The sequence below is a fragment of the Bradyrhizobium sp. HKCCYLRH3061 genome, assembly GCF_051168015.1.
GTDB lineage: Bacteria > Pseudomonadota > Alphaproteobacteria > Rhizobiales > Xanthobacteraceae > Bradyrhizobium.
Genome location: NZ_JBNPUE010000004.1, coordinates 115,343 through 227,681, shown reverse-complemented (window position 1 = coordinate 227,681; position 112,339 = coordinate 115,343). Strand labels below are relative to the sequence as shown.

Genomic DNA, 112,339 nt, shown 5'->3' with positions numbered 1-112,339 from the left:
GCCGCTGTTTCCGCATCCCGACGGGCGCCCGACCGATCCGGCCAAGTCGGTCGCGCGGCTGTGCCGCTGGAGCTTCGACCTCGCAGGGAACACCGACCGTTTCACGCAGAGCTATCTCGACGACCTCACCGGTGAATTCCCCCGCATCGACGACCGCCGCGCCGGGCTCACGAGCCGTCACGGCTGGTATGCCTGCGCCAATCCGGACGGGCCGCTGTTCGGCGCACTGTCCGGGCTCGCCCATGTCGACGGCGCCGGCACGCGCCAGGCGACCCATCTGCTGCCCGCCGGCGACACCCTGTCCGAGCCGGTATTCGTGCCGCGCAGCCGCGATGCCGCCGAGGGCGACGGCTGGCTGCTGACCGTGGTCTGGCGAGCCGGCTCCAACACCAGCGACCTCGCCGTGTTCAACGCCACCGACATCGGCGGCGGTCCGGTGGCCCTGGTGCATCTCGGCCATCGCGTGCCCGATGGATTCCACGGCAATTGGGTCGAGGCTGACGATCCAAGACATTGAAAAACATGAACTAAACTTACGTCCTCACAATATTTTGACACTGTCAAGATTAACTTGACCCGGCTCCGCCGGGATCGTATTGATCTTGGCATTGTAAAGATTGACCGGGCGGCTCCATGACGATCTTCCTCATCCTAGCGCCCTACGGCGTCTACGCGGCGCTGATGATGGTGGTCTCGGCCACGCTCAGCCTGGCCGTGGCCACCGCGATGTGCCTGGCCGTTGTCGCGCTTGACGTCGTCAAGGGCCGTTCGATCAAGATCCTCGGCCTGGGTTCGGCGATCGTGTTCGCAGGCGTAGCCGCCTACCTCAGCTTGATCGACCCGACGCTGAGCGCATCGGCGGTGCGTCTTGCGGTCGACTGCGGCATTTTCGCGCTGTCGCTGGGCTCGATGCTGCTGCGCATGCCGTTCACGCTGCAATATGCGCTCGAGGCCGTGCCTCCGGAAACCGCGGCGATTCCGGGCTTCCTGCGCGCCAATTACGTCATCACCGGCGCCTGGACTGTTTCCGCGCTGCTGATGATCGTCGGCAATCTGATGACGCTCTACGTGCCCGGCCTGCCCTATTGGACCGGCCTCGCCATCGCCTTTGCCGCCCGCAACAGTGCACTTTATTTCACGCGCTGGTATCCTGACTACCGCCGAACAAAGGACGTGGCAGCGCAGACTGCCGCCGCAATGTCCGGCCAAGATTCGTGACCGGGGTCTGCTGCAGGAGACGTGCGTGAAAGTCGTGTTTGCCAAGCTGATTGCCGACTTCCTGTCGGCCGCAGTGTTCTTCCTCCTTTACATCGCGACCGACGACGTGGTGCTGGCGACCGCCGTCGCGGTGGCCGTCGCCGTGGTGCAGGTGGTCTGGGCGCGCATCAAGGGCGTGCATCTCAGCTTCATGGCCTATGCCAGCGTCGGCCTCGTCATCGTGCTCGGCGGCGTGACGCTCCTGACCAACGATCCCCGCTTCATGTTCGCCAAGCCCGCGATCGGCCATTTCGCCATCGGCCTGATCATGCTGAAGCGCGGCTGGATGCTGCGCTACGTGCCGCCGATCGTGTCGGAGACCATCCCGGAATACGTCACCATCGCCGGCTATGCCTGGGCGGCGCTGATGTTCGCGCTCGGCCTCGGCACCATCGCGGTCGCCATGACCGGCGACATCAAGCTGTGGGTGCTCTACATCACCGTGGTCGCGGGCGGCGCCAAGGTCGCGGCCTTCGCGCTGCAGTTCATCGCCTTCCGCTTCGTGGTCGCCAACCGCCTCAGGGCGGCGCGGGCCTGACCGCTGCATCCGATCGCCGCAATGGGCTTACGCGCAAAGATGCGCTATAGGGGCGGCCGAACGCATCCTCGAGGCCGCCGCCTCGAGGTCCGCAAAGCGCAACGCCAGGAGAACGATCGATGGCTGTGGACGGCAACTGGAATCTGACCTTGAACACGCCGATGGGCGAGCGCAGCGCGACCCTGAGCGTGAAGAGCTCGGGCGCGACGCTGACCGGCACCCAGGCCGCCGAGGGCGATTCCGCCGAGATCTTCGACGGCACCGTCAACGGCGACGACGTCGCCTGGAAGGTCTCCATCACCAGCCCGATGCCGCTGACGCTCGACTTCAAGGGCAAGGTCGCCGGCGACACCATCTCCGGCGAGATGGGCATCGGCTTCATGGGCAGCTTCCCGTTCACCGGCGCGCGCGGCTGAATCCGTAAGGTGGGCAAAGGCGCGCCCACGCCGCCACTCGATGGCGATGTGCTCTCCCGCGCCGTGCCCACCATTCGCTCCGCAATGCTCCGACTGACGGTGGGCACGCGACCGCCTTGCGGGCGGCCGCTTTGCCCACCCTACCGCCGCGCCGCTCGGGCTTGTTCCGCTTCACATCTCAAACAGCATGGACAAGCGCGCGCGCACTCGCGGCGAACATCGCCCGAGGGATACATCGGCATGTCCCTCTCCAAATGCAGAGGGCGCAGGGAAGGCCAGGCGTCGGCTGACGCCTGCGGCCCGCCTGCGAAAGAAATGCAGGCGGCAGGTACCACAGGTGCAGCCGAGAACACCCGGCCTTCCCTGCGCGATGGTCTTCACGCTTATACGCGATCTCCCCGGTGTCCGGCTTGTTAGCCACCGTCGCCCGAAGGATCATCATCCTCCGGACTTGGCGCCAGCTTCGGGGCGCCAGGACCACGCGACTTCGCGTCCGCATATCGCCGTTCGTCGGCACACCCCGAGGGCATGCTGCGGCAATCCGCGGCCATCGCCTCCCCGCCTCGCGTGTCGTGACGATCGCGCGCAACGCCCCTCCGCAGTGAGGCGGGATGGCGAGAGAGAACCACGATTTCCGAAATTTGGCAAGTGATTTATTTTTTTCGGAAATAGGAGCCACCATCTCGCCTCCCCGGCCGGGCATCACGCAACACTCTCTCTTTTGTCATCGAGCCCGGACTCCATCGTGCGGCAATGCGCGCGGCAAAATGGATTCCGGGCTCGCGCTGCGCGCGCCGCCCGGAATGACGGCTGAGTTTGTCGCGGCCGTCGTGCCCATATGCCGCGTTCAAAACCAGATCTGCATCGGCACGCCATGCGCGTCGCGCGGCGGCTCGCCCTCAGGGACGCTGCCGACACAGTCGCAAGCGGCGAGTGCGACGGCACAGGCGTCGAGCACGTCGTCTTTCTTGGCGCCGGTGCCGCGACGCGCGATGCCGATCCAGTCATCGATCTCGGCAAAGCCCGCGGCGATCAGCAAGGCGCGCCGCAGCGCGGCGCCCTGCTCCGTCTTCTTCGACGGCAGCGGCGCGCCGTGGAGGCGCAGGAACACGAGCTCCGGATGCACCTCGCGGATGTCGAGCTCGCGATGCGCGCGCACGAAGGCATCGACCTCCATGATCTTGCGGCCGAGATGCCAGAGCTGGCGCGAGGCGCGCGGCTGGCGGCGGCGCGAGGCCTCGATATTCGCCTCATCGGGATCCGTGTACTCCTCCCACAGCCAGCGCCGCGCGCCAGTGAAGACGCGGGAGCGATGCGGCGTCAGCTTGTCGCGGGCGAGCTGGTCGCAGTCGCGATTGCCGTCGTCGGTCATGCCAATCGGCATATCGATGGCGGCACGGGCGAAGGGGGCTGCAAGCGCGGTCGAGATATCAGCCGGGAAGCTGATCGCGTGATCATCGCCATCGATCGACACCACGACCCAGCCGTTACGGAAGCCATCGAGTCCGAGGAACATTGCTCCGACGCAGCGGACGCTGTCGCCCCGCGCCGGTCAGGCCGGACGCCGCGGCACGATGGCGATCGGGTTGAAGGTGTAGACCGCCTCGCCGTGTTGATTGAAGGCCGTCCATCTGATGCGCGCAACGCCTTGCGGCTTGCTCTGCGAGGGCACGAGGTCGACCACCTCGCCCTCGAGATGCAGTGTGTCGCCCGGCCGCACCGGCTTCATCCAGCGCAGCTCGTCGACTCCGGCGCCGAGCAGTGGATGCGGTCCGAACGGACGCGTTTCCGCCGCGAGCCGCATCGCGATCGCGGCGGTGTGCCATCCGGAGGCTGCAAGGCCCTGGAAGATCGTCTTCTCCGCAGCCTCCTCGTCGAGGTGAAACGGCTGCGGATCGAACTCGGCAGCGAAACGCTTGATGTCCTCGCGCGACACCGTCGTCTCGCCGCTCTTGAATCGCATCCCGATCCGAAGATCATCGAACCACTCAATCATACGGCCCTCGCATCGATAGGACGTATGTCAATGAGAGCTCAGCCGAGGTTCAGCTCCTTGAAAAAGTCGTTGCCCTTGTCGTCGATGATGATGAAGGCCGGGAAGTCCACCACTTCGATGCGCCAGATCGCTTCCATGCCGAGCTCGGGATATTCGACGACCTCGACCTTCTTGATGCAGTGCTCGGCGAGGTTCGCCGCGGCGCCGCCGATCGAGCCGAGATAGAAGCCGCCGTGCTTCTTGCAGGCTTCGCGCACCGCCGGCGCGCGGTTGCCCTTGGCGACCATGACCATCGAGCCGCCGGCCGCCTGGAACTGGTCGACGAAGGAATCCATGCGGCCCGCGGTGGTCGGGCCGAACGCGCCGGAGGCGTAGCCGTCCGGGGTCTTGGCGGGACCGGCGTAGTAGACCGGATGGTTCTTGAAGTAGTCCGGCAGCGGCTCGCCGCGGTCGAGGCGCTCGCGCAGCTTGGCGTGCGCGGCGTCGCGGGCGACGATCATGGTGCCGGTCAGCGACAGCCGGGTCTTGATCGGGTTCTTCGACAGAGTGGCGAGGATGTCCTTCATCGGCTGATTGAGATCGATCTTCACGACCTCGCCGCCAAGCGCCTGCTCGACCTCCGGCAGGTACTGCGCCGGATGATGCTCGAGCTCCTCGAGATAGACGCCGTCCTTGCTGATCTTGCCGAGCACCTGGCGGTCGGCCGAGCAGGACACGCCGAGACCGATCGGCAAGCTCGCGCCGTGGCGCGGCATGCGGATGACGCGGACGTCATGGCAGAAATACTTGCCGCCGAACTGCGCGCCGACGCCGAGCGACTGCGTCATCTTGTGGATTTCCTGCTCCATCTCGAGATCGCGGAAGGCGTTGCCGTCCGGGGAGCCCTGGGTCGGCAGCGCGTCGAGATAACGCGCAGACGCCAGCTTGACCGTCTTCATGCACAGCTCGGCCGAGGTGCCGCCGATGACGATGGCCAAGTGATAAGGCGGGCACGCCGCGGTACCGAGCGTCAGGATTTTCTCCTTCAGGAACGCCAGCAGCCGATCCTTGGTCAGCACCGAGGGCGTGGCCTGAAACAGGAAGCTCTTGTTGGCCGAGCCGCCGCCCTTGGCCATGAACATGAACTTGTAGGCGTCCTCGCCTTCCGCGTAGATCTCGGTCTGCGCCGGCATGTTGTTGGCGGTGTTCTTCTCCTCATACATCGTGAGCGGCGCGACCTGCGAGTAGCGCAGGTTGCGGCGCAGATAGGCGTCGCGTGCGCCTTGGCTGAGCGCCGCCTCGTCGTCACCGTCGGTGATGACGTTGCAGCCCTTCTTGCCCATGATGATCGCGGTGCCGGTATCCTGGCACATCGGCAGCACGCCGCCGGCGGAGATGTTGGCGTTCTTCAGGAAGTCGAGCGCGACGAACTTGTCATTCGGGCTCGCCTCCGGATCCTCCAGGATGCTGCGCAGCTGCTTCAGATGGCCGGGGCGCAGGAAGTGGTTGATCTCGCCGAACGCGGCCTCCGACAAGGTCCGCAGCGCCTCCCGCGACACCACCAGCATGTCGCGGCCCAAGACCTTCTCGACCCGCACGCCGTCGGTGGTGATCTTCTTGTAGGGCGTGGTGTCCGGCCCCAGCGGAAACAGCGGCGTGTGCTTGTAGGGCGGGACGGGCTTGGACTGGTCGGGGAAGGCGGTCGGCGCGTTCATGGCGAGCTCGTGGGGTTCTAAAGATGGCCGCTGAAAGCGGTCTTGACAGGTCTGATACGCTACCGGTCGGAAGCCTTGCAAGACATGTCTCCGTACAGCAGCCGAGGAGTAAGATCATGGCGACTTTTGTCCTGATTCCAGGAGGTTGGCACGGCGGCTGGATGTACGCCGCGCTCTCGGCCAGGCTCCGCCAGGCCGGTCATGACGCCTATGCCTTGACCCTGAGCGGATTGGAGGAAACGCCCGCCCGCACCCATGCCGTCAATCTCGAGACCCACGTCACCGACGTCGTCGAGCTGCTGACGACCGAAGATCTGTCCGAGGTCATCCTGTGCGCGCACAGCTATGGCGGCATGGTCGCGACCGGCGTCGCCGACCGCGTGCCGGAACGGCTCGTCGCACTGATCTATCTCGATGCCTTCGCACCCGAGAACGGTCAGTCATGGTGGGATCTCGCCGGTGACGCGTATCGCCGGTTCGTGATCGAACGCGCCGGGCATGACGGGCTGACGGCGCTGCCGCGCGAAGGCTCCGATCCGCGCCGCCGGCCACATCCGCTCGGGACCTTCATCCAGGCCCTGAACCTCCGCAGTCCGGCGCCGCCTACTCTGCACCGCACCTTCGTCTACGCCAGCGGATGGAGCGCGACGCCGTTCACCGCGCAATATGAGCGGCTGCGCAACGATCCCGCGTGGCGCGTGCAGGCATTTGCCTGCGGGCACGATGTCGTGCAGCACGCCCCCGACGAGACGTTCGACCTGCTGATCGAGACGGCCCGCGAGGTCGCCGCAACATGATGCCGCGACCAGCGCAGTGTCGCACCACGAGATCGATTGCGATCGGTTGCCGAATTATGTAACCTTAGATTGTTGACATATTCATTTTCTTCCTGGAGGCGTCATGACACGAGGTCTCGTTTCCATCATCGCATTCGTCCTTGCCCTGATCACCCTGCTCCCGAGCTCCGCTGGTGCCGTCGGTCCCGGCCGCGCGTGCGGCGGCTTCGCCGGCATTCGCTGCAATGCCGGTCTCTATTGCGAATTCCCAGCCGGCCAGTGCGGCCGGTTCGACATGATGGGCGTCTGCCGCCGAAAGCCGACGCTCTGCCCACGCATCTACATGCCGGTCTGCGGCTGCAACTTCCAGACCTACGGCAACGACTGCGAGCGCCGCGCAGCCGGCGTCTCGCTCGCACATCCGGGCCGCTGCTGGTTCTGAGCAAGCGATCGCGCCGCTGCCGCCGGCATGTGACCGCCGTCCCGTCAACACGCGGCCACACCCGCTGATGATCTTGTGCGGCTGCGGCGCATCGCGCTTGCATGCCCCCCTCGCGCAGGCTTCAATGGCGCGGGGGTATTTGGAATGCAGTCATCGCTTTGCTCATTTGGCCGCTTGGCCGGATTTGTTTTTCTCGTTGCGTTGAGCAGCGCGCTGCTGCCGCAGGCGGCACGGGCCGATCGTTGCGATGACGTTGCCAAGGAACTGAAGAACGGCATCGACGGCATCAAGATCGGCCAGACCGCGGCCGGCACGGTCTATCTCGCCCATCCCAAGGCACACGAGATCACGCTCGGCTGCTCATCGAAGAATGTCAGCAACCAACTGTTCGGTAAATCAGAACGCAAGCCGACGCCGGCCTTCATCGAGCTGATGGCGAGCGCGGCGGCGATCGTGTTCACCTTGCCGAAGGACGACATGCAGCGCGGCGTCACACGCTGTTACCGCCGGCTCGGAATCTTCCGCGGCGACGACGTCGCCAGCCGCTACCGCCGGCTCGACATGCGTTGCGCCCGAACCAAGACCGAGTCCTCGATCACGATCAGCCGCAGCAAGGACCAATAGGCCGGGGGTGACGCTAGAGCCTTGCGGTTTCTGCGCCGGCGGCAGCGACCCGTTCACTATTCGCCGCGCCACCGACAGTTGCAGACAATTCGAACGATCTGCTTGACGAAGTTTTCGTCAGGGATGGCCACGCTTGTCGCAACACCAAGCGAGGAGCTGGACCATGTCCGTTTCGAGCGTTTCGTCGTCATCGCCGCCGCCCTCACCGCCGCCGGTCTCGACCGAGACGACCAAGCCGCAGACCCAAGACACCCAGGCGCGGAACCAGACGCAGCAGAGCCAGGCCGTGAATCCCGCCAAGACCGGCGACGAGGCGGCCGCGGAGAAGCAGGCCTCGCGTCCGCCGCTGCCGCCCGGCCAGGGCACCCGCGTCGACATTCTCGCCTGACGATCCCACACCCTCAGGCCAACTTCGTATAGCGGCGGCGCCCCAGGCGCCCGCCGCTATACGTGTGAGCGGGGCCCTGGCGGCGCGGCGATCCACGTGGTTTTGGAGCACGCGCGCGGCTCGCTCGGGTGAGGCGTTACAGGTCTACCGACACCCACTTCCCGTGCGGCCGCCCCTCACCCCAACCCTCTCCCCGTGAAGAACGGGGAGAGGGAGCGCAGCGCCGACGAGGCGCCAGCGAGGCTCTCAGAGGAGCACGCGAAGCTCGCTTCAGCATGACTGCACGCCCTCAGCCCTCAGGCATCCAGCGCCTTGTAGTGGCGGAAGATGCCGTCTTCGTTGAAGGGGATGCGGCGGTCGCTGGCCAGATAGGCCGAAATGTTCGGCCTGGCGGCGACGCGGCCGTGCAGCGCGACGAGGCCTGGAATGTTGCGCTCGAATGCCGTCATGCGATGGGGAAAGGCGTAGCGCAGGCCGGCGACGATCTGGAACAGCGACAGGTCGACATAGGTGAGCCGACGCCCGGTGATGTAGGCGCCACCGCTTTTCGATAGGAGCTGCTCGAAATAGCCGAGGAATTTCGGCACCCGCTCGCTCCAGAACTCGGCGGTGCGCTTTTTGGCCGGCGCGCGCTGGTCCTCGTAGTACAGCGTCGGCCCGAGCGGATGATGGGTGTCATGGATCTCGACGACGAAGTCGGTCACGGTGAGCTGCAGCTGATGCACCCAAAGCTGGCCGGCTTCGGTCTTCGGGGCGAGGCCATGGCGGCTGCCGAGAAACAGCAGGATGTTGGCGGTCTGGCCGATGACGCGGCGGCCCGCTCTCAGGAACGGCGGCGCGAAGGGCGGCGTGTCGCTGTCCGCCGCCATCATCGCCGTCATCGTACCGATGCCGTCCTCGCGCGCGACATCGCGATAGGCGGCGCCCGCCTCCTCCAGCGCGAGACGCACATATTCGCCGCGGCCCTGGATCATGGGCCAGTAGTAGAGCTCGTAACGCATGGGCCATCCTCATTGCCTGTTCATCGCGGCACGCCACTATAACCACGCGCAAAGCAAAAGCGCCGCGGATTGCTCCGCGGCGCCCGATGATCGTTCGACCTATGGCGTCAGCCGACCTGCTGGATCGCCGACAGCTGCCAGTCGGCGCCGGGGTGACGCAGGAAGGTCCAGATCTCCGTGACCTCCTGCGGCTGGTCGGAGCCGTCGACAACGCGGCCCGAGGCGCGCTCGATGGTCTTGTCGGCCAGGGTGAAGCGCATCGCGACCGTGGCGTAGTCGGCGCCATTCTCGCGCCAGGCTTCGGCGAGGTCGCCCTGCAGCAGCTTCACGGCGCTGACCTTGTTGACCACGCCGCGGGCCTGGTTCTGCTCGAGATCGCGCTCGAAATACGAGGCCATCTCGGGCGTCGAGAGCAGGCGCAGGCGGCCGACATCCTCGTTCGACCAGGCGGACTGGATCTCGCCGAGCAGCCGCTCGAACGCCTCATAGTCGGCCGGCTGGATCTGCAGCGGCGGCACAGTGTTGCCGCCGCCCAGGCCGCCGAAGCCGCCGAGACCACCGAAGCCGGAGCGGAAGCTCTGCTGGCCGTCGGCCGGCGCCGGGCCGGCGGCATAGGCCGGCTGGTTGCGGCGCTGCCACCAGGCCATCGCCATGCGCACCAGGAACACCACCAGCAGGACCTGGAGGATCAGGCCGATGATCGAGGCAAAGCCGCCGAGGCCGGAGAACAGGCCGCCGCCGAACAGCATGCCGAACAGGCCGGCGCCGAGAAAGCCGGCGGCGAGGCCGCCAAGCAGGCCACCGGCGCGGCCGCCGAACAGGCCGCCACGCGCGGGCGCAGCCGTGTTGAAGCCGCCGGGCTGGCCCGGCTGGGTGATCGTCCTATTGAACTGCGACGCCGATCCCGGCGCGGTCGTGGTCGAAGGCGGCGCGGAGAAGGTGCGCGTGCCGCGGGAGCCCGAGCTGGAGCCGCCGCCGATCCGGGCGTCGGCCGCCGAGACGGCGAGCACCGTCGGCAGCGCCAGTGAAAGGGCCACGGCCATCGCCTTGAGGAGGCCGCTTTTGCGCTGCATGAAGCTCATCTGTGTTTCCCATGACTCCCCGGAATGGGGATGCCCGTAAGATGGGCACAACCCGCGAAAAAGGAAGGCGGCACGAGGCCGCGCGGCTGCGGCGCTGGGTCGCGGGATGAACGCGCCTGGCCGGCTGGTCAAGGAATCCGCCAAGGAACTCCGGTAACCTATTGTGGCGCCATGGTTTCCTTGACAGCCGCCACGAGCTGGCTGAGCGTGAAGGGCTTCGGCAGGAACGCAAACTGCTGGTTCTCCGGCAGGCTCTTCTCGAACGCATCCTCGGCATAGCCCGAGACGAAGATGATCTTGATCTCCGGATTGCGCTCGCGCATCGCCTTGAGCAGCGTCGGCCCGTCCATCTCCGGCATCACGACATCGGACACCACGAGATCGAGCACGCCGTCGCACTCCTCCAGCGCCTCCATCGCCTCGACGCCGTTGGACGCCTCGATGACGCTGTAGCCCCGCGAGCGCAGGCCGCGCGCGTTCAGCGCCCGCAGGCCCTCCTCGTCCTCCACCAGCAGGATCGTCCCCTGCCCGGTCAGGTCGGCGCGCGGCTTCGGCGCATCGGCGGCAGCCGGCTCCTTGGCGGCGCCGTTGACGGCCTGCGGCTCGACCTGGACCTCCGGCACGACGATGTGGCGCGGCAGGAAGATCTGGAACGAGGTCCCCTTGCCGACCTCGCTGTCGACATAGATGAAGCCGCCGGTCTGCTTGATGATGCCGTAGACGGTCGACAGCCCGAGACCGGTGCCCTTGCCGACCTCCTTGGTCGAGAAGAACGGCTCGAAGATCTTCTCGCGGATCTCTGCCGGAATGCCGGTGCCGGTATCGCTGATCTCGATGCGGACGTAGTCGGCCACCGGCATGCCCTTGTAGGCGGCCTGCGCGACCTCGTCGGACGAGACGTTGGCGGTGCGCACCGAGAGCTTGCCGCCATCGGGCATCGCGTCGCGGGCGTTGACCGCGAGGTTCACGACCACCTGCTCGAACTGCGAGACGTCGACCTTGACCGGCCAGAGGTCGCGGCCGTGAACCAGGTCGAGCTTGACCTTCTCGCCGATCAGCCGGCGCAGCAGCATCGTCAGGTCGGACAGTGCATCGCCGAGATCGAGCACCTGCGGCCGCAATGTCTGCCGGCGCGAGAAGGCGAGCAGCTGCCGCACCAAGGTCGCGGCGCGGGTCGCGTTCTGCTTGATCTGCATGATGTCCTGGAACGACGGGTCGGTCGGCTTGTGCGCGTTCAGCAGGAAATCATTGGCCATCATGATGGCCGAGAGCACGTTGTTGAAGTCGTGGGCGATGCCGCCGGCGAGCTGGCCGACCATCTCCATCTTCTGCGACTGGTTGATCTGGTTCTCGAGCGCGCGGCGCTCGGTGGTCTCCAGCATGTAGACGATCGCAGCTTCCGTCTCGCGCTCGTCCTCGTCGACCGCGGTGACGAAGAACTGGCCGAAGCGCTCCTTCGGCCCGTCCAGCATCACCTCGACCGGCGGAATGTCCGCCTGCCCCTCGGCCGCCTGGTTGATCGCGGCGATCAGCAGATGCCGGTCGCGCTGGCTGACGGCGCGGAAGATCGACTTCGCCGCCGCCGCATCGCCGCTGACGCTCTGCGCGAGCTTGGCGAAGCGGGCGTTGGCGCGCACCACGGCGCCGCCGCGGTCGACGGTCGCGATCGCCATCGGCGTATGGTCGAAGAAGCGCATGAAGCGCACCTCGGCGGCGCGCTCCGGATCGGAGCGCTCGTCGCGGGCGCGGCTGATGACGAGCGTGCGCGAGGCGCCTGGCTTGCCGTCGGCGCCGAAGGCGAGCTTATGGTAGAGCCGCGCCGGCATGGTCTTGCCACCGCGCATCTTCAGGTCGATGTCGAACACCTCGGTGCGGACCTCGCCGGGCACCGCGACGATCGAGCTGAGCAGCGAGGCACCGTCGCCCGAGACGACGTCGGCGAGCTTCAGCCCGCCCGAGCCGATCTCGGCGAGATCATAGTCGAGCCAGTTGGCGAGCGTGGCATTGACGTAGACGAGGCTGCCTTCCGGATTGACCGAGAAGAAGCCGCACGGCGCATGGTCGAGATATTCGATCGCGTGCTGCAGCTCCTGGAACACGTCCTCCTGGCGCTCGCGATCCCTGGTGATGTCGGCGATCGACCACACCGCGTAGCGGGCATGGCGCTTGGTCTGGCCGAGCGGGCGCACGCGCATCCGCAGCCAGCGCCCCTGCGCGCCTTCGGCCGCGGTGATGCGGACCTCCTCCTGCTGCCGCTTGCCCTCGCGCGCCGCCTTGAGCAGGCGGAACACCGCTTCGGACACATCGGGATTGCCGATGAAGACGCGCTCGACGGGACGCGCCTCCTGCGCGGTCGCTGCTCCCGTCATGTTGAGATAGGCGGCGTTGGCGTAGACGACATGGCCGCGCGGATCGGTCACCGCGAGGCCATCGAAGGCGTGATCGGCGATCGCGCCCAACACCGGATCGTCGGTCGACTTGTCGGCGAAGCGGACGATGCCGGCGGCGAACGCGAACAGATTGAACAGGCCGACGGTGGCGAGCAGCGACAGCAGGCCGAGAATGTAGGGCTGCGCCTGGGCGCGGCCGATCGTCATCAGCGCGATCGCGACCGCGACGAGGCCGAACGCCACCAGCAGGATCAGCAGAATGCTGCCGCTGCGGCGCGGCCGCTCCGGCAGGCCCGCCTGATCCTGTAACCCATCATTGTCGGAATCGGCGCTCATGGCTCGGGGACGCGACCTGTCGGCTGGGAGCCCCAGCCCGTTCGCGCGGCTCCCCCTTCCACCTGCCTGAATCGACGGGTCAAGCGCAAGCCCGTCAAGCCGATATTCCATGATTTATCCGTATTTTGCGGTCCGTCCGGGGACCTGCTCGGTTGTCATTGCGGGCGCCCCGAGAGGTTGCGCCGCAGCCCCATCACGTAGCCGATGATCTCAGCAACCGCGTGATAATGTTCCACCGGGATCTCCTCGTCGATCTCGACCGTGGCATAGAGCGCGCGCGCCAGCGGCACGTTCTCGACGATCGGGATGTCGTGCGCCTTGGCGACCTCCCGGATCTTGAAGGCGATGTTGTCGACGCCCTTGGCGACGCAGACCGGTGCCGACATGCCGCGCTCGTAGGACAGCGCGACCGAGTAGTGCGTCGGGTTGGTGATGATCACGGACGCCTTGGGAACCGCGGCCATCATGCGCTTCTTCATGCGCTGCTGGCGGATCTGCCGGATGCGGCCCTTGACGTGCGGGTCGCCTTCCGACTGCTTGAACTCCTCCTTCATCTCCTGCACCGACATCTTCTGGCGCTCGTACCATTGCCGGTACTGGAACAGGTAGTCGCCGATCGCGACCAGGGCGAGCAGCGCGACCACCGAGCCCATCAGATGCGTCGTCAGCGAGATCGTGACGCCGAGCAGCTCGCCGACGTCCATATGCAGCAGCGATTCCAGGCGCAGCCGCTCCGGCCACAGGATCATGACCATGACCGTGCCGAGCAGCACGAGCTTGAAGAGACCCTTGGCGAAATTGGCCGCGGCCTGCTTGCCGAACAGGCGCTTGGCGCCGGCCAGCGGAGAGATCTTGCTCAGGCTCGGCTTCATCGGCTCGCCCGACCAGACCAGGCGATGCTGCATCATGTTGCCGGCGATCGCCGCCAGCATCACCATCAGGATCGGCACGCCGATCGCCGCGATCACGGCGAACGACAGGCCGCGCGCCAGCGACAGCAGGCCGGCGCCGTCGGTCTGGATCATCCAGGAATTGGCGATCAGGTTGCGCATCGGCACCAGCACCGCGGTGCCGATCGAGCCCGAGAAGGTCGACATCACCAGGGTCGCGGAGGCGATCACGAACCAGGTGTTGAGCTCCTGGCTCTTGACGACGTCGCCGCGTTCGAGCGCCTGATCGAGCCGTTTTTGCGTCGGGTCTTCTGTTTTGTCTTCGGAATCGGCTTCATCGGCCATCGGTCAGGCCCCTCACCGCGGCATCATCTCGTGCATGACGCCTTCGAAATAGCCGAGAAACGTTCCCATCATCGCGGTCAGGACCAGCGCGAAGATCAGGAAGCCGATCAGGATCGAGAGCGGCGCGCCGACGAAATAGACCTGCATCTGCGGCATCAGCCGCGCCAAGACGCCGAGCCCGATGTTGAAGACCAGACCGAACACCAGGAACGGCGCCGACAATTGCAGGCCGATCTTGAAGGCCGCGGCAAACGCCTTGGTCGCCAGCGAGGCGACGTCGCCGCTCGGGATCAATTCGCCGGGCGCGAAGATCTTGTAGCTGTCGCTGAGCGCGGCGATCACCAGGTGATGGCTGTCGGTCGAGAACAGCAGGGTCACGCCGAGCATGGTGAGGAAGTTGCCGATCAGGACGCCCTGCTGTCCCTGCGTCGGATCCACCGCGGTGACGAAGCCGAGCCCCATCTGCTGCGCGATCACGGAGCCCGCGACCTGCAGCGCCGACAGCGTCACCCGCGCCGTCGCGCCGAGCACGATGCCGATCACGATCTCGTGCACCATCATCACCAGCAGCGGCGACAACGCCTGCAAATCGACCTGATAGGCCTGACGGTGCAGCGGCAGCACGATCATCGTGAGCAGCAGCGCGGTCGCGAGCTTGATGCGGACGGGGATGTTGACCTCGCCGAGGCCCGGCAACAGCATCACCATCGCGCCCACGCGCGCGAAGGCCAGCATGAACACGGCGGCCAGCGCCGGAAGGAAGGAAATATCGATGCGCATCGTCCGCCGTCACGGCCCTTTCGACCGCATGCTGGTGCGGCACGGCGGTCTTTGAAGAGACAACCTGCGAATAGACAGCCTCAGACGAGTCAGCCTGCGAAGAGCTCGCCCGAAAGGCTGCCCGCGCACGGCCGAAAGCAGCAGCGCCCCCCGCACTGCTCCTTACGACCGCTCGCAGCGCCCTCACGCAGGCCTGCCCTGCCGCCCCGGACATTGCCTCATCCGCCGATGATTCGCGACGAGATCCGCATCATGTGCGAATGCAGCGCATCGGCCATGAACGGCAGCGCCAGCAGCAGCGTCACGAAGATCGCGATGATCTTCGGCACGAACACCAGCGTCTGCTCCTGGATCTGCGTGAGCGCCTGGAACAGCGAGACGACCACGCCGACCACGAGGCCGACCACCATCAGCGGCGACGACACCAGCACGATGGTCCAGATCGCATCGCGCGCCACATCGAGCGTTTCAGCTCCCGTCATGTCCTGTCGTTCCTCACTGTCGATCGGCTCCGGTCCGGCCCCCGCCTCAGCGCGCATCGCGCGCAGTCGCGGCAGACGGCAAATCCCCTGGGCGCATCAGGCACGTGACGGCCTGAAGCGTTGCGAGCTGCGCCTAGATCGTCATCTTCATCACGTCTTCATAGGCCTGGATCACACGGTCGCGCACCGACACCAGCGTCGACACCGCGACGTCGGTTTCGGCGACCGCCGTGACGACATCCATGACGTTTGCCTTGCCCGCGGCCATCGCGACCGCCTGACTGTCGGACTTGCGTCCGGCCTCCATCACGCTGCCGATCGCGTCCTTCAGCACCGCGCTGAATGACGGACCACCCTTGTCGGCGCCGTTGCCGCTACCGAGCACGTCGCGCACGCGCCCAAGGCTGCCGAAGGCACCGCTCGAGCCGCCGGCATCGAGCACGCGGGCGGAATTCGCATAGGCATTCGCTGCGGAGATTGGGGAGGCCATGACTTTCGTTCCTGTCCTAGGTCTTCAGAATGTCGAGTGTGCGCTGGATCATGCGGCGCGTGGCGCCGATGATGTTCAAATTCGCCTCGTAGGACCGCTGTGCATCACGCATGTCGGTCATCTCGATGAGCGGATTGACGTTGGGGTACTTGACATTGCCGGACGCGTCCGCGGCCGGGTTACTGGGGTCGTATTTGACGCGGAACGACGATTGATCGGGCACCACCTTGCCGAGCGCCACCACCTTGGCATCGAGCGCACGGTCGAGCGCCGAGGTGAATGTCGGGACCTTGCGGCGATACGGATCGCCACCCGCCTTGGCGGCGGTCGAATCGGCATTGGCGATGTTCTCGGAAATGACGCGCATACGTCCCGCCTGCGCACGCAGGCCGGAGGTCGCGATGCTCATCGAGCGCAGGAAATCGCTGGAGTCGTTTGCCATGCTTGTCGGTCTCCGTCCTTAAACCCGAGCTCAGCCCTTGCCGATCGCCGTCTTCAACAGATGCAGGCTCTTGCCGTACAGCGAGGTCGCCGCGGCGTAGTCCATCTGGTTGGCGGAGACCTTCAGCATCTCCTCTTCGAGGCTCACCGCGTTGCCGGCGGGCCTCGTCTGAAATCCGACCTTGCGGTTCTGGTCGAAGCTCGCGCTCTCGCCCGACGACGGTGCGATGTGCGCGGTGCTGGTCCGGGTCAGCGACAGCGGCGCAAAGCCGCCGACCGCCTGGCCGGTTGAATCGAACTTCGGCTCAACCAGATCCTTCGGCTTGAAGTTGGGCGTATCCGAATTGGACACGTTCTCGGACAGCACGCGCTGGCGCTCCTGATGCCATTGCATCTTGGTCCGCAACGCCGACAACACGGGGATATCGTTGATGGACATGGCGCTGCTCGGTTGTGTCCGACTACCGGACGGTTTGGGTAGGTAGAAATTGCCGTGCATATGGTTAACAGGGAGTTAAGAAACGGTGCGGTGACCCCCGGGATGATCCCGGTGTTTTGACGATTTCTTAGGAAAGTGCCGGGCTCCCGGCCGACCGATGCATCATTCCGGGACGGCACGGCTCGCCAAGAAGTCGTTTTGGCCCGGCCGATTCATGGGTTATTAAGAGGCCGAGCGGCAGTTCCTGCCGTCATGCGTTAACAGGTTGGTTCCGGTTCTGAAGCTCCGTTCGCTGCCGGCGATGCGTTGGACAGACGAGAGACTTCGAAAGGACGCGGTATTTGCCGGGGACAGAGATGCAGGCACTGACGTTCTTTTTTGCATTCGTAGCGGTGCTGGCGCTGATCGGCCTCGCCGCGTGGCTGGTTCGTCGATTCGCGGGGAATCGTCTCGGCACCAACCCGAATCGCGGCCGCATGCCCCGGCTCGCCGTGATCGATGCCGCCGCCGTCGATGGCCGCCGCCGTCTCGTGCTCGTGCGCCGTGACAACATAGAGCATCTTCTGATGATCGGCGGGCCCACCGACATCGTGGTTGAGTCCAACATCGTGCGCGCCATGCCGGCGCGCGAGCAATTGCCGCAGCGGCCGGGCATCAATGCCGAGCCGCCGGCGGCGCGCATCGCGCCACTGCCGGATGCGCCGTCCTGGGCCGACAACGAGCCGAAGACCGAGGCCGCCGAGCATGCCGAGCTGCAGATGCCGGAGCCGCCGCAGCGCCCGATGCGGCCGTCGTTCATCGATGAGGTTCGCCGCACGGCGCCGGCTGCCGCAGAGCGGCGTGAGCCGGCACCGGCATTCCCGCCGGAACCACCGCTCCCTCCGCGCCGTCCCGATCCCCGCCAGGACCTCCGGGCGGACGTCCGTGGAGAACCGCGCGGCGGAGACGAAGCCCGCCTGGAGCCGCGCCCCGAGCGGGTGGCCCGCGGTGAACCGGTGATGCCGCGCCCGCTGCGCCCCGCCGAGCCGCAACGCCAGGCCGAGGCGCCGCGCCCTTCCGAGGGGCCCCGGCTACCGCCGGTGCGGAATGCTGAGCGCGCAGCCGAGCGCGTCGAGCGCGTGGCGGCACCGCCGCTGCCGCCGGTGGCCCAGATGCCGCCGCCACCACCCCCGGCTGCCCCACCGCCCGTAGCGGCCGATTCGAGCGCCGAAGCCAATCTGGCCGAGATGGCGCAACGGCTCGAGGCCGCGCTGCGGCGTCCGTCAGCCGATCCGTCGGCTGCTCCGGCCTCGGGTCCCCCGGCGCTCCGGGCGGCCCCGCGCAACGAGCCGGCTCCGGCGCAAGCCGCGCCGGTCAAGACCAGCTTCGAGAATCTGGAGGACGAGATGGCCTCGCTGCTCGGACGTCCGAAGTCGTCGCAGTGAGATCGCTGCTTCCCCCGCGTAGAGTTGTCTTCATCGCTGTTCTGACTGCCGCCGGTTTACTGGCGGGACCTGCTGCTGCGCAGGACATCAGCATCAATCTCGGCGGCGGTGGCGGCGGCGGCGTCACTGAACGCGCGGTCCAACTGATCGCGCTGCTCACGGTGCTGTCGATCGCGCCGTCGATCCTGATCATGATGACGTCGTTCACGCGCATCGTGGTCGTGCTGTCGCTGCTGCGCACGGCGATGGGCACAGCGACCGCGCCGCCCAACTCGGTCATCATCGCGCTCGCGATGTTCCTCACGGCCTTCGTGATGGGCCCGGTGCTGCAGAAATCCTATGATGACGGCATCCGGCCGCTGGTCGAGAACCAGATCGGCGTGGAGGACGCGCTGCAGCGCGCCTCGGTGCCGCTGCGCGGCTTCATGCAGAAGAACGTGCGAGAGAAGGACCTGAAGCTGTTCATGGACCTCTCCGGCGAGCCGCCGCCGGCGACGCCCGACGAGCTGTCGCTGCGCATCCTGGTGCCGGCCTTCATGATCTCCGAGCTGAAGCGCGCCTTCGAGATCGGCTTCCTGCTGTTTCTGCCGTTCCTGATCATCGACCTCGTGGTCGCCTCGGTCTTGATGTCGATGGGCATGATGATGCTGCCGCCGGTCGTGGTGTCGCTGCCGTTCAAGCTGATCTTCTTCGTGCTGGTCGACGGCTGGTCGCTGGTGGCAGGCAGCCTGGTGCAGAGCTATGGCGGGTAAGAAGAACCATGGCGCCCGATCCGGGCCTCGCCCTTCGAGACGCCCGCCTATGGCGGGCCCTCAGGGTGAGGGGAAGTAGCTTTCCCTGGCCGGCTTGGTCATCTGATTGGATCTCCCGCTCTGCGCTGAGATCAACGGCCGGCGATCGCCTGCTTGACGCCCTGGATGCGCGGCAGGGCGCCGGTCGCCTCCGACGGGGCCTTCGCAGCATCCTTGCCGCCGTCCGGTCCTTTGCCGGTGGCATCCGGGAAGCGCGCCCGCATGTCGCGCAGGAAGCCGTCGAGCGTGTCGACGCTCGCCGCCATCTTCGCGATCTGGGCGAATTCGGCGCTGGAGCCGCTCGCCGGCTTGCTGGCGACGTCGAACGCGATCTTGTCCGCCTCGCCGGTCATCAGCGGCGCATATTTCTCGCGGAAGCGGGCGAGGCCGATGGCGTCGTCGGCGAGCGCATAGCCGACCACGGCCCGCAGGATGTCGCCGCGCTCGGCCGGATTGAGCGGACGGAAATCGCGCCAGCGATCGCCGTAGTAGAGCTCGATCTGCTCGGACGCCTCGCGCCAGCGCCGCGACGCCCAGTAGATGTCGGAGCGCAGCCGGATCGCCTCGCGGCCACCGATGTTGCTGATGATGTCCAGCCCGAGGTCGTAACGACCGATGTCGCTGTTGGCGCGCGCCTCCAAGAGCAGCCGCTGCTGGCGCAGCTCGCCCGCGAGATCGGCGATGCGGGTGGTGCGCAGCGCCTCGATGGCACGGTCCGGCTTGCGGTTGGTGAGGTAGACCATGGCGAGACGCGCGGCGACCTGGGCGCGCGCCGCACCTTCGAGGCGATGGTCGACCTGGTATTGCAGAAGCTCGGCGGCCTGGTCGAGCAGGTCGATGCCGACCAGGCGGTCGGCGAGCTTGCGGATCATCTCATCGCCGCGGCGGCCGATCGGAGTCAGCTCGCGAAACCCGTAGAAGATGCTGAGCGCATCGACCGGCGGAAGCTCGTCGGCCTTGCCGCTCAGGAACAGCTGCGAGAACAGGCGGGAGGCTGCATCCTGGGCCTGCCGCGCCAAGTCGGAGTTGGGCATCAGGCGGGTGGCCTGGCGCGCGGCCTCGAGCGAGTCCGCGTAGCGCCCGGCCTCCTCATAGAGCTGCGCCATCATCTGCAACGTCTGCACCTCGATCGCATCGCCGCGCCAGATCGCCTGCAAGGTCTCCAGCTCCTTCAGCGCGTCGGACGGCTTGATCTCGCCGCGCTTCTGCAGGAGCTTGATCTCCAGCAGCTTGGCCTCGGCGGCTGCCGGGCGGTCGTCGGAGTTCACGGCGAAGCGATAGTCGTCGAGCGCATCCTTTTCCTGCGCCATCGCCTCGGCGAGCCGGCCGCGCAGCACGGCGATGTCGGGCTTCATGTCCGCGGGCACGCCGATCACGTCGATCTCGGCGCGCCGCTTGGCGGCACCGGCGAAATCCTTGATCTCGAGCGCCGACTTCATCGCATCCGCGATCACGATGCGCTGCAGGTCGAGCGGCAGCGAGGCGATGGCGAACTCGACGTTCTTCAGCTTCTCGCGCGCGTCCGCAAACTTGCCCTGCCGGGCGAAAGCGAGGCCCTTCCACATCTGGGAGTCGAAATTGTTGCCGATCGACGGCGTGGCGAGATCCTTGAGGCCCTGGTCCGGCCGGCCCATCAGGATGCTTGCCACCGCGTGGATCATCAGCATGGCGGTCTCGTCGGTGCGCGGATCGGCGTCGGAGATCATCAGATTGGTGACACCGCGCGCTTCCGGATACATCGCTCGCGCCATGTAGAAGCGCGCCAGCGCCAGCCGCGTCTGCGCCCGCCGCTCCGGCTCGGCGTTGGCCGCGGCCTTGATCAGGAGATCCTCGCGCGGCACGAACGGCTGGGTCTGGTTCTGCTGCCATTCGTCGATGTCGAACATCGGCCTGACAGCGGTCGGCGCCCGTTCCGGCGAAAAGCCGATCGACGACAGCGTCAGCCCGCCCGGCCGGCCCAGGATCACCTTGTCAGGCGCGATCTCGACGGCGATGTCATCCGAATTCGGACGCACCGCGATGCCGTGGATGGAATCGAGCAGCGACAGATCGACGAAATCCTGGCGCTTGATGAAGCCGCGGATCGGCGGCGGCGCCGTCACGACCAGCAGCGTGTCGCCGGCATCCGGGTCGGTCAGGCGGTGCAGCATGCCGGCTCCGGGATTGGCGAGCGGCACCATCACATTGGCAAGCGCGGGATCGGTGACGTTGCGCATCACCATCAGCGGCTGCTGATTGGCCTGGCCCTTGTCGGCGAACGACAGCGTCCAGCTGCGCCCGCCATCATCGCTGCCGAGCGAATGCATCTGCGGGCGGTTGAGCCGGATCCGGATCGCCTGCCCGTTATCGAGCGGCATCCTGTTGACCTCGCCGATGATGGCGCCGCCCTTGGCGCGGATGGGCTCGACGTCGACGGGCTTGGTCGAATCGAACACCATCCATACCGTATCGCCGCGGCGGAACAGCGCCGCCGGCGTGACCTGGCCGAAGCCGAAGGTGAGCCGCAGGCCCTCGCTGTCGCGCAAGGCCTCCAGGGTGGCGGCTCCATTGGCTGCCTTCTCGACCGGCTTGGTTTCGGCAGGCTTGGTTTCGGCCGACTTGGTTTCGGCCGACTTGGCCTCTACAGCCTTGGCATCGGCCAACTTGCTCTCGACGGGCTTGGCGGCTTCGGCTTTGCCGGCCTCCGGCTTCATCGCCTCGGGCTTCGCTGGTTCGGATTTGGCCGCCTCGGATTTGACAGCTTCAGGCGCAGCAGCTTCAGGCTTGGGGAGCTCGGGCGCGGCTTCGGCCTTCGCGGCGGCCGGCGCGGCAGCAGCAGCTGCCGACGGCGCAGGCTCGGCCGCGGGCTCGGTGGCTGGCGCCGCGACCGCAGGCGCCGGCTTCGCCTCCGTCTTCATCTCCTTGGCGATGGTGTCGGAGGTCGGCGGCACGATCTCCGGCTGCGCAGCCTGCTTCGGCTTGTCACCATTGGGCTTGCTGCCGTTGGGTTTCTCGGCCGCGGCCGCCTTGGCGCCCGGCAGCGTGTCCGAGGAGACTGCGGAAACCTTCTTGTCCGGCTGCTGATAGGCGACGTCGATGTTGTAGTTCTTCTCCTCGCGGAAGGCGCGAACGTCGACCTCGCCGATCAGGCCGATCTCGACGACGGTCCTGCTGCCGTCGATGCGCTGGTTGATCGCGGCGACGTTGGGCGGCGAAACGATCTTGGCGTCGGCGAGATCGAAGGACAGCGGCGCGGTGAAGAACAGCGACAGCTTCTGGTCGTTGAGCACCGAGGAGATGCCGACGCCGTCGGGGATCTCGAACACGAAGCGCACGAAGGTCGGCTGCACCAGCGCGCGCACCCGGATCGGCGGCCGCTTCTTCGATTCCGCCTCGGCGCGCTGCAGCCGCAGCGCCTTCTCGGCGGCGCGCGCGCGCTCGGCGAGCTCGCGCACGACCTCGGCCGGCAGCGGCGGCGGCGGCCCGGTCCAGCTGTCGGGCAACAGGTCGATGAAGACGCGCTCGCCCGCGGTCATGGTGTTGACGCGGACCTTGCGCGACAGCGACAGCCGCAGCGCCGAGCCGTCGGGGTCGCCGCGGGCCGACGAGATGTAGTCGGGCGCCGCATCGACCCAGCGGTCGATCGGAACGGTGGCGGGGCGATCGAACCTGATCAGCAGAATCGAGCCGGCGGTGGTGACGTCGGCGCTGACGTCCTCGGCGAATTTCAGCACCAGCCGCGCATAGCCGTCCTGAGCCGACAGGCTCGCCTCGCCCGGCACCGGTGCAGCGCCCGCCGCGACCGTGGACAGCACCAGGCCGATGACGATGGCCGACAGCAGCGCGAGGCCGGCGCGCGCCCGTGCGCGGGCCTTCGACCGCAATCCAATGGGAGTCGTGCGCGCCATGGTCACAAGCTTCCGGTTCGACATCCGCAACTTGACGGATACGCCTGCCCCGCCACGCCGGAAATCTAGGTGCCGGCGTTTAAGGGCGCATTAAACATGCGGCTCAATTGCTCTTCACGGGCACGATCTTGCCTTCGATCTTCGGCAGCTCGGCGCTCGCCTCGGGCCGTTCGGCGCCGGCCCGGCGGGCGAGCTCGACCGTGAGCCGTTCGGCCGCCTCCGGCGTCATCAGGCCGAGAATGTCGGACATCTTGCGTGGCGCGATCTGCGAGGCGATCTCGATCAGCACCGACATCTCGAGCCGGTCGAACACCTTGGCGGCGTCCTTCGGCTTCATGCCCTCGTACATCGTGACGATGCTCTTGAAGCGGGCGTTGTCGGCCTCGGTCTTGGCGGCCTGCGCGCCGGAGATGCGGCCCTCGATCGCCTTCATCTCCTCGGTCTTGGACTGGATGCGCTGCTCGGCGGCGCGCAAAAGACTCTCGCGGATGTCGATCTCTCTCGCGCGCGCGTCGAGCTCCTGGCGGCGCGACTGCAGCCGCTCGAGGATCGCCTTCTCCGCCGGCGACACCTGCTGCTGGTTCTCCTCGGGCTTGATCACGACGCCCTCGGGCTTGGTGTCCGGAGCGGCGGGCTTGGGCGCCTCCTCCTTCTTCTCCTTCGGCGCGCCGTGCGTGGAGCCGGTGACGATGTCATTGTCCTCGCGGCCTGGATAGCCGAGGTTCTCCTGAGCCCAGGACCGCTTGGTCGGGTGAGGGTCGTAGTCGAAAACGTAGCCGCCATCGATCACCAGGCCGGCCACCTTCAGGACCGCGAGGCAGGCCACCGCGATCAGGACGACGGGAATGACGCGGATGTTACGAAACGCATTCATGCGGCAAGGCCACCAGTCCTTCGACGTTCGGAGAATGCCTGGGCCGCGGCGGCAACCGCCTTGGCACCGGAGACGCGCACCGGCTCGGTCGTGATCGCCGGCACAGGCGCCGGCGCCGGCTCGGGCGCGGCGTCAGGCGAGGTGATGGGTCGCGCGGCGCTGGCGATGCGCGACAGGCGGCGCACCACGCCGTCGCTCTCGGCGAGCTGCTTGCGCAACTGGTCGGACATCTGCGTCGCGGCGGCGAGCTGATTGCCGAGATTGTCGTTGACGTCACGCACCGCGAGCTTGAGGCCGCCGATCGCGCGCTCGGCGATCTCGGTCGCGGTGATCAGCTCAGCGATCACGGCCTTGAGCGAATGCTCGTCGGCCTTCAGCCGCTTCAGCCTGGAATTCAGCAGCATGCAATAGCCGATGGTCAGCACCAATAGGACCGCCACCAGGCTTTCGATGATCAATCCGAGGGAGTGGTTCATTGGGCCTCCATCAACTTGTTCTGGCCTTCGGCGCCTTCGAACATCGCCAGCGTCGTATTCGGCTTGCGCAAATTCTTGGTGACACGGATCGCGACGCGGTCGCCGACCCGCCCCATCCGCCCCTCCGTCAGCATGGTGCTGCCGCAGCGGACCGCGACCAGCGCATCGGGACGGATGTCGAGCGGCAGGGTGTCGCCGACCTTCAGCTTCATGAGCTGCTTCAGCGGCACGTCGGCCTCGTAGAGCACGGCGTCGACGGCGATCTCGGCCTTGGTGATCTCGGTGGCGAAGTGGCCTTCCCAGACGGGATCGCGGCCGAACTTCTCACCCATGAACATCTGCAACAGCACCGGCCGGATCGGCTCGATGGTCGCGTAGGGCAGCAGCAGCTCGATGTTGCCGCCGCGGTCTTCCATGTCGATCCGCAGCTTCACCAGGATCGCGGCGTTGGCGGGCCGGCTGATCGCGGCGAAGCGCGGGTTGGTCTCGAGCCGGTCGATGGTGAAGCGCACCGGCGACAGCGGCCGGAACGCCTGCTCGGCATCGCTCAGCACCACCTCGATCAGGCGCTTGACCAGGTTGGTCTCGATCGTCGTGTAGGGGCGGCCCTCGACGCGGAGCTGGGTGTTGCCGCGGCGGCCGCCGAGCAGCACGTCGATGATCGAATAGATCAGGGTCGAATCGACGGTGGCGAGCCCGAAATTCTCCCACTCCTCCGCCTTGAACACGCTGAGCACGGCCGGCAGCGGGATCGAGTTCATGTAGTCGCCGAAGCGCACCGAGGTGATGCGGTCGAGCGAGACTTCGACGTTGTCGGAGGTGAAGTTGCGCAAGGACGTCGTCATCAGCCGCACCAGGCGGTCGAAGACGATTTCGAGCATCGGCAGACGCTCGTAGGAGACCATCGCCGAATCGATGATCGCGCGAATGCCGGAATGGTCGTCGAGACTGACCTCGCCGGCGGTGAAGCCGAGGAGGTTGTCGATCTCCTCCTGCGACAGCACCCGCTCGCCGCCGTTCTTGGTGGCGCCGAAATCGCGGCTGCCGTCCTCGACCATCGCGGCCCATTGCAGGGCCATCGATTCGGTGAGTTCGTTGGCTGCTGCGGCTTCCGCGGCCTCTGTGGGATCCTCCGAGTCGAGCGAGGCTTCCCATTGCGCGGCTATCGCATCTTGGTCGACTTGATCGTTGCCAGCCATGATCGTTGCGCTTCTTTGCCTTACTGGACCACGATTTCCTTGAACAACACCGCGTTGACCTGGTTGGGCGCCAGCGCGACGTTGACCCGCTTGGTGAGCTCCTCCTTGAGCCGGAACAGGCCCGCCGAGCCGTTGAGGTCGCTCGGCCGGAGCTCGCGCAAATACGTCTGGAAGATGTCGGTGACGCGCGGAAGCGTCGGCTTGATCGTCTCGACCTGCTTCTCCTCCTTCACCTCGAGCACGATCTTCACCTTCAGATATTGGACGCGGTCACCGGGATTGCCGACCAGGTTGACGAGAAGGTCCGGCACCTCGACGAAGGCCGGCGGCTTCGGCGGCGGCGCCGCCTCGGCGTGATGCTCGTCGTTCTTGTGGCTGAAGAAGAAGAAATAGGCCGCGCCGCCGACGCCGAGCAGCGCCAGCGCGCCGACGACCATGATGATCAGCTTGAGCTTGCTCTTCGGCGAGCCTGCTTGCTCCTCGCCTTCGCCTGCTCCGGCTTCGTTCTCGGCCATAGCTTTCGGATCCTTCCGGAAAATCGAGCCGATGCCGCCAGAAAGCTTAATGACGCGAAACCAACGCTCCCAGCGCATCTGCGCTTTGTTGAGGGAACGCTACGGTAACAATGGTTAACGGAAGCTTTCTTTTGCCGAGGCGGTGGGAAAAACTTGCCGGGCAATTATGGTTAGCGAGACGTTATTGCCGGGTGTTCGGAACCCGCACTGAAATCCAAACCATTGATTTATCGATAGTTTCAGATTTGGCACGGCTTTCGCTGTACCCCTTGCGAACCCGCCGGCTTGGGAGAGCTGAACGGTTCTGGAAGACCCGGTCGAGACCGCCTTGGGAGAGGTGCCGCGAACGGGATTCGTTAAGAGGGGAGATCGACCGGTGGAGAATGCGCTTCTCATCGGATTGTCGCGGCAGATGGTGCTGGAGCGACAACTCGACGTCGTTGCCAACAACGTCGCCAACGTCAACACCAACGGCTTCAAGGCCGATCAGCAGCTGTTCGAGGAGTATCTCTCCTCCGGCGCGCATGAGGACAATTTTCCGGTAGCCGGCCGCAGGGTGTCCTATGTCCAGGACCGCGGCACCTATCGCGACTTCTCGCAGGGCTCGATGCAGCGCACCGGCAACGCGCTCGACGTCGCCGTCACGGGCGACGGCTTCCTGACGGTGCAGACCGCGGCCGGCGAGCGCTACACCCGCGATGGCAATCTGCACATGAACAACCTCGGACAGCTCGTCACCGCCGCCGGCGACCTCGTGCTCGGCACCGGCGGTCCGATCGTGTTCCAGCAGACCGACCACGACATCAACATCTCGCCCGACGGCACCGTGACGGTGGTCGAGGGCCTCAACCGCACCGACTCGATCCGCGGCAAGCTGCGCATCGTCAACTTCGCCGATCCGCAGGCCGCGCAGAAGCAGGGCAACAACCTCTACGCCGCCGCCGCCGGCGCCACCGCACAGCAGGACACCAAGTCGACCGTGCAGCAGGGCTACATCGAGAAGTCGAACGTCAGCGCGGTCGGCGAGATGAGCAAGATGGTCGAAGTGATGCGTGCCTACACCCAGGTCGCCAACATGCTGCAGGTCCAGAGCGACCTGCGCAAGAACGCGATCGAGAAACTCGCCGACGTTCCGGCCTGACAGATCTTGAAGGAGACGTGACATGCAGGCGCTTCACACCGCTGCGACCGGAATGGCGGCACAGGAACTCAACGTTCAGGTGATCTCCAACAACATCGCCAACCTCCGCACCACCGGCTTCAAGAAGCAGACGGTGGCGTTCCAGGACCTGATCTACGAGCACATGCGCCGCGTCGGCGCGCAGTCGTCGGACCAGGGCACGATCCTGCCCGTCGGCATCGACATCGGCGGCGGCGTCAAGACCGTCGGCACGCCGCGCTCGATGACCCAGGGCACGCTGTCGCAGACCGGCAACGACCTCGACCTCGCGATCTCGGGCGAGGGCTTCTTCAAGGTGCTGATGCCCGACGGCACCTTCCAGTACACCCGCGACGGCACCTTCCAGATGGACAATCAGGGCCGCATCGTCACCGCCCAGGGCAACCCGGTGCAGCCGACCATCACGATCCCGCAGAACGCCTCGGGCATCACGGTCAACGCGCAGGGCCAGGTCTCGGTGACACTGCCGGGCTCGACCACCTCGAACATCATCGGCCAGCTCCAGATCACGCGCTTCATCAACAAGGCCGGCCTGCAGCCGGTCGGCAACAACCAGTTCACCGACACCCCCTCCTCCGGGCCGCCGCAGGACGGCGTCGCCAACCAGGACGGTCTCGGCAGCATCACCCAGGGCAGCCTGGAGCAGGCCAATGTCGACGTCGTCAGCGAGATGAGCGAGCTGATCGCCGCGCAGCGCGCCTACGAGATGAACGCGAAGGTCATCTCGGCCGCGGACCAGATGCTGCAGTCGACCACGGCGCTGTTCCGCTGAGGTTCGAAGGGAGATTACCGTCATGACCCGTACCGTCCGTCCCTTCCTTCTTGCGGCTGCCCTGCTCGCCTCGACTGCGCTGTCGGCGCTGGCCGGCGAGGCCGACGACCAGATCAAGGCGCCCGTGCTGCGCTCCACCGTGAACGTCACCGGCGACATCGTTCGCGTCGGCGACCTGATCGACAATGCGGGCGTCGCGGCCAACATCGCCGTCTACCGCGCGCCCGACCTCGGCACCACCGGCGTGCTGCCGGCCGCGCAGGTGATCGCGACCCTGCGCACCCACCAGGTGATCGGCGTCGAGGTCCGCGACATCAAGGAGGTCGCGGTCACGCGGCTGGCGCGCGCCGTCGATGCCAAGGAGATCGGCGCGGCGGTGGCCCAGGCGCTCGATCACCGCAACGGCCTTGGCGATGCCGCGAACCTCAGCATCAGCTTCGACCAGCCGGTGCAGGACCTCAAATTCGAGGCGTCGATGTCGGGCACGCTGGCGCCGACCAGCGTCCGGTTCGACCCACGCAGCGGCCGCTTCGACATCACCTTGGAGCTCGGCCAGGCCAATGGCGCTGGTACGACCAAGCTGCGCTACACCGGCACGGCGATCGAGACCGTCGAGGCCGTGGTGCTGACCCGCAACATCGATCGCAACGAGATGATCCGCTCCGGCGACCTGCAGACCGAGCGACGGCCGCGTGCCGAGCTCGGCGGCGGCGAACCCGCCTCGCGCGAGCTCGCGGTGGGCATGCAGATGCGCCGTCCGGCGCGCGCGGGCCAGGCGCTCAAGACCACCGACCTCGCCAAGCCCGACCTCGTGCAGCGCGACCAGGCGGTCACGCTGATCTTTCAGACCGCCGGCATCTATCTCACCACGCGCGGCAAGGCGCTGGAGTCGGGCACCGAAGGCGATGTCGTCAGCGTGCTCAATCTGCAGTCCAAGCGCACCGTGACCGGCCGCGTCTCGGGTCGCGGCCAGGTCTCCGTCGACATCGCCGTCGCCAAGCCGGCGCAGACCTCCGAAGCGGACATCGCCGCGCCCGTGGCCGTCGCCAGCCGCCTTCCCACCTCCGCCACCCCGAAAGCCGAGTAAGTTTCATGTCGAAGTTCAAGTTTGATGATCGGGGCGCATCGAGCCTGCGCCGGGTCGCGCTGATCTCGGTCTCCTTCGCGGTGCTGTCGATCGCCGGCGGATGCTCCTCGATCGACCGTCTCAGCCAGATCGGCGAGCGGCCGAAGCTGACGGAGATCGACAATCCGACCACGCAGCCGGGCTACAAGCCGGTACAGATGCCGATGCCGAAACCCGAGACCGTGTCCTACGCGCCGAACTCGCTGTGGCGTAACGGCTCGCGCGCCTTCTTCAAGGACCAGCGCGCCCGTCAGGTCGGCGACCTCCTGACCGTCACGGTCAGCATCTCCGACAAGGCCAATTTCGCCAACGAAACCCAGCGCAGCCGCACCAACAAGGAGGATTCGGGCATCACCGACTTCATCGGCGCGAAGACGCTCGGCGTGCAGGCGCAGAAGGTGCTGCCCGGCCGCATCCTGACCGCCGACGGCACCTCGTCCTCCGACGGCAAGGGCACCATCCAGCGGTCGGAGTCCCTGACCACCAGCGTCGCCGCGGTCGTGACCCAGGTGCTGCCGAACGGCAACCTCGTCGTCGAAGGCAAGCAGGAGATCCGGGTCAACTACGAGATCCGCGAGCTGATCGTGGCCGGCATCGTCCGCCCCGAGGACATCCAGAGCGACAACACCATCGACTCCACCAAGATCGCCCAGGCCCGCATCTCCTACGGCGGCCGCGGCCAGATCACCGACATCCAGCAGCCGCGCTACGGCCAGCAGGTCATGGACATCCTGCTGCCGTTCTGAGGCAAACCTCAGCATCAAGGACCGGACGGAGCGCCGCCCGGTCGCACTGGAAGCCGCCCATGCGATGACCTCGCAAGGCGCGAATCGAAACGAGGACCAAGACACACGACCGAAATCCCTCCCCAGGCGGGAGGGTCGGACAAGGGATTGGCCGAGCGCGATATGGGTCATGGCGCATGACCCCGCAGCCGCCGCCCTTCTCTGAAAACGAGCTCCCACATTGCCCTATGCGAACCTAGGCGCGGCGGGTGATGTATACGCGGCCTCCGGTAGCTCCCCTGCCGGAGGCCGTGTTCGTTTTAGTTGTCACACCCGAGCTGATGGACGCCAGCTCAAAGCGTTCCAGCGCCACCTCGGCTCACACGAACGCGGCCTCGACCACGCCGAGGCCGTCCAGCTCCATCCGTACCCGGTCGCCCGCGCCCAGCCAGATCGTCTTGACCAGGCTGCCGGTCAGGACGAGCTGCCCGGCCTCGAGCCCGTCACCACCCGCGGCGAGATGATTAGCAAGCCAGGCCAGCGCATGGACCGGATGTCCCAGCACATCCGCGCCTGTGCCCTCGCCGACCAGGGTGCCGTTGACGATGGCACGGCCCTGCACAGCGGCCAGGTCCGCCACGGCAGCGCGTGGGAGCGCCGGGCCGAGGACACAGCCGGCAGCAAAGAAATCGTCGGCGACCAGCGTCGGCGCTCCCAGCGTCTGCCATTGCACATAACGGTCGTCGACGATCTCGATCGCCGCATGACAGTCGCCGATCGCCTCGATGACCCGATCCATGGTGAACGGCGCGTCCAACGGCGGCAGGTCGTGCTCGAGCCGCACGGCGATCTCGCATTCGACGCCCACGCGGACGAAGTCGGCCGTGCGCAGTTCGACACCTGTCTGGTGAATACCGGACGCGAACACTCCGCCGGAACAGGGATGCGGAATGCCAAGATAGTCCTGCATCACCTTGCTGGTGCAGCCGATCTTGTAGCCGGCGAAGTCACCGGCCTGCTCGGCGAGCAGCCAATGGACTTCGCGCTGGATCTCATAGCCGGCCGCTTCATCCTTCGGCTGAAGCTGAGGCGGCAGAGCCCCCAGGGGCGCCCGCTGCTTGCGGGCATCCACGATCAGTCGCGCAGCGGCAAGGATCTCGTCTGCTCCCATGGCCCTTCAACTCCCCTGGCCCGCGGCCCGAACCGGCATCGCAGGATCTATGGTGAACGGATTGTTTATAAACGAGTTTTGGACTCCCATCTCAGCTTCATCAACAATTTGAGACGGCGCGGCCGCGGCGCAAGCGGCTCGTTCAACCGATTTCACGTTTCACGATACCGAGTTCGAGCAGACTTTCCGCAGTGGCGACGATCGCGTCCTCGTTGGAGCGTGGACTCCAGCCGAGCAGACGCCGCGCCTTGTCGGCGCTCGCCTCGCAATAACGCCCAAGCAGCGGCTGCACGGCGCGTAGCTGCGGCACCACCACGCCGAGCAGGCGCGCCAGCCAGTCAGGCAGCTCATGCCGTGGCACCCGTCGCCCGCCGACGCCCATCCGCGCGCGCAGGACTTGCGCGATTTCCAGTAGCGAGACGCTCCGGCCCGCCATCGCCAGGAAGCGCTCGCCGTTGGCGGCCGGGTCTGTCATCGCCCGCAGATGCAGGTCGGCGACATCGCGCACGTCGACGAGGCCAAAGCTGATGCGAGGCACGGCGGGGGCCTGGCCGGCCAGCAGCGCCTGCACCATCGCGATGGAGGTCGAGAAATCCGGGCCCAGGACAGGGCCGAGCACGGCGACCGGATTGATCGTTGCAAGCTCCAGCGCGCCGCCCTCGCGGGCGATGAACTCCCAGGCCGCGCGCTCGGCGAGGGTCTTGGACTTCGGATAGGGTTGAATGCCCGGACCATCGAGCCGGCTCCAGTCGGTCTCGTCGAACGGCCGGCGCCGCCCCTCGTGGCCGTAGCCGATCGCGGCGAAGGATGAGGTCACCACCACGCGCCTGACACCGGCATCGCGCGCCGCCCGCAGCACCCGCAAGGTGCCCTCGCGGGCCGGCACGATGAGCTCGCTCTCATCCTTGGGCACGGCGGCTGGCAGCGGCGAGGCGATGTGCAGGACATAATCGCACCCGTCGACCGCGGCCGACCAGCCCTCGTCGCTGTTGAGATCGGCGGCATGAAACGACAGCGGCCCGGTGTCGGTCGCACCGCCGCGCCGGAGCATTGTCAAAACCTCGCTTCGCCGATCGGGACTGCGCAAGGTCGCGCGGACACGGTGGCCCGCGGCCAGCAGCTGCAGGATCGCATGCGCCCCGATGAAGCCGGAGCCGCCGGTAACCAGAACCTCGCTCATCAGAATTGCGTTCTCCGGGCAGGACTCCTGGGCGCAAGGATGGCAGTGCGCGATGGCAAGGCCATGTCGGGACCCGCTGCGCTTCGCGCGCCGGCGCTCAGCTCGCTTCCGTTGCGGCCACCGAACTCTCGCCAGGCGTCCTGAGCCAGGGCAGCTCGAACTGGCAGGTCAGCCCGCTCTCGGCAAACGTCCGCTGCAGATGCCTGACGGTGCGGGTCAGCAGCCGGCTGCCGAAGCCGACCACCGGCGGCTCTGTTGCCGGCGGGCCGCCGCTCTCCTGCCAACGGACATGCAGCGCGTCCTGCGCCAGCGACCAGCTGACATCGACGTGACCGTTGGGCGTGGTAAGCGCGCCGTATTTGCTGGCGTTGCAGGCCATCTCGTGGATGACGAGCGCCAGCTGCGTCGTCAGCTCGACCGGGACCAGGACGGCGGGGCCGCTGATCGCGAGCTGATCCGGTGTGCCGGCGAACGGCGCGACCTGGCTCCTGATGAGCGCGGCGAGATCGGCGCCCTGCCAGTCGTTCTCGGCGAGGCTGGTGTGCACCGTCGCCAGCGCATGCAGGCGCGAGGTGAAATCGCGGACCTTGGCGTCGTGGCGCGGCAGCAGCTGATGCGCCAGCGACTGCACCACGGCGAGGCTGTTCTTGACGCGATGGGCGAGCTCATGCACCAGCAGCTCGCGCTTGCGATCGGCTTCCTTCGCGGCCGTGACGTCGATGTTCACGCCGATCATGTACGGATCGCCGCCGCCCTCGCCGCCCAGCATGCGGGCGCGCGCCTCGATCCACCGGATCGAGCCGTCGGGCAGCGGCACCCGCCATTCCGAATCGAGCTCCCCGGTGATCAGCGCCTGCTTGTTGTCCCGGTCGGCACGCGCCTGATCCTCGGGATGCACCAGCGCCAGCCAAGCGTCATAGGTCCCGGGGAACGTGCCCGGCGCAAGACCATAGAGCTCTTCGATCTCATCGGACCAGTGGCTGGCGCCGGATCTGCCGTCCCAGGTAAAGGTGCCAAGCCGTCCGTATTTCGCGGCGAGCTTGAGCTGCCCGGCCGTGCGCGACGCATCGTCCCTGGCCTGGGCGAGCATCCCGAAATTCTCCTGGATGACGCGTGCACTCTCCGCCTGCGCCCTTTCGGCCGCAGCCAGTCGGGCGTTGAGCGCCCGGACCTCCGGGGGATCGGCGGGCGCGGCCTCACCGGGGATGGCGCTCTTGACGGCGATGCTTTCGAGCGGCCGGGCGATGCTTCGGCCGATGCCGGCCGCCAGCAGCAGCGCCAAGGCACAGATCGTCGTCGCCACGATGGTCGCGGTCTGGACCGTCGAGGAGATCGCCTGGGCGAAGGCCGCCTGCTTGATGCCGACCCCGACCGTCCAGTCGCTCAGTTGGGGACGCGCATTGGCGTTGATGACCCGATCGCCCTCGATCGACGGAAACTCCGCAATCCCCTCGGTCTTGGCCGTCGCCCGCCAGCCGGCCGACGCCGGCTGCCCGGTCGTGGTCGCGTTCTTCGGGATGCGCGAAACGTAGCGGCCCTGGCCGTCCATGATGCCGACCAGCCAGTCGGCCGGCAGCTGCTGCTGGGCCAGCAGCCGGGTGTAGCTCGCGGCCGGCATGGCAATCGAAAGGCAGCGGAACGGCTTGCCGTCCTTGAAGACGGGGACATCGACGGTCGCCACCCACGCGCCGGAGTTGGGGCCGGTAAAGATGTCCGAGATCGACGGCCGCCCCGACTGAAACGCCCGCTCCTGCGAGCGCCGGCCCTCGGGAGTGCGCTCGCCGAGCGGCTTGCCCGGCGTTGCGATGGTGTTGAGCAGCAGCCGGCCGCTGGCGTCGGACACGATGATCCAGCCTTCGCCGCTGACCGCACCGACACGGCGCGCCTCTGCCTCGAAGCTGCTGAGATCGGCAGCGCTGAGATCAGGCGACTTCGCCAGCACCTCCGCGAGCGCGATGTAGCGCCGCAGTTCGGCGTCGACGGCACCGGAGATCGTTTGCGCGGCATAGGACAGGCCGCGCCGGATCGAGGAGTCGGCAGATTGCGCCATCGACACGATGACATAGGCGATCAGCCCGACGCAGGGCAGGAACAGAATGCCGGCCAGCAGAAGGAGGCGTCCCTTGATGCTCAGGACGCCGTAGGAACGCTGCATCGTTGCCAGCGCGCCTCTGGCTATGTTCGGCTCGCCCATGATTCCCCGCGGCGTTCCGAGATGGAACCGCAGATAATTCAGCAGACGCCGAAAAGTTCCGGATGTTTGGAGAACAAAGGCGCTTGCGTTCGCTCCCGCACAGCCTGTGCGGACCGCACGAACGCGTCTCGGCCGTCAACACTGCGGCCGCACCCGGCAAGCGGCCGCAATCCCTGCTCGTTCAGGTCAGCGTCGCGATCTACTCGTCGCGATAGACCTTTTCACGCTTCTCGTGGCGTTCCTGCGCCTCCACCGACAGCGTCGCGATGGGACGGGCCTCGAGCCGCTTCAGCGAAATCGGCTCGCCGGTCTCCTCGCAATAGCCGTAGGTGTTGTCCTCGATACGCTGGAGCGCCGCGTCGATCTTGGAGATCAGCTTGCGCTGGCGGTCACGGGCGCGAAGCTCGATCGCCCGGTCGGTCTCCGACGACGCGCGGTCGGCGAGGTCCGGATGGTTCACGTTCTCCTCCTGCAGAGCCTGCAGGGTGAGCTTCGATTCGCGCAGGATCTCCTCCTTCCATGCCAGCAGCTTGGCGCGGAAATAGTCGCGCTGGCGTTCGTTCATGAAAGGCTCTTTTTCGGAAGGTTTGTAGTTCTTCAACTTTTCCAAGGTCAGCCCATCTGTACGTGCTGGCGCCGGTTTCGGCACCGGCGGACGGAATACGCCCGTTCGCGGCCGCGTTATATAGCGGCCTCATGTGACAGACAATATTTCCATCGGCACGGGCGCCCCGCCGTTCGGGCCGTTGCACAGGCAAATTCGGCCCCAGCCGGCGGGACGCCGCGGATGGCCTCAGTAACCGACCGTGAAACGGGCCCGCCGGTGCGCCGGACGCTCGATTTCGTCGGCCATCGCGACCGCGAAGTCCTCGAAGGTGATGAAACTCTTGCCGTCGGCATCGACCAGCAGCTGATCCGTTCCGAGGCGGAACTTGCCGGACCGGGCGCCGAAATCGATCATGGCCGAGGGCGACAGGAAGGTCCAGTCGAGCTCCTTCTCCTGGCGCAGGCGGTCGAGGAACGCGGCACCTTTCTCCGCCTCGGCCTTGTAGATGGCCGGAAAGCCGGGCGTCGTCACCAGCCGCACACCCGGCGCGACCTCGAGCGAGCCGGCACCACCGACCACGAGGTAACGCGATACGCCGGAGTCCTTGGCGGCTCCGATCAGGGTCTCGACATCGCTGACCAGGAAATGGATCGCGCTGATCGCGACATCATGGCCGGCCCACAGTTTCGCCAGCGCGGCGCGGTCGTTGGCATCGCCCTGCACCGCCGTGACGTTGGCGCGCTTCTCGATCTTGTCCGGGTTGCGGGCGATGCCGGTGACCTGGTGGCCGCGGCTGGCCAGCTCGGCGGTGATACGGGATCCGGCACGGCCGGACGCGCCGGCGACGGCGATCTTCATGGGGCAGCTCCTATGTTCGAGATCACGAGGTCGGATCCGAGACTGGACGCAGCCACCTCGGTATCCGATAGTGACTAGATAGCCGAACGAATGCTGGTGTTAAGAGCGCACTTTAAGATCACCTGGTCACGCCGGAGTAACCGATGAGAGCCGCGAACGTCTACGCCGCCGACTGCCCGACCCGCCAGATCCTGGATCGCGTCGGCGACAAATGGGCCGTGCTGATCCTGATCCTGCTGCGCAACGAACCGTTGCGCTTCAATCAGTTGCGGCGGACGATCGAAGGCATTTCGCAGAAGATGCTGTCCCAGGTTCTGAAGAGCCTGGAGCGCGACGGCCTGGTGCGGCGGCGCGCGATCGCGACCGTTCCGGTCACGGTCGAATATTCGATCACGCCGCTCGGGCTGACGCTCGCCGCTGCGGTCGATCCGCTGCGCGACTGGGCCGAGCGCCATCTCAAGGAGGTCACCGCGGCGCAGCGCCGCTACGACGCGCAGCAGCCGTCGAAGGCGGCTTGAGCGCGCGCGATGCGTCTCAGCCCCGCCCGGCCTTGGCGAGCTCGACCTCGACGCGCAGCTCGATCTCGGAGAGGATCGCATCCAGTCCCGGGTCGCCCGAGGTCTGCTTCAGGTCGGCCGCGGCATCGCGCAGCCGCAGCGCCATCGCGGTGTCGAGCCTGCCGGACAGCAGCGACAGCTTGAGATCATCGAGCACGTCGAGCGCGCGCTTGCCGCGCTGGACCGAGCGCTTGCGGCGCTCCGCCGGCTCCTCCTCGATGCCCTGCAGCGCCAGCAGCGCATCGATGTTCGCAGTCTGCTTCGGCGCGAGCGTCGCGCGCGTGTCCTGCGTGGTGCCGGCATCAGGCAGCCTGAAGCCGCCGGACGAGGTCTTCCGCGTCGCGCTCGTCGACGAGCCCAGCGTCGTGCCTTTCGGTCCGTAGATGCGCATCGATGGCTCCCGCAAGCTTCCGCCTCTCGACGGGGAGATTGGCTCCGTCGTGGTTAACGGTGCGTAAACGGCCCGGCAAATTCTGCCGGGGCGGCAGCTTCGTTCCCCCGGCGCACCCCGGGATCGCAACAAGGCTCGCGATTGATTTCACACTCTTTCAATGAGTTAGCCCGGAGCATCGCCCTGGCACGGCGCTCGCATAGTTGAACGTCGATCATGCGGTCATGGGAGTGGCCGAGTGATCACTTGAAGAGTTCGAGGGGAGCATAGGATGCGACGCGTCCGAACTACGCGCCTGTTTCAGGTCGCCTGCGCCGCCGTGCTGGCGCTGGCATCTACCGTCATGTCTGCGAATGCGACCTCGCGGATCAAGGATCTCGCCAATATCGAGGGCGTGCGCCAGAACCAGCTGATCGGCTACGGCCTCGTGGTCGGCCTCAACGGCACCGGCGATACGCTGAACAACATCCCGTTCACCAAGCAGTCGCTGCAGGCGATGCTCGAGCGCATGGGTGTCAACATCCGCGGCGCCACCATCCGCACCGGCAACGTCGCCGCAGTCATGGTCACCGGAAACCTGCCGCCATTCGCCACGCAAGGCACGCGCATGGACGTGACGGTCTCCGCGCTCGGCGACGCCAAGAACCTGCAGGGCGGCACCCTGCTCGTCACCCCGCTGCTCGGCGCCGACGGCAACGTCTATGCGGTGGCGCAGGGCTCGCTCGCGATCTCCGGCTTCCAGGCCGAGGGCGAGGCCGCCAAGATCGTGCGCGGCGTGCCGACCGTCGGCCGCATCGCCAACGGCGCCATCATCGAGCGTGAGATCGAGTTTGCGCTGAACCGGCTGCCGAACGTACGGCTTGCCCTGCGCAACGCCGACTTCACCACCGCCAAGCGCATCGCCGCCGCGATCAACGATTTCCTCGGCGTCAAGACCGCCGAGCCGATCGACCCGTCGACGGTGCAACTGAGCGTCCCGGCGGAGTTCAAGGGCAACGTCGTCGCCTTCCTGACCGAGATCGAGCAGTTGCAGGTCGATCCTGACCTTGCCGCCAAGATCGTCATCGACGAGCGCTCCGGCATCATCGTGATGGGCCGCGACGTGCGCGTGGCGACCGTCGCGGTGGCGCAGGGCAACCTCACCGTCACGATCTCCGAAAGTCCGCAGGTCAGCCAGCCCAACCCGCTGTCCCGCGGCCGCACCGTGGTCACGCCGCGCACCAGCGTCGGCGTCACCGAGGAAGGCAAGAAGTTCGCGGTCGTCAAGGACGGCGTGTCCTTGCAGCAGCTGGTCGACGGCCTCAACGGCCTGGGCATCGGTCCCCGCGACCTGATCAGCATCCTCCAGGCCATCAAGGCGGCCGGCGCGATCGAAGCCGACATCGAGGTGATGTGATGGCGACGTCCTTCATCGACTCCTATCATGGCCGCGTCGCCCTTAGCATGCCGACGGCGGCGGCGGTCACCGCGCCGCGCACCGATCTCGATCTCGCCGAGGCGCTGACCAAGGTCTCGCCCAAGGCGCAGGCCAGGGCCAAGGCGACGGCGACCGACTTCGAAGCGATGTTCCTCAACAGCATGTTCTCGCAGATGACCAGCGGCGTGAAGGGCGAAGGTCCGTTCGGCGACACGCCGGGCACGGGCGTCTGGCGCTCGATGCTGACGGAGCAATATTCCAAGAACTTCGCCAAGGCCGGCGGCGTCGGCATCTCAAACGACGTCTTCCGCACTCTCATCCTGCAACAGGCCGGCAGCAGCTCCGGCGCCAACGGCAAAGCGTAGATGTTCGCGTGACAAGCGCGTGGGCGGCAAACGCTCGCGCCGAAGGGAGTTATGAAATGACCGCACAGGGCCAGGCGAAGAAGACGACCTACACCGCCGCCACCAGCGCCGCCGAGGCACGCGCGCTCGCCGACGAGATGGTGAGCGTCATGAGCGAGCTGATCGCCGTCATCGAGCAGGAGACCGAGCTGGTCCGCGCCGGCAAGCTGCGCGAAGGCATGGCGTTCGGCCCGAGGAAGACCGAGCTGTCCCGTCACTACGTCACGGCCGTCGGTCGTCTGAAGGCGAGCCAGAATTTCATGAAGCAGACCGCGCCGGAGCTGCTCGCCACCCTGCACCGTCACCACGACACCTTCCGCGCCATGCTGCAGGTGAACCTGACCGTGCTGGCCACTGCGCACGCGATCTCGGAAAAGATCGTGCGCGGCGTCAATGCCGAGGTTCAGCGCAAGAACATCCCCAGCACCTATACCGCCGGCGGCCGCCGCGCCGCCCCGGGGGCGCGGCACCTCACCCCGCTCGCCGTCAGCCGGACGCTCTGAGCCTCACCGCCAGACCCCCATCTGCATCGCAGCGCCGCGCCGCCTCACGGGCCGCGCGGCCATCGCCGCTTAACGCTCGGATAAGCTTAAAAGGCCCGGGCGAATCACAACGCGCCGTTCATCCTATTTCCTAACATAACGTTGATTGGTCATCGGCATAGTTGCAAGCGGGATGGGTTGGGAATTGACTCGATGGCCATGAGGAGGCTGCCATGAGTTCCGATTTCAGCGTAAGACCGGTAGGGACGCCAGCGTCCGTTCCGATAATTCCACCGTCGAGCCAGGCGGTGGTGAGCGCTGTTCCAACGGACCTTCCTCCCAGCCAGACCGTGACCGCGGCCGAGCCCGGCGCCCCCGTGCGCAACGACATCCCGGTCAACATCGCGAACGATCTGTCGGTGTCGCGCCAGGCCTATTACGATCGCGCCGCTGCCGCTCTGGTGTTCCAGGTGGTCAACCGCAAGACCGACCAGGTCGTGACCCAATATCCAGATGAGGCCGTGCTGCGCCGCCGGGCCTACTTCAACACGCTCGATCTGCAGAAGGATCTGCAGAAGGCGGACGTGCCGCGCGTCGTGGCGACCGATCGCACAGCCTGAGCCCCCCGCGGGATCGAGCCGCTTCATTCCGCCGCCTGCACGCCGCCCCACCGGGCGGCGTTGCCGTATCGAGCGGCGCAGCTCTGGCGGATCAACTGCTCCGTATCGCGTAGGCGGTGTCGAGATAGGTCTGGCCCGAGGCGGCGTCGGTGACCACGTTCTTGATCTGGGCCTTGCCGTTGCCGGTCAGCGTGAACTTCGTATCGCCGATCCTGAACGCATTGTGCTTGATCAGCACGTCCTGATACTTGTTCACGCCGTCGCGCTGGTAGCGAAGCTTGGCGTGAAAGCCCTCGACGTTGGCGATCGAGACCGTGAACGACGTCCCGTTGGCATATCTTCCGCGCCAGCCGCCCTGATGGAGCGTCTGATCGACGGCCACGTATCTGCTGTTGCTTCGCGCCGTATTGAACAGGTTCGACTTGTCGGACGCAGAGGGGATGCTGCGATGACGCGCCTCCCGCCCCTGCCCCTGTGGTCAGCTCCGCCCGGACAATCCCGCGGCGATGTGGCAGTTGATGTCGATCAGCGACTTGAGCTTCGCCGGATCCGGATCCATCTGCATCTCGATCGTCTGCTTCATCACGAACACGCCGATGTTTGCGATGTTCTGGCGGATGTCGAGCGGATTCGGATTGTCGTCCGCCTCCATCGCGCTCATGAAGATCGTCCACAAGCGGCGATTGAAGAGCAGAGCCTTGTACATGTTGCGATCGGGGCCATTCCAATTGGCCTGGACTTCCTGCAGCTGCCGTGCCGCCTTCAACAGAGCCTGGGCTTCGATCTCCCGTGGTGATGCCGTCGTCTGCGACGTGCGGGCATAGGCTTGAGCGGCATATGACATCAACTACTCCGGACTGACGCAGGGACACGACCAAACTGCCCAGGTTTTGTACTTTGTGTGCCTTTAAAATATGGTTAGCGGCCGTTAGCGGAATTTGTTTCGTAGCGTCACGGAGCACCGCAAATCGCTTTGTTTGGTGCACCTCTTAATTTCTTGCGAATGCGCTGATTCAAAATGTCCGGACGAAGATCGTACGTTGTTCATCCAACCCGGCGGCGCGAACTACACGAACAACGGCGTTCTCGCAGAGCGAGACCACCGCTCCCCGACATCGAACGGAGACCAGTGCCGGCACGCTCGGCATGGCCAAACGCAGAAGCGGCGGGCAAGGCCCGCCGCTTCGATGAGATATTATTCCAGCTCGTTCGCGCTCAGCGCAGGAGCTGCAGCACGCTCGCCTGCGACTGATTGGCCAGCGCGAGCGCGGACACCGCGATCGACTGGCGGGTCGACAGCGCCTGGCTGTTGGCCGCCTCTTCGTTGGTGTCGGCCAACGTCAAGTTCGACGAGCCGGTCTGCAGCACGTTGATCAGGTTCTTGTTGAAGTCCTGACGGACCTGCACGATCGACAGGTTCGAGCCGAGCGACGACGCCTCGGAGCGGATCGCCGTCGATGCGCTGTTCAACGTCGACAGCACCTTGTTGGCCGAGTTGCTGTCGAGGAAGTCGGTTCCGACGACCAGCGCCGACAGCCCGAGACCGGTGCTGTTGAAGGTCACGCCGGTGATGTTCAGCGTGGACCGTCCGGTCTCGTTGAATACCAGCTTGAGCGTATCGCCGTTCAGCAGGTTGATGCCGTTGAACGAGGCGTCCTGCGCCGTGGTGTCGATCTGTGCCAGCACGTTGTTGTACTGGGCGATCAATCCGGCGCGTGTGGTCTGCGAGTTGGTGTCGGCCACCGGCGTGGATGCCGTCACACCGTTGAAGGCCTGGCTTGCCGCCGTGGAGGAGCCGGCCACCGCGCCGATCGTCGAGGACGCAGATTCGTTGGTGGTCAGGATCGTGAGCTGGCCGTTCGTGCTGAGGCTTGCCTGCAGATTGTTGGCCGCGAGCGCCGTATTGAGCTGCGCCAGAGTCGATATCTGCGAGGCGCCGGTGCCGAACGTTATGTTGGTTGCGACACCGCCTCCTGTCGAAGCTATGGTTAGTGTCTGTCCTGACAATGCTGGCGGATTGCGTGTCGTGGTTGCGGCCGTCAATCCGAGCTTGGCCAGGGCCGTGCCCGAGACTGTCAGATCCTGCGCCGTGCCTGTCGCGAGAGTTATCTGGCCTCCCGTCACCGAGGATGGCGTAGCGGTTGCGCCGGTGACCGAGTCGATCGCGGCGAGGAGGTTGCTGACGGTGTCGCCGACGCCGATATTGGTGCCGGCCGAGACCGAACCGGCCACGAAGGTGAACACCACGCCGTTGACCACGAGCGTGTCGCCGGTCGTGACGCTGCTCGCCAGGTCGTTCGAGGTAGAGCTCGCCGTGCCGGACAGCCTGGTGGAGCCGGTGATCGCGACCGCCGTGCTGGTGTTGTCGTTGTTGACCGCGGAGCCCGTCACGAACTTGTTCGAGGAGCTGCCGAGCAGGTTGTTGGCCGTCGCCCCCGGAATGACCGCGGAGGTCACGCTCGATTTGGTGGTGTAGCCCGTCGGGGCCTGGAGCACCTGGCTTGCGATCGACTTGGCGCTGTCGACCAGCTTCTGCAGCGAGGTGAGACCGGTATTCGCAGCCTGGAGAACCTGGACACCGTTACCGATGCTGTCGAGCAGGTTCGCAATGTCGCTCGCGCGGTTGTTGAGCGATTGCGCGGTGAAGAATTCGGTGGGGTTATCGAGCGCCGTGTTGACCTTGTTGCCGGTGGCCAGGTTGTTTTGAGTCGTGGCCAGCAGCGATGCGGTGTTTTGCAGCGCCAGCAGGTTTTGGCGAACCGAAGCCGAGAGAACGATACCGGACATGTGTGTGAAACCTTCCTAGTTATTCACCAGGAGGTTCTAGTCCACCCACTTTTAAAACATGGTTAATGGCGCTTTAAATTTCTTGCTTAACGACTGGTTGCGATCCCTCAGCTCCACTCGCGTCCGGTTCCAGACCAGTATTGATACGGGCCGGACGGCCAAACCAGGCGAAAAAAAGCGGCGGGGTTTCCCCCGCCGCCTTGGTCGTCGAGATGCGATGCGTGCGGATCAGCGCAGCAGCTGCAGCACGCTCGCCTGCGACTGGTTGGCGAGCGACAGCGCGGACACCGCGATCGACTGGCGGGTCGACAGCGCCTGGCTGTTGGCCGCTTCCTCGTTGGTGTCGGCCAGCGTCAGGTTCGACGAGCCGGTCTGCAGCACGTTGATCAGGTTCTTGTTGAAGTCCTGACGGATCTGCACCACCGACAGGTTCGAACCCAGCGTCGACGCTTCCGACCGCAGCGTCGAGCTCGCCGAGTTCAGCAGGGTGATCACCTTGTTCGCCGAGTTGTTGTCGAGGAAGTCGGTGCCCGAGGTGAGGTTCGACAGGCCGAGACCGCCGGTGTTGAAGGTCACGCCGGTGATCGACAGCGTCGACTTGGCGGTCTCGTTGAAGGTCAGCTTCAGCGTGTCGCCGTTGAGCAGGTTGACGCCGTTGAACGAGGCGTCCTGCGCCGTGGTGTTGATCTGCGCCAGCACGTTGTTGTACTGCGAGACCAGGCTCGCGCGCTGCGTCTGAGCAGTCGCGTCCGCCACCGGAGCCGCCGCCGTCAGACCGTTGAAGGCCTGGCTGGATGCAGCCGACGTACCACCGATCGCGCCGATCGTGGCCGAGGCCGCGTCGTTGGTCGTGGTGATCGAGATCTTGCCGGTGGTATCAATCGAAGCCTGCAGGTTGTTGGCTGCGAGCTGGGTATTGAGGTCGTTCAGCGACTTGATCTGCCCTGTCCCGAGACCGAATGTGACACTCGTCGCCGTGCCACCTCCTGTGGCACCGATCGTCAAGGTCTGTCCCGACAAGCCATCGCCGACGGCACTCAGCCCGAGCTTGGCCAAGGTGCCGCTGCTGCCCGAGAGCGTCAATCCCGCCGCCGGCGGCGTCAGGGTGATCGCACCCGCGGTGATCGACGCGGTCACGCCGGTCTGGGTCTGGATCGCCGACAGCAGGTTGCTGACGCTGTCGCCGATGCCGATGTTGGTGCCGGTCGAGGACGTGCCGGTGACGAAGGTGAAGGTGGTGCCGTTGACGACCAGCGTCTCACCCGAGGTGATGCCGCTGGCGAGGTCGTTCGACGAGCTGCCCGACGTACCCGACAGCTTGGTCGAGCCGGTGATCGCCGCCGGAGTCGTATTGTCGTTCTGCACGACCGAGCCGGTCACCGCCGTGGTGCTGGCGCCGAGCAGGTCGGTGGCGGTCGCACCGGTCAGGGCCGCCGAGGTGACGTTCGACTTGGTGGAGTAGCCGACGGAGCTCTGCAGCACCTGGTTGGCGATCGACTTGGCACTGTCGACGAGCTTCTGCAGCGAGGTGATGCCGGTGTTGGCGGCCTGCAGCACCTGCACGCCGTTGCCGATGCCGTCGAGCAGATTGGAGATGTCGGAAGCGCGGTTGTCGAGACCCTGGGCGGTGAAGAAGTTGGTCGGATTGTCGAGCGCCGAGTTGACCTTCTTGCCCGTGGAGAGATTGTTCTGGGTGGTGGCGAGGAGCTGAGCCGTCGACTGCAGCGAAAGCAGATTCTGACGCACCGACGCCGAGAGAACAATACCTGACATTTTCATACCCTTCTGGTGTGAAACAAACTGCCCGATCCATTCAGGATCAAGGCGAAGCCCGCGGGTGACTGCACCACTGGGCGACGTGCGTTAAGGTAAATGCGAGCGGCTAACAAACAGTGAAGTGACGACCGCTCGCGTTGCCCGACGCGCCGCACCGGCACGGCCGCGCCGAGATGATTCGCCGCGGATCACCTTGAAAACACCGCATATTCGCCGGGCACGCGCGGCCATTTACCGTCCGTTAACCATGATCGGAAAGGATTGCTGCGCGCCGACCGATCGAGCGCGCAGACTTCCCGCGCGATTGAGACTGGCAGCTGGACCGGTCATCGGCCTCGACGCGGCAGGTTCGGCGCCACGCCGATTGCGGCAACGGAGAATGAGAATGGCCCTGAAAGTCGAACTGAAGCCGCATGAGCGCATCATCATCGGCTCCTGCGTGATCACCAATACCGACCAGCGCGCGCGCCTCCTGATCGACGGCGAGAACATTCCGATCCTGCGCGAAAAGGACATCCTGACGCCGGAGACGGCCGACACGCCGGCCAAGCTCGTCTATCTTGCGGTCCAGCTGATGTACATCTCGCCGGGGGCAGATGCGGATCACGGCACCTATTTCAACCTGCTGCGCGACATCATCACGACGGTGCCGAGCGCCTGGCCGATCATCGAGGCGATCAACGGCCATATCCTGAACGGCGATCTCTATCAGGCCCTGAAGGAAGCCAAGAAGCTCGTCGCCTACGAGAAGAAGCTGATCGAGCAGGCTGAAGCCGAACAGCAGGACAAGCCGGTGAGCTCGGCGGCCTGAGCTTTCGCGTCCTCACATCGGAAGGCCCGGCTCGCCAGTCGCGAGGCCGGGCCTTCCGATTTTTGCGCGCCCGCCATGCTCCGCCGCCAGCAACGTCGGACCTTCCATGTCGTCCGATGAAAAAGCGGCGGGGTTTCCCCCGCCGCCTTGGTTTTCGAGAGATGACGATGCCTTCGGATCAGCGCAGGAGCTGCAGCACGCTCGCCTGCGACTGGTTGGCGAGCGACAGCGCGGACACCGCGATCGACTGGCGGGTCGACAGCGCCTGGCTGTTGGCCGCTTCCTCGTTGGTGTCGGCCAGCGTCAGGTTCGACGAGCCGGTCTGCAGCACGTTGATCAGGTTCTTGTTGAAGTCCTGACGAACCTGCACGACCGACAGGTTCGAACCCAGCGTCGAGGCCTCGTTGCGCAGCGTGGAGCTCGCCGTGGTGAGCACGCCGATCACCTTGTTCGCCGAGTTGTTGTCGAGGAAGTCGGTGCCCGAGGTCAACGTCGAGAGGCCGAGGCCCGCGGAGTTGAAGGTCACGCCGGTGATCGACAGCGTCGACTTGCCGTTCTCGTTGAAGGTCAGCTTCAGCGTGTCGCCGTTCAGCAGGTTGACACCGTTGAACGACGCATCGCTCGCGGTCGTGTTGATCTGCGCCAGCACGTTGTTGTACTGCGAGACCAGGCTCGCGCGCTGCGTCTGCGCGGTGACATCCGCCACCGGAGCCGCCGCCGTCAGGCCGTTGAAGGACTGGCTGGAAGCCGCCGCCGTACCGCCGATCGCGCCGATCGTGGCGGACGCCGCGTCGTTGGTCGTGGTGAGGGTGATCTTGCCGGTCGACGAATCGATCGAGGCCTGCAGGTTGTTGGCTGCGAGCTTGGCGTTGAGATCGTTCAGCGACTTGACCTGTCCTGTCCCCAGACCGAACGTGATGCTGGTCGCCGTGCCACCTCCTGTGGCGCCGACCGTCAAGGTCTGTCCCGACAAGCCATCGCCGACGGCAGTCAGCCCGAGCTTGGCCAAGGTGCCGCTGCTGCCCGAGAGCGTCAATCCCGCCGCCGGCGGCGTCAGGGTGATCGCACCCGCGGTGATCGACGCCGTCACGCCGGTCTGGGTCTGGATCGCCGACAGCAGGTTGCTGACGCTGTCGCCGATGCCGATGTTGGTGCCCGTCGAGGACGTGCCGGTGATGAAGGTGAAGGTGGTGCCGTTGACGACCAGCGTCTCACCCGACGTGATGCCGGTGGAGAGGTCGTTCGACGAGGTGCCCGACGTACCCGACAGCTTGGTCGAGCCGGTGATCGCCGCCGGAGTCGTATTGTCGTTCTGGACGACCGAACCGGTCACCGCCGTCGAGCTGGAGCCGAGCAGGTCGGTGGCGGTCGCACCGGTCAGGGCCGCCGAGGTCACGCTCGACTTGGTGGAGTAGCCCACCGCGCTCTGCAGAACCTGGTTGGCGATCGACTTGGCACTGTCGACGAGCTTCTGCAGCGAGGTGATGCCGGTGTTGGCGGCCTGCAGCACCTGCACGCCGTTGCCGATGCCGTCGAGCAGATTGGAGATGTCGGAAGCGCGGTTGTCGAGACCCTGGGCGGTGAAGAAGTTGGTCGGATTGTCGAGCGCCGAGTTGACCTTCTTGCCCGTGGAGAGATTGTTCTGGGTGGTGGCGAGGAGCTGAGCTGTCGACTGGAGCGACAGCAGATTCTGGCGCACCGACGCCGAGAGGACGATACCTGACATTTTCATACCCTTCTGGTGTGAAATAAGCCCCGATCCCTTCGAGATCAGGGTGAAGCCCAGGTCGACTTGAGCGACCCGGACGACGGGCGTCACGGTGAATGGCAGTGGCTAACAAACGCTGAAGGGTTGCGGGGCGCAGCCGCCTCAATCAGCAGAACAGGCGCATCGGCGCGGCTCATTGCCGCGTCATCACGCAAGAACGCCCCTTGAAAAGGCTCATTGATTCAACAAACGCACCCGTCATTCACAACGTGTCAACCACCTTTGGAAAGGTTTCGACACGCGCGGCTACATTCCGTCGGCGGTCGTCATCGACCAGCGGACGATGCCTAGATGCGGTTTGCGATCAGAGCGCCAGCGGCGGAGCTTCGATCTCGATCAACGGCGTGAGACCGGCCGCGCGCTGGCGGCCGAACATGAGGACCGCCGCAATCAGCCGGTCGATGTCGCTCGTCCCGGTGCGATGATTGACGATCGCGGCACGGATCGCCAGCCGTCCGTCGAGCATCGTGGTCGACGGTGCGGCGAGGCCGGATTCGTGGATGTCGGCGACGATCTCGCCGTTGAGCGCATCGGCATCGTCTGCGCGATAGCGGAAGCAGACGATGTTGAGATTGACCGGCGCCAGCAGCTCGAGCTCGGGCTCGGCGCGCACCCGCGACTCCAGATGGCGCGCGAGCTCGCAGCTTCGCGCGATCACGGCACCGAGCGCGTCCGTGCCGAACGTTCTCAGCGTGAACCAGGTCTTCAGCGCCCGGAAGCCGCGCGACAGATCAGGACCGAGATCACAGGGCCATTCGGCGCCCGCCGCGAGACCGCGGGTTTCCCGGCGCAGATAGGCGGCCGGCGAGGCGAAGGCGTCACGATGCTTGGTGCCATCGCGCACCAGCAGGAAGCCCGCATCGTAGGGCACCTGCCCCCATTTGTGAAAATCCAGCGCAATCGAATCCGCCAGCTCGATGCCGGCGAGCTTCGGTGCGAGCTCCGCTGACAGCATCGCGAGCGCACCGAAGGCGCCGTCGACGTGAAACCAGAGCCCCTCGGCACGGCAGAGCTCGGCAACAGCCGCGAGGTCGTCGATGGCGCCGATATCGACGGTGCCAGCGGAGGCGACGACGAGAAACGGATGCAGGCCCGCGGCGCGATCGCGCGCGATCGCGGTCCGCAGCTCGCCGACGTCGACGCGATGTGCGGCATCCACCGCGATGCAGCCGAGCGCGTCGCTGCCCAGTCCGCAGATGTCCGTCGCCTTGGCGATGCAGCCATGCGCCGCCTTCGACGTGTAGGCGCGCAAGCGCCGCCCCTCCTCACCGAGACCCGCCGAGCGAACCGACGCGCCGAGCTCGGCGCGGCGCGCCACCAGCACCGCCATCAGGTTCGCCATCGAGGTGCCGGTGACGAAGATGCCGCTGGCGCATACCGGAAAGCCGAACAACTGGCGCGTCCAGTCGACGACCTGCCGCTCGATCTCGATCGGCGCATGGTCGCGGCCGCCGAGATTGGCGTTCAGTCCGGCAGCCAGCATCTCGGCAAGCATGCCGACCACGGTGCCGCCGCCGTGCACCCAGCCCATGAATCCGGGATGCACGTTGCCGGTCGCGTAGGGAACGACGAGCTCGCTGAAATCGCGATAGACCTCGGCGAGATCGGTCGGCGCATGCGGCAGCGCGCTGCGGAAGCTCTGCCGTGTCGCCGGCGACATCGGCTGCCACACCGGCCGGTCGCGGATATCGGCGACATAGTCGATCATGTCGTCGAGCATGCGATGACCGAGCGCGCGCATCTGGTCCCAATGTTGCGGATCGAGCGTCTCCGCCGTCCGCGACGCGGGATCGATGCGCAGCCCGGCGGTCACGCCGCCTGCTCCGCCCGCGACGCGGCGCGCTTCTCGATCATGGCCGCGAAGGCCGCGAAGATCTTCTGCATCTGCGGCGGCTTGTAGGGGAAGATCTCCGGCGAATCCATGTTGTGGACGACGGCTGTATTGTCGGCCTCGAACACCAGCAGCGCGCCGTCCCTGGTCTCGGCGCAATCGATGATGAAATAGTCGAGGCCGACGCGCGCGGCGATCGCATCGAGCACGCTGCGATGACGGCGGCCGAAGCCGATGTCGAAGGTCTGCATGAAGGTCGCCTCTTCGAGGCGCTTGCTCTCGCTGCCGGCCATGTTGGCGTTGAGGTACCAGATGTCCCAGCGCCGCGCGATCGCCATGTGGCAGGCGTAGGCCGTGCCGTCGACGAACACGATGCGGTACTTGCGGAACTGGCCGTCCTCGCTGGCATAGTCGACGAAGCGCGAGACGAAGAACTCCTGCTCGTCGCGCTCGTCGAGATAGAGCGACAGCTCGAGCGGCTCGTCGATCTTCTCGAGGCCGACGCCGGCATGCGAGCCGCGCGGCCGCACGATGACCGGGAAGGCGAGCGAGTGGTCGACGTCGGTGATCCATTCGCGCTCGTCGGCGATCTCGATCAGGCGCTCGCGGTCGACGGGGATGGTCGCCGGAATGGTGAGTCCGTCGATGCAGGCCAGCAGCGCATGCAGCTTGTCGCGGTCGAGATGCCAGATCCGCTCCGGCGGATTGAGCAGCGGACGCGGCCAGCGCGCCGCGACAGCATCGATCTCGCGCAGCGCGTGCTGGCAATCCTCGGAATCGGAGGCGATGACGATGGCGACGTCATGGGCCGGCAGCGGTGCCAGCAGGTTCGCGCCTGGAACGACGTAGAGCAGCAGCAGCTCGAAGTCGGTATCCTCGAGCAGGAACTCGATCGGCGTGTTGCTGCCCATGTCGGTGGCCGCAGCGAGCGCGAGCACGCGCAGGCGCGGCGTCTCGCTCTTGCAGCGCACGCGATAGAGCTGCTGCGACTGCAGCACGTCGTGCTGGATTGCAAGCCCGGACGATTTCTCGCCGATGAGCTGCGCGATCAGCGCCAGGTCGAGCCCCTCGCCCGGCTCCGCGCGGCCGTCGAGCAGCTTGGCGAGCAAGGCGGCCCACAACGGTTTCAGGTCCTGGCCGTCGAAGGCGGCCTTGGCGAGCTTGGCCATGCCGACGCGGTCGGCACATCCTGCGCCGGTGGCGTCGGCCAGCGCGAGCAAATCAGTCGGCATTGCAGATGTCCCTGAGATCCTGGCTGCTCAGATCCGATACGAGCAGCTCTGTTTTGGCAACGATGTCGGCGACGCGGTCGATGTCGGATTCGAGATTGACCCGGGCGGCGGTGACGTCGTCACACCATGCGTCCGTCACCTGGCGCGCCCCGATGCACAGCCGCAGCGCGGCCGTCGGCGCCTCGCCCGCGCATTCGATCCGCACCGGCTGGCCGATCAGGCACTGGCGCGCGGCAACTTCGGCTGCTCGCCCGGTGAAGCGGCTGCCCAGATCGCGCTGCAGCGCGCGATATACCGCCTGCGTCTCACCGAGGCCGAGCGGGCCGCCGTCACGCTGGAGCGCGAACGGGAAGATGGTGGGAAAGCCGAACTCGCCATCGCTCGCATCCGGCGCAGGCGCGCGGGCGGCGATCGGACGCAGCGCCGGCGACAGCATCAGCAGGCTTTCGATGGACTCGCCGAGCTGCCGGATCGCCATCCGACGGAACGGCTCGGGCACGGCGTGATATGCGGCGATCTCCGCCAGCGCGGCTTCCCAGCGCAGCCATTGGCCTATATTGGCGCGCGGCGCCGTGCGCGCGCGCAGATCCGTCCAGGCGAGCGGCCAATCGCTGCGATTGACATAGTCGAACAGGCCGGGCGCGATCGGATGTCCGCAGCGCAGCGCAGCCGCTGCGGCCGCGGGCACCAGCAGGGCGCCGCTGAAGGCGGGTCCGCCGAAGAACTTCGCGCCCGTGACGAGCACCAGATGGCCGCGATCGAGATGGGCGCGCAGCCGCGCCGCGCCGAGCCGCATCTGGCAGGCATCGACGACGACCTGCACGCGCCCCGGCCAGCGCCGCGCCACCTCGTCGAGGCAGCCCATGTCCGGCGCGCGCCAGCCGAGCTTGGAGGACTCCATGACCTGCAGCAGAACGCTACGGCCGTTCCGCACCAGCGTCCCGACGCTGTCGAGCACCTCGGCATCGATATCGCCGCGCGGCTGCATCGATGCGCCGTCGAGCAGCGGCAGCGACACGGCGTCGCCCGAGAGCCCCTCGATCGGCGTGTTCGTCCGCACCGCCAGGCCGTTCGCCGTCCGCGTGCTGAAATGGTGTCCCCGGGCGCTCGCGGCAGTGCCGCTTCCGGTCTGGTCGCTGCCGACGACGATGCTCGTGACGCTCTCGCCGAGCATCGCCCGCACCAGCGCCAGCGCATGCAGTTGCGAGTCGGTGCCGGACGGCGAGAACACGATGTCGATGTCGTCGGCAAGGCCGAGATGTCCGCGCAGTTCGCAGCGCATCTCCTCGGTGCGCCGGTCGAGCGCGGCGTCGAGGCCGAGCGAGATCGCCGCATGCATCAGTTGCTCGCGCGCCAGCTCGACGCGCGCATAGGCGCGTTCCGAAATCGGCGACGCCGTGCTCGATGCGAAGCACAGCACATCGGGTTCGGGCGACGGCCCGCAGCCATAGACGTTGCGGCCCCAGGGGCGATCGAGCGCCAGGCGGGCGTCGCCGCCATCGATCAGGAGATCGCCGAGCAGGGCAAACAGATCACGCAGTCCGGCCGCGACGCCCTGCTCGCGCCGGTCGATGCGGGATGGCTGGGAGATCTGCGACCGGGTTGCCGCCGGGGTCATGGTACGGATCGTCAGGCTGCGTCAGCCGCAGCAGCGGTCGGAACCGCCACCGCCGAGGCGAATTGCGAGGCGACATTGCCATGGAAGACGGACGGACCGACGTGATCGAGCCGGCTGTCGAGATCGGCCCAGATCTCGCCACCGAGATCGGTCCATCGTCTGCAGAACGCGAAATCCTCGCTGAGATAGGTGCCGGTCGCCGGATCGATCATGCATTCGAACAGCGCGAAGCGGTTCGGGCTGCCGGCCAGCGCATCCTGCGAATGCTCGCGGAAGAACTGCAGCGGCGCGTAGGCCGGATGCGCGATCATCGCCTCGATGACGCGGCGGCGGATCATCAGGAAGCCGGTGCCGGCATAGCGCACGCGGGTAAAGCCGTTGACCACCGCGACGTGGTCCGGATTGTCAATCTCCAGCACGTAGTCGAGCGACGCCGCCGGCACGTCCATCCGGTTGTCGTTGATGGCGCGGCGCGCCTTGCTCCAGTTGACCTTCTTGACCGGATAGACACCGGCGACCATGTCGCCGCCGGACTCGATCAGCCGGAAGACCTGCCTGGGCGTAAAGCCGATGTCGGCATCGACGAACAGCAGATGGGTTGCTGTGGGATCATTGAGGAACAGGGTGACGAGATTGGCCCTCGCCCGGGTGATCAGCGCATCACCGTCGCGCATGTGGACGGTGAGGCCGACGTTGGAGGTGGCGCGCAACTCGCGCTGCAGGGCGAAGATCGAGCTCGCATAGATGCTCGACACCTGGCCGCCGAAGCATGGTGTCGCGACCACCAGATGAATGCGCTCGTCGGTTCCGTCACTCACGTTCCGCCTCCAGACAAAGAGGCTCTCGCCCCAGATCTGAACAAAAGCTAAAGAGACGTGGTTAACGAAAACCTAACCGCCGTCCCCGGGGCGCTACAGATATTTCACCAGCGTCAACTGGGCGAGCATCGCCGTCGTCTGGTAGGACGCCTGGAGGTTGGTCTGGAGCTGCAGGATCTGGCTCGCCACCTCCTGCTGCGAGATGCCCTCGGTCTGGTCGACCATGGCCTGCATTGCCGCCTTGGCCTGGGTCTGGCGCGCCGTGGCGTCCTTCATCGTGGTCTGGGCGTTGGCGAACTCGGTCTGGATGTCCGAGATCGCCTGCTGGCCAAGCTGCGGCGTCAGGTTGGCGGCGATGCGCTGGCTGAGCGCGCCGATCTGCTGCGGGGCATTCGCACCCGCCGGCGGCGTGTTGACGGCGGCATAGACCGCGGTCTGCTGCACGAGGTTGCGGATCGCAAACTCGTTGCCCTGGGCGCCGAACTGAATGCTCTGCGCCGTGTCGATCCGGATGGTCGCGCTCGACCGCGCCGAGCCGGGACCGCTGTTGCCGGTGTACCAGGCGACGGTGTTGGCCGAACCGTTGACGAGGCTGGTCGCCGACCCCAGCGGCGAGCCGGAGACGCGCAACGGCGGCGTCGGCGCCGTCACGGTGCCGGAGAAGCCGAGCGCCCCGAACGCACCCGCGTTCGAGCTCGACACCGAGAAGCTGGCGGCGTCGTCGGTGCGCAAGGTGATCACGCCGCCGCTGACCGTCGACGGCGTCGACGTGCCGCTGAGCGTATCGATCTTCGACAGCAGCGTCTGCACGCTGTCGCCGACATTGATCTGGTTGTTGCCGTTGGCGCCGGAGGCGACGAAGGTCAGCGTCTGTCCGTTGACGGTGATGGTGTCGCCGGTTGCAAAGCTGGTCGCGATCGAGTCGGAGCCCGCACCGCCCGACAGCAGCGTCGCTCCGGTGATCGGAGCCGGCGTTGCGAGCTTGTTGTTGACCACGGTGCCCGACACGGAGCTCGCCGTGTTGAAGAAGTTGTCACCGGCGACGACCGCCGAGGCGGCGGTCAGCGAGGTGTTGGCCAGCGTCGACAGCGCCGTGTTGAGCGCCGCGTTGAGATTGGCGGAGGTGGCCGCGGGCGTGGCACCGATGGCGAACGTATTGGTCGGCGCCGGCGTCGTGGTGGACGCCGTCAGCTTGATCGATTCCGAGGTGCCGTCGGGCAGCTTGAAGGTGAAGCTGATCTGGTCGCCCGCATTCGGATTGCCGGCGGTGAGATCGACCGAGATGCCCGCGGGCGAGCCGGACGGTCCGGTCACCGTGGCGTTGGTCAGCGACGACGTCACCCCGCTCAGCTTGAAGCCGAACGGCGAGCCGGCGACGTCCTCCGCCAGCGTGATCGGCATGGTGGCCGACGCCGACAGGTTGAGACGCCCGAGACCGTTGAGCCCGAGATCCGCCTGCTGCCGCTCGGCGATGACCTGCTTCAGCCCGGCCTGCGTTGTGGTGCCGTTCAGGATGTCGTCGGCCGATGCGATCGCCGGCCGGTCGGTGGCGCTGCCGGAGAAAATGTAGCGGTCGCCGACCTGCGTGTTGAGGATGCCGGTGATCGCCGACAGGTTGGACAGCGCCGTCAATTGTCCCGTGGTCTGGCCAGTGCTGGTCAGGTTCTGTGGTGTCGCCGAGGCGCCACTCTGGACCTGGTCATGAATCTTGGACAGCGACTGCAGCGAGGTATTGACCGCGCCGATCACGGTATTGACGTGGGTCATCGTCAGCGTGAACGCCGAGATGTTCGACAGCTGCGCCCGCGCCGCGATCGCGAACCCCTCGTCGGGCCCCATGCCGGCGTAGTTGTTCGCCTTGACGCCGCTCGAGAGCTGCGTGGAAAGGTCCGCGAGCTGGCTCGTGATGTTCCGCACGGACAGGCCGAGCAGAGAGCTTCCGTAATTGACACTGCTGATCGTCATCTTACACGCGCCTCACTAAAACGCCTGGAGCAGGCTCTGCATCATGCTTTGCACGACCGACATGATATGGGCGTTTGCCGCATAGGTGTTCTGGACCTGGATCAGGTTGGACATCTCGCTGTCCATGTTGACCCCCGCGGTGCCCTGGAACTTCTCCTTCAGCGTGCTGACCACGACGGCCTGGCCCTGGCTGAGCTGGGTCGCCAGCGTCGACGCACTGCCCTGCTGGCTGACGAATTGCTGCAGATAGCCGGACACCGTGCCCTGGAACGGCTGCGCCGCCGAGCCGAGGCCGGTGGTCGGCGAGTAGCTGAAGGTCGCCGAGGTGAGCTGCGCGAACAGGAAGTCCGGCCGCGTCGAGTCGCCGGCCGCGGTCTGCGGCGAGGTCGAATAGGTCGACAGCTTGGTCGGATCGTTGAGCAGCGCCGGGTTGACGTTGAGCCGCCCGGCGAGCCCCGTCATCTGCGAGCCCGTCGAGGTGATTGCGCCGGTGTAGAGCGCGCCGCCGTCGGTGAACACCGGGAGCTGCGCATTGCCGCTGGCAAGCGTCTGCGTCGTGGTGGTGGCCGAGGCCGCCTTGACGGTCGCCTGGCTGGTGCCGTCGTCGGTGATCCGCAGCGTGCTGCCGGAGGGATTGGAGAACTGCAGATGCGCCGACCCGAGCGCGCTGTTGAGCTGCGACACCACCGAGGCCATGCCGAGCGAGAAGTCGACGCCGACATAGGACGGGTTGGCGCCGGTGGCATTCTGCAGCGGCAGCGCAGCGGGATCGTTGACGTTGACGACCTTGATCTGACGCTGGACGTTGCTCGAGTCCGTGTAGGTCAGGTTGATGGTGTTGCCCGCCAGCAGCCCTGATGTCGAGACGTCGAAGCCCGCCGGCGGCCCAGCCACCGCGGTGCCCGCCGTGGTCTTGTCGGACAGTGCCGAAGCCATCGTCGCCGCGAGCTGGTCGACCTGGGTCTGGGCCTGCACCAGGGTCTGGTCGCGCAGCTTGAGGTCGGCTGCGATCTGGCCCGAGTTCAGCAGATTGTTCGACACGACGTCGAGCGACACGCCGTTCGACAGCTTGATGTTGAGCTGGCCGACGCCGGTCTTGGTCGGATCGCTGTTGTAGAGCGAGGTGGCGTCGAGCGTCCCCGGCGAGGAGAAGGTGAACTCCGAGCTGAGGCCCGCGCCGACCAGCTGGATGCCCGAATTGGTGAATATGCTCGTGCCGTTGGTCGGGTCGGACACGACGCGGATATCGACATATTTGGCGAGCGTGTTGATCGCGTTGTCGCGCTGGTCCTGCAGGGTCGCCGCCAGCGGGTCGGAGCTGTCGAGGCCCTGCAGCTGCGTGTTGAGCGTCGCAATCTGCTTGATCGCCGCGTTGGCCTGCGTGACCGAATTGCCGATGTCCTGCTCGACATTGCTGCGCAGGGTCTGGATGCCCTTGGTGGTCGCGTTGAGCTGCAGCGCCACGCCCTGCGCCGCCGACAGCGCCACCGACTGCGCCGACTGGTTGCTCGGATTGTTCGACAGCGACTGCAGCGCCGTGGTGAAATTGTTCAGCGCCGTCTCGAGCGTGCCGCTGCCGCCGGGCGTACCGTACACGGTCTGCAGCTGGCTCAGGATGTTGGCCATCTGATTGGCGTAGGTCCCGCCCGAGGTCTCGGTGCGGAGCTGGTTCTGGACGAACAGATCGAGCTGACGGTTGACGCCGGTCGTCGTCACCGTCGAGCCGAAGCCGCCGCTGGCGACCTCGATCTGGTTCGGGTTCTGCGCGACGTAGCCGGGGGTGTTCGCGTTGGCGACGTTCGACGAGATGATCGAGAGCGCGGCCTGCGTCGAACGCAGGCCGGACATCGCGGTGGCGAGGGCAGAACTCAAACCCATGTGCGGTAGCCTTATGTCAATTCAACTGCCACGTCTCAGCGCGATCAGCGCAGCACGTTCAGAAGATCCTGCACCATCGAATTGGCCGTCGTGATCACCTTGGTGTTGGCCGAATAGGCCTGCTGGGTCACGATCAGCTTGGTGAACTCGTCGGCGATGTCGGTGTTCGAGCCTTCCAGCGAGCCGCCCGAGATCTTGCCGGTCGCGCCGATGATGGCCTGGCCGGACTGATCGGTCGCCTCATAGGCGCCGCCGTCGAGCGCCTTCAGGTAATTGGTGCCGTTGAAATGCGACAGCGTCACCTGCGCCAGGTTGATGGTCTGGCCGTTGGAGAAGGTGCCGGTGACGACGCCGCTGTTGTTGACGGCGACCGACTGCAACTGACCGGCGGCGAAGCCGTTCTGATTGATCTGGTTGATGGTCGCCGAGCCGATCGTGCTCGCATATTGCGTCAGCGCGCCCGAGGAGATGTTGAGGCTGACGGTACCGAGCGTGGTGCCGTCGACCACGACGTTGGGGATGGAGATGTTGGAGGTCGTCGGCGACACCAGCGAGCCGTCGGAGGCGAACTGGAAGTTGGTGCCGACGTTCTGCCACGCCACGGTCGAGCCGGTCGCGTTCGAGTCGGTCTGGTAGAACAGGTTCCAGGTGTCCTTGTGGCCGGTGCCGAGCGTCGCGCTGTCGACCTTGCCCCAGCGCAACTGCACGTTCACCGGCGTGCCCGACGAGTTGTAGGCCGTGACCGCGCCGCCAGAGATCGTCTCGTTGTTGAAGTTGGTGAGATCATTGCCGATCACGATGCCGGTGCCGGGACTCGCCGTGCGCGTCAGTGCCACCGGTGACGTAAGGCCGAGCGCGGTGAAACCCGGGGACGCGCTGCTCATGGTCCAGTCCTCGCCGCTGCCGGAATGCAGCGTGATCTTGCCGGCAGTGATGGTCGGCGTCACGCCGGTGACGGCCGCGATCTTCGCCATCAGCGTGCCGACGGAGTCGCCGACATTGATCTGGGTGCCCGAGGCGCCGGAGGCGACGAAAGTGAAGGTGATGACGTCGCCCGCGCTGCCGGTCATGGTGATCGTGTCGCCGGTGGCAAAGTTGCTCGTGATCGAATCGGTGGCCGCACCACCCGACAGCAGCGTCGACGTGGTGATGTTCGCCGCGTTCTTGTTGACCGCCGTACCGCCGGTGACGGTGGAGTCGGCGTAGAAGTTGGTGCCCACCGGCAGCGGCACGTTGGAGAGGTCGGCCGAGTTGAGGCCGCCGGCCGCGACCAGGGTGCCGGTCGCGGCATTGCCGCTCGCGGCGGTCTTCGGCTGCGTCGGCAGGTTGGCGGCGTACTGGATTGCGGTCGTCGCCTGCGCCGGCACGAAATTGTTGGCGAATTGCAGCACGGTCGGCACGTTGCCGGTGGCGTTGCCGGTCTTCGGATCGACCGCGACGCCCATCAGGTAATAGCCGGCGCCGTTGATCAGGTTGCCGTTGGCGTTGAGCTGGAAGTCGCCGCGCCGGGTGTAGTTGGTGACGCCAGTGAAGACCGGCACGTTGTCGACGACCGAGGAGGCCTTCTGCACGTTGAAGAAGCCGTCGCCGTTGATCGCCATGTTGGTGGCGACCGAGGACGTCGAGACGGTGCCCTGGGTGGTGATGGTGGCCTTGGCGAAGGCGGTGACGCCGCCGGCATTCTGGCGCGTCGGGTTGGTCGCGTTGGGGATGAGGTCTTCGAAGCTGGTGCCGATGCCCTTGTAGCCGACGGTCGACGCGTTCGCGATGTTACCGGAAATGTTCTGCAGCGCGAATGATTGAGCGGACAGACCGCTCACCGAAGTATTCATCGCGTCGAAGATACCCATACCAATCTCTCCACTGTGATGCCGGTGACAGGTCGGCCCGCACCGCGTTTCGTGGAGAGCTGTCGCAATCGCTGTGCCAGATGCGAAAATGCTGTGAAATCAGCGGGTTGAAAAACAACAACGTCAAAAAACCGGCGTCAAAACTGGTGAACAATTGCCGAGCCGGCAGTTCTTGCCGGGCCGGACGCGCCAAATCGCGCTCCGGCGCGGCCGCTCGTCACGGCTGCCGGCGCGTCCTCAAGACCCCCATCTGAGCCTTGAACGGACGAGCCGGAATATCCGGGCGCAGATTCCCGTCAGGTCGACGACGGATTTGCCGGGTGGAACGTGAGCGACAGCCCGTCCATGCAGTAGCGCAGGCCGGTCGGCTTGGGGCCATCGTCGAACACGTGGCCGAGATGGCCGCCGCAGCGGCGGCAATGCACCTCGGTGCGGACCATGCCGTAGGTCTTGTCCTGGCGGGTCGCCACGGCATTGTCGAGCGGCCTGAAGAAGCTCGGCCAGCCGGTGCCGCTGTCGAACTTGGTGTCGGAGGAGAACAGCGGCAGGTCGCAGCCGGCGCAGGCGAAGGTGCCCTTGCGATGCTCCTTCAGCAGCGGGCTGGTCCAGGGCCGCTCGGTGCCCTCCTCGCGTAGGATCTCGTATTGCTGCGGCGTCAGTTGCGCGCGCCACTCGGCCTCGGTTTTCTCGACCTCGAACTTCTCGGCGGCGCGGGCCGGCGCGGAACCGCCGAGCCAGCGCAGGGCGGCGAAGCCGAACAGTCCGGCGGCGGTGGTCAACATCAGGCGGCGGTCGATCATGGCGGTCTCCGTACGGCGATGGGTTACCGGATCTACGGATGGGATCCCGCGAAGTTACGTCGGGCGCGGGCGCGGCGGCTCACTTTCTTGCGAGGTGTCAGCCCTCCCCGGCGTCGGGATGACGGTTCAGATCGGATGGCTGCGGCCGCAGCGGCAGCCGCGAGCCGGGCCGCTCGGCCGCCCGGCGCCGCGCTTCGGCCGCCCGGATCTCGCGCATGCGCTCCTGCGCACGCACGCGCTCGCGGTGTCGCGCCAGCGTTCCGGCCGCGGCGGAGCGGCCGCGGACCCAGAGATTGACGACATGCCCGGCAACCCGGCCGCTGACGCCGCCGGCCCAGACCAGCTCGAACGGCGAGAACAGCTTCCAGCGATCGTCGCCGGCGAGGATCGCCTGGGCGATCAACTGTCCGGCCATCGCCGAGGTGTTGAGCCCCTGCCGGCCGAAGCCGCTCGCGACCCACAGGCCTTTGCGGAGCTGGCCGATCTGCGGCATGCCGTGCACGGTCTGGCCGGTGACGCCGCCGAAGGTGTCGGCGATCTCGACCCGGCCGAGCTGCGGAAACACCGTCCGGATCCGGCGCTGCAGCGCCGCGGCAAATCCGCTGGGCCGCGCGTCCCAGGTCGTCTCCGGGCTCGCCCACATCAGCCGGTCACCGTCGACGATTCGGAAATGATCGATGCCGTCGGTGTCGCTGACCGATCCCTGGAAGGAAATCGCCTCGGCGAGGCGCTCGCCGAGCGGCGCGGTGACGCCGCCATAGCGCCACACCGGCAGCAGCGTATCGGACAGCTTCTGCAGCGGCGCGCCGAGATGGATGTTGCCGGCCAGCACGATGTGCGAGGCGCGCATCCGCGCCGACGGCGTCACGATGCGCTTGCGCACGCCCGACGCATCGATGCTGACCACCGGCGTGTCCTCGAAGATCCGCGCCCCGGCCTTGTGCGCGAGCCGCGCCAGCGCGTGAACGTACCTGCGGCCGTCGAGCTGGAACGCCTTGGGATAATGGACGCCGTGGAAGTAGCGGTCGGTCTTGAGCTCGGTCCTGACGCGCTCGACCTGCCAGCCCTCGACCTCGGTGTCGAAATCCTCGTGCAGCATCTGCAGGCGGCGGATCAAGGCGTCGCCGGCGTCGACATTGGAGACTTCGAGCGCGCCCTCGCTGAGCCCGATGCCCGGCATCGCTGCCTCGGTGGCCTGGGCGCGGATGAACTCGGCACCGGACCAGGACAACGCCCATAGCGCCCGGGCATGCGCGAGCCCGACGCGCTCGATCAGATCCGGCAGCGGCAGGTCGAACCCAGGCATCACCGTGCCGATCATGTGGCCGGATGCGTTCCACCCGACCTGGCGGCCTTCCAGCACCGCGACGCTCGCCCCCTGCCGGGCCGCGCACAATGCCACCGTCAAGCCGGCCAATCCCGCCCCGACCACGCAGACGTCGACGTCGAGGTCGAAATTCAGCCTGGTGCGGCCGTGTGCACCTGCGGCATCCGCGTCATCGTTCACGCTTGTGGAAGTCTCGCTCATGGCGTTTTCTTAGCGAACCCTGCGCCGGACGTCATGACGCTTTTAATGGCGACAAAGAGACGTGGTACAGCCGGACCCAGCCTGAACGATTCGAGACGGAATTCCATGCGCCGATTGATGCTGCTGCGCCACGCCAAGACCGAGACTGACGCGCCGACCGGCCGCGACCAGGACCGCCGTCTCGACGAGCGCGGGCACCAGGATGCCGCCATGATCGGCGATTTCATCGCCAGCCACCCGCCGGTGCCGGAGCTGGTGCTGGTCTCGACCGCGGTCCGGGCACAGCAGACCTGGGACCTCGCGCTTGCGGCGATGAAGGACCGTGTCCCGGCCCCGCAGGTCGAGACCGTTCCCGGGCTCTACGGCGCCGAGCCGATGCAGATGCTGCATCACATCCGCCTCGCGGCAGTGCACGATCCGAAGCAGCTCCTGCTCGTCGGGCACAATCCCGGAATGCACGAGCTCGCGCTGGCGCTGACCGGCGGGGGCGATTCAGAGGCCCGCCACGAGCTGATGCGCAACATGCCGACCGCGGGTTTGGCGGTGCTCGATTTCGACACCGACGATTGGGGCGACGTCAGCTTCACCCGCGGCCGTCTCCTGAGATTCGTCACGCCCAAGCTGCTCAAGCATGGCTCGGTCGATTGACAGGCAGGTCCGGTCCGGCGCGTAATCCCGGCGGACAGAGGAGGACCTTCGATGTTCAACTCGATTCTGGTGCCGATCGATCTGGCCGACACCGACCTCGCCAAGCCCGCCATCGCCACCGCGGCCACGTTGGCACAGACCTGGAGCGGCACGGTGCATCTGCTCAACGTCATGCCGATGACGCCGGTGATGCTCGCCGAATACGTCCCGGCCGATTTCGACGCGCAGCAGCGCGAGACCGCCGAGGAAGCGCTGTCGATCGTGGCGCGCGAATCCGGCATCCCGGCGGAGCGCATCAGCTATACGGTGCGCCAGGGCGGCATCTATCACGAGATCCTCGAGGAGGCAGCCAAGGTCAAGGCCGACCTGATCGTAATGACCTCGCACCGCCCGGCGATGCGGACCTACTTCCTCGGCAGCAACGCCGGCCACGTCGTGCGCTACGCCAAGTGCTCGGTGCTCGTGGTGAGGCCGTAAGACGCGGCCCGTCCGACGCATCCTGCGCGTGGACCAATTTCCACTTCGTGGTCATTGCCATTGCATTGGCGTTTCTCGATCATATTGTCCGACCGAAGCGCCGACTGAGGACACCGTCATGAGATGGCCTCTGCCTTATCCAAGGGCTGGTGACGTATTGGGTATCCTATTCATCGTCGCGCTGCTTTGCCTTCTCGTTTCTGGCTTCTACTGGTTTCCCAATCCTAATCCGAATACCGGATTTGGTCCGGACTGGGATTGCACTCCTGTCCCCAATGGCCAACCGATCTGCATCAAAAAGATAGGTCAGTGAACGCAGTCCGCTGACGGAATGAACCACGCGGTTGTCCGAATGCCCCCGATCATGCGTCGGCGTGATCTCGATCGAGATCTTGCTTCGGTTGGCTGTGAATAAGGATCCGGCTAGCGTGAAACGATCCCATCGAATCTCACGCGCGTGTTGGAAGACCCTGAGCAAGTGTTGGGTCAGACGGGCGGAGCCCGAACGGCGCGGGCAAGCCAGAAGCTGCGCTCGCCGTTGGCCGGCTCGCCGACTGACTGTGCGATCAGTTCGAATCCATTGTCGCGCAGCAACGCAGCGTACTCGGACGGATCGAGAGACGCATGATAGAGCGGATCGCCGCGGTAGGACCCGATGGCTTCGCCATGTGCGGGTCCGGCGTTGAACAGCAGCACGCCGCCCGAAGCCGCGCAGGCCGCGAAGATCGGAAACATGCGCCGCTGGTCATCATGTCCGAGATGGAAGAAGCTGTCCCACGCCAACACCCCGTCAAATCGCCGCCCTGAGGTCCACGACCGCATGTCGGCAACGACCCATTCCTGATCCGGCATTCGCGTCCGACACAGCGCGATCATCGTCGGCGAGCTGTCCACCCCGGTGACGGAAAATCCTTGCGCCGAGATGTGCGCTGCGACCGGCACACCACCCCCGCAGCCGAGATCGAGCACGTTCGCGCCCGGCCGCAGGAGCGTAACGAAGCGTTCGATGGGAGGCTTGTCAGTCCAGGCGGCCGCGCGGCGGTCAGCGTCCCACGCCAATGCGTGACGCTCATAATGGGCGACGATCCGGCTCGCACCTCGGCTCATGGAAGCTCCGTCATAGAGGTAGGGTCGGCAAAGGCGCGCCCGATCAGCGTGCTTGTCCGTGCCATCTGAGGGCGCCGTGCCCACCGTCTCGCGCGGATGGAGAGACGGTGGGCACATCATCGTGCGGCTCGCGCGCCCCGATGACTTTGCCCACCCTACGGGGCTCGCACCTTTGCCTCGAGCTTTGCGCCTCACGGCCACTCCGCAATGTAGCCCTTCGCCTTGTACGGCGCGATCTTGTCCCATTCGCCGAGCACGCGGCGGCGGAATTCGGGATGTGTGTGCCAGAGATGGCGCGGGACGCCGAAGCCGTCCACCGTCAGCAGCATCTTCTCCACCTCGGGCGAGTGCCGCTGCAGGGTCATCGCGTAGCGCCGCGCGGTCCAGCTGTTGCCGAGACAGATCACGCTGCCGACATTGGCGAGGCCGAGCGCGGCGTCGATCACCGGCAGCGCGAGCACGACGTTCTCGCCGGTGTTCGTGGCATGATGCTCTTCGAGGATGCGCTCGGCCGGAACGCCGCGCCTCACCATGGCGGCCTTGATCAGCGTACACTCCGAAACATCCGCGCCCGGCGTGATGCCGCCGCTGACGATGGCGTGGCGGAAGTAGCCCTGCTGCCATAGCTTCGCCGCCGTCTCGGCACGCAGCTCCTCGTCGACGCGGGTGCCGAACACGAACAGCAGATCGGCCGGCCGCAGCGGCGTGTCGGCGAAATGCCGCGCGTTGATCGCGGCGATCTCGGCGTCATCCGGCCTGCGCAGCGCGCGATCCTGCATCGTCCCACTCCGAAAGCGACTCGCTCAGTCTGGCATGGTGCGCGAAATCTGCACGATCACATTCGGTGACCGGCGATGAGATTGCGTGATCACGGCAGCATCGCGGCCGGAATGTCCGTGAACGTGTAGCTGCGCGGCCTGTTGCGGGTGATGAAGCCGCCGACATACCAGGCGAACAGCGCGGCGAAGCCGATCAGGAACAACGCGCCCGACCATTCGGCGATGACGAGCGCACGCACCAGAAGCCCGGCCATCGCGACGGCGAGCAGCGCGATCGCGGCGAGCGCCGCGCCGTAGGTGAAGCGGCCGAGGCCCGCGGTCAGCCGCGCGTTGCTGCCGCTGACGGCGAGCCGCGCATGCAACCCGAGAATGAAGGCGCGATAGGCCTCGCTCTGCGGCGCCATCAGGGCAGCCGTCTGCCACGAGACGGAGATGATGCCGAGGCGGCGGCCGTCGCGATGGGTGACGTCGGCCCGAAAACGCTTCGCCTGCATCGACACCGGTCGGTAGGACAGCCGGATCGCGACGATCTCGGCGTAAGGCCACAGGCCGGTACGGCCGGCGAACCGCCACGACAGGCCCTGCTCCGTCAGTTCGAACTGGTGCGCGGCCCCGATCAGCGACGCCTTGTAGGCGTAGCGGATCGTATCATCGCCGGCCGTGGTGGTGCGCTCGGAAATGGATCGGTCCTGTTGCGTGTGGCACGCGCCTTATCCTACAAGCGGAGCATGAGCGAAACGATCTATTTTCCGCGCCATTTGATCCTGGCCGGGGCGATGGCCGCCGGCGTGCTGCTGGCGCTGGCGGTGCACATGCTCGGCGCCCGCTACGGGCTCGATCTCGGCGGCCTGTGGCAGACCGAGAGCGGCGCCTTCATGCCGGCGGGATCGGCGATCGCATGGTGGCTGATCGCCACCGTCGGGTTCTCCTCGGGCTACTTCATCGCCAACATCATGCACAGCGCGGTGTCGGGCGAGATCCCGCAGCGGATGCGCAACTTCCTGGTCGTGGTCGGCGTCCTGATGCTGGCCGGCATCGGCCAGGCGATCTCCGGTCCGAGCCCCGTGCCGTCGGCCTCGGGCGTACTGGCAGGCCTCGCCGCGCTCTGCCTCGGCGCCCTGATGGCGTTCTGCGGCGCCAACTTCGCGCTGCGCAAGACCTGACCGGCGCGATCCGCCGACGCCGCGCGGGCGACCCGCGCGGCGTTTTGCCTCATCAACGATCGAGCGTCAGCTCGCGGCGCGCAGGTTGACGCTGGTCTCGGCGAGCTTGGTCAGCTTCATGTCGGTCGCCTTCTCCTCGTCGAGCGTCTTCTGCAGCACGGCGGCGCAGTCGCTGCGGCCGAGCTGCTTGGCCCAGGCGATCAGGCTGCCGTAGCGGGTGATCTCATAGTGCTCGGCCGCCTGGCCGGCATTGATCAGGGCGGCGTCGAGCACGGTCTTATCCGCGACCTCGCCGGCGACCTCCTCCGCCTCTTCGATGATGCCGTCGATCGCCGGGCAGTCGACTGCCTTGGGCGCGATGCCATGCATCTCGAACACCTGCTCGAGCCGCTTCACATGCGTCCTGGTTTCGTCGAGATGGGCCAGAAAACCCTGCTTGAGCTTCTGATCCGTCGCCTTCTCCGCCATCTTGGGCAGCGCTTTGACGAGCTGGTTTTCGGCGTAATAGATGTCCTGCAGCTGATGAACGAACAGATCGTTCATCGTCTTGATGTCCTTTGTGAACAATCCCATTTGCTTCACGTCCTCCTGGTTCGGGAACATGGCAGGTCCCGCCCCCGACCGGTGGTCGCCATGTTCGCTGTGCTCGCGGGCGCTAACCGGCGGCAGCGGCGGTCGTTCCTGTGTCACCGAGCCTGCCGTCCGGAACCGGGCGCGGAGGACCAGGTTTGCCCGTGAAACTCGCGGGTAACCAGTTGGACCGAACTGAGGCGGACGGGCCGCCAGCTATGTGACCGGAGTGTGACAGACCTGCGCCGCATGGGTCGGAGCTGACCTGTGTCAAGGACTGCACAAGCTGCGCATTTTAGCATAAGAAACAGGCTGTCACGAATTGCCCGCCCCATCGATCAATGGTTTCGCCTCTTTTCCAAGATCTAGTACCGCCCCGCCGGGAGGATGAATGCAGCGCCTGCTGACCACGCTTGGGCGTGGCTTCAAGAAATGGATCGGCTGGAAGCGGCTGGGGATTGCAGCGAGCCTTGCGATCATCGCCTTCGCGATCACGACGCTCGTGCGCACGCTGAAGGGCGTCGACGCCGGCGTCATCCTGACCGCGCTCACCGAAATCCCGCCCGGTCACATCGCGCTCGCGGCCTTGTGTGTGGTCGGCGCGTTCTGCACGCTGACCTTCTATGACTATTTTGCGCTGCGAACGATTGGCAAGAAACACGTGCCCTATCGCATCGCGGCGATGAGCGCCTTCACCAGCTATTCGATCGGCCACAACATCGGCGCCACCGTGTTCACCGGCGGCGCCATCCGGTTCCGGATCTACTCCGACTACGGCCTGTCCGCGATCGACGTCGCCAAGATCTGCTTCCTATCGGGCCTGACCTTCTGGCTCGGCAATCTGTTCGTGCTCGGTATCGGCATGACCTTGCATCCGGCCGCCGCCACCGCGATGGACCAGTTGCCCCCGGCGGTGAACCAGTTGATCGCGATCGGCATCCTCGGGGCGATCTTCGCCTATCTCGGATGGCTGACCGCCGGCAAGAACCGGCGCCAGCTCGGCCAGAACGGTTGGAAGGTGGTGCTGCCCTCGGCGCAGCTCACGCTCGTGCAGATCCTGATCGGAGTGGTCGACCTCGGCTTCTGCGCGCTGGCGATGTACCTCCTCGTCCCCGCCGCTCCGCCGATCGATTTCCTGTCGCTGTCGGTGGTGTTCATCCTCGCTACCCTGCTCGGCTTTGCCAGCCATGCCCCCGGCAGCATCGGCGTGTTCGATGCCGCGATGCTGGTGGCGCTGCCGCAGTTCGGCCGCGAGCAGTTGCTGGCCACCCTGCTCGTTTTCCGCGTGCTGTATTTCGTGATCCCGTTCGCGACGGCGATCTCCATCATGGGCATCAGGGAACTCTGGCTGAATGTGGTCAAGCCGTGGCAGGAGCGGCGCCGGCTGCAGGGCGCGGTGTCGGACGAGATCGCCGCCAAGCGCGCCGCGACCACGGCGCACGCTGCGGTTCCCCAGCGCATCAAGCGGCACTCCCAGCGCTGAGCATCAATTCTCTCGCGGACGACGCAGCGGCTCGCCCCTCGGCCGGTTGAAGTCGCGTGCGATCCTCTTATTTCCGCCCCATCGCTGACGTGAATCCTTGCGCATGACCCGAATGCCCCATCGTCCGTTGCTCGCCGCCTGCGTCCTGGCCGGCCTGCTTGCCCCTCTCGCCGCCACCGAGGCCGCCGCGCAGTTCGGCACGGCGCCGCTGCAGGTCAGCTGGGAGGTGCGCAACCGCTTCCGTCTCTTCCGGGAGGAGCGCGACTTCCTGCTGCATACCGAGAGCACGCGCGACCGCTCAATCCTCGCCGCCGAGCAGGCGTTGGCGGTGCAGAGCGACGGCCGCGGCTGGGCCCGCAACGTCGTCAACCGGCTCTGCATCGACCTCGCCGGTCGCATCAACGAGCCATGCACGCGCGACAACGTCAAGGAAAGCTATCTCACGCCGATCGACCACCCGGTCACCGTGCGCCTGACCGGCCCGGTTCCGGTCGGCGCCACCTGCGCGTGGTCGTTCGACGACGGCGACGGGCCGCAGACCTCGACATTCGACTGCGCCGAGCCGGTCAACCTGCGCGTCCGCTACGGCCGGCAGACCGTGGCATCCGTCGATGTCGCCAGCCCGGATGGGACGCTGCAGGTCTCGACCGGAATCCAGGTCCGCGACGTCCTGATCGCCGGCCTCGGCGACAGCATCGCCTCCGGCGAGGGCAATCCGGACCGCCCGATCGCGCTCGCCGACGAAGGCTTCTGCTTCCGCTCCTATCTCGGCGGTCCGACCGCGCAATATTATCGGCCGAGCCGCGCCGGCTTCAAAGGCGGCCGCGCCTGCGAGGCGCCGGACACGCTGCAGAACTGGCAGAAGCACAGCGCGGTCTGGCTCAACGCCGCCTGCCACCGCTCGCTCTACAGCTACCAGACACGGACGGCGCTGGCGCTCGCCGTGCGCTATCCGCATGTCGCGGTCACCTACCTGCCGCTTGCCTGCACCGGCGCTACCATCGCCGACGGCCTGTTCGGCAGTCAGCGCGCGCGCGAATGCACGCCGGGCCGCTCTGCGGCCACCTGCGCCGGCGGCGTCAACGGCCAGCTCGGCGAGCTGCGCGAGGCGCTGACCGCGGCCAAGCGCCGCCAGCCGGACCGCAAGCTCGATCTGATTCTGCTGTCGATCGGCGCCAACGACATCAACTTCTCCGGCCTCGTCGCCGACGTCATCGTCGATACGCCCACCGAGCGCACGCTGTTCAAGCGCTCCGGCGTGATCGGCTCGGTCGAGGAATCGCGCAGCGAGCTGGCGCGCGACCTGCCGCAGGGTTTTGCCAAGCTGCGCGAGGCGCTGAAGCCGCTGGTCGGCGACCTCTCGCACGTCATCTACACATCCTACGGCAACCCGGCGCTGAGCGGCCCGGGCACGCCCTGCCCGGGTGGTCCGGCCGGCTTCGAGGTCCACCCGTCGTTCAATGCCAATCCACAGCGGCTTGCCAAGGTCGCGGGCTTCGTCGAGAACGAGTTCCTGCCGTCACTGCGCGGGCTGGCGCAATGCACCGCGGGAGTCCTGTGCCGCGACCCGCAGGCCGACCGCATGACCTTCGTCGATGCGCATCAGGCCGCGTTTGCCGATCACGGCTTCTGCGCCCGCTCGCCGCAGGATCCGCCGTTCGACCGCGAATGCTTTTCGGCCGACGGCGCCAGCTTCGATCCGAACATCGTCAGCGCCGCCAACGAGCCGCTGCTGTGCGGCCGCGGCGCCAGCGAGTATCGCCCCTATCTGCCGCGCGCGCGCTGGATCCGCGACGCCAACGACAGCTACTTCTCGGCGATGACCTATCCGCAAGGGCTGCCGGCGGCGATGCAGCCCTCCGACATCCACGATGCGAGCTGGGGCGTGCTGTCCGCGGTCTATGGCGGCGCCGTGCATCCGACGGCGGAGGGCCATGCCGCGATGGCCGACGCCGCCTTTCCGGCTGCGGCGCAAGTGCTCAACCTCGATGCGGCCGAGCCCAACGTCACCAGCCAGCCGCTGCCGCCCGCGGGCGTGGTGAGGCAGTAGTCGGCCATTCGGGCAGAGATCGCAGAGGAAGAACGGCCTGCAGCGCTCCGCTCCGCACAGCGTCTTTCGGGAGGCCCTCCGTGAGCGGGCGCTCAGGGACAATGGCCGTGTGGCAGCGAGATCTCTGAGCCTCATGGTGAGTTGGGAGCGGACGGAGAGCTGGGCCGCCCCCTCGACGTCCCAACGCTCAGCGCGCAAGTCGGCGGCGACCACCGCCAAGCGATCCTGATTGTCGTTGTGCCCAATATGGGTTGTTCACGCACATGGCCGCGAGACCCCAACCTGCCCTTCGACACTGATCCCAGGATGTATAGGTGCATTCGAAAGAGGTGCTACCACCCCATTCCCACTTTTGTAGGCAGACAGGATAATTGGAATCATGGGTTTGAGCAGCGGCGATCGGGATCATGGAGATGGCCGCGCTCCCCGCGATTATCCAACGCAGCATCAGCATCGCTCCCTCGTCGAATTCCGACCGCTGCGGCCAATGGCCCGCACAACCACCGGCAAGCAACGCTCGGATGATCATGGAGACCTTGTCCTCGACCACGCGTTTGACCTGGATCAAGTTCTTCGCCGACGCGGTGTCCGAGATCGCGTCCCTTGTCGGCCAGGAGCGACGGTCGTAGTTCGGAAGCCGTCTACTTGATCGCAGCCGGCTTCTTCATCATCGGCGGCGCCTGCTTGGTAGCGGGGCCTGTTGCCGTCGTCGCCTGCGAGGGCAGATATTTGGCGAGGATCGCCGGATCGATCTGCGCCATGTTGCTGTCCGGCAGGCGGGTCCAGGTCTCGTCCTTGCCGAACAGCGAGATGCCGAGATAGCCGTGCAGGATCAGCGACTGCCCATCCGGAGTGACCCGCATGTTGGCCTTCCAGATGTTGCCGTCGCGCGGGTTGAGCACGTTGCCGCCTTCGTATTTCAGCCCCTCGCGCTTCATGTCACGCACGAAGGAGATGCCGAGCACCGGCGCATTCTTGCGGTCATCGCTGCACTTCGAACAGACCTCGTTCGGATTGTCGCCGGGACGCGGAAACGTCTTGGCGATCACGCCCTCGAACACGCCGTCGTGGTCGATGAAGAGAAACCAGCCGACGGGCCTGCCATCCTCCACCTTCTGCCACAGACCGGCCGCGGTCGGCTCAGCCGCGAGCGCAGGCCGCGTCAGCAGAGCACCGGCAACAACGAGCGCGCCGATCGCGAGCTTCGTCACACCAGGCACCAGCCGAAGTCGGGGAAACGCATTGCGCATCATCATCTCACCTTGACCAAGTCACAAAATGAATGGCCGCACAGTACGGCCGTTTCGTGCATCGTTCCAGCCCATAACAGGTCTGGCGCGCCGGTGAAACCGGCACGCGCAGGAAACATTTCTTCACATTTGAGTTGGTCCGGCGGTGCCGGGTTCCACTGTGCGAACGAATTAGTTGACGCCGAGCTTCTTCTGCAGGCTCGACGACGACGTCGTGTACTGGAACACCAGCCGCTTCTCCGGATACACGTAGCGGTGCGCCTTCTGCGCCATCAGCGCGCCCTCGTGGAAGCCGCACAGGATCAGCTTGATCTTGCCGGGATAGGTATTGATGTCGCCGATCGCGAAGATGCCGGGCACCGAGGTCTCGAACGCCGACGTCTCGACCGGAATGAGATTGTGCTCGAGCGCGAGGCCCCACTCGGCGACCGGGCCGAGCTTCATCGTCAGGCCGAAGAACGGCAGCATCATCTCGCACGGCACGGTCTCGACCGCATTGTCGTTGCCCTTGATGGTGGCCGCGGAAAGCTGACCGTTCGCACCTTCGAGCGCGGTCACCTGACCGATGCGCAGATCCATCTTGCCGCTCGCGACCAGCGCGCGCATCTGCTCGACGCTGTGCGGCGCGGCACGGAAGTCGTCGCGGCGATGGACGAGCGTGATGCGCTTGGCAAGGGGATGCAGATTGAGCGTCCAGTCGAGCGCGGAATCGCCGCCGCCGACGATGACGACATGCTTGTCGCGGAACTGCTCCATCTTGCGCACGGCATAAAATACCGAGGTGCCTTCGTAGGCCTCGATGCCCGGCACCGGCGGACGCTTGGGCTGGAACGAGCCGCCGCCGGCGGCGATCACCACGACCTTGCACTCGAACACCTTGCCGGCATCGGTGGTGACGCGAAAACCGGGATCGCCGATCTTCTCGACCTTCTCGACCATCTCGCCGAGATGGAAGGTCGGACTGAACGGCTTGATCTGCTCCATCAATTGATCGGTGAGGCCCTGCCCCGTCACCATCGGCACGCCGGGAATGTCGTAGATCGGCTTCTCCGGATACAGCTCGGCGCATTGGCCGCCGACCTTATCGAGGATGTCGATCAGATGCGCCTTGATGTCGAGCAGCCCCAGTTCAAAAACGGCAAACAGTCCGCAAGGGCCCGCGCCAATGATCAGCACATCGGTCTTGATCGCTTCGCTCATGTCGCTCTTCTCGTTGGAGGCGCCGCTCGACGGAGGGCGGCAGATGGCGGTTCCGAATTTGTAGCCAACGGGCTGGTCGCAGGGAAGGCACAAAAGCCGCCCTCCGCTCGCGCGGCTTGCAGCGGCGGGCTTAGCCGGGTTTGAAGGGGACATGAATGATGGAGATCAATCAGTGACAGAGACGGCCCGTCGCGACCACGCGCCACGCCTGGAGGACTTTCCCTACCGCCTCACGGACAATGTCCGCTTCGGCGACCTCGACCCCAACCAGCACGTCAACAACGCAGTCTACGCGACCTATTTCGAGACCGGCCGGGTGACCCTGATGAAGGACCCGCGGCACGGCCTCGGCCAAGAGGGGCTGGCCTGGATCATGGTGCGGCTCGACATGCATTTCCGGGCCGAGCTGCGCTGGCCGGGCACAATCGAGCTGGGACTGGGGGTCGTGAGGCTGGGGCGCACGTCGGTGACCTGCGAGCAGGTCGTATTCTCGGACGGGCGCTGCGTGGCGTCGGCCACCGCGGTCATGGTCCTGATCGACGAAGTGACGCGCAAGCCGGCGCCGCTGACGCCGAATCTCATTGCTGCGCTACAACCCTGGGTCCGCCGCGGCGTGACGATCGCGCCGCCGGCATAGGCCTGGCGGCGATCATCGGAGGCGCGGCGACGAGGGCGCGAGGCGAACGGTCAGGCCTGACGCTCGGGGGTGGAGACGACGAGGCCGTCGAGCTCGTCGGAGACCTTGATCTGGCAGGAAAGACGGGAATTCGGCCGGACATCGTAGCCGAAATCGAGCATGTCCTCTTCCATCGGGGTCGGCGGGCCGACCTTCTCGCGCCAGGCTTCGTCGACATAGACATGGCAGGTCGCGCAGGCGCAGGCGCCGCCGCATTCAGCCTCGATGCCGGGAATGGCATTGCGGATCGCCGCTTCCATCACGGTCGCGCCGTTCTCGATCTCAACGGTTCGGGATTCGCCGGTATGGTCGACAAAGGTGATCTTGGCCATGTGTGCTCGTGCTGCGCAGGAAATGAGGTCGGGCTGTCCTATAACGGACCGCTCCGCTCCGCGCTAGTGCTGCCGCCGGCCGCTCAGGCCGCGCCGAGCATCTCCGAAATCGCCGCGCGGGCCTGCGCGATCGCCGTGCCGAGCCAGGCCAGCGCATCGGCCGGATCGCCCGCCCGCAGCGCCGCTTCGAGCCCTTCCGCCGCGTCGGCGACGTCGAGCGCGCCGACGGCGCGGGCCGAGCCCTTCAGCGTGTGGGCGATGGTGGCGGCATCCTCGGGCATCACCTGCAACCGCTCCAGCAGGCGGACGGCCTGGCTGGAGAACATGGCGAGCACCTCGCGCTCGAGCGCGCTGTCGCCGAGCGTCATCCGGCGCAGCAGGTCCAGGCTGATCGGCCCGTCGTCGGGAACCAGCGGGGGCGAGGGCATCCATTCGATCCGTGAAAGGTCGGGAATCATGGCGGCAATCCGGGTCCGGCGGGCGCGCCGCGCGCGCCTGTGGTAAGCCAAGCACGACAATGGTTAATGCATTGTTACCGGCCCAATTGCCGCGGGTTTGCCGCGATTTGGGCCCGGCTCTGCCCCAATCGCGGCAGAAACGGGAATTCGCAGAACTTCTAAAGTGTTAACGGCGGCTGCTGTTAACGATGATTAAGAATCTCTTAACCACGGCCATTTCTTTCAACAGGCACAGCCAATAGGATGATGCCCGGATGGACTGGGTCACCTGGCGGAATTTGCCACCCCTGGTGCCTGCGAGGGATGACGTCCGGTTCGAGCGTTGCGAGAGGGCACTCGTACGCGGCTCGCCGGATCGAAATTAAGACGAGGGCTCGGACTCAACATGGCGAACACTCCGAAAAAGGTCAAAGACCCGACTGAAGTTGCGCTGTCCGCCATTCAGGAGGCTTTGAACATCAGCGATTCGTCCGCGCCCACGGACTCGCAGAGCTCGGTCCACGCTGACGGAGCCCCGCCGGTCATGCCGAACGGCGTGTCGAGCCTGGATTCGTTCGACTCCCGTCCGGGCATCGATCGCAGCAGCCTTGACGAGATTGAGCCGCCGCCGCTCGCCGCGCGCCGTCCGGCCAATGACGACCGCGAAACCATCGGCCAGTTGCTGCAGGCGATCCAGAAGGGCCGCCCGTCGCGCGGCGTCTACACGCTGGCAACCGCCTTTGCAGGCATCTGGATCGTCGGCTGCGTGCTGCTGACCATCGGCTTCCTGCCCGCCTTGCAGGCCTTGATCGGCCAGAGCGGCGGCGTGCTGGTGCTCGCCGGCCTCGCCGCGGTGTTCTTCGCACCCGTTCTGCTGTTCTATTTCCTCGCGAGCCTCGCCTGGCGCGGCCAGGAGCTGCGCATGATCGCGCAGTCGATGGCGCAGGTGGCGATCCGCTTCTCCGAGCCGGAGGGCGCCGTCAGCGATTCGATCGTGACCGTCGGCCAGGCCATCCGCCGCGAGGTCGCGGCGATGGGCGACGGCGTCGAGCGCGCGATCGCGCGCGCGGGCGAGCTCGAGATGCTGGTCGCCAACGAGGTCGCGGCCCTCGAGCGCGCCTACAGCGACAACGAGGTCCGCATCCGCGCCCTGCTGCAGGACATCGCCCACCAGCGCGACAACCTCGTCGGCCAGGCCGAGCAGGTCCGCAGCGCCATCTCGGGCGTCCAGATCGACCTTCGCCACGACATCGCGCTGATCTCGGACGCCATCGCGTCGCGGGTCGACGAGGTCGCCAAGAGCATCACCGGCGCGCTGGAAGAGCGCGGCGCCCACATCACGGCCGCGCTCGGCAACGCCGGCGACAACATGATCCTCGCGCTCGGCGAGCGCGGTGGCGATCTGCTCGACCGGCTCGAAGAGGCCAGCGCCGAGACCACCCGCGCCGTGCTCGACGCCTCGGAGCGGCTCACCACCAGCCTCAATTTCAAGACCGGCCACGTCCACGACGAGTTCGCCGACCTGTCGGACCGAGTCCACGAGATGCTCAACGAGCGCATCGACCGCATCACCGGCGAGTTCGAGCAGCGCACGGCGGCCATCGTCGACGGCATCTCGGTGCGCACCGAGCAGCTCCACGACCAGCTCAAGGCCTCCGGCGAGTCCCTCCTGCTGGAGCTCGAGCTGCGCAGCGGCGATCTCGTCACCAAGATCGACGAGGCGAGCCAGCGCATGTCCGGCCACATCGTCACGTCAGGCGAGAAGGCGAGCGAGTCGCTCGATGCGACCGTCAATTCGCTGGTCGCCAAGGTCGTCAGCCAGACCGAGAGCACCCACGACACGCTGTCGATCCAGATCAGTGCCTTCGACGAGCTGGTGAAGAACCAGGGCACCGAGCTCGCCGAGCGCTTCGCACGCGACAGCTCGACCTTGGGCGCGCTGATCACCCGGCACATCACAGAGTTCGACCGCACGGTGAAGACCTATGGCGGCGAGATCGTCGAGCGCATGGGCCAGCGGACCCAGGAAATCTCCGACAATCTCAAGTCCTATGTCGATACGTTCGATACGCGGCTGTCGTCCAACAGCGGTGAGATCACGGCGACGCTGGATCAGCGGCTGAACCAGTTCGAGACCAATCTGCAGGCCCGCATCACCACCCTCGACACCTCGCTCGATGCGAAGATCAAGACCTTCGACGACAGCGTCGAGGGCCGCCTCAAGTCGCTCGAGGAGAACTTCGACACCCGCGCGACCTCGGTCACCTCGACGATCGAGGGCCGCCTCGGTACTCTGTCCAATTCGCTGACCGACGGCGCGGCGCAGGTTCTACACGCGATCGACTCGCGGCTGACCGTTCTGACCACCTCGCTGACCGACGGCTCGGCACAGGCGATCCAGTCGATCGATTCCCGCCTCAACATTCTGACCTCCTCACTGACCGACGGCACCGACAAGGCGCTCGAAGCGATCGATCAGCGCATCCATAGCCTGTCGAACATCATCGATGGCCGCAGCTACGAGCTGACCGAGGCGGTCACCGCGCGCTTCCAGGACATCCATCAGGGCATCGAGACCCGCGTCGGCTCGATCGCCAAGGACATCGACCAGCGCGTCTCGCAGTTCGAAGACCTGCTCGGCTCGCGCGTCGAGGCCGTGGCCGGCCGCATCGAGAGCAGCGGCCGCCAGGCCAGCGACGAACTGATGACCCGCGCCGAGCTGCTGTCCGCCAGCATCAAGTCGCATGTGGAAGATGCGGAGCGGGCGCTCACAAACCTCGTGGTCAACACCAGCGAGACGATCCAGACCGGTGCCCGCTCGGCACAGCAGTCGCTGCTCAACGTCTCGACTGACGTCGGCTCGCAGCTGAAGAACACGTCCGCCGAGGTCGAGCGTGCCCTGTCGAACGCAGGCAGCGGCGCGGCCGAGGCCGTCCTGACCAGTGCGCGCGAGGCCCAGGCCGCGCTGGTCGCGGCCTCCGGCGAGACCGCCGACCAGATCAAGTCGCTGTCGGCCGACGTCGAGCGTACGCTCACGGCGGCAGGGTCGACCACCGCAGCCTCGATCCTCGCCGGTGCGCGCGAGGCCCAGAACACGCTGGTGTCCGCCTCCTCCGACGCCGCCACCCACGTCAAGTCGCTCGCCGTCGACGTCGAGCAGGCGCTGACGGCCGCCGGCTCAGCCACGGCAGCCTCGATCCTCGCCGGTGCGCGCGAGGTCCAGAACACGCTGGTGTCCGCCTCCTCCAACGCAGCCGACCACGTGAAGTCGCTCGCAGCCGACGTGCAGCGCTCGCTGACCAGTGCCGGGACGGAAACCGCCGAAGCCATCACGGCGGGCGCTCGCGATGCCCAGCATGCCCTGCTCGCGGCATCGAGCGAAGCGGCCGAACAGGTCAAGGCGCTGACCGTCGACGTCCAGCGCTCGCTGTCGATCGCGGGGACGACCACCGCGGAAACGATCACCGGCGGCGCCCGGGAAGCGCAGAACACGCTGATCAGCGCTTCGTCCGAAGCGGCCAATCACGTCAAGTCGCTGGCGGCCGACGTCGAGCGCACGCTCGCGGCGGTCGGGACCAGCACGGCCGCGGCAATCGTCGACAGCGCCCGCGACGTCCAGTCGAAGCTCGTCACCGCCTCGACGGAAGCAACCGAGCACGTCAAGTCGCTGGCCGTCGACGTCGAGCGGACGCTGTCGTCCGTCGGCGCCGATACCGCGACCTCGATCCTCAACAGCGCGCGCCAGGCGCAGATGTCGCTGACCGCCACGTCGGCCGACACCGCAGCCACCCTGGTCGGCAGCGCACGCGAAGCCCAGGCGGTGCTGACGACGACCACGACCGAGACGGTCGCGGTGATCGTCGGCGGCGCGCGCGAGGCGCAGAACCTGCTGACGGCCACCTCCACCGACACCGCGGGCCAGCTCAAGGCGATGTCGTCGGAGATCGAGCGCGTCATCAATTCCGTCGCGGCGAACACCACCGACGCGATCCAGAGCAGCGCGCTCAACGCGCAGAGCGCGCTCGTCGCCGCCTCCAACGAGGTCTCCACGCGGGTCAAGTCGACCTCGACCGAGATCGAGCGCTCGGTGCTCGCCGCCGGCAACTCGTTCGGCTCGGCCATGACCGGCAAGACCGACGAGATCGTCACCTATGTGCAGCAGCAGAGCGAGCGGCTGTCGCAGATGCTCGACGGCAAGCGCGGCACCCTGGTCGAGGCGCTCAACTCCAAGACCAACCAACTCACGATCGAGATCGATCGCGTCACCACCGACGCGCTGAAGGCGATCGAGGTGCGCGGCCAGAACTTCGCCCAGAGCGTCAATGGCAACGGCTCCGAGGTCGCCCGCACCATCACCTCGGCGGGCGAGCTTGCGACCACCGCGATCACCAAGTCGCTCAAGGAGCTGGAGCAGGCCTCGCGCGCGGCGATCGAGCAGTCGCGCCAGGTCTCGGTGGCCGCGGTCACCGAGATGCAGGAGACGAGCAAGATCCTGCGCACCGACACGGTCGCCCTGTTCGAGCGTCTGCGCGAGGGCAACATCCTGCTGCAGGAGGTCCTGACCGGAGCCCACGACAACCTCAACTCGCTGGAGCGGGCGCTGGTCACCCGGGTGGCCGACTTCGTCACCGCGATGAACGACGTCACCGCGCGCAACGGCACCGCGACGCAGACGCTCGAGGACCAGCTCAACGTGTTCAACTCCAAGACGTCGCGGGCGCTGGAGGATCTCAACTCGCTGTCCAGCCAGTTCGACGCGCATGGCAAGGCGCTGATCGAGGCGGCGGCGATCGTCGAGCAGAGCAACCGCGATGCGACCGTCTCGATCTCGGATCGCAAGACGACGCTGGAATCGCTGGTCACCACCATCGATCTGCGCACGGCCGATCTCGACCAGCGTCTGACCCGCTTCACCACCCTGCTCGACGAGTCCTTGGCGGCCGCCGAGGAGCGCGCCCGCGACATCGCCCGCGTCGTGGCGGAAACGGCGGGTGCCGGCTCCACCGCGCTCAGCCGCCAGTTCGAAGCCATCCGCACCAACGCCGAGGAGGAGCGCCGCCTCACCACGTCGCAGATGCAGGAGATCTACCAGCAGAGCACGCAGGAAGCCGATGCGATGTTCAAGCAGTCGGCCGAGAAGTTCGCCACGCTGGTGTCGAGCATGAAGCAGATGACCGCCGAGATGCATCGCGAGCTCGAGGCGACGCGCAACGAGCTGCGCCGCGGCGTGCTGGAGATGCCGCAGGAGGCCGCCGAGAGCACGGCGCAGATGCGCAAGGTCATCGTCGACCAGATCGAGGCGCTGGCCGAGCTCAACCGGATCGTCGCCCATCATGGCCGCGGCCTCGACGTGGTCAGCGCGTCGCGCCCCGCCGCGGTCGCCGCGCCCGCCGCCGTGATCCGTCAGGAAGAGCCGATCGTCGCCGCAGCCGTCGGCGGCCGGCCCGACATGCGCCTGCGCGAGCCGGCTGCGACCAGCGTCGCCAACCTGCCGCCGCCGGATCTCGGCATGCAGCCGCCGGCCCCGCCGCCGCAGCCACGCCGGGTCGAAGCGCCGCCGATGGGTCCGGTCGCCGATCAGCGCAGCGACAACTGGCTGTCCGACCTGCTCAACCGGGCCGACAACAGCACCGCCGGCCAGCCGCAGCCTCCGCGTGGCCGCGGTCCGGCGCAGCAGTCGGGCAATCCACTGGAGTCGCTGTCGCTCGACATCGCCCGGCTGATGGACCGCAATCTCGCGGCAGAGATGTGGGACCGCTACCAGCGCGGCGAGACCAAGGCGTTCTCCAAGCGTCTCTACACCCCGGCCGGCCAGAAGGCGTTCGACGAGGTCGCCCGCAAGTACCGCGCCGACCGCACCTTCAAGCAGACGGTGGACCGCTACATCACCGAGTTCGAGCGACTGCTCGACGAGGTCGCCCGCGACGACCGCAATCCGCAGGCGCTGCGTGCCCAGCTCACCTCGGAGACCGGGCTGGTCTACACCCTGCTCGCCCACGCCGCCGGAAGGCTGGCGTGACGAAGGGGGCGAATGGCGAGTAGCCGACCAACGATCGAAAAACAAACGGAGGCCGCGAGGCCTCCGTTTTGCTTTTGCAGGTCCAGCAACGCTTTTTCCGGCTTCGCTCGTTCCCGCCCCGCTTCCGCTCAACCGGACAGGAAGGCCTGGCGCTGGATGGCGCATCCTGCAGTCGAGGTCGCCCAGGACTCGGACGTCACGGTCCGTCAGACGAGACGACGACGCACCGACCAAGGAGCCACCAGCGGCGCGCGGCAGGAGAGCTCACGCACCCTATTCGCTATTCCCCGTTCGCTATTCGCCAAGGCCTCACCGCCGTCCGCTGGCGGAGGGCGCGGGCGCCGGCTGCGAGGCCTGGGCGTTGCTCGGGCTGGAGTTGCTGGCCCCGAACAGGACCCGGGTCGGATTGCGGTCGAAATTGTTCACGGCGCGGCTGATGTCGGACAGCGTGCGCCGTCCATCGGCCATCAGCGCGCCGGAGCGCTTGTCCAGATCCTCGGCGAGCTCGCGGATCGACTTCACCGTCAGGAACAGCTCGCCGCCATCCTTGCCGCCGGCCAGCGTGTTGAGACCGAGCATCAGGGTATCGGCCTTGCCCATGATGCCGTCGACCCGGCTCATGACGCCATCGATGCGCTCGGAATTACGGGCCAGCGACTGGGTGAACACCTCGAGATTCTTGATTGAGTTCTTTACGGCGTCCTGGTTGTCGGCGACGACCTTGTTGATGTTCTGCAAGGTGGCGCGGATCGCTTCGGTCACGTCCTGCAGCCGGGTCGGATCGGCACGCAGCACCGGCACGCCATCCTCGTCGAGCGGCGGCGGCGGCGCAGCCTCCTCGCCGCCCTTCAGCGAGATCGCGGCGACGCCGGTCAGGCCCTGGAACTCGAGCCCGACCAGGGTGTCCTTGCGGATCGGCGCGTTGTTCTCGACCATCGCCAGCGCCACGACGCGGCGCGGATTGTCGAGCTTGACCGAAATGACCTCGCCGACCCGGATACCATTGAAGTTGACGCTGCCGCCGTTGCGCAGACCCGCGGCCGGCCCCTCGAACACGACCCGCAGCGGGCTGCGCTGCTTGGTCGTGTGCAGGCTCTGAAACCAGAGGACAAACCCGATCGCCGCGGCAATCACTGCCAGCGTGAACGACCCGATCAGGACGTAATTCGCCCGCGTTTCCATTACCAACTCCGGTACCGGCACGTCACGGCGGTCATCCAGCCCCCGCTTCCGCGCACTGTCGGTTGGCGCCGGACAGCGGCACCCACCCCATCAACTTTGTCGCGGCAGTCCCCACTCCCGCTCACAAAAATCGTCCCTGGGGCGCGTCGCGCTACCCCATCACGGCTCGGGCACGCTTGCCGTGGAAATACTGTCGGAGCCACGGATGTTCCGAGGCCTGCATGTCGGCCATCGATCCCGCGGCGATAATCTTGCCGTCGCCAAGCACGGCGATGCGGTCGCACGCCGTATACAGGCTGTCGAGATCATGGGTTACCATGAAAACCGTCAGTCCCAAAGTGCGCTGCAGGGTCCGGACGAGCTCGTCGAAATCGCCGGCGCCGATCGGGTCGAGTCCCGAGGTCGGCTCATCGAGGAACACCAGTTCCGGATCGAGCGCGAGCGCGCGTGCCAGCGCGACCCGCTTGATCATGCCCCCCGACAGCTCGCTCGGGAAACGATCAGCAACATCGGGCCGCAATCCGACCATCACGAGCTTTGCGATCATGATCTCGTCGAGCAGACGCTGCGAGACCTTGAGATACTCCCGGACCGGGAACTGGATGTTCTGCCGCACCGTGAGCGAGGAGAACAACGCGCCCTGTTGGAACAGCACGCCCCAGCGCCGCTCGACGGCGCGGCGGCCGGCACGATCGGCGGCGTCGAGATCGACGCCGAACACCTCGATGTTGCCCGACAGCTTCGGCACCAGACCGATGATGGTGCGCGTCAGCACCGACTTGCCCGCGCCGGAGGGACCGACGAAGCCCAGGATCTCGCCGCGCTTGACGTCGAGGTCGAGCCCGTCGAGCACGCGCGTCTTGCCGAACTGCACGGTGACGTCACGCACGCGGATGATGGGATCGGAGACCTGCTGCACCATCTCAGCTCACATCCCGACCGCGGCAAAGAAGATCGCGAACACGCCGTCCATCACGATGACGAAAAAGATGCCCTTCACCACCGACGAAGTGGTGTGGCGCCCCAGCGACTCGGCGCTGCCCTGCACGGCCAGTCCTTCGACGCAGGCGACGATCCCGATCACGGCAGCCATCACCGGCGCCTTGAGCAGGCCGACCTTGAAATGATCGATCGAGATCGCATCGCGCAGGCGCAGCAGGAAGGCCTCGGGATCGACGCCGCCATAAAACCAGGCCACCAGCCCGCCGCCATAGAGCGCGGCGATGTCGCCGAGGAAGGCCAGGATCGGCAGCGCGATCACCAGCGCCAGCATGCGCGGCAGGATCAGGACCTCGATCGGATCGAAGCCCATGGTGCGCAGCGCGTCGATTTCCTCGCGCATCTTCATCGAGCCGAGCTCGGCCGTGTAGGCGCTGCCCGACCGGCCGGCGATCATGATCGCCACAAGCAGCACGCCGATCTCGCGCAGCACCAGCACGCCTAGCATGTCGACGACGAAGATGTCCGCGCCGAACCTTCGGAAATGGAAGATGCCCTGCTGAGCGATGATGCAGCCGATCAGGAAGGTGATCAGCACGATGATCGGCACCGCGCGCCAGCACACCTGCTCGAGATGATGAATGGTCGAGGTCAGTCGGAAGCTGCGGGGATGAATGAGGACCCGGCCGCTAGCGACGATCACGGCGCCGAGCATGTCGATGAGTGCGGCGACCGTGCCGAAGATGCCGGCGACACTGAGGCCGATCTGGCCGAGCATGCCGGTGATGGTCACCATCGTCGCGTCGCCATTGGGCGCGGTGCTGACGCGGCGAACCTCGTCGACCAGGCTGGCGTAGTTCGCAGAGAGCCCATCGATCCGGACCTCGACGGTTCCGGTCGTGAAGCTGCGGCGCAGCCGCTCGATCAGCCAGGCGCCGAACGTGTCGAGCTTGGACACCTGGGAGACGTCGATGGAGACATCGATCTTCTTGCCGGCGAGCTTTTCGGCATCGGCGACGAGCCGTTCGAGCGACGGCGCAAAGGGCGCAGTCCAGGCGCCGGTCGCGCGCAGCGACAGCGCATTGCCATCGCCACTGCGCTGCAGATCAGGGCCGCCCTTCACGACGGCCATCCTCGGAGCCTTGGACGTCCGCTCCTTGACGAGAAAAATCCCACCGCGTCGCTACCACCTTGCCGGAGACCACTATCAACAGCCATAGTCGGTCACATCGCGCAAGTCCCAAGCGCCTCATTCCGGTTCACAAAGCGCCAGACTTTCAAATGACTTCCAACGGTTTTCCAATACTGGACGCCCGGATCGGCCACTGGCCGATCGCCGGCAGCTTCACGATCAGCCGCGGCGTCAAGACCGAAGCCGTGACAGTGATCGCGGAGCTGCGACACGGGACGATGGTTGGCCACGGCGAATGCGTGCCCTATCCGCGTTATGGCGAAACGCCCGATGCGGCGCTGAGCGCCCTGCTCGCGATGCGCGATGCGATCGCCTCTGGTCTCGACCGCAACGCCCTGCAGACGGCGATGCCGCCGGGCGCGGCGCGCAATGCCCTCGATTGCGCGCTGCTCGACCTCGAAGCCAAACGAAACGGCCGGCGCATCTGGGACCTGCTCGGACGCCGCGCACCGGCGCCGTGCGTCACGGCCTACACGATTTCGCTCGGGACCCCCGATGTGATGGCCAAAGCTGCGGCCAAGGCCGCGCACCGCCCGCTGCTCAAGATCAAGCTCGGCGGCGACGGCGATCCGGCGCGGATTGCAGCCGTGCGAGCCGCGGCGCCGCAGTCACAACTGATCGTCGACGCCAACGAGGCCTGGACCGAGGCCGTCCTGGAATCCAATCTCGCAGCCTGCGCCGCTGCCGGCGTCACGCTGGTCGAGCAGCCGCTGCCCGCAGGCAACGACGAAGCGCTCGGAAGGATCGCGCGCCCGCTCGCCGTCTGCGCCGACGAGAGCGTGCACGACCGCAGCTCGCTGGACGCGCTGCGTGGGCGCTACGACGCCGTCAACATCAAGCTCGATAAGACCGGAGGACTCACCGAGGCGCTTGCCATGGCCGATGCCGCGCGCGCGCTCGGCTTCGACATCATGGTCGGCTGCATGGTGGCGACGTCGCTGTCGATGGCGCCGGCCATGCTGCTGACGCCGTTCGCCCGTTTCGTCGATCTGGACGGACCGCTGCTGCTCGCCGAGGATTGCGAGCACGGCCTGCACTACGAGGACAGCCTGGTCTATCCGCCCGATCAGGCGTTGTGGGGCTGAAGCGAGACGCCGCGGCGCGCGAGCCACATCAGCGCGCCGCCCGCTCCGGCCATCGCAGCCATCACGTAGTAGACGCCGGGGCCATAGGCCGCATAGACCGGCCCCGAGAGGGCCGACGCCGCCGAGCCGACCACGCCGCTGGCGGCGGCATAATAGCCCTGCCCGCGCGCGGTCAGATGCGCCGGCACCTGGCGCACCAGCAGCCCCATGGTTCCGACCAGCGTCAGCCCGAAAGTGAAGCCATGGCTGATCTGGACCGCCGCGAGCCCCGCCGCATGCGGCTCCTGCGCCGTGAGGCTCCAGCGCAGCACGGCCGCCATCGCACCGATCATGACCAGGCTGGCGGGCGCCAGCGTGAACCGTGGCGACAGGGCGAACACGACGATCTCGGCGAGCACGCCCATGGTCCAGAGCCAAGCGATGGTCAGCCCGCTGAAGCCCTGCGCCTTCCACTCGATGGCGGAGAACGTGTAGTAGGCCGCATGGCTGGCCTGAATCAGCGCCGAAGCTGCGATGATGCAGAGGAAGCTCGGATTGCCCAGCAGACTGCGGCCGTCCCGGGACGGGCCGGCGCCTTGCGGCAAGGGCGGCAGCGCCTGCAGCAGCAGGCTGCTTGCCGCACCGCACAGCGCAACCGAGACGATGATCCAGATCAGCTCGGACGACGGCGCGAGATCGGCCAGCCCGCCGCACAGCAGCGTTCCAGCGATGAAGGCCGCCGATCCCCACAGCCGCAGGCGACCGTAGTTCAGGCCATAGCTCATCACGCCACGAAGCGCATAGGCGTCCGTCAGCGGGACAACGGGTGTCCATAGGCAGCAGGTCGCCACGTAGACCAGGAATACCAGCCAGGGTTCGCGCTGGAAGGCAAGAACCGCAAAGCCCGATGCCGTTGCGAAGGTGGCCAGCCCCATCGCGGTGCGCAGGGCCTGCCGGCGCTCGGCGACCGCAGTGATCAGCGGCAGGACGGTGAAGCGGGTTACGGCGGGAACCGCAATGATGACGCCAATCCATGCGGCATCCAGCCCGATCGCCCGTAGCCATACGGGAAAGAACGGCAGATGCGTGCCCGACAGCATGAACACCGCGCCATAGAACAGCCCCAACCTGTCCGCGAATCGGCGCGACAATACCGGCGATGTGGTGGAGATTTGTCGGGACAGTGGCATCAATTCAATTGCGATTCGATCAATATCATGGTGATCGTTATGCCAACGCGCAGCAATGTGCGCGATAGGTTTGCCATGGTCGATGAAGTCTTCGCCCTCTCGCCGATATCCGCCCGTGCGGCTCAGCCGAACGAGGCCGATTACGAGGCGATCCGCGACGCCTTCATGGAGACGTCCCGAGGCCGCTGGTTCCTCGGTGAATATGCCAAGCGCAACCGCAATGCTGACACCAGCATGGTGCTCGACGCCGTCGCCCGCATCGAGCACGCTCTTGCCTCGCAGCGTCAGCAGCAGCAGGAATTCGAGCAGGCGGACAGCAAGGCGCTGCCCGAAGCGCTCGCCGCGATCCGCGCCACGGTCGAAGACGCCGCGTTGGCCGCCGCATCTGCGGTCGACCGCATGGCCCTCGAGCAGAACCTGGCGCCGGTGCGCAAGGGCATCCGAATCATCAAGGAGATTTCCTGGCGCTGGCGCGAGATCGGCGCCGATTCCCGGATCTGTGACCTGATCGATTCGCAGGTGACATCGATCGAGGCCGCCTGCGATCAGCTTGCGAGCGCCGACCCCAAGGTCGCGCTGCTTGCGGCGTTCGAGATCATCAAGACGCGGCTGAAGGAGCTCGAGGCGGAGAAAGCGAGCGTTCCGCCTGCGGCCGACGAGATCAGTCCGGCGGCCGAGGCCGCCGCTTCGCCAGCGCCTGATGTCGCATCAAGTCCGTCCGCCGAGATGGTGGTCTCGGAGCCGGAGCCTGCACCGGAACAGAGCGAGGCGTCCCAGGCAGCGCTCGAGATCGCCATTCCGCTCGTTGCGGCGGTGGCCGCGATGGAAGTGGTTGAGACCTCCTCGGCTGATGACGCTGTGATCGTGGCGGCCGCAGCAGTCGACGCCAGGATCGTTGACGCCGAAACTGCGGCAGTGGTGCAGCCCCCGGAAGCTGCGACGGAGCCGTCGGTGGACGAAGCCCTGCTCGAGATCGAGCAGCACGCCGCGGCGGCCCTGGATGACGCCGCCGCCGCAGAAGCCGAAGACGAAGCTATTCTGGAATTGGTCGCGGCGGAGATGGGTGTCCTCGACCCGATCGACGACGAGGAGTTCAGCCGGGTCAGGACGCTCGGCTTCGACATTGAGGAGCCGACCTCGGTCGACGACGACATCGTCGCGAGCTTCAGCGAGACAGCGCCGTCGGAGCCGGATCTCGTGCTGACCACGGCAGAAGCCCCGGTTGCCACGGCGGCGCCGGCTCCGGCTGCGCCCACGATGCCTGCCCCGCCGGTGTCTGCCCCGCCGGTGTCTGCTCCGTCGATGTCTGCCCCTCCGATGCCGGCCCCGCCCACGGCGGCCCCGCGCATGGCATCGCCTCCAGTCCCGGCGCCAATCCCCAGCGCGCCCGTATCGCCACCGCTTCCGGAGGCGATCACCATCGAGACCCTGGCCGCCGTGGCGGCTGCGGTCGCAGCTCAATCTCCCGCAGCGGCCCCGCAGGCCGACGTTGCGCCGAGCCAGCAGGTCCGCCCGACCGCTGCCGCGGCTCACAGCACCAGCGCATCCGCGATGCCCAAGCCTGCCTACGAGCCGTCGCTGGGATCGACACTCCTGTCGAACGGCCTTCTGCAGCGGCCACAGGCGCCCGCCAATGACTCGCTGGCGCCGATCCGTCGCATGACCCAGCCTGAGAAGATCGCATTCTTCTCGTAGGCCGAGAGCATCTCGGCCACCTCCTGTTGAACCTCGATCACTGAGCACCAAGGGTGCCGCGTTGATGGGTGACGCGGATCACGTACGCCACTGCGTGATCTGCGTAGCCTGCTCCTCAAGCCATTCGCTTTGCGCATGCTTGAGGAGAACGCCGTGTCCGTTCCGAAATTTCGCGCTGTAACGTCCGCCTGGAAATCCCTGCTCATGTCCGCGCTGCTGGGCCTGATGGCCTGGGTCGGCCCGGGCTCGGCGTTCGCCGCCGGCAGTGAGCTCGACACCCTTCACGCGCCACCGCGCGCGCTGGCAGCTCCCTCACCGGCAAGGGAGAGCAACACGCCCGCCGCGATCCCTCAAGGAGCCGAGCCACGCGTCGCGCTCGTGATCGGCAATGCGAGCTATCAGAACGCGCCGCCGCTGGAGAACCCGGACAACGACGCCCATGCTGTTGCCAAGCTGTTGAACTCGGCCGGCTTCGAGGTGATCACGGCGACCGACCTGACGCAGAACGAGATGCTCAAGGTCGTGGAGGATTTTTCGAGCCGGGTGGCAGCACACGGCCCGAATACCGTGGCAATGGTCTACTACGCCGGCCACGGGGTTCAGCTCGCGGGCGAGAACTATCTGATCCCGATCGATGCCCGCATCTCGGCGCCCTCCGACCTGACGACGGGGACCATCCGGCTGGTGGATCTGATGGCGACGCTCGACGCCATCCCGAGCCGCATGCGGATCGTCGTACTGGACGCCTGCCGCAACAATCCATTCCCTGCCATCAACGATGCCGGACGCGGATTGGCCATCGTCGACGCGCCGAACGGCTCCATCCTCGGATACTCGACCTCGCCCGGCGCGGAGGCGCTCGACGGCCGCGGCGAGCACAGCCCTTATGCGCAGGCCTTCCTCAACCTCGCGCGACAGCCGAACCTGCCGATCGAGCAATTGTTCAAGCGCATCCGTCTGCAGGTCAACCAGACCACCGACGGCCGGCAGACGCCGTGGGAAAGCTCTTCGCTCACCGGCGATTTCACCTTCTTCGGGGATACGCTGGTCGCGGCCGCGCGCCCTGCCGAGAATGCGCCGGTGATCCAGATGGCGGCCGACCTGCCCAGCCGGTCCGTGCGGCAGGCCTATGACTACGTGCTGTCGGAGAACCGTCCGCAATATTATCGCGAGTTCATCGCGATGTATCCGCGCGATCCGCTCGCCGACCGCATCCGCGCCCTGCTCGCCGGCCTCGTGCAGGCCGCGGCGTGGCACGAGGCCGTACTGGCGAATTCGCCGGCCGCCTATCGGAGCTTCCGTGAATCCTATGCCGACAGTCCATATGCGCCGGTCGCGCTGCGGCTGCAGGGACAGCCGCGGCCCATCCCCGTGCTGCAACCGAGCCGCCTCATGATGCCACCGCAACTGGCGCCGATCGCGCGACCGTTCAATCCGGGCGCCCAGATCCCGCAGCCGAAGCTGCCGACCACCACCATGCCGCCGCGCGGGCCGCTGCCGCCCACGGTCGTCACGAAAGGCGATGCCGTCAACAACGCGATTCCCAAGAAGGTCGTCGATCCCGGGCCGATCTCTCAGACGAAATTGCGCGACAGGATCATGCCGCCGGCAAATCCGCCCGTGACTACGAAAATCCAGCGCGACCCACTGAAGCGCAGTCCTGGTCGGCCATTCGACACCCGCGAGGTCCGGCGTCCCTTCCCCGGCAATTCCGGACCGTTCAAGCCGAACATCAACGCGTCGCATCCGTCGATGGCGCGGGGTCAAGGCGGGATGCAGGGCGGCCTGACGCGGGGCGCGCCGCACATCGCGCAGTCCGGACTGCGGATGGGTGGTGGAGGATCGGCAAGAGGCGGCCTCGGCTTTCGCTGAGGCTTGATCGTCAGGCAATCAGCCGGGCGTAGAGCTCAGCGTCGACATTGCCGCCGGAGAGCACGATCACCACAGTCTTGCCCGCCGCGTCCAGCCGGCCGGCCAGCAATGCCGCGAGCCCGACCGACCCGCCGGGCTCGACCACGAGCTTCAGCTCCCGGAAGGCAAAGCCGACCGCCCGCCCCACCTCCTCATCCGAGGCCTCGACCGCAGCCGACAGAAGTTGGCTGTTGATCGCGAAGGTGATCTCGCCCGGAATCGCCGCCATCAGCGCGTCGCAGATGGTCCGGCCCTTTGCATCGTGGGCCTCGCGGTGACCGGCCCGCAGCGAGCGCGCATGGTCGTCGAAGCCGCTTGGCTCGGCAACGATCATCTGCGTCTGCGGATATCGCGCCTTCACCGCGGTCGAGACGCCGGCAAGCAGCCCGCCGCCGGAAGCAGGCACAATCACCAGATCCGGTGACAGGCCGAGCGCAGCAAGGTCGTCGGCGATCTCGCGGCCAACGGTGCCCTGCCCGGCGATGACGAAGGGATCGTCATAGGGCGGCACCACCGTCGAGCCGCGCTTTGCAGCGATGCCGCGCGCGATCGCTTCGCGGTCCTCGCGGTCGCGATCATAGAGCACGACGTCGGCACCGAACGCCTTGGTGCGCTCGCGCTTGGCCACCGGCGCATCCGAGGGCATCACGATCGTGGCGTCCATGCCCAGCAATGTGGCGGCATGGGCGACGCCCTGCGCATGATTGCCGGAGGAGAATGCGACGACGCCGTTGCCGCGCGCTGCTTGCGGGATCGACGCCAGCTTGTTGTAGGCGCCGCGGAACTTGAACGAGCCGGTCCGCTGCAGCACCTCCGGCTTCACGAAAACGTTCGCTTTGAAGCGCTCGCTGAGCACGGGAGCCGGCAGCAGCGTGGTCCGCACGGCCACGGGCGCGAGGACGCGTGCCGCCGCATCGATGTCGGCGGCGGTCACGGGCAGGATCGGGGAATGAGCTGTCATACCCCTATTTTACCGCGCCCGATTGCCGAGAGGCAAGGGAGCCGGTGTCAGGCGGCGCGGGCGGCCAGTTGCGGAACCGGCGCCGGCTGCCGCTGCGGATCGGTCCAGGTGAGGATCTCGAAGCGGCCGTCCTCGTGCTCGACCAGCGCCGTGCAGCTTTCGACCCAGTCGCCGCAATTCATGTAGCGGATGCCGTCCTGGTCGCGGATGACGGCGCAATGGATGTGGCCGCAGATCACGCCGTCAGCGCCATGCCGGCGCGCCTCGGAGGCCAGTGCCGTCTCGAACGCGCCGATATAGTTCACCGCGTTCTTGACCTTCTGCTTGGCCCATTGCGACAGCGACCAATAGGGCACGCCGAACATGCGGCGGAAGAAGTTGACCAGCCGGTTCATCTGGATCGCAAAATCGTAGGCCTTGTCGCCGAGATGGGCGAGCCAGCGCGCGTTCTGCACGACCAGATCGAAGATGTCGCCGTGAATGACGAGATAGCGTTTGCCGTCGGTGCCGGTGTGCACGATGTTCTCGACGACGTCGATGCCGCCGAAATGCGTGCCGTAGTAGCCGCGCAGGAACTCGTCGTGATTGCCGGGGACGTAAACGACCTTGGCGCCCTTGCGCGCCTTGCGCAGCATCTTCTGCACCAGGTCGTTATGCGACTGCGGCCAATGCCAGCTCGATTTGAGCGCCCAGCCATCGATGATGTCGCCGACCAGATAGATCGTATCGGCATCATGGTGGCGCAGGAAATCGACCAGGAGATTGGCCTGCGAGCCGCGGGCTCCGAGATGAACGTCCGAGATGAACAACGTCCGAAAGCGCCGAGCCGGGCTTTCTTCACCAGCAGTCTCAAGTCCCATGCGCGCCCACCTAACAGCCCCTGATGACACCGCGATGACGAACGGCCGCATCGGCAGAACCCATCCTGCCGGACCGCGACCGGACACCGCTCGTGCGACGACTCGCGACGTCCCTCGTCACTGCCCCGCGATACCAGCGGGGTGCGACAATCAGGCGACAGGCGGGCGGCGCGAACAGGGAAAATCGGCCTCCTATCTCGGCATGGTGACGACGCGCAGATTGTTGGTGGTGCCGGCCTGCGCGAACGGGATGCCGGCGACGACGACGAGCAGGTCGCCGGCTTCCGCGAACTCCTCCTGCATGGCAAAGAAGGTCGCGCGCCCGACCATTTCCTCGTAGTTCTGCACGTCCTGCGACAGCACGCTGTGCGCGCCCCACAACAGGCACATGCGCCGCGAGGTGTCCTCGTTCGGCGTGATCGCCAGAATCGGCAGGCTCGGCCGCTTGCGCGCAACGCGGGAGGCCGAAGTTCCGCTCGACGTATAGGCCACGATCGCCCTGGCGTGGATCGCCGACGCCAGGTCGGCCGCGGCGGTCGCCACCGCATGCGGTGCGGTCTGCTCCTCGCCCGGCTGCGTCGCCTCGACGATGGAGCGGTACATCTTGTGGCCCTCGGTTGCCTTGATGATGCTGTCCATCATCGCGACCGCCTCGCGCGGGTATTGCCCGCTGGCCGATTCCGCCGACAGCATCACCGCGTCGGCGCCGTCATAGATCGCGGTCGCGACGTCGGAGACCTCGGCGCGGGTCGGCGTCGGCGTCGCGACCATCGAATCCAGCATCTGCGTCGCGACGATCACCGGCTTCACCGCGAGCCGGCAGGCGCGCACCAGCTCCTTCTGCTTGCCCGGCACGTCCTCGTTGGGAATCTCGACGCCGAGATCGCCGCGCGCGACCATGATCGCGTCCGACAGCTGGATGATGTCGTCGATGCGCTCCAGCGCCGCCGGCTTCTCGATCTTGGACATGATGCCGGCGCGGCCATTGATCAGGCCCCTCGCCTCCAGCACGTCGGACGGCTTCTGCACGAACGACAGCGCCACCCAGTCGACGCCGAGGTCGAGCCCAAAGGCAAGATCGGAGCGGTCCTTGGCCGTCAGCGGCGACAGCTCCAGAATCGTGCCCGGCAGATTGACGCCCTTGTGATTGGAGATCGCGCCGCCGACGATCACCTTGGCTTCGATCCAGTCGTCGCCGAGGCCCATGACGCGCACCCGCACGCGGCCGTCATCGATCAGAAGATCGTGACCGGGCGCCACCGCCGCAAAGATCTCCGGATGTGGCAACGGAATCGACGTCTTGTCGCCCTCGGTCCCGTTGAGGACAAACCGAATCGTCTCGCCGGCTTCGACCTGGATCTTCTTGTCGCGCAGCGTGCCGACACGAATCTTCGGACCCTGCAGATCCATCAAGATGCCGATTGGCCGCTGCACCTCCTTCTCGAGGGCGCGGACCGCGGCATGGACCCTGGCGTGATCGGCCTGCGTGCCGTGACTGAAATTGAGACGAAATGTGTCTACACCGGCGAGGAACAGCGCTTTCAGCATCTCCGGAGAATTGCTCGCGGGACCGACAGTCGCGACGATCTTGGCTCGACGGTGACGACGCATGATGTGTCCTTTCTCCTGAAGCCCAGGCCACTTAAGTCCGTGTCTCGCGTCACTATGACATGCATGTGATTAGCATGCGCTGACGCAGCGGAAGCGCTGATATACGCCCCGCAGCGTCCATTGCAAGCGCGACGCGGAACACGCCGAAATTGTGCAAGAGAGTGGCACGCCTCAGACGTTGGAGCCGTGGATCGCGTCGATGACGGCGTCGGTCACCTCCTTGGTCGTCGCCTTGCCGCCCACGTCGGGGGTGAGGATGCCGGCTGCGCAGACCTTCTCGACCGCAGCCATCAGCCTGACGGCCGCGTCCTTTTCGCCGAGGTGCTCGAGCATCTGCGCGCCGGTCCAGAACGTCGCCACCGGATTGGCGATGCCCTTGCCGGTGATGTCGAACGCCGAGCCGTGGATCGGCTCGAACATCGACGGGAAGCGCCGCTCCGGATCGATGTTGCCGGTCGGCGCCACGCCGAGGCTGCCGGCGAGCGCGCCGGCGAGATCGGACAGGATGTCGGCATGCAGGTTGGTCGCGACGATGGTGTCGAGGCTCTTCGGCTGCAGGGTCATGCGCACGGTCATCGCGTCGACCAGCATCTTGTCCCAGGTCACGTCGGGGAATTCCCGCGCCACCTCGGCGGCGATCTCGTCCCACATCACCATGCCGTGGCGCTGCGCATTCGACTTGGTGACGACGGTGAGGAACTTGCGCGGCCGCGACTGCGCCAGCTTGAACGCGTAGCGCATGATTCTGGCGACGCCGACGCGTGTGAAGACCGCGACCTCCGTGCCGACCTCTTCAGGCAGGCCGCGATGCGCGCGGCCACCCATGCCGGCATATTCGCCCTCGGAATTCTCGCGCACGATCACCCAGTCGAGATCGCCGACGCCGACATTGCGCAAGGGCGAGGCCACGCCGGGCAGGATCTTGGTCGGGCGCACATTGGCGTACTGATCAAAACCCTGGCAGATCGGCAGCCGCAGGCCCCACAGCGTGATGTGATCGGGCACGTCGGGCGCGCCGACCGCGCCGAAATAGATCGCATCGAATTTCTTGAGTTCGGTAAGGCCGTCGGCCGGCATCATCACGCCGTGCTTCTTGTAGTAGTCCGAGCCCCAGTCGAAGGTCTTGACGTTGAAGCTGATGTCGCCCGCGCGCTTGGCGAGTGCCTCGAGAACGCGGACACCTTCGGAGATGACCTCGGGGCCGATGCCGTCGGCGGGAATGGCGGCGATGGAATGGGTGCGCATTTGAGCTTTTCTTGACCTCTGTCCGGGCGTTTCACCCGGACAGCTTTTGCACGACATCCCGCGAACGACAAGCCGGCGCCGGGCTGTGTCGCCGCCCTACCCCAGCGGCGCCTCCGCGATGTCCAGCAGGGCGCCGAGGCCGTGGCGCAGGCTGCGCATCGGCTGCTGCTCCGAGGACAGGCCGAGGGCCAGCAGCGATCGCCCGGTCACCGCGTAGACGTGGCCAAACGGAAACGACTGCGGCTGTGCATCCGGCTGGTTGGTATCGATCAGCGCCAGCCAGTTGTGGCCCTCGGGCACGGACGGCAGCGTGAAGTTCACGACGTCGTAATGCGCGTTGTAGACCAGCAAGAGCGTCGCGTCCGATCCGCGCCGCTTGACGCCGGTCTCCTGGGCGCGGCCGTCGAGCAGCATGCCGAAACAGCGCGCGTGATCATCGGTCCACTGCTCGGTCGTCATCTCCTCGCCGGACGGATCGAGCCACGTCACATCCTTGACGTCGAGCTCCTCATTGTGCGAGCCGACCAGGAAGCGGCTGCGATAGAGGATCGGGAAGGCCTTGCGCATCGCGATCAGCTTGCGCGTGAACTCGCGCAGCGCCCTGCCCTGCGGCGTGATGCCCATCCAGTCGAGCCAGGTGGTCTCGTTGTCCTGCGCATAGGCATTGTTGCTGCCGTTCTGGGTATGGCCGAACTCGTCGCCCGCCAGCAGCATCGGCGTGCCGTGCGACAGCAGCATCGTGGCCAGGAGATTGCGCTTCTGCCGCTCGCGCAACGCCGTGATCTCGGGGTCGTCGGTCGGCCCTTCGACGCCGCAATTCCAGGAATGATTGTTGCTGTGGCCGTCGCGATTGTCCTCGCCATTCGCCTCGTTGTGCTTCTCGTTGTAGGAGACGAGGTCGTTGAGGTTGAAGCCGTCATGGGCGGTGATGAAGTTCACGCTCGCCCAGGGCCTTCGGCCACGCTTGTTGAACAGATCGCCCGAGCCCGAGATGCGCTTGGCGAAATCGGCCAGCGTGCCGCCGTCGCCCTTCCAGAACGCGCGCGCGGTGTCGCGGAACTTGTCGTTCCACTCCGCCCAGCCCGGCGGAAACTGGCCGACCTGATAGCCGCCCGGACCGATGTCCCAGGGCTCGGCGATCAGCTTGACGCTGGACAGCACCGGATCCTGCCGGCAGGCGTCGAGGAAGCTGCCGCCTTCGTCGAAGCCGTAGGGCTCGCGCGCCAGGATGGTGGCGAGATCGAAGCGGAAGCCGTCGACCCGCATCTCCGTCGCCCAATAGCGAAGCGAGTCCGCGACGAGCTGCAGCACGCGCTGGTGCGACAGGTTCACGGTGTTGCCGGTGCCGGTGTCGTTGATGTAGTAGCGCTTCTGGTCCGGCATCAGCCGGTAGTAGCTGGCATTGTCGATGCCCTTGAACGACAGGGTCGGCCCGAGCTCGTTGCCTTCGGCGGTGTGGTTGTAGACCACGTCGAGGATGACCTCGATGCCGTTGGCGTGGAACTGGTTGACCATGGTCTTGAATTCGGTCGCGAGCGGCGTCTTGAGATAGCGCGGCTCCGGCGCGAAGAAGCCGATCGAGTTGTAGCCCCAGTAGTTGCGCAGGCCCTTGTCGACCAGATAGCTGTCGTCGATGAAGGCATGGATCGGCAACAGCTCGGCCGAGGTGATGCCCAGGGAGCGCAGATAGGCCGGGATGTCCTGGTGCGCGAGACCGGCGAAGGTGCCGCGATCGGCCTCGGGCACCAGCGGATGCAGCTTGGTAAAACCCTTGACGTGCATCTCGTAGAAGATCGTCCGCTCCCACGGAATTTCCGGCTTGCGTGAGGTGCCCCAGGTGAAGGCGGGATCGATGACCCGGCACTTCAGCATCAACGGCGCGCTGTCGCGGCCGTCGAACGACAGATCCTTGTCGGCATGATCGAGCTGGTAGCCGAACAGCTCCGGGCCCCAGCGCAGGTTGCCGACGAGCTGCTTGGCATAGGGATCGATGACGAGCTTGTTCGGATTGAAGCGGTGGCCGGCGTCGGGCTCGTAGGGTCCGTGCACGCGATAGCCGTACACCGTGCCGGGACGGGCGGTCGGCAGATAGCCGTGCCACACCTCGTCGGTGTATTCCGGCAGCTCGATGCGCTCGAGTTCGGTCTCGCCGGTGTCGTCGAACAGGCACAGCTCGACCTTGGTCGCATGCGCGGAAAAGATCGCAAAATTGACGCCGAGACCGTCCCAGGTCGCGCCGAGCGGAAACGGACGGCCTTCGCTGATCTTGGCCTTGCGCAGGTTGAACGCCGCCTGCGTCAGGGCGTCGGCCCTGTCGGTGATCTGATCCATTGCTGCCCCCTGGCAATGCGCTGTCTAATGCGTCTCGGATGCCGCAACGACCTCGACGGCAGCGGTCTCCGTGGCTGCAACGGACGCAATCACCTCAGCGGGCGGCACATCCGCGGGGACGGCCGGCTTGCTGGCGCGCTGCTGATGGACTTCCTTCGAAATCGCGGCGATGGAATTGCCGATGCGGCCGACGATCTCGGTCAACTCGGCCGGCGTGACGCGCAGCCTCCGCGTGACGATGCGGACCTGGACCCGATCGGTGAGATCGAGCTTGTTGCGGATGGGCTGGATTTTGGGACGGCGCATTGGGATCCTCCTGCGTGAGGGCTAACCGCGGCTGCGGAATTTGGTTCCCAAAGCGAGCCGCCGGCATGCCCAGGACCGCGATGAGGACATGAATCATTGGTCTCGCGGCGTCTTACGCCCGAGTGATGTCAGTCGTGTCACCCTCGCCTCAGGCAGAGGGCACGGGGAATGCCGGGAGCTGGCCGCCCCCATGGCCCGCCTGCAGAAAAAAAGCAGGCGGCAGTCACCACAGGTTCAGCCGAGACATCCCGGCATTCCCCGCGCGATGGTTTTCACGCTTACTTCGCGATCTCCCCGGTGTCCGGCTTGTGAGCCACCGTCGCCCTCGGGCTCGTCGCCCGAGGACTTGGCGCCAGCGTCGGGGCGCCAGGACCACGCGACTTCGCGTCCGCAAGCTGCCGTTCGTCCGCGCGGGTCACCCCGCGCTGCGGCATCCTGCAGCCACCGCATCCCGCGCCCAACGTTCCGTGACGATCGCGAAGCGCCCCTCTCGAGGAGCACGGGATGGCGATGATCTAGCACGTTTTCTGGAAACGCGAAATAGAAATTTTCAGTCGACGACGAGCACCTTTTCGCACACGTTCGACGGGGTGGCCGGTCCAACTGCCCTTGCACCGGTCGGGCGAAGGAGCGGCGGGAGCCCGCGACCGGAGTCGACCCGAGCACTCCGATTTGCGCAGTGCTTCAGGAAGGATCTGGATGCAGGACGTCAGCACCAATGCGCGCGACAAAGCCACGTCCGCTTTGACCCTGAACCGACGTCGCGAGCCGATTGCTGCATGCAGATCACTGAGGCAGCGCCACCCCGGCGATTTGCATGACGCCAAGCTGGTCGAACAACTCAATCTGCTCACCGTTCAGCACTGGAATGTAGCAACGACGTCTAGCAGCCGAGACCAAGATACAGAGCTTATCCTCCGCGACCGCCCATGTCCCCGTTGCAGGCCCAAAGGACTCGTCCCAGTGCGGATAAGTCATCCGGCCGTCGGGCTCGAATCGCATGGATAACGGACCATTCTTGAGCTTCGGACCGAAGCTGATCGTCTTGCCCTTGAATTTTGCGGCCAGGGTCTCACCTGTCGGTCTTTCGCCGGTTGCTGCGGTGAGCGAGGCATCGGGCCCCGGATCATAGCCATCGGCCTTCAGGATGAGCCAGAAGAGCCTAGCCATGTTGCGAAATGAAGGTTCGACGTACGGCGCATCGCGGTCGACACGATGCACCACGACAAGGTCGAGTGCGGGTACGACTAAGGCGTATTGGCCGCCGGCACCTTGGGCCATAAAGCTGCCCTCGGGCAAAGTCACCGTAGGCGCAACGTCACCGCCCAGAAAGCCGATCCACCAGAGATAGCCATAGCCCATCCCGAACGCTGCTTTCGAATAGCTGCGCGTGCTCTCTTCCACCCACTCCCGCGGCACGATCTGGTGTCCGGCCCAATTGCCTTTGTGAAGATAGAGAAGTGCAAAACGCGCCAAGTCCCGTGCGCTCATGCGGATCTCATAGGCGGGGTGGATAGACGCTTCGCCGCGGACGTAGCTGCCATCCTGTGGCCGGTAGTCCTGCATGCCGATTGGCTTTGCGATCTTTTGGTCGAGCGCCTCGAAGAGGCCGATGCCAGTTGCGTGCTCGTAGATCGTGCCAAGCGCGTTGAAGTCCCAATTGTTGTAATACCAGAAGGTGCCGGGCGGGTGACTGCCGCGCGGCGGTCTCATCTTGGCATTGTCCGGCGTCTCATAGAGCGCCGCGTGGTAGACCCCGGAACGCGCTTCGAGGAGTTCGCGCACCGTCGCGCCCTTCTCGACCCCGGTCAAGCCAGGCGGGTTATCGTCGATGCCAAGTTCGCCAAGCGTGCTGTCAAGGTTGATCTGGTGATCCGACACTGCGATGCCGATCAGGGCGCTGAGCATGCTCTTGCGGATTGAAGCGACTTCCATCGGCTTCGTCGTACTGCCCCACTCGGCCACGACCTTGCCGTGCTGAACGATCACAACCGCGCTCGAATGAATCTGATCCGAAAAGGATCGCGCTTGGGTCAATCCGGTTTCTGACCAACCCAATTCTGCAGGCGTGACGCGCTCCCACTCCGCTGCTGGGAAGCCATCTTCAGCTTGGGCATGCTCGAACCGAACCAAAGCGCCGAGCAGCAGCACGACAGCGAAAACAATCTGGCGAATATGCATAGGATGATCCCACCCGTTGCGAGCTTGACCAGATTGCTACACACTAATCATTAACGGAATTAAGCAGAACGCCTGTTGAAGTGTTTTCTTTGGATACCCGCCAACCATCCTCATGGCGACGTCTCTTGTTGGCCCACAACGGACATGGAACGAACGGAACTCCCTTACGACCAAACTGTGTGACCGGCTGGTGAGAAATCGCTACTCATCCTTATTCAACGCGGCGATGAGGACGCCAACCTCTTCAACAGGTAAGGATCGTCACGCGCTATCAACTCTTCTGTCCTTGGGAGCTTTCCGAAAGCAAACCGTGCCTCCTCGATGCAAGAAAAATAACACAAGCATCTCCGTGCCATCTGAATGCTCGACCTCAACCATGTAGGATGCTAGCGATGGCGGAGTAACCACCCCATGTAAGGCTGGTCTGAGAGGCGATCTCGATTGTGCAACACGATCGAAAAGCAGACTTGATCATCTATTCCTTGTCGTCACATCGCCCTCGACCATCATTTCGTCAGCCATCTCTCGAAGTACAAATTGATCGGGTTGGAAACGTAAGGGCCATACGCTGGGCACGGAACGAACCCCTTCGCCCGATAGAGCCTCTGGGCATCGGGAAGAAATTCCGTGGTTTCCAGCCGCAGAACCGACAGCTTGGCGGTCAAGGCCGCTTCCACAACGCGCGTCAGGAGCCTGCTGCCTATTCCAGTTGTCCGAGCCTCGGTGACGACATACATGCGCTTCACCTCCCCGGTACCATCCGCGAACACCTGCAGCCCTGCACAGCCAACGGCTTGTCCGGCAATCCGCGCGATAAACATTTGCGTGTCGTCGTGCGCTAGCCGATCAATTGGAGAGCCGTGATTCCTCTCCACCCCGCAGACCTTGTTTAAGAAATCGTCCAGCGCGGTTACGAGATTAATCAGGTCCGGGGACCTTGCATCGGCCAGCTCAATTTCGATTCGATCGACAGTCATTCTCGTCCCCTTCTTCGAAGAGATGAGCGCATGACGCCGTGGTGGCTTGTCCCGTTTAGTTGCCGGACCGGCCACATCTTCTTCCGAAGGAAGAAAGCCACCTTGCTCGGGGAGCAGGTTGGCGCTGGGCGTCGGCCCAACTCTTGATGTTGGAGTTGACGATAGCGGGCACTATCGAGCTTGGCAAGTACGCCCCCAGTTTGAGGAACAACGCGTGGCCGCTCCTGGCTCATCTCGAACCTTTTGGTCGGCTCCGACGATGGCCGCTCCGTCGAAGATCGGGGTCTTGTCAGACCACAATCAGCGCCTACCGGGGAGGCCGACGGCGGCTCGGCTCAGGCGGGCGCTGTGCATAGGGGTTCGGCAAGCACATGGCCGAAAGGCCCGCGGCCCCCGCTCTGCACGCCTCCCACGACCTGTACTGGCACGCGATCGTGCTGGACCCGCCCCAGTCCCATGTCTGGAGGCACACCGGATCATTGCCATCGAACCGCTGAGCCGCGGCTGGAGCGGTTGCAAGCACGATGATTGAAGTCATGAGGAGAAGCGCGCGCATCATCAGCCATCATGACATGAGGCTGACCAATCCGAAAGGGTCTGCCGGCGCGGCCACGTCCAGGCGGGCTTCATCCGCAGGCGCGGCGGGTTTCGGTATCCGCGTCGTCAGGTGACCCTCTCTTGCTCCACGAAAAGCAGGCGATCGCAGCTAGCTTCGGCGGCTCATGACTCAGAAATAGGAGCGCGGCTGCTGCTTGATATGTTGGCCGAGGTAGCGTCTCACGGTCGAAAGATTTTTCGGTTCAGAAAGCTTCTCAAATACCTGATGCACCAATTCATCGTGATCGGAGGCAACCATTGCGACGGCGTCCCTCAGGTTTCTAAGCTGACGCCAGGAAAGAGCAGGCTCCGCTGCTGCCACCAAAGCCCAAAATACAGGGCGCCATAACCCGGTGTCGAAGGGCTTTGACGCTTGAAATATGGAAAACAGCGCCTCTGAACGACTCCCCATGTTTTCAATGGCGCTGGAGGCAGCGACATACTTTGTGAGAAGTTCTTTGGCGGGTGGCCCGTTGCCGCGCTCGAGGTATGCCCTGATCGGCCATGCCGAGACGGCTACACGATTGAAAATATCCTCCTGACAGTCGGCTGCCAGAATCGCCTCTTCAAGGAGGCGGCTATACCTTTCATCGGGCCAATGGCGTGCGACGTGAGATAACGCCTGACACCTGAACCAAGGTGCTTCTATCCCCCTTGCGACGCTTAGCGCTTCGTCAGGGCGAGCAGATGCGAGGCGGATCGCGAGGTCTCTTGCTTTGGTCGGGGTCAGGGTCTTGCTCACCCAAACCGACTACCATAACTCCCCGCAACGGCCAATTGGATGGAACGTCAGATTCTGGCCTAAAGGTGAGCTATGCTGGTTCAAGGCTGACGCATGGTCTCAACCCAACGCCGTCGTCAGGACGTCCAGATCCGCAGAGCACCAACAGTCTCGAACTCGGCGAGCCTAAAGCTCTTTGTCACAGACAACGCTGCCGTAGGGTGGGCAAAGCGACGCCAAGGGCGGCGCGTGCCCACCATCGGTGGCGCTGGGTGTAGGCGGTGGGCACGGCGCGCGTGAAAGCTCGCCCGACAAGGCCGCATCCCGGCGCGCCTTTGCCCACCCTACGGCAGGTTGTTAGTTCAGCGTGCCATCAATCTTGACGCTGCTGGCAAAGCGGCGCGTGACCACCATCGCCACCGCTCGAAACGCGCGGTGGGCCCGATGCGACGCGGCGTTGCCGCGTACGCCTCTTTGCCCACCCTACAGCTCGGGTGACGGGATCATGACCGGCCCGGTGACCTTCGTCCGAACGGCCTAGACCGCAATCCCGCTCCACCTCACCCGAACAGATGCGCCAGCCAGAACGCGGCGCCGGCGGCGAGGCCGCCGACGAGGGCGGTCTGCAGCGCAGACTTGATCTTGTTGACGCCGGTGAAGTGGCCCTTGATGGCGCCGAAGATCAAGAGCGCAATGCCAGTGGCGATCACGGAGATGCGGAGCGCCGACGAGATGTCGGCCGCCAGCATGTAGGGGATCAGCGGGATCAGGCCGCCGATCACGTAGGAGCCGCCGATGGTCACCGCGCTGACCGGCGCGCGCTTCGGATCCGGGCGTTCGAGGCCGAGCTCGAAGCGCATCATGAAGTCGACCCACCGCTTGCGATCGGACGCGATGGCGTCGACCACGGTGGTCAAGGCCTGGCCTTCGAGACCATAGCCGCGAAAGATCGCCGCGACCTCCTCGACCTCGCGACCGCGGAGCTTCTCGATCTCGTCGTGCTCCCGCTTCTCCTCGGCGGCGTAGTGCTCTGCGTCGGAGCGGGCGGCGAGATAGCCGCCGAGCCCCATCGCGATCGCGCCGGCGACGACCTCGGCGAGGCCGGCCGTGACGATCACGTCGGTCCTGGCGACCGCCGCCGAAAGACCGGCGGCGAGCGCGAACGGCACGGTGAGGCCGTCGGCCATGCCGATGACGACGTCGCGGACGACCTCCGACGCGGTGAAGTGCTTTTCGATGTGCGGCGTTGCCGGCATGGCGGCCTCCGATGGCGTGTTCGACGGAGACCTTCTAGCAGGCCCGGATGACAGGCGCGATCACCGCAGTCCCGGCACCATCCGCCGCAGGGTGCGATCGTGCAGCCAGTAATGGTGCAGCAAGGCGGCGCCTGCGTGCAGGCCGATCAGGATCATCAGGCCATTGGCCAGCGCCTCGTGGATCTCCTTCATGTCGTGGGCGAAGCCGCGGTCGCCGATCCAGGGTGAGGCGATCTCGAACAGGCCGAACACCGGCAAGCCGTAGCCGCGGGCAAACTGTGTGACGATGCCAAGCACCGGAATGGCGAACATGATGCCGTAGATCAGCAGATGCGTGATCTCGCCGACATGAACGGTCCACGCGCCGAATTTGGTCGCTTCAGGCACCGGCGGCGGATCGGCCAGGCGCCAGGCCAGGCGCGCCAGCGCGAAGCCGAGCATCGACAGCCCGAGCGAGACGTGCATGAACAGGCCCATGTCATGAGCGGGACGTGGCAGCACGTCGCCGAGATGGCCTGAAATCCAGGCCGCCGGCACCAGCACGGCGACGATCCAGTGCAGTGCGATCGCGACGGAGCCATACGTCTTGGCGGAGTTTCGAATGCGCATGATCAGCTTCCTTCGGCCATTGGCCCCCGCTGCCGGCAGGCCGGAGCGCGGGGTGGTAGGACCGGAGGAAATAGCCGACCGGGGGCGTCGCGCCGCTGACGCGGGATGTCAGCCTGCTGTCAGAATGGACGGCGCCGGGGTGGCCTGCGACGTCGCGGGGTGCGACCAGCGGAGCGCCGAGACGATGGCCGGCGCGATCGTGATCCTGGCGCCGCCGAGCTGGGAACGTCCGATGTGCAGCCGCCAGCCATAGGCTTCGAGCACGTCCTGCACGATCGCGAGCCCCAGCCCGCTGCCCGGCCCCTGCTCATCGAGGCGGCCGCCGCGTTCGAGCACGCGGCCGATCTTCGCGTCCGGAATGCCCGGACCGTCGTCCTCGACAGTGACGATCAGAGGGGTCGCACTGGCGACGATGCGAACCGTGCTCGCCGCATGACGCGCGGCGTTCTCCAGGAGATTGCCGAGCACCTCGGCGAGATCCGTGCGGTCCATGCCGACGCGCAGGCTTGGAGGCACCTCGCCATCGAAGCTGACATGGGCGGCCGCCGGCGTGCGGCCGAGCGTCCCGAGCAGCGCATTCACCAGCGGCGCCAGCTCGGTTGCGGCCTCCGGCCCGCCGCGAGCCTTGCCGCGCAGCCGCGCCAGCGCCAGCTCGCGATCGACCTGCCGGCTCATCGCCTCGGCGACATCCTCGACATTGCGCGCCAGCTCGATCTGGCCGAGCTCCTTCAAGCGCGCGGCGTCGGCCGCGAGTGCGGCGAGCGGCGTCTTGAAGCCGTGGGCGAGATCGGCCGCACGGCTGCGCGAGCGCATGATCTCGCGGCTCTGCGCATCGAGCAGCGCGTTGACCTCCTCGACCAGCGGCGCCACCTCGGTCGGCACGTCCACGGGAAGATGCTGGCGCCGGCCGCTGCGGATCTCGGCGACGCCACGGCGCAGCACGCCGAGCGGACGCAGGCCGAGAGTGACCTGAACCGAGGTGCCGACGGCGAGGATGACGGCCAGCACGGCGAGCGCGATCGACAGATCCTTGGCGAAGGTCCGCACCGCACTGGTGGCGCCGTCGAGGTCGTAGGCCACGGCCGCGCGCACGCGGATCTGGCTTTCCGGATTCATCAGGATGCCGCGCTCGGCAACCAGCACGTGTTCGCCATCCGGCCCGGCGAGCTCATGCTGATGCACGTCGCTCGGTCCGGGCTCGTCGATGGGCAGCGGCAGGATGGTGTCCCACAGCGAGCGCGAGCGCAGCAACTGGCCGTGATCGTCCGAGATCTGCCAGTACAGCCCCGACAGCGGCACCACGAAGCGCGGATCGGCCGGCGGCCGCGCGACCACGATGCGCCCTTCTGCATCGACCTCGAGGCCGTTCAGCAATTGGCGCAGGTGGATGTCGAGATCGGAGGCGAGCGTGCGCGCGACGTGGCGCTTGAACAGCACGACCATGCCGAAGCCGGCGACGCCGAGCGCGACCAGCAGCGCGATGGTGCCCGCCGCCACCAGTCGCAGCCGCAGCGAGCCGAGCCTCATTCCGTCGTCTCCGGGATCATGTAGCCGAAGCCGCGGCGGGTCTCGATGATGTCGGCGCCGAGCTTCTTGCGCACGCGCCGGATCAGCACCTCGAGCGCGTTGGAGTCGTGCTCGTGGCCGAGACCGTAGACGTTCTCCTCCAGCTCATGCTGCGGCACGACGCGGCCGCTCTGCCGCAGCAGATAGGCGATCAGCCGGTATTCGAGCTGCGACAGCGTCACCGGCACGCCGGACAGGCTGACCTTCATCTGGCGCTCGTCGAGCATCAGGTCGCCCGACGAAAGCACCGGAGCGGCATGGCCGGCGGAGCGCCTGATGATCGCGCGCAGTCGCGCCAGCAGCTCCTCGTTGCGAAACGGCTTCGGCAGATAATCGTCGGCGCCGGCATCGATGCCGTCGACCCGCTCGGCCCAGCTCGCGCGCGCCGTCAGGATCAGCACCGGCATATGCCGCGCCGCGCCGCGCCAGCGCTTCAGCACCGACAGGCCGTCCATGCCGGGGAGGCCGAGATCGAGGATCACGGCGCCATAGTCCTCGGTGTCGCCGAGAAACCAGGCCTGCTCGCCGTTGTCGGACGTTTCGACCAGATAGCCCGCCGCCTGCAGCGTCCGCGCCAGGTCGGACGACAGCCGCGGATCGTCCTCGACCAGCAGCACACGCATCTATTTTTCCTCGATCCGCTCGATCTCGCCGCTGCGCGCATCGACATAGACCTCGCGCACGCGGCCATCACGGCCGATCACCCGAAACTCATACCGCCAGCGGCCACGCTGGCGGTCGACATCGATTCCCATCACGTCGCCGGCGATCCGGCCGCGCAATCTCGGCAGGATCTGCGACAGCGGCAGGACGTCGCCCGCCTCCACCGCGCGACGCACGGCATCACGGCGCTCGCGATCGTCCTCGCGCGCCACCGTCGCCGCGGACGCCGCCGTCGAGATCAGCATCGCAAATGCCGTGATGCGCATGAACCGTCCGATTTGAGGCAAATGCATGATCTTCCCGGGGCCTGACGCTCTGATCTTCAAAGCTCGTCGTCATTCGTTGCGCGCGCGCCACTGGGTTCGAATTGCGGGGGTCGACTTGCGGAGCGTTCGCAGATGCTAAGGAGCTGGTGCGGATTTTAGTTTGAACTTCCGATGTCGGAATTGCGCTCAGGCCGATGCGCGGGTGGAAACTCGCAAGGGATCGGCATCCTGCCCGAGACAAGCTGACGTCTCGCTGACTCAACCTGACAGGATGCCGTCAGCCTCGTTGCGACATGATCCCGCCCGGACGGAGCGAGCCGGGGGCGCGGTGAGTTCGGAGACGAGAATGCGTAAGACGATGACATTGGCAGCCGTGCTGGCGGGGCTGGGCGGCCTCCTGGGGATGTCACAAGCCGGCCGGGAGACGGCACCCACGCTGGTGCCGGTGGCCCGTGCCGATGACGGCACCCTGGCGGCCTATGCGCATCTCGCGGCGCTGCATGCGCGGGCCGACAGCCAGCTGCTGAGCTACGAGCCCGCGCGCCGGGACCGCGAAGGCGACGACGACGATCAGGACGAGCCGCGGCGGTGAGGCGAACCGGCTTCTGACCAAGGCACGGACCAAGGCTAGGCCGGCAGGCCCGCTTCGTACCAGCGACGCGTCGCCTTGACGATGCGCACGACCGAGAGCATCACGGGGACTTCGACGAGAACCCCGACGACGGTCGCGAGCGCAGCCCCCGAGTCGAGCCCGAACAGGCTGATCGCGGCGGCAACCGCCAGTTCGAAGAAATTGCTGGCGCCGATCAAGGCGGCCGGCGCCGCGACGCACCAGGCCACGCCGAGCCGGCGGCTCAGCCAATAGGCGATCCCCGCGTTCAGATAGACCTGGATCAGGATCGGCACGGCCAGGATCGCGATGACGACCGGCTGCTTCAGGATCTGCTCGCCCTGGAAGCCGAACAGCAGCACGAGCGTCCCGAGCAGCGCCACGAGCGAGACCGGCTGCAGCACCCGCAAGGCGCGCTCCAACGCCCCGTCCGTGCTACGCAGCAACGCCCGGCGCCAGAGTTGCGAGACGATGACCGGCACGACGATATAGAGCAGCACCGACAGCAGCAGGGTGGTCCAGGGCACCGAGATCGAGGCGACGCCGAGCAGCAGGCCCACCAGCGGCGCAAACAGGAACACCATGATGACGTCGTTGAGCGCGACCTGGCTCAGCGTGTAGTGCGGCTCGCCGTCGCACAGATTCGACCAGACGAACACCATCGCCGTGCACGGCGCCGCCGCCAGCAGGATCAGACCGGCCACGTAGGACGACAGCTGGCCTGCGGGAAGCATCGGCGCGAACACGTGGCCGATGAAAACGCTGCCGAGCAGAGCCATCGAAAACGGCTTGATCGCCCAGTTCACGACCAGGGTGACGCCGATGCCCCGCCAATGCTCCTTCACATTGCCGAGCGCGGCGAAATCGATCTTCAGCAGCATCGGGATGATCATCAGCCAGATCAGGCCTGCGACTGGCAGATTGACTCGCGCCACCTCCGCAGACGCGACAGCCGCGAACAGCCCCGGCATCAGATGGCCGAGACCGATACCGACGACGATGCAGAGCAGGACCCAGACCGTCAGATAGCGCTCGAAGATCGTCATCGGATCAGGCCACGTCGGAGCGGAACGACGTTGCGCCCTCGCCCGTCCCGATCTCGCGCAGCCGCGTGCCCAGCGACATCGAATCGATGCGACCGAGCGGCAGATTGATGAAGGCGTCGATCCTGTTCTTCAGATAGCGGAAGGCGGTCGTGAACGCCGCGAGCTTCTGCAGCTCCGTGCCTTCGGCCGCCGCCGGATCCTCGATGCCCCAATGCGCGGTCATCGGCTGCCCCGGCCAGATTGGACACGCCTCGCCGGCGGCGTTGTCGCAGACCGTGAAGACGAAATCCATCGCCGGCGCGCCGGCGACGGCGAACTCGCTCCAGCTCTTCGAGCGCAGATCGTCGGTCGGATAGTCCATGCGCGCGAGCGTCTCGAGCGCCAACGGATGCACCGCGCCCTTCGGCGTGCTGCCGGCGGAAAAGGCGTCGAAGCGGCCCGCGCCGTCCTTGCGCAGGATCGACTCGGCCAGCACCGAGCGCGCCGAATTTCCGGTGCAGAGGAACAGGACATTGTAGATGCGGTCAGACACGGCTCTTCTCCTTGCGCTTCGGCGCACAGCAGGGGGTGAGACTTGCGATGACCGGCGCGCAGACCTCCGGGCGGCCGCCGCAGCAATCCTGCAGCAGGAACAGCGCGACCTCGCGAAACTGCGTGAGATCGGCCCGATAGACGATCGAGCGGCTATGCCTGATCGAGCTGACGAGGCCGGCGCGCGCCAGCACCGAGAGATGCGCGGACAATGTGTTCTGCGGCACTTCCAGCAGACGTGCGAGCTCGCCCGCAGGCAGCCCGTCGGGCTCGTGCTGCACCAGCGTGCGGAACGCCTGCAGGCGCGTCGGCTGCGCCAACGCGGCCAGCGCCAGGACGGCTTGTTCGTTTTCCATATATCCAGAATTATCGATATAATAGGCGAACGTCAAGGGCCGGCTGCGCAGGGAGTGCACGACGGAGCGAAAGACGCCGCAGACGGACGGCTCACTGCAAGCGCAGGCGGGTGCCGTCGACGATGAGTTCGCCGTCCTGCGCCATCCGCGCCAGCGCGCGATAGAGCGCTTCATGGGTGACGCCGAGCTCGGCGGCCCAGTCCTTCTTCGACCGGCCGAGCTCGACCTCGCCGCCCTCCCCTTCGGTCTCGATGAAATGCACGATCCGCTCGCGCGCCGTCTTCAGGCTGAGCCGCTCCGACTGCGCCCGGACCTTGCGCAACTCGCGGGCGAGATGGTCGCCCCATCGGTCGCGGATCTCGGCACGGCGCAACGCCTCGGCGAAGGCCTTGCGGTCGATCGCGAGCAGCGTTGAGTCTTGTGTCGCGACGGCGTCGCAATGATACGTCGGCTGATCGAGGCTGGCCTCGGCGAGAAAGCCCCGGCGGGCCCGCTGCAGGACGATGTCGTCGCCGGCGCGCGAGCGGCGCACCAGCCTCACCTCGCCGGTCAGCACGAAGAACATCGCCCGCGGCCGATCCCCCCGGCAGAACACCGTGCCCTGGCGCGGCACCTGGATGCGCCGAGTCCGCAACCGCGCGGCCGCAGGCAGCGCGGCGAGCAACGGCGACAGCCGTGCAAGAGCGCGCCAGTCGAGCGGCGGGCGCGTGCCCTCGGGCGGGAGATGGTCAATCCTCGGCATATGATCTGGATCATATGCGCCGTCCGGCTGCGCGGTCTAGGGAAGACGTCACCGCGTTCGCTCAATGGAGGTCCTCATGCGCCTGCGTCTCGCCGCCGTTACGCTGGCCTTCGTTACGTCCGCCGGCATCGCCACGGCGCAGCATCACGGCCATCACGACCACGAAAGCCATGGGGCGCTTGCGGCGGACCCGCGCGAGCGGGTGGCGTTCCCGCCCGACCTCGCCGAGCATACGCTTGCCAACATGCGCGACCATCTGCTGGCGCTGCAGCAGATCAACGACGCGCTCGCGGCGGGCGAGCCGGACAAGGCCGGCCAGATCGCCGAGCAGCGCCTCGGCATGAGCTCGCTGCGGCTGCACGGCGCCGCCGAGGTGGCCGGGTTCATGCCCCAGGGCATGCAGGAGGCCGGAACGACGATGCACAAGGCGGCGAGCCGCTTCGCCATCGAAGCGCAGAATGCGGGCGTGACCGGCGACCTCAAGCCGGCCTTGAAGGCGCTCGGCGAGACGATGGCGGCCTGCGTGGGCTGCCATGCCGGCTACCGGCTGCGATAGCGCGCCGGACGGTCTTCCCGCGGGCGACGCGCATATCATTATTTCCATCATTCTAGAAATAACGTTTGACTCGGCCGTCCCTCATGCCGCATCCTTCACGCCATGAAGCTCGATGACGCCGCTGCCCGCCTGGAAGCCCTCGGCAACACCACGCGCCTGAAGATCTACCGCGCGCTGGTGCGCGCCGGGCATGCCGGGATGCCGGTCGGCCGTCTGCAGGAGCGGCTGAAGGTCCCGGCGTCGACGCTGTCGCATCACGTCAAGACGCTGGTCGCGGTCGGGCTGATCTCGCAGCAGCGCGAGGGCACGACGCTGGTCTGTCACGCCGAATACGACGTGATGCGCTCCCTGCTCGGCTTCCTCGTCTCCGAGTGTTGCGCTGAGGAGCAAGGCTGCGGCACCGAGAGGCCGGCCGCCTGATCATTTGACAAATAATTCGATGATTCTAGAAATATGGGAGGAATAGCGTGATGGATGCCAAGACGGTTGCGATCATCGGCGCCGGCCCGGTCGGGCTGGCGGCCGCCGCCCACGCGCTGGCGCGCGGCCTGACCCCGGTCGTGCTGGAAGCAGGTCCAGAAGCCGCGCATGCGGTGCGGCAGTGGCAGCACGTCCAGCTGTTCTCGCCGTGGAAGTACAACATCGACAGCGCGGCGGCGCGGCTGCTGGCGGCGACGGGATGGACTTCGCCCGAGCCCGAGGCCTATCCGACCGGGCGCGAGCTGATCGAATCCTATCTCGCGCCGCTTGCAACGCGCACCGCGCTGCGCGACGTCATCAGAACCTCGCATCGCGTCACCGCGATCGGCCGCGCCGGCTTCGACAAGGCCAGGTCGAAGGGACGCGCCGATGCGCCGTTCGAGATCCGCGCCCACAACGGCAAGGGCGAGGCGGCGCTGCAGGCCGACGCCGTCATCGATGTCTCCGGCGCCTGGTTCTCGCCCAATCCTGCCGGCCATAGCGGGCTGCCCGCGCTCGGCGAAGCCGCGCATGCGGCGCGCATCGCCTACGCGATGCCGGACGTCCGCGGCGCGCAGCGCAGCCGCTATGCCGGCAAGACGGTCGCGGTGCTCGGCGCCGGCCACTCGGCGATCGGCACCTTGATCGATCTGGCCGCATTGGCCGAGGTCGCGCCGGGCACGCGGGCGATCTGGCTGCTGCGCGGCGACGATCCCGCGAAGGCATTCGGCGGCGGCAGCGCCGACCAGCTCGCCGCGCGCGGCGAGCTCGGCCTGGCCTTTGCCGCGCTGGTGCGTTCGGGCCGCATCCGGCTCGAGTCCGGCTTCGGCGTCATCGGGATCACCGATGAGGACGGCCGGTTGCGGATCGATGCCGCGGGCGACCGCCACGTCACCGCCGACGAGCTGATCGTCGCCACCGGCTTCCGCCCCGATCTGTCGCTGTTGGCGGAGCTGCGCCTGCGGCTCGATCCCGCGATCGAGGCCCCTGTGGCGCTCGCGCCATTGATCGATCCGAACGAGCATTCCTGCGGCACGGTCCGGCCGCATGGCGCGCGCGAGCTGGCGCAGGCCGACGAGCCCGGGCTCTATCTCGCCGGCATGAAGAGCTATGGCCGCGCGCCGAACTTCCTGATGATGACCGGCTATGAGCAGGTCCGGTCGATCACCGCCGACATCGCCGGCGACAAGGCCGCCGCGCATCGTGTCGAGCTGAAGCTGCCGGAGACCGGCGTTTGCACCCGCGGCGGAGTGGAGAGCATTGCAGCCTTGTCCGGCTGCTGTGGCGGACCGGCGCCATCGGGCGTAGACAGTTGCTGTGCCGATGATGCCAAGGCCAAGGCGGCTGGCCGCAGCGGCTGCGGCTGTTCGTGATCCAGAGACGTCGTGACGCAGAACCGAGGAGAGGTCGACGGGAATGCAGGCAAGACGGCTGGGCGTGGTCATCGCTCTCGGCACCGCCCAGACGCTGGCCTGGGGATCGAGCTACTATCTGCCCGCCATCCTCGCCGACCCGATCGCGAGGGATCTCGGCCTGTCCAACAACTGGTTCTTCGCCGCCTTCTCCGCCTCGCTGATCATCTCCGGCCTGTTGGGTCCGCGCATCGGCCGCCAGATCGACCGCGTCGGCGGCCGCCAGGTGCTGTGCGCCTCCAACATCGTGCTGGCGATCGGGCTCGCGCTGCTTGGCCTGTCGCATTCGCTGTGGGTGATGGCGCTGGCGTGGCTGTGGCTCGGCGTCGGCATGGGGCTCGGCCTCTATGACGCCGCGTTCGGCGCGCTCGGGCGCATCTATGGCAAGGATGCGCGCGGCGCGATCACCGGCATCACCCTGATCGCGGGCTTTGCCTCCACCGTCGGCTGGCCGCTGAGCACCTGGGGGCTCGCCACCATCGGCTGGCGCGAGACCTGCTTTGCCTGGGCGATCGCGCATCTCGTGATCGGCCTGCCGCTCAATCTGTCGCTGCCGCGCGCGACCCAGATGGCACCCGGCGAGATGCCGACGGGCAAGCCGAACATTCCGCTCGATCGTCCCATGATCCTGATCGCGTTCGCGATGGCGGCGGCCTGGACCGTGACCGCGGCGATGGCGGTGCATCTGCCGCGGCTGATGCAGGCCTTCGGCGCCACCCCTGCACAGGCGCTGTTCGCGGGCATGATGATCGGGCCGGCGCAGGTCGCCGCGCGCGTGTTCGAGGCCGGCTTCCTCAGCCGCTTCCATCCGCTCGCCTCGGCGCGGCTCGCCTGCATCACCCATCCGATCGGCGCCGTGACGATCGGGCTGTTCGGCGGCGGCGCGGCGGCGGCCTTCGCGCTGCTGCACGGCTCCGGCAACGGCATCCTGACCATTGCTCGCGGCACGCTGCCACTCGCGATCTTCGGCCCCGTCAACTACGCCTACCGGCTCGGCCTGATCGGGGCGCCGTCGCGGATCTGCCAGGCCTTCGCGCCGCTGCTGTTCGGCCTGCTCATCGACGGGCTCGGCCGCGGCGTGCTGATCGTGTCGGCGAGCCTGAGCCTGTCGGCGCTCGCCGCCCTGATGCTGCTGCCGGCCGAGCGCGCCGAGACGGCGATGCCGCTCGACACCACCGACAAGGCGGCCTGAGCCGGTAGCCCTTCATTAACCAGCTTCCTGCGCTCACGGCCCACCGTGCCGCTGCGGACGGGCATCCTGGGGCGCATATACGGAAAGTTGAAGGTTGGATTGAAGGATACCCGTGGTCATACGGGGGCGTTCACGACACGATGGCATTGCAACGTAAACACATGCTTCGTGTCGCGGCGGTGGTCGCCTGCGTCGGGATCTTCCTGGCCGGCGCCGATCTCGCCGTGACCGCGCTGATCGGCAACCAGACCGCGCGGCAGCTCAGCGAGCTCAGCAAGCTGGCGCTGCGCCGTTCCGAGGCCGCGATCGACTCGGCCGGATCGATCCTGAACCGTCTGATCGCGAAAGGACCGATGGACTGCAGCGCCGTCGCGCTGCAGGCGCTGCGCCTTCACGTCTATCAAGGCACCATCATCAAGGACATCCGCACCGTCGATCGCGACGGCGCGGTCAAGTGCGCGGCCTATTCCGAAACACTGGAATTCGACAATGGCTGGGCGCGGCGCGACGAGATGTTCAAGTCCGCCGACGGCGAGCTGCGGCTGTTCCGCGTCGAGCAGTTCACCGGCGCCGCGTTCGGCGTGATGCGCGACATCGACCCGCAACGGTCGCTGGCGGCGATCCTGCGCATCGACGGCAATCTGCTGGACGTGATGCCGGTCGGCCTGCGCGCCGAGAGCAACGTCACCCTGACTTTGCCCGATGGCGAGCAGGTGGCCGGCTATCATCCCGACGCATCCGCCAGATCGCCGGCGCAGACCGTCGCGTTCACCACCGTGTCCGACCGCTATCCGCTGCAGGCCACGATCCATGTGCGGCCGCAGAGCCTGAGCGCGCGCGGCGACCTCGCTTATCTCCTGACGATGCTCGCCGCCGGCACGCTGGGCGGCATGTTCGGCCTGCTGCTGGCGAGCTACCTCAGCCGGCCGGTGGACCCGGTCGCCGAGCTCGACCGCGCGCTCGCGGCCAACGAGTTCAAGCCCTATGTGCAGCCGACCTTCCGACTGAAGACCGGCGACATCGTCGGCTGCGAGATCCTGGCGCGCTGGGAGAAGCCGGACGGCCGGCTGATCCCGCCGATGAGCTTCATCCCGCTCGCCGAGAGCTCCGGCCGCATCGAGAGACTGACCTGGCAGCTCCTCAAGACCGCCTTGCGCGAGCTGCAGCCGGAGATGAAGCAGGACAAGCTGTTCAAGCTGTCCGTCAACGTCACCCCGCGCCACCTGCTCGGCGACCGCTTCATCGACGATCTGCGCAAGACGGTCGCGTCGTCATCGGTCTCCACCCGCCAGGTCGTGCTCGAGGTCACCGAGCGCGAGGAGCTCGCCGATCTCGCCAAGGCGACTGATGTCGTGAAGGAGCTCAGCGAGCTCGGCTTCCGCGTCGCACTCGACGACGTCGGCATCGGCCATAGCGGCCTGTCCTATATCCAGCGGCTCGGCGCGCGCATCCTGAAGATCGACAAGTTCTTCGTCGACGCGATCACCCGCGACCAGTCCGCCATCGTGGTGGTGCAGATGCTGGTGGCGCTGGCGCGCGAGCTCGACATGTCCGTGGTCGCCGAGGGCATCGAGCATCAGGAGCAGGTCGATGCGCTGATCGCCTGCGGCGTCGAGGAAGGCCAGGGCTATCTGGTTGCGCCGCCGCTGTCGCTCGGGCGCT

Annotated in this window: 106 protein-coding genes and 1 riboswitch (2 of these 107 cut by a window edge); of the genes, 37 read left to right on the top strand and 69 right to left on the bottom strand. The window is 66.4% G+C overall.

Translation table 11 applies throughout. The annotated features are described in order from the left end of the window. The 4 genes from ACQR2C_RS10340 to ACQR2C_RS10325 form a co-directional block, all read left to right on the top strand. On the top strand, positions 1-517 hold the end of the coding sequence (locus tag ACQR2C_RS10340) for a carotenoid oxygenase family protein (protein WP_434881048.1). It extends 908 nt beyond the left edge of the window; only the last 517 of its 1,425 coding nucleotides appear in the window; its start codon lies off the left edge, out of view; its stop codon occupies positions 515-517. 116 nt (positions 518-633) lie between these two features. Then, positions 634-1,218 carry a hypothetical protein gene (locus ACQR2C_RS10335; protein ID WP_434881047.1) on the top strand — a complete coding sequence of 195 codons (585 nt, stop codon included), beginning with the start codon at positions 634-636 and terminating at the stop codon, positions 1,216-1,218. 25 nt (positions 1,219-1,243) lie between these two features. Then, on the top strand, positions 1,244-1,795 hold the full coding sequence (locus ACQR2C_RS10330; protein WP_315804277.1) for a septation protein IspZ: 552 nt from the start codon (positions 1,244-1,246) through the stop codon (positions 1,793-1,795). A 119-nt stretch (positions 1,796-1,914) separates the two neighbouring features. Next, complete coding sequence (locus ACQR2C_RS10325) at positions 1,915-2,211, top strand: hypothetical protein (protein ID WP_315804278.1); 297 nt, start codon at positions 1,915-1,917, stop codon at positions 2,209-2,211. Positions 2,212-3,058: 847 nt separating this feature from the next. Here the strand turns inward: ACQR2C_RS10325 and ACQR2C_RS10320 are convergent. The 3 genes from ACQR2C_RS10320 to ACQR2C_RS10310 are packed head-to-tail and all read right to left on the bottom strand — an operon-like array spanning position 3,059 to position 5,901. Next, positions 3,059-3,727: a DUF429 domain-containing protein gene (locus ACQR2C_RS10320; protein ID WP_434881046.1), complete on the bottom strand. Its 669-nt coding sequence runs from the start codon at positions 3,725-3,727 to the stop codon at positions 3,059-3,061. 36 nt (positions 3,728-3,763) lie between these two features. Beyond that, positions 3,764-4,207, bottom strand: a complete 444-nt coding sequence (locus ACQR2C_RS10315) for a MaoC family dehydratase (RefSeq protein WP_316218135.1) — start codon at positions 4,205-4,207, stop codon at positions 3,764-3,766. Positions 4,208-4,245: 38 nt separating this feature from the next. Further along, positions 4,246-5,901, bottom strand: coding sequence for a fumarate hydratase (locus tag ACQR2C_RS10310; protein WP_434881045.1), 1,656 nt, complete (start codon positions 5,899-5,901; stop codon positions 4,246-4,248). A gap of 116 nt (positions 5,902-6,017) precedes the next feature. Between ACQR2C_RS10310 and ACQR2C_RS10305 the strand changes: the two genes are divergently transcribed. The 4 genes from ACQR2C_RS10305 to ACQR2C_RS10290 all read left to right on the top strand — a co-directional run bounded on the left by ACQR2C_RS10305 (position 6,018) and on the right by ACQR2C_RS10290 (position 8,131). Next, positions 6,018-6,698 carry an alpha/beta fold hydrolase gene (locus tag ACQR2C_RS10305; RefSeq protein ID WP_434881044.1) on the top strand — a complete coding sequence of 227 codons (681 nt, stop codon included), beginning with the start codon at positions 6,018-6,020 and terminating at the stop codon, positions 6,696-6,698. 103 nt (positions 6,699-6,801) lie between these two features. Further along, complete coding sequence (locus ACQR2C_RS10300; protein WP_315804281.1) at positions 6,802-7,119, top strand: Kazal-type serine protease inhibitor family protein; 318 nt, start codon at positions 6,802-6,804, stop codon at positions 7,117-7,119. Between the two features lie 144 nt (positions 7,120-7,263). Further along, positions 7,264-7,743 (top strand): hypothetical protein, encoded by a 480-nt coding sequence (locus ACQR2C_RS10295; protein WP_434881043.1) that lies wholly within the window; start codon positions 7,264-7,266, stop codon positions 7,741-7,743. 163 nt (positions 7,744-7,906) lie between these two features. Then, positions 7,907-8,131 (top strand): hypothetical protein, encoded by a 225-nt coding sequence (locus tag ACQR2C_RS10290; RefSeq protein WP_315804283.1) that lies wholly within the window; start codon positions 7,907-7,909, stop codon positions 8,129-8,131. 296 nt (positions 8,132-8,427) lie between these two features. On the opposite strand, the gene ACQR2C_RS10285 is transcribed toward ACQR2C_RS10290, so the two are convergent. The 9 genes from ACQR2C_RS10285 to flgB form a co-directional block, all read right to left on the bottom strand. Then, a complete protein-coding gene (locus ACQR2C_RS10285; protein WP_434881042.1) occupies positions 8,428-9,132 on the bottom strand; it encodes a glutathione S-transferase in 705 nt (234 codons plus the stop codon). A gap of 107 nt (positions 9,133-9,239) precedes the next feature. Beyond that, positions 9,240-10,205, bottom strand: a complete 966-nt coding sequence (locus ACQR2C_RS10280; RefSeq protein ID WP_434881101.1) for a Tim44 domain-containing protein — start codon at positions 10,203-10,205, stop codon at positions 9,240-9,242. A gap of 167 nt (positions 10,206-10,372) precedes the next feature. Then, positions 10,373-12,940, bottom strand: coding sequence for a cell cycle histidine kinase CckA (gene cckA / locus ACQR2C_RS10275; RefSeq protein WP_434881041.1), 2,568 nt, complete (start codon positions 12,938-12,940; stop codon positions 10,373-10,375). Positions 12,941-13,095: 155 nt separating this feature from the next. Next, a complete protein-coding gene (gene flhB / locus ACQR2C_RS10270) occupies positions 13,096-14,175 on the bottom strand; it encodes a flagellar biosynthesis protein FlhB (RefSeq protein ID WP_315804286.1) in 1,080 nt (359 codons plus the stop codon). Positions 14,176-14,187: 12 nt separating this feature from the next. Then, positions 14,188-14,955 (bottom strand): flagellar biosynthetic protein FliR, encoded by a 768-nt coding sequence (gene fliR / locus ACQR2C_RS10265; protein ID WP_315716025.1) that lies wholly within the window; start codon positions 14,953-14,955, stop codon positions 14,188-14,190. Positions 14,956-15,173: 218 nt separating this feature from the next. Beyond that, positions 15,174-15,437, bottom strand: a complete 264-nt coding sequence (gene fliQ / locus ACQR2C_RS10260; protein WP_008965881.1) for a flagellar biosynthesis protein FliQ — start codon at positions 15,435-15,437, stop codon at positions 15,174-15,176. Between the two features lie 133 nt (positions 15,438-15,570). Then, positions 15,571-15,927 (bottom strand): flagellar hook-basal body complex protein FliE, encoded by a 357-nt coding sequence (gene fliE / locus ACQR2C_RS10255; RefSeq protein ID WP_315738761.1) that lies wholly within the window; start codon positions 15,925-15,927, stop codon positions 15,571-15,573. A gap of 16 nt (positions 15,928-15,943) precedes the next feature. After that, complete coding sequence (gene flgC / locus ACQR2C_RS10250) at positions 15,944-16,369, bottom strand: flagellar basal body rod protein FlgC (RefSeq protein ID WP_315716023.1); 426 nt, start codon at positions 16,367-16,369, stop codon at positions 15,944-15,946. Between the two features lie 30 nt (positions 16,370-16,399). Then, positions 16,400-16,807, bottom strand: a complete 408-nt coding sequence (gene flgB, locus ACQR2C_RS10245) for a flagellar basal body rod protein FlgB (RefSeq protein WP_315804287.1) — start codon at positions 16,805-16,807, stop codon at positions 16,400-16,402. Positions 16,808-17,163: 356 nt separating this feature from the next. On the opposite strand from flgB, the gene ACQR2C_RS10240 reads away from it, so the two are divergent. Then, positions 17,164-18,231: a flagellar biosynthetic protein FliO gene (locus tag ACQR2C_RS10240; RefSeq protein ID WP_434881040.1), complete on the top strand. Its 1,068-nt coding sequence runs from the start codon at positions 17,164-17,166 to the stop codon at positions 18,229-18,231. After that, positions 18,228-18,983, top strand: coding sequence for a flagellar type III secretion system pore protein FliP (fliP, locus tag ACQR2C_RS10235; protein ID WP_316238731.1), 756 nt, complete (start codon positions 18,228-18,230; stop codon positions 18,981-18,983). The genes ACQR2C_RS10240 and fliP overlap by 4 nt, the downstream gene beginning before the upstream one ends. Before the next feature lie 131 nt (positions 18,984-19,114). Here fliP and ACQR2C_RS10230 read toward each other — a convergent pair whose 3' ends face one another. The 5 genes from ACQR2C_RS10230 to fliL form a co-directional block, all read right to left on the bottom strand. Further along, positions 19,115-22,909 (bottom strand): tetratricopeptide repeat protein, encoded by a 3,795-nt coding sequence (locus ACQR2C_RS10230; protein ID WP_434881039.1) that lies wholly within the window; start codon positions 22,907-22,909, stop codon positions 19,115-19,117. A 103-nt stretch (positions 22,910-23,012) separates the two neighbouring features. Beyond that, positions 23,013-23,783, bottom strand: coding sequence for a flagellar protein FlbB (locus ACQR2C_RS10225; protein ID WP_315804291.1), 771 nt, complete (start codon positions 23,781-23,783; stop codon positions 23,013-23,015). Beyond that, entirely contained in the window at positions 23,780-24,259 is a 480-nt protein-coding gene (locus ACQR2C_RS10220; RefSeq protein WP_315804292.1) for a DUF6468 domain-containing protein, read from the bottom strand. The genes ACQR2C_RS10225 and ACQR2C_RS10220 overlap by 4 nt, the downstream gene beginning before the upstream one ends. After that, positions 24,256-25,458 (bottom strand): flagellar motor switch protein FliM, encoded by a 1,203-nt coding sequence (gene fliM, locus ACQR2C_RS10215; protein WP_315804293.1) that lies wholly within the window; start codon positions 25,456-25,458, stop codon positions 24,256-24,258. Before fliM ends, ACQR2C_RS10220 begins: the two co-directional genes overlap by 4 nt. 20 nt (positions 25,459-25,478) lie before the next feature. Beyond that, a complete protein-coding gene (fliL, locus tag ACQR2C_RS10210; protein ID WP_315804294.1) occupies positions 25,479-25,973 on the bottom strand; it encodes a flagellar basal body-associated protein FliL in 495 nt (164 codons plus the stop codon). Positions 25,974-26,349: 376 nt separating this feature from the next. On the opposite strand from fliL, the gene flgF reads away from it, so the two are divergent. The 4 genes from flgF to flgH are packed head-to-tail and all read left to right on the top strand — an operon-like array spanning position 26,350 to position 29,797. Further along, positions 26,350-27,114, top strand: a complete 765-nt coding sequence (gene flgF / locus ACQR2C_RS10205; RefSeq protein WP_316180437.1) for a flagellar basal-body rod protein FlgF — start codon at positions 26,350-26,352, stop codon at positions 27,112-27,114. Positions 27,115-27,136: 22 nt separating this feature from the next. After that, positions 27,137-27,925, top strand: a complete 789-nt coding sequence (flgG, locus tag ACQR2C_RS10200) for a flagellar basal-body rod protein FlgG (RefSeq protein ID WP_315804296.1) — start codon at positions 27,137-27,139, stop codon at positions 27,923-27,925. 22 nt (positions 27,926-27,947) lie between these two features. Next, positions 27,948-29,012 (top strand): flagellar basal body P-ring formation chaperone FlgA, encoded by a 1,065-nt coding sequence (gene flgA, locus ACQR2C_RS10195; RefSeq protein ID WP_316180435.1) that lies wholly within the window; start codon positions 27,948-27,950, stop codon positions 29,010-29,012. A gap of 5 nt (positions 29,013-29,017) precedes the next feature. Continuing rightward, on the top strand, positions 29,018-29,797 hold the full coding sequence (gene flgH / locus ACQR2C_RS10190; RefSeq protein WP_315804298.1) for a flagellar basal body L-ring protein FlgH: 780 nt from the start codon (positions 29,018-29,020) through the stop codon (positions 29,795-29,797). Between the two features lie 358 nt (positions 29,798-30,155). Here flgH and ACQR2C_RS10185 read toward each other — a convergent pair whose 3' ends face one another. The 5 genes from ACQR2C_RS10185 to ACQR2C_RS10165 all read right to left on the bottom strand — a co-directional run bounded on the left by ACQR2C_RS10185 (position 30,156) and on the right by ACQR2C_RS10165 (position 35,726). Continuing rightward, on the bottom strand, positions 30,156-30,947 hold the full coding sequence (locus ACQR2C_RS10185; RefSeq protein ID WP_316218147.1) for a 2-keto-4-pentenoate hydratase: 792 nt from the start codon (positions 30,945-30,947) through the stop codon (positions 30,156-30,158). Between the two features lie 142 nt (positions 30,948-31,089). Continuing rightward, positions 31,090-32,127 carry an SDR family oxidoreductase gene (locus ACQR2C_RS10180; protein WP_316218148.1) on the bottom strand — a complete coding sequence of 346 codons (1,038 nt, stop codon included), beginning with the start codon at positions 32,125-32,127 and terminating at the stop codon, positions 31,090-31,092. Positions 32,128-32,224: 97 nt separating this feature from the next. Further along, the gene (locus ACQR2C_RS10175) at positions 32,225-34,282 is read right to left on the bottom strand and encodes a sensor histidine kinase (protein WP_434881038.1); all 2,058 of its coding nucleotides are present in this window, start codon (positions 34,280-34,282) and stop codon (positions 32,225-32,227) included. A gap of 238 nt (positions 34,283-34,520) precedes the next feature. Next, the gene (dksA, locus tag ACQR2C_RS10170; protein WP_170323279.1) at positions 34,521-34,886 is read right to left on the bottom strand and encodes an RNA polymerase-binding protein DksA; all 366 of its coding nucleotides are present in this window, start codon (positions 34,884-34,886) and stop codon (positions 34,521-34,523) included. A gap of 228 nt (positions 34,887-35,114) precedes the next feature. Then, entirely contained in the window at positions 35,115-35,726 is a 612-nt protein-coding gene (locus ACQR2C_RS10165) for an NAD(P)-dependent oxidoreductase (RefSeq protein ID WP_434881037.1), read from the bottom strand. Positions 35,727-35,869: 143 nt separating this feature from the next. Between ACQR2C_RS10165 and ACQR2C_RS10160 the strand changes: the two genes are divergently transcribed. Continuing rightward, the gene (locus tag ACQR2C_RS10160; RefSeq protein WP_315804303.1) at positions 35,870-36,244 is read left to right on the top strand and encodes a winged helix-turn-helix transcriptional regulator; all 375 of its coding nucleotides are present in this window, start codon (positions 35,870-35,872) and stop codon (positions 36,242-36,244) included. Between the two features lie 16 nt (positions 36,245-36,260). Here ACQR2C_RS10160 and ACQR2C_RS10155 read toward each other — a convergent pair whose 3' ends face one another. Continuing rightward, positions 36,261-36,674 (bottom strand): flagellar assembly protein FliX, encoded by a 414-nt coding sequence (locus ACQR2C_RS10155; protein WP_316180422.1) that lies wholly within the window; start codon positions 36,672-36,674, stop codon positions 36,261-36,263. Positions 36,675-36,945: 271 nt separating this feature from the next. Here ACQR2C_RS10155 and ACQR2C_RS10150 point away from each other — a divergent pair, with 271 nt between their 5' ends. From ACQR2C_RS10150 to ACQR2C_RS10135, 4 genes are all read left to right on the top strand, one after another. After that, entirely contained in the window at positions 36,946-38,070 is a 1,125-nt protein-coding gene (locus ACQR2C_RS10150) for a flagellar basal body P-ring protein FlgI (protein WP_315738786.1), read from the top strand. Then, entirely contained in the window at positions 38,070-38,456 is a 387-nt protein-coding gene (gene flgJ, locus ACQR2C_RS10145; RefSeq protein ID WP_316180420.1) for a flagellar assembly peptidoglycan hydrolase FlgJ, read from the top strand. The genes ACQR2C_RS10150 and flgJ overlap by 1 nt, the downstream gene beginning before the upstream one ends. A gap of 56 nt (positions 38,457-38,512) precedes the next feature. Beyond that, complete coding sequence (locus tag ACQR2C_RS10140) at positions 38,513-38,998, top strand: hypothetical protein (protein ID WP_316180418.1); 486 nt, start codon at positions 38,513-38,515, stop codon at positions 38,996-38,998. 212 nt (positions 38,999-39,210) lie between these two features. Then, positions 39,211-39,597 (top strand): hypothetical protein, encoded by a 387-nt coding sequence (locus ACQR2C_RS10135; RefSeq protein WP_316180416.1) that lies wholly within the window; start codon positions 39,211-39,213, stop codon positions 39,595-39,597. Between the two features lie 91 nt (positions 39,598-39,688). Here ACQR2C_RS10135 and ACQR2C_RS10130 read toward each other — a convergent pair whose 3' ends face one another. The 4 genes from ACQR2C_RS10130 to ACQR2C_RS10115 all read right to left on the bottom strand — a co-directional run bounded on the left by ACQR2C_RS10130 (position 39,689) and on the right by ACQR2C_RS10115 (position 44,157). Then, positions 39,689-39,979, bottom strand: coding sequence for a hypothetical protein (locus tag ACQR2C_RS10130; RefSeq protein ID WP_316218151.1), 291 nt, complete (start codon positions 39,977-39,979; stop codon positions 39,689-39,691). Positions 39,980-40,075: 96 nt separating this feature from the next. Next, positions 40,076-40,441: a flagellar biosynthesis regulator FlaF gene (gene flaF, locus ACQR2C_RS10125; protein ID WP_315715999.1), complete on the bottom strand. Its 366-nt coding sequence runs from the start codon at positions 40,439-40,441 to the stop codon at positions 40,076-40,078. A gap of 371 nt (positions 40,442-40,812) precedes the next feature. Further along, positions 40,813-42,384 carry a flagellin gene (locus tag ACQR2C_RS10120; protein ID WP_315804310.1) on the bottom strand — a complete coding sequence of 524 codons (1,572 nt, stop codon included), beginning with the start codon at positions 42,382-42,384 and terminating at the stop codon, positions 40,813-40,815. Positions 42,385-42,612: 228 nt separating this feature from the next. Continuing rightward, the gene (locus ACQR2C_RS10115; RefSeq protein ID WP_434881036.1) at positions 42,613-44,157 is read right to left on the bottom strand and encodes a flagellin; all 1,545 of its coding nucleotides are present in this window, start codon (positions 44,155-44,157) and stop codon (positions 42,613-42,615) included. Positions 44,158-44,545: 388 nt separating this feature from the next. Between ACQR2C_RS10115 and flbT the strand changes: the two genes are divergently transcribed. Next, positions 44,546-44,971: a flagellar biosynthesis repressor FlbT gene (gene flbT / locus ACQR2C_RS10110; protein ID WP_315715996.1), complete on the top strand. Its 426-nt coding sequence runs from the start codon at positions 44,546-44,548 to the stop codon at positions 44,969-44,971. Between the two features lie 178 nt (positions 44,972-45,149). Here flbT and ACQR2C_RS10105 read toward each other — a convergent pair whose 3' ends face one another. From ACQR2C_RS10105 to ACQR2C_RS10060, 10 genes are all read right to left on the bottom strand, one after another. Further along, entirely contained in the window at positions 45,150-46,697 is a 1,548-nt protein-coding gene (locus tag ACQR2C_RS10105) for a flagellin (protein WP_434881035.1), read from the bottom strand. A 346-nt stretch (positions 46,698-47,043) separates the two neighbouring features. After that, a complete protein-coding gene (locus ACQR2C_RS10100; RefSeq protein WP_434881100.1) occupies positions 47,044-48,480 on the bottom strand; it encodes a pyridoxal phosphate-dependent decarboxylase family protein in 1,437 nt (478 codons plus the stop codon). 68 nt (positions 48,481-48,548) lie between these two features. Continuing rightward, a complete protein-coding gene (locus ACQR2C_RS10095; protein ID WP_315804351.1) occupies positions 48,549-49,739 on the bottom strand; it encodes an ATP-grasp domain-containing protein in 1,191 nt (396 codons plus the stop codon). A gap of 52 nt (positions 49,740-49,791) precedes the next feature. Beyond that, positions 49,792-51,420, bottom strand: a complete 1,629-nt coding sequence (locus ACQR2C_RS10090; RefSeq protein WP_434881034.1) for a hypothetical protein — start codon at positions 51,418-51,420, stop codon at positions 49,792-49,794. Positions 51,421-51,431: 11 nt separating this feature from the next. Then, complete coding sequence (locus ACQR2C_RS10085; RefSeq protein WP_315804314.1) at positions 51,432-52,238, bottom strand: hypothetical protein; 807 nt, start codon at positions 52,236-52,238, stop codon at positions 51,432-51,434. 93 nt (positions 52,239-52,331) lie between these two features. Further along, complete coding sequence (locus tag ACQR2C_RS10080; protein ID WP_434881033.1) at positions 52,332-54,203, bottom strand: flagellar protein; 1,872 nt, start codon at positions 54,201-54,203, stop codon at positions 52,332-52,334. A 15-nt stretch (positions 54,204-54,218) separates the two neighbouring features. Continuing rightward, positions 54,219-56,081, bottom strand: a complete 1,863-nt coding sequence (gene flgK / locus ACQR2C_RS10075) for a flagellar hook-associated protein FlgK (RefSeq protein ID WP_434881032.1) — start codon at positions 56,079-56,081, stop codon at positions 54,219-54,221. Positions 56,082-56,125: 44 nt separating this feature from the next. Beyond that, entirely contained in the window at positions 56,126-57,931 is a 1,806-nt protein-coding gene (locus ACQR2C_RS10070; RefSeq protein WP_316182988.1) for a flagellar hook-basal body complex protein, read from the bottom strand. Positions 57,932-58,227: 296 nt separating this feature from the next. Then, on the bottom strand, positions 58,228-58,731 hold the full coding sequence (gene msrB, locus ACQR2C_RS10065) for a peptide-methionine (R)-S-oxide reductase MsrB (protein ID WP_434881031.1): 504 nt from the start codon (positions 58,729-58,731) through the stop codon (positions 58,228-58,230). A 97-nt stretch (positions 58,732-58,828) separates the two neighbouring features. Continuing rightward, positions 58,829-60,259: an NAD(P)/FAD-dependent oxidoreductase gene (locus tag ACQR2C_RS10060; protein WP_315804319.1), complete on the bottom strand. Its 1,431-nt coding sequence runs from the start codon at positions 60,257-60,259 to the stop codon at positions 58,829-58,831. 105 nt (positions 60,260-60,364) lie between these two features. Here ACQR2C_RS10060 and ACQR2C_RS10055 point away from each other — a divergent pair, with 105 nt between their 5' ends. Together ACQR2C_RS10055 and ACQR2C_RS10050 are read left to right on the top strand one after the other, a co-directional pair. After that, positions 60,365-60,907: a SixA phosphatase family protein gene (locus ACQR2C_RS10055; RefSeq protein WP_315804320.1), complete on the top strand. Its 543-nt coding sequence runs from the start codon at positions 60,365-60,367 to the stop codon at positions 60,905-60,907. Positions 60,908-60,958: 51 nt separating this feature from the next. Beyond that, the gene (locus tag ACQR2C_RS10050; RefSeq protein ID WP_284420907.1) at positions 60,959-61,384 is read left to right on the top strand and encodes a universal stress protein; all 426 of its coding nucleotides are present in this window, start codon (positions 60,959-60,961) and stop codon (positions 61,382-61,384) included. Positions 61,385-61,870: 486 nt separating this feature from the next. On the opposite strand, the gene ACQR2C_RS10045 is transcribed toward ACQR2C_RS10050, so the two are convergent. From ACQR2C_RS10045 to ACQR2C_RS10035, 3 genes are all read right to left on the bottom strand, one after another. Beyond that, positions 61,871-62,611: a class I SAM-dependent methyltransferase gene (locus ACQR2C_RS10045; RefSeq protein ID WP_434881030.1), complete on the bottom strand. Its 741-nt coding sequence runs from the start codon at positions 62,609-62,611 to the stop codon at positions 61,871-61,873. 71 nt (positions 62,612-62,682) lie between these two features. Further along, a complete protein-coding gene (locus ACQR2C_RS10040; RefSeq protein WP_434881029.1) occupies positions 62,683-63,270 on the bottom strand; it encodes a YdcF family protein in 588 nt (195 codons plus the stop codon). An 89-nt stretch (positions 63,271-63,359) separates the two neighbouring features. Beyond that, entirely contained in the window at positions 63,360-63,950 is a 591-nt protein-coding gene (locus tag ACQR2C_RS10035; RefSeq protein WP_434881099.1) for a hypothetical protein, read from the bottom strand. A gap of 48 nt (positions 63,951-63,998) precedes the next feature. Here ACQR2C_RS10035 and ACQR2C_RS10030 point away from each other — a divergent pair, with 48 nt between their 5' ends. Beyond that, entirely contained in the window at positions 63,999-64,433 is a 435-nt protein-coding gene (locus ACQR2C_RS10030) for a hypothetical protein (protein ID WP_315712681.1), read from the top strand. Between the two features lie 66 nt (positions 64,434-64,499). On the opposite strand, the gene ACQR2C_RS10025 is transcribed toward ACQR2C_RS10030, so the two are convergent. Further along, the gene (locus ACQR2C_RS10025; RefSeq protein ID WP_316239268.1) at positions 64,500-65,006 is read right to left on the bottom strand and encodes a ferritin-like domain-containing protein; all 507 of its coding nucleotides are present in this window, start codon (positions 65,004-65,006) and stop codon (positions 64,500-64,502) included. A 388-nt stretch (positions 65,007-65,394) separates the two neighbouring features. On the opposite strand from ACQR2C_RS10025, the gene ACQR2C_RS10020 reads away from it, so the two are divergent. Both ACQR2C_RS10020 and ACQR2C_RS10015 read left to right on the top strand, forming a co-directional pair. Next, complete coding sequence (locus ACQR2C_RS10020; protein ID WP_315804325.1) at positions 65,395-66,486, top strand: lysylphosphatidylglycerol synthase transmembrane domain-containing protein; 1,092 nt, start codon at positions 65,395-65,397, stop codon at positions 66,484-66,486. A 103-nt stretch (positions 66,487-66,589) separates the two neighbouring features. Next, on the top strand, positions 66,590-68,536 hold the full coding sequence (locus tag ACQR2C_RS10015) for a hypothetical protein (protein WP_434881028.1): 1,947 nt from the start codon (positions 66,590-66,592) through the stop codon (positions 68,534-68,536). Between the two features lie 187 nt (positions 68,537-68,723). On the opposite strand, the gene ACQR2C_RS10010 is transcribed toward ACQR2C_RS10015, so the two are convergent. Beyond that, positions 68,724-68,945, bottom strand: coding sequence for a DUF3551 domain-containing protein (locus ACQR2C_RS10010; protein ID WP_434881098.1), 222 nt, complete (start codon positions 68,943-68,945; stop codon positions 68,724-68,726). 4 nt (positions 68,946-68,949) lie between these two features. Between ACQR2C_RS10010 and ACQR2C_RS10005 the strand changes: the two genes are divergently transcribed. Beyond that, positions 68,950-69,165, top strand: coding sequence for a hypothetical protein (locus ACQR2C_RS10005; RefSeq protein ID WP_434881105.1), 216 nt, complete (start codon positions 68,950-68,952; stop codon positions 69,163-69,165). Between the two features lie 12 nt (positions 69,166-69,177). Here the strand turns inward: ACQR2C_RS10005 and ACQR2C_RS10000 are convergent, their stop codons facing one another. Beyond that, positions 69,178-69,786: a DUF2147 domain-containing protein gene (locus ACQR2C_RS10000; RefSeq protein WP_315804353.1), complete on the bottom strand. Its 609-nt coding sequence runs from the start codon at positions 69,784-69,786 to the stop codon at positions 69,178-69,180. A gap of 171 nt (positions 69,787-69,957) precedes the next feature. After that, positions 69,958-70,986 carry an NAD(P)/FAD-dependent oxidoreductase gene (locus ACQR2C_RS09995; protein WP_315804328.1) on the bottom strand — a complete coding sequence of 343 codons (1,029 nt, stop codon included), beginning with the start codon at positions 70,984-70,986 and terminating at the stop codon, positions 69,958-69,960. A gap of 172 nt (positions 70,987-71,158) precedes the next feature. Here ACQR2C_RS09995 and ACQR2C_RS09990 point away from each other — a divergent pair, with 172 nt between their 5' ends. After that, positions 71,159-71,623: an acyl-CoA thioesterase gene (locus ACQR2C_RS09990; RefSeq protein WP_316239270.1), complete on the top strand. Its 465-nt coding sequence runs from the start codon at positions 71,159-71,161 to the stop codon at positions 71,621-71,623. 50 nt (positions 71,624-71,673) lie between these two features. Here the strand turns inward: ACQR2C_RS09990 and ACQR2C_RS09985 are convergent, their stop codons facing one another. Together ACQR2C_RS09985 and ACQR2C_RS09980 are read right to left on the bottom strand one after the other, a co-directional pair. After that, the gene (locus tag ACQR2C_RS09985) at positions 71,674-71,994 is read right to left on the bottom strand and encodes a 2Fe-2S iron-sulfur cluster-binding protein (protein ID WP_315707114.1); all 321 of its coding nucleotides are present in this window, start codon (positions 71,992-71,994) and stop codon (positions 71,674-71,676) included. 83 nt (positions 71,995-72,077) lie between these two features. Next, a complete protein-coding gene (locus tag ACQR2C_RS09980) occupies positions 72,078-72,422 on the bottom strand; it encodes an Hpt domain-containing protein (protein WP_434881027.1) in 345 nt (114 codons plus the stop codon). Positions 72,423-72,837: 415 nt separating this feature from the next. On the opposite strand from ACQR2C_RS09980, the gene ACQR2C_RS09975 reads away from it, so the two are divergent. Continuing rightward, the gene (locus ACQR2C_RS09975) at positions 72,838-78,450 is read left to right on the top strand and encodes a methyl-accepting chemotaxis protein (RefSeq protein WP_434881026.1); all 5,613 of its coding nucleotides are present in this window, start codon (positions 72,838-72,840) and stop codon (positions 78,448-78,450) included. Between the two features lie 309 nt (positions 78,451-78,759). Here ACQR2C_RS09975 and ACQR2C_RS09970 read toward each other — a convergent pair whose 3' ends face one another. The 3 genes from ACQR2C_RS09970 to ACQR2C_RS09960 all read right to left on the bottom strand — a co-directional run bounded on the left by ACQR2C_RS09970 (position 78,760) and on the right by ACQR2C_RS09960 (position 81,694). Continuing rightward, positions 78,760-79,632: an MlaD family protein gene (locus ACQR2C_RS09970; protein ID WP_315804332.1), complete on the bottom strand. Its 873-nt coding sequence runs from the start codon at positions 79,630-79,632 to the stop codon at positions 78,760-78,762. A 151-nt stretch (positions 79,633-79,783) separates the two neighbouring features. Continuing rightward, entirely contained in the window at positions 79,784-80,554 is a 771-nt protein-coding gene (locus ACQR2C_RS09965) for an ABC transporter ATP-binding protein (RefSeq protein WP_315804333.1), read from the bottom strand. A gap of 6 nt (positions 80,555-80,560) precedes the next feature. Beyond that, on the bottom strand, positions 80,561-81,694 hold the full coding sequence (locus ACQR2C_RS09960; RefSeq protein ID WP_315804354.1) for an ABC transporter permease: 1,134 nt from the start codon (positions 81,692-81,694) through the stop codon (positions 80,561-80,563). A 158-nt stretch (positions 81,695-81,852) separates the two neighbouring features. Between ACQR2C_RS09960 and dgcA the strand changes: the two genes are divergently transcribed. Next, positions 81,853-82,848 (top strand): N-acetyl-D-Glu racemase DgcA, encoded by a 996-nt coding sequence (dgcA, locus tag ACQR2C_RS09955; RefSeq protein ID WP_316239272.1) that lies wholly within the window; start codon positions 81,853-81,855, stop codon positions 82,846-82,848. Here the strand turns inward: dgcA and ACQR2C_RS09950 are convergent. Continuing rightward, positions 82,830-84,017, bottom strand: coding sequence for an MFS transporter (locus ACQR2C_RS09950; protein ID WP_434881025.1), 1,188 nt, complete (start codon positions 84,015-84,017; stop codon positions 82,830-82,832). The genes dgcA and ACQR2C_RS09950 overlap by 19 nt on opposite strands. 75 nt (positions 84,018-84,092) lie before the next feature. On the opposite strand from ACQR2C_RS09950, the gene ACQR2C_RS09945 reads away from it, so the two are divergent. Further along, positions 84,093-85,712 (top strand): hypothetical protein, encoded by a 1,620-nt coding sequence (locus ACQR2C_RS09945; protein ID WP_316182976.1) that lies wholly within the window; start codon positions 84,093-84,095, stop codon positions 85,710-85,712. A gap of 204 nt (positions 85,713-85,916) precedes the next feature. Further along, on the top strand, positions 85,917-87,584 hold the full coding sequence (locus ACQR2C_RS09940) for a caspase family protein (protein ID WP_434881024.1): 1,668 nt from the start codon (positions 85,917-85,919) through the stop codon (positions 87,582-87,584). Between the two features lie 10 nt (positions 87,585-87,594). Here ACQR2C_RS09940 and ACQR2C_RS09935 read toward each other — a convergent pair whose 3' ends face one another. From ACQR2C_RS09935 to ACQR2C_RS09865, 15 genes are all read right to left on the bottom strand, one after another. Continuing rightward, positions 87,595-88,584 carry a threonine ammonia-lyase gene (locus tag ACQR2C_RS09935; RefSeq protein ID WP_434881023.1) on the bottom strand — a complete coding sequence of 330 codons (990 nt, stop codon included), beginning with the start codon at positions 88,582-88,584 and terminating at the stop codon, positions 87,595-87,597. A 47-nt stretch (positions 88,585-88,631) separates the two neighbouring features. Then, entirely contained in the window at positions 88,632-89,444 is an 813-nt protein-coding gene (locus tag ACQR2C_RS09930) for a UDP-2,3-diacylglucosamine diphosphatase (RefSeq protein WP_315804339.1), read from the bottom strand. A gap of 192 nt (positions 89,445-89,636) precedes the next feature. Next, positions 89,637-91,055: a pyruvate kinase gene (gene pyk, locus ACQR2C_RS09925; protein WP_434881022.1), complete on the bottom strand. Its 1,419-nt coding sequence runs from the start codon at positions 91,053-91,055 to the stop codon at positions 89,637-89,639. A gap of 171 nt (positions 91,056-91,226) precedes the next feature. Beyond that, entirely contained in the window at positions 91,227-92,300 is a 1,074-nt protein-coding gene (locus ACQR2C_RS09920; protein WP_434863769.1) for a tartrate dehydrogenase, read from the bottom strand. A gap of 96 nt (positions 92,301-92,396) precedes the next feature. Next, positions 92,397-94,631: a glycogen debranching protein GlgX gene (gene glgX / locus ACQR2C_RS09915; RefSeq protein ID WP_315804342.1), complete on the bottom strand. Its 2,235-nt coding sequence runs from the start codon at positions 94,629-94,631 to the stop codon at positions 92,397-92,399. Between the two features lie 24 nt (positions 94,632-94,655). Continuing rightward, positions 94,656-94,937 (bottom strand): DUF3606 domain-containing protein, encoded by a 282-nt coding sequence (locus ACQR2C_RS09910; protein WP_315804343.1) that lies wholly within the window; start codon positions 94,935-94,937, stop codon positions 94,656-94,658. A 786-nt stretch (positions 94,938-95,723) separates the two neighbouring features. Beyond that, positions 95,724-97,118: a serine hydrolase domain-containing protein gene (locus ACQR2C_RS09905; protein WP_315805360.1), complete on the bottom strand. Its 1,395-nt coding sequence runs from the start codon at positions 97,116-97,118 to the stop codon at positions 95,724-95,726. Between the two features lie 506 nt (positions 97,119-97,624). Beyond that, positions 97,625-98,095, bottom strand: a complete 471-nt coding sequence (locus ACQR2C_RS09900; protein WP_315805359.1) for a GNAT family N-acetyltransferase — start codon at positions 98,093-98,095, stop codon at positions 97,625-97,627. Between the two features lie 45 nt (positions 98,096-98,140). Further along, a riboswitch (SAM-I-IV-variant riboswitch) is annotated at positions 98,141-98,250 on the bottom strand. A 152-nt stretch (positions 98,251-98,402) separates the two neighbouring features. Further along, positions 98,403-98,651: a DUF3551 domain-containing protein gene (locus tag ACQR2C_RS09895; protein WP_409997987.1), complete on the bottom strand. Its 249-nt coding sequence runs from the start codon at positions 98,649-98,651 to the stop codon at positions 98,403-98,405. A gap of 171 nt (positions 98,652-98,822) precedes the next feature. Next, a complete protein-coding gene (locus ACQR2C_RS09890; RefSeq protein WP_315805358.1) occupies positions 98,823-99,434 on the bottom strand; it encodes a hypothetical protein in 612 nt (203 codons plus the stop codon). Between the two features lie 539 nt (positions 99,435-99,973). Next, positions 99,974-100,669 (bottom strand): VIT1/CCC1 transporter family protein, encoded by a 696-nt coding sequence (locus tag ACQR2C_RS09885; protein ID WP_315805357.1) that lies wholly within the window; start codon positions 100,667-100,669, stop codon positions 99,974-99,976. A gap of 60 nt (positions 100,670-100,729) precedes the next feature. Beyond that, a complete protein-coding gene (locus ACQR2C_RS09880; RefSeq protein WP_315805356.1) occupies positions 100,730-101,278 on the bottom strand; it encodes a cytochrome b in 549 nt (182 codons plus the stop codon). A 108-nt stretch (positions 101,279-101,386) separates the two neighbouring features. Next, entirely contained in the window at positions 101,387-102,805 is a 1,419-nt protein-coding gene (locus ACQR2C_RS09875) for a sensor histidine kinase (protein WP_315805355.1), read from the bottom strand. Beyond that, a complete protein-coding gene (locus ACQR2C_RS09870) occupies positions 102,802-103,467 on the bottom strand; it encodes a response regulator transcription factor (RefSeq protein ID WP_315805354.1) in 666 nt (221 codons plus the stop codon). The genes ACQR2C_RS09875 and ACQR2C_RS09870 overlap by 4 nt, the downstream gene beginning before the upstream one ends. Then, complete coding sequence (locus tag ACQR2C_RS09865) at positions 103,468-103,773, bottom strand: PepSY domain-containing protein (RefSeq protein ID WP_315805353.1); 306 nt, start codon at positions 103,771-103,773, stop codon at positions 103,468-103,470. It lies immediately after the preceding gene. 346 nt (positions 103,774-104,119) lie between these two features. On the opposite strand from ACQR2C_RS09865, the gene ACQR2C_RS09860 reads away from it, so the two are divergent. Continuing rightward, on the top strand, positions 104,120-104,365 hold the full coding sequence (locus ACQR2C_RS09860; protein ID WP_315805352.1) for a hypothetical protein: 246 nt from the start codon (positions 104,120-104,122) through the stop codon (positions 104,363-104,365). 35 nt (positions 104,366-104,400) lie between these two features. On the opposite strand, the gene arsB is transcribed toward ACQR2C_RS09860, so the two are convergent. The 4 genes from arsB to ACQR2C_RS09840 form a co-directional block, all read right to left on the bottom strand. Next, the gene (arsB, locus tag ACQR2C_RS09855; RefSeq protein ID WP_434881021.1) at positions 104,401-105,429 is read right to left on the bottom strand and encodes an ACR3 family arsenite efflux transporter; all 1,029 of its coding nucleotides are present in this window, start codon (positions 105,427-105,429) and stop codon (positions 104,401-104,403) included. A 4-nt stretch (positions 105,430-105,433) separates the two neighbouring features. Beyond that, entirely contained in the window at positions 105,434-105,961 is a 528-nt protein-coding gene (locus ACQR2C_RS09850) for an arsenate reductase ArsC (protein WP_434881020.1), read from the bottom strand. Next, positions 105,954-106,316: an ArsR/SmtB family transcription factor gene (locus ACQR2C_RS09845; RefSeq protein ID WP_316182963.1), complete on the bottom strand. Its 363-nt coding sequence runs from the start codon at positions 106,314-106,316 to the stop codon at positions 105,954-105,956. The genes ACQR2C_RS09850 and ACQR2C_RS09845 overlap by 8 nt, the downstream gene beginning before the upstream one ends. Before the next feature lie 91 nt (positions 106,317-106,407). Continuing rightward, the gene (locus ACQR2C_RS09840) at positions 106,408-107,058 is read right to left on the bottom strand and encodes a Crp/Fnr family transcriptional regulator (protein ID WP_434881019.1); all 651 of its coding nucleotides are present in this window, start codon (positions 107,056-107,058) and stop codon (positions 106,408-106,410) included. Between the two features lie 76 nt (positions 107,059-107,134). Here ACQR2C_RS09840 and ACQR2C_RS09835 point away from each other — a divergent pair, with 76 nt between their 5' ends. The 5 genes from ACQR2C_RS09835 to ACQR2C_RS09815 form a co-directional block, all read left to right on the top strand. Continuing rightward, entirely contained in the window at positions 107,135-107,614 is a 480-nt protein-coding gene (locus tag ACQR2C_RS09835; protein ID WP_434881018.1) for a hypothetical protein, read from the top strand. Between the two features lie 102 nt (positions 107,615-107,716). Continuing rightward, the gene (locus ACQR2C_RS09830; protein ID WP_434881017.1) at positions 107,717-108,034 is read left to right on the top strand and encodes an ArsR/SmtB family transcription factor; all 318 of its coding nucleotides are present in this window, start codon (positions 107,717-107,719) and stop codon (positions 108,032-108,034) included. Positions 108,035-108,081: 47 nt separating this feature from the next. Then, positions 108,082-109,446 (top strand): NAD(P)-binding domain-containing protein, encoded by a 1,365-nt coding sequence (locus ACQR2C_RS09825; protein WP_434881016.1) that lies wholly within the window; start codon positions 108,082-108,084, stop codon positions 109,444-109,446. Between the two features lie 43 nt (positions 109,447-109,489). Then, positions 109,490-110,677, top strand: coding sequence for an MFS transporter (locus tag ACQR2C_RS09820; RefSeq protein WP_434881015.1), 1,188 nt, complete (start codon positions 109,490-109,492; stop codon positions 110,675-110,677). A 161-nt stretch (positions 110,678-110,838) separates the two neighbouring features. Continuing rightward, a protein-coding gene (locus ACQR2C_RS09815) for an EAL domain-containing protein (protein ID WP_315805343.1) crosses the window boundary here: on the top strand, positions 110,839-112,339 show its 5' portion. Its footprint extends 74 nt past the window's final position; the window shows 1,501 of its 1,575 coding nt (coding positions 1-1,501); the start codon lies at positions 110,839-110,841; its stop codon lies off the right edge, out of view.

Bases quoted from the DNA above. Each gene is read 5' to 3' on its own strand.
- flgH (WP_315804298.1), top strand. From the start codon at position 29,018: ATGTCGAAGTTCAAGTTTGATGATCGGGGCGCATCGAGCCTGCGCCGG.
- ACQR2C_RS10290 (WP_315804283.1), top strand. From the start codon at position 7,907: ATGTCCGTTTCGAGCGTTTCGTCGTCATCGCCGCCGCCCTCACCGCCG.
- ACQR2C_RS10155 (WP_316180422.1), bottom strand. From the start codon at position 36,674: ATGCGCATCTACGGACCGAAAGGCACGACGCTGGGCTCGTCGACGAGC.
- ACQR2C_RS09910 (WP_315804343.1), bottom strand. From the start codon at position 94,937: ATGCGCCGTCCCAAAATCCAGCCCATCCGCAACAAGCTCGATCTCACC.
- flbT (WP_315715996.1), top strand. From the start codon at position 44,546: ATGGCCCTGAAAGTCGAACTGAAGCCGCATGAGCGCATCATCATCGGC.
- ACQR2C_RS10000 (WP_315804353.1), bottom strand. From the start codon at position 69,786: ATGCGCAATGCGTTTCCCCGACTTCGGCTGGTGCCTGGTGTGACGAAG.
- ACQR2C_RS10315 (WP_316218135.1), bottom strand. From the start codon at position 4,207: ATGATTGAGTGGTTCGATGATCTTCGGATCGGGATGCGATTCAAGAGC.
- pyk (WP_434881022.1), bottom strand. From the start codon at position 91,055: ATGCGTCGTCACCGTCGAGCCAAGATCGTCGCGACTGTCGGTCCCGCG.
- ACQR2C_RS10005 (WP_434881105.1), top strand. From the start codon at position 68,950: ATGGCCGCGCTCCCCGCGATTATCCAACGCAGCATCAGCATCGCTCCC.
- ACQR2C_RS10320 (WP_434881046.1), bottom strand. From the start codon at position 3,727: ATGTTCCTCGGACTCGATGGCTTCCGTAACGGCTGGGTCGTGGTGTCG.
- fliL (WP_315804294.1), bottom strand. From the start codon at position 25,973: ATGGCCGAGAACGAAGCCGGAGCAGGCGAAGGCGAGGAGCAAGCAGGC.
- arsB (WP_434881021.1), bottom strand. From the start codon at position 105,429: ATGACGATCTTCGAGCGCTATCTGACGGTCTGGGTCCTGCTCTGCATC.
- ACQR2C_RS10310 (WP_434881045.1), bottom strand. From the start codon at position 5,901: ATGAACGCGCCGACCGCCTTCCCCGACCAGTCCAAGCCCGTCCCGCCC.
- cckA (WP_434881041.1), bottom strand. From the start codon at position 12,940: ATGAGCGCCGATTCCGACAATGATGGGTTACAGGATCAGGCGGGCCTG.
- ACQR2C_RS09865 (WP_315805353.1), bottom strand. From the start codon at position 103,773: ATGCGCATCACGGCATTTGCGATGCTGATCTCGACGGCGGCGTCCGCG.
- ACQR2C_RS09965 (WP_315804333.1), bottom strand. From the start codon at position 80,554: ATGGTGCAGCAGGTCTCCGATCCCATCATCCGCGTGCGTGACGTCACC.
- ACQR2C_RS10020 (WP_315804325.1), top strand. From the start codon at position 65,395: ATGCAGCGCCTGCTGACCACGCTTGGGCGTGGCTTCAAGAAATGGATC.
- fliE (WP_315738761.1), bottom strand. From the start codon at position 15,927: ATGGCCTCCCCAATCTCCGCAGCGAATGCCTATGCGAATTCCGCCCGC.
- ACQR2C_RS09880 (WP_315805356.1), bottom strand. From the start codon at position 101,278: ATGCGCATTCGAAACTCCGCCAAGACGTATGGCTCCGTCGCGATCGCA.
- flgC (WP_315716023.1), bottom strand. From the start codon at position 16,369: ATGGCAAACGACTCCAGCGATTTCCTGCGCTCGATGAGCATCGCGACC.
- ACQR2C_RS09860 (WP_315805352.1), top strand. From the start codon at position 104,120: ATGCGTAAGACGATGACATTGGCAGCCGTGCTGGCGGGGCTGGGCGGC.
- ACQR2C_RS10115 (WP_434881036.1), bottom strand. From the start codon at position 44,157: ATGTCAGGTATTGTTCTCTCGGCGTCGGTGCGTCAGAATCTGCTTTCG.
- ACQR2C_RS10280 (WP_434881101.1), bottom strand. From the start codon at position 10,205: ATGCAGCGCAAAAGCGGCCTCCTCAAGGCGATGGCCGTGGCCCTTTCA.
- ACQR2C_RS10080 (WP_434881033.1), bottom strand. From the start codon at position 54,203: ATGACGATCAGCAGTGTCAATTACGGAAGCTCTCTGCTCGGCCTGTCC.
- ACQR2C_RS10055 (WP_315804320.1), top strand. From the start codon at position 60,365: ATGCGCCGATTGATGCTGCTGCGCCACGCCAAGACCGAGACTGACGCG.
- ACQR2C_RS10325 (WP_315804278.1), top strand. From the start codon at position 1,915: ATGGCTGTGGACGGCAACTGGAATCTGACCTTGAACACGCCGATGGGC.
- ACQR2C_RS10015 (WP_434881028.1), top strand. From the start codon at position 66,590: ATGACCCGAATGCCCCATCGTCCGTTGCTCGCCGCCTGCGTCCTGGCC.
- ACQR2C_RS09940 (WP_434881024.1), top strand. From the start codon at position 85,917: ATGTCCGCGCTGCTGGGCCTGATGGCCTGGGTCGGCCCGGGCTCGGCG.
- ACQR2C_RS10300 (WP_315804281.1), top strand. From the start codon at position 6,802: ATGACACGAGGTCTCGTTTCCATCATCGCATTCGTCCTTGCCCTGATC.
- ACQR2C_RS10030 (WP_315712681.1), top strand. From the start codon at position 63,999: ATGAGCGAAACGATCTATTTTCCGCGCCATTTGATCCTGGCCGGGGCG.
- ACQR2C_RS09870 (WP_315805354.1), bottom strand. From the start codon at position 103,467: ATGCGTGTGCTGCTGGTCGAGGACGATCCGCGGCTGTCGTCCGACCTG.
- flgG (WP_315804296.1), top strand. From the start codon at position 27,137: ATGCAGGCGCTTCACACCGCTGCGACCGGAATGGCGGCACAGGAACTC.
- ACQR2C_RS09905 (WP_315805360.1), bottom strand. From the start codon at position 97,118: ATGCATATTCGCCAGATTGTTTTCGCTGTCGTGCTGCTGCTCGGCGCT.
- ACQR2C_RS09935 (WP_434881023.1), bottom strand. From the start codon at position 88,584: ATGACAGCTCATTCCCCGATCCTGCCCGTGACCGCCGCCGACATCGAT.
- ACQR2C_RS09875 (WP_315805355.1), bottom strand. From the start codon at position 102,805: ATGAGGCTCGGCTCGCTGCGGCTGCGACTGGTGGCGGCGGGCACCATC.
- fliM (WP_315804293.1), bottom strand. From the start codon at position 25,458: ATGGCTGGCAACGATCAAGTCGACCAAGATGCGATAGCCGCGCAATGG.
- ACQR2C_RS09835 (WP_434881018.1), top strand. From the start codon at position 107,135: ATGCGCCTGCGTCTCGCCGCCGTTACGCTGGCCTTCGTTACGTCCGCC.
- ACQR2C_RS10070 (WP_316182988.1), bottom strand. From the start codon at position 57,931: ATGGGTATCTTCGACGCGATGAATACTTCGGTGAGCGGTCTGTCCGCT.
- ACQR2C_RS10040 (WP_434881029.1), bottom strand. From the start codon at position 63,270: ATGCAGGATCGCGCGCTGCGCAGGCCGGATGACGCCGAGATCGCCGCG.
- ACQR2C_RS10090 (WP_434881034.1), bottom strand. From the start codon at position 51,420: ATGACCCCGGCGGCAACCCGGTCGCAGATCTCCCAGCCATCCCGCATC.
- ACQR2C_RS09980 (WP_434881027.1), bottom strand. From the start codon at position 72,422: ATGCCCTCGCCCCCGCTGGTTCCCGACGACGGGCCGATCAGCCTGGAC.
- ACQR2C_RS09975 (WP_434881026.1), top strand. From the start codon at position 72,838: ATGGCGAACACTCCGAAAAAGGTCAAAGACCCGACTGAAGTTGCGCTG.
- ACQR2C_RS10010 (WP_434881098.1), bottom strand. From the start codon at position 68,945: ATGATCCCGATCGCCGCTGCTCAAACCCATGATTCCAATTATCCTGTC.
- fliQ (WP_008965881.1), bottom strand. From the start codon at position 15,437: ATGACGGGAGCTGAAACGCTCGATGTGGCGCGCGATGCGATCTGGACC.
- dksA (WP_170323279.1), bottom strand. From the start codon at position 34,886: ATGAACGAACGCCAGCGCGACTATTTCCGCGCCAAGCTGCTGGCATGG.
- ACQR2C_RS10305 (WP_434881044.1), top strand. From the start codon at position 6,018: ATGGCGACTTTTGTCCTGATTCCAGGAGGTTGGCACGGCGGCTGGATG.
- ACQR2C_RS10225 (WP_315804291.1), bottom strand. From the start codon at position 23,783: ATGAATGCGTTTCGTAACATCCGCGTCATTCCCGTCGTCCTGATCGCG.
- ACQR2C_RS09985 (WP_315707114.1), bottom strand. From the start codon at position 71,994: ATGGCCAAGATCACCTTTGTCGACCATACCGGCGAATCCCGAACCGTT.
- ACQR2C_RS09950 (WP_434881025.1), bottom strand. From the start codon at position 84,017: ATGCCACTGTCCCGACAAATCTCCACCACATCGCCGGTATTGTCGCGC.
- ACQR2C_RS09895 (WP_409997987.1), bottom strand. From the start codon at position 98,651: ATGCGCGCGCTTCTCCTCATGACTTCAATCATCGTGCTTGCAACCGCT.
- fliR (WP_315716025.1), bottom strand. From the start codon at position 14,955: ATGCGCATCGATATTTCCTTCCTTCCGGCGCTGGCCGCCGTGTTCATG.
- ACQR2C_RS10050 (WP_284420907.1), top strand. From the start codon at position 60,959: ATGTTCAACTCGATTCTGGTGCCGATCGATCTGGCCGACACCGACCTC.
- ACQR2C_RS10100 (WP_434881100.1), bottom strand. From the start codon at position 48,480: ATGCGCGCGCTCGGTCATCGCATGCTCGACGACATGATCGACTATGTC.
- ACQR2C_RS09970 (WP_315804332.1), bottom strand. From the start codon at position 79,632: ATGGAAACGCGGGCGAATTACGTCCTGATCGGGTCGTTCACGCTGGCA.
- ACQR2C_RS10335 (WP_434881047.1), top strand. From the start codon at position 634: ATGACGATCTTCCTCATCCTAGCGCCCTACGGCGTCTACGCGGCGCTG.
- flgA (WP_316180435.1), top strand. From the start codon at position 27,948: ATGACCCGTACCGTCCGTCCCTTCCTTCTTGCGGCTGCCCTGCTCGCC.
- glgX (WP_315804342.1), bottom strand. From the start codon at position 94,631: ATGGATCAGATCACCGACAGGGCCGACGCCCTGACGCAGGCGGCGTTC.
- ACQR2C_RS10160 (WP_315804303.1), top strand. From the start codon at position 35,870: ATGAGAGCCGCGAACGTCTACGCCGCCGACTGCCCGACCCGCCAGATC.
- ACQR2C_RS10135 (WP_316180416.1), top strand. From the start codon at position 39,211: ATGAGTTCCGATTTCAGCGTAAGACCGGTAGGGACGCCAGCGTCCGTT.
- ACQR2C_RS09900 (WP_315805359.1), bottom strand. From the start codon at position 98,095: ATGACTGTCGATCGAATCGAAATTGAGCTGGCCGATGCAAGGTCCCCG.
- flgJ (WP_316180420.1), top strand. From the start codon at position 38,070: ATGGCGACGTCCTTCATCGACTCCTATCATGGCCGCGTCGCCCTTAGC.
- ACQR2C_RS09995 (WP_315804328.1), bottom strand. From the start codon at position 70,986: ATGAGCGAAGCGATCAAGACCGATGTGCTGATCATTGGCGCGGGCCCT.
- flgB (WP_315804287.1), bottom strand. From the start codon at position 16,807: ATGTCCATCAACGATATCCCCGTGTTGTCGGCGTTGCGGACCAAGATG.
- ACQR2C_RS09945 (WP_316182976.1), top strand. From the start codon at position 84,093: ATGGTCGATGAAGTCTTCGCCCTCTCGCCGATATCCGCCCGTGCGGCT.
- ACQR2C_RS09885 (WP_315805357.1), bottom strand. From the start codon at position 100,669: ATGCCGGCAACGCCGCACATCGAAAAGCACTTCACCGCGTCGGAGGTC.
- ACQR2C_RS10180 (WP_316218148.1), bottom strand. From the start codon at position 32,127: ATGAGCGAGGTTCTGGTTACCGGCGGCTCCGGCTTCATCGGGGCGCAT.
- ACQR2C_RS10105 (WP_434881035.1), bottom strand. From the start codon at position 46,697: ATGTCAGGTATCGTCCTCTCGGCGTCGGTGCGCCAGAATCTGCTGTCG.
- ACQR2C_RS10025 (WP_316239268.1), bottom strand. From the start codon at position 65,006: ATGGGATTGTTCACAAAGGACATCAAGACGATGAACGATCTGTTCGTT.
- ACQR2C_RS09920 (WP_434863769.1), bottom strand. From the start codon at position 92,300: ATGCGCACCCATTCCATCGCCGCCATTCCCGCCGACGGCATCGGCCCC.
- flgK (WP_434881032.1), bottom strand. From the start codon at position 56,081: ATGGGTTTGAGTTCTGCCCTCGCCACCGCGATGTCCGGCCTGCGTTCG.
- ACQR2C_RS09845 (WP_316182963.1), bottom strand. From the start codon at position 106,316: ATGGAAAACGAACAAGCCGTCCTGGCGCTGGCCGCGTTGGCGCAGCCG.
- ACQR2C_RS10230 (WP_434881039.1), bottom strand. From the start codon at position 22,909: ATGGCGCGCACGACTCCCATTGGATTGCGGTCGAAGGCCCGCGCACGG.
- ACQR2C_RS10140 (WP_316180418.1), top strand. From the start codon at position 38,513: ATGACCGCACAGGGCCAGGCGAAGAAGACGACCTACACCGCCGCCACC.
- flaF (WP_315715999.1), bottom strand. From the start codon at position 40,441: ATGTCATATGCCGCTCAAGCCTATGCCCGCACGTCGCAGACGACGGCA.
- ACQR2C_RS09930 (WP_315804339.1), bottom strand. From the start codon at position 89,444: ATGGGACTTGAGACTGCTGGTGAAGAAAGCCCGGCTCGGCGCTTTCGG.
- ACQR2C_RS10165 (WP_434881037.1), bottom strand. From the start codon at position 35,726: ATGAAGATCGCCGTCGCCGGCGCGTCCGGCCGTGCCGGATCCCGTATC.
- ACQR2C_RS10060 (WP_315804319.1), bottom strand. From the start codon at position 60,259: ATGAGCGAGACTTCCACAAGCGTGAACGATGACGCGGATGCCGCAGGT.
- ACQR2C_RS09840 (WP_434881019.1), bottom strand. From the start codon at position 107,058: ATGCCGAGGATTGACCATCTCCCGCCCGAGGGCACGCGCCCGCCGCTC.
- ACQR2C_RS10295 (WP_434881043.1), top strand. From the start codon at position 7,264: ATGCAGTCATCGCTTTGCTCATTTGGCCGCTTGGCCGGATTTGTTTTT.
- ACQR2C_RS10220 (WP_315804292.1), bottom strand. From the start codon at position 24,259: ATGAACCACTCCCTCGGATTGATCATCGAAAGCCTGGTGGCGGTCCTA.
- ACQR2C_RS10285 (WP_434881042.1), bottom strand. From the start codon at position 9,132: ATGCGTTACGAGCTCTACTACTGGCCCATGATCCAGGGCCGCGGCGAA.
- ACQR2C_RS09820 (WP_434881015.1), top strand. From the start codon at position 109,490: ATGCAGGCAAGACGGCTGGGCGTGGTCATCGCTCTCGGCACCGCCCAG.
- dgcA (WP_316239272.1), top strand. From the start codon at position 81,853: ATGACTTCCAACGGTTTTCCAATACTGGACGCCCGGATCGGCCACTGG.
- ACQR2C_RS10045 (WP_434881030.1), bottom strand. From the start codon at position 62,611: ATGATGTGCCCACCGTCTCTCCATCCGCGCGAGACGGTGGGCACGGCG.
- msrB (WP_434881031.1), bottom strand. From the start codon at position 58,731: ATGATCGACCGCCGCCTGATGTTGACCACCGCCGCCGGACTGTTCGGC.
- ACQR2C_RS09830 (WP_434881017.1), top strand. From the start codon at position 107,717: ATGAAGCTCGATGACGCCGCTGCCCGCCTGGAAGCCCTCGGCAACACC.
- ACQR2C_RS10185 (WP_316218147.1), bottom strand. From the start codon at position 30,947: ATGGGAGCAGACGAGATCCTTGCCGCTGCGCGACTGATCGTGGATGCC.
- flhB (WP_315804286.1), bottom strand. From the start codon at position 14,175: ATGGCCGATGAAGCCGATTCCGAAGACAAAACAGAAGACCCGACGCAA.
- ACQR2C_RS10175 (WP_434881038.1), bottom strand. From the start codon at position 34,282: ATGCAGCGTTCCTACGGCGTCCTGAGCATCAAGGGACGCCTCCTTCTG.
- ACQR2C_RS10240 (WP_434881040.1), top strand. From the start codon at position 17,164: ATGCAGGCACTGACGTTCTTTTTTGCATTCGTAGCGGTGCTGGCGCTG.
- ACQR2C_RS10095 (WP_315804351.1), bottom strand. From the start codon at position 49,739: ATGGCCAAGCTCGCCAAGGCCGCCTTCGACGGCCAGGACCTGAAACCG.
- ACQR2C_RS10120 (WP_315804310.1), bottom strand. From the start codon at position 42,384: ATGTCCGGTATCGTTCTCTCGGCTTCGGTTCGCCAAAACCTGCTGGCG.
- ACQR2C_RS10150 (WP_315738786.1), top strand. From the start codon at position 36,946: ATGCGACGCGTCCGAACTACGCGCCTGTTTCAGGTCGCCTGCGCCGCC.